This is a genomic window from Soehngenia saccharolytica DSM 12858, assembly GCF_059568515.1.
In genome coordinates, this window is sequence record NZ_JCANTN010000005.1 from 1 (window position 1) to 97,059 (window position 97,059).

Genomic DNA, 97,059 nt, shown 5'->3' on the forward strand with positions numbered 1-97,059 from the left:
AAGGCCCTATATCCACAGTGGCTGTCAAGTAGATCGTGGAATAAGTTGGCCTGACCCGCAAAGCCTTGCTACTTATGCCGCGAAAGCTACTTGACTGCCGACCTTACAAACACGCTTTTGTTTATGCCGGTGGGTGGCTCCATAGGCTTTACCCTAATTTTATCACCCACCCGGCCTTAACTATAACTTAGCGAAAAAACTCACTTTTCCATCTTATCTTACTTTCATGATTTTTCTCTTGTCGTTATTTCTAACTCGTTACTTAAAAAGCAAAATTATATCTCGAAGGTGACATTTTCATAGAATAAAATCATGATTTTTTAGGTGACATTTTCACAGGTTATTGACATAATATTTGATTTAAAAAAATGCAAAATTTATTTAAACTTATATTTATTTAGGCATTAATTGCGATTGCGTTACCTAAAGCAATTGAATTTAACTTAGTTCTGTTATCATCAGCTCTTGATGTAAGTACAATAGGCACTTTTGCGCCTACTATTATACCGGCAGATTCACCTTTTGCTAAATAAGTTATTGCCTTTCCAATACCATTCCCCATCTCAATATTTGGAACTAATAAAACATCAGCATCTCCTCCAACTGTGCTTTCTATACCCTTTATATCACATGCGGATTTTGAAACTGCTAAATCCAATGCAAATGGTCCATCTACAATTATGTCTTGGTCAAATTTCCCTTCTAAATAGATTTCTTTTAATTTAGCTGCATCCATTGTTGCTGGCATCTTTGGATCGACTTTCTCTTTGGCTGCTAATACGGCTACTTTGATCTCCTCTAAGCCTAACGCTCTCGCTACTATTGCAGCATTGTTTATAATATTTATTTTTTCTTCTAAATTTGGCTGTAAATTCATACCCCCATCTGTTAGAAACAAAAGTTTATGATAGGTATCTACTTGGTAAATCATTACATGACTTAATAAATCAAATTTTCTTATTCCCCATTTTTTATTCAATACTGCTTTTAATAATATCGATGTGTCCACTAGCCCTTTCATCAAAAAATCAGCTTCACCACTATGTGCTAATTTTACTCCAATTTCACTCGCCTTACTTAGATCTTTTTCTTCTATAAATTCAAATTCCGATATATCTAAACCATTACTTATTGATATCTCATGAGTTTTTTCTTTGTCCCCTATTAATATTGGCGTAGTAAGACCCATATTATAGCTTTCTATAGCAGCTTCCAGTACTTCATGGTCATGGCACGCAACAACTGCCATCTTTTTAGATTTCCCTTTTAACTTGTAGAGCTCATCCATAGTTTTTATCAATTTTTAAGCCTCCTCATTATTATTTGAAACAAAATTCTCTAAAGCATCTAGTTGATTAAGTATATTCTCGTCAGATGGATTAAGTTCATTTGCTAATTTTATGTCATTGTACCCTTTCATTATTTCCCCAAGGTTTAAATATCCTAATCCCCTATTGAAATAGAGTCTATAATCGTCATCAGATATTTTTATACCTTCTGTAAAAACTTCTATTGCTTTTTTTATCTCACCTTCATTAAAATACAATATGCCCAGTTCATTGTAAATGTCTGAATATTCTTTGTTTTTGTCTAATGCTGCTATTAAAAAATTTTTAGCTAATTCTAAATCTCCAAATCCGCTATAAGCTATTCCCAACAGATAATCTACATAAAAGTCATCTTTACCTTTACCAACAAGTTTTTGTAATTCATCTATAGCTTGCCCATAGTTCATATTCTCTATCTGCCATTTTGCTAATTCTATTGCATAGTCTTTCTCTATCTTATCTAATTCGAATCTTATTTCATTTTTACTATTTTCATCAACATCTAATATAAGAGCTTTTTCCCAAGTTAATTTAGCTTTGATAAACTCATTGAAATGTTTATAGTAATAACCCAATTTATAATATGCAGGATAATAGTTATTATCTTCTTCTATTATTTTTTCTAAAATATTTTTAGACTCTATTATAAACTTATTTCCTTCCTCAATTTCCTCTTTTTCTATCAATTCTTTTCCGATCGCTTCTATAGATAAAGCGTAATAAAACTTATAATCATAATTTGGTGAAATCATGGATAAAGTTCTAAAATATAATGCACTTAATTCATACGATCTATTCTCAAAATGTGATAAACCTTCTTTGAATATATATTTAGTAGAAATCTCCAATATTGATTTCAGAAAATCTATATAGTATTTATTATATCTAAATTCAGTATCTGCACCTATTATATATACCATTCCTTCAATTATTCTCTCCAATGGAATGCTATCTAACATTTTTTCATTTTTTATATCCTCGATAAACTTGTCTGTAACTATTGGCAAAGGTATGCTACTGTCTATGTTTAGTCCTGTTACTCCAATACTTTTGCCTTCTTTTAGTTGAATAAATGAAACTTGTTTAGTATATTTAAGAAATAAATTGTCTATTTCATTCATTGTTTTTACCTCCTAGAATTTATTCATAAACTGTCTTTTTCTTCTAGTCGATGTACTTAACAGTTTGAATAAATGTCCCCTATAAATCATAACAAACGATAGGCACACACTAAACAAAAGAATTCTTAGCATAAATGGCATAAGTTGCGAAATACTCAATGTGAATAATGTTTTGTTGGTAACCTTAAATATAAAAAACAACAGTACACCAAATAACAAATTTGGGATGAACCAATTTATAAAATTCTCTTTAATAAATTCTATGCAATATAGAATTGAATCTCTAGAATCATAAGTCTTTAAATATATAGTTTCAGGCAATGGGTTAAGTATGATTACAATAAATAGTTGGAAAATCAAACTAAGCACATAGCCTAGACTCCCTATGATGTTTAATACTGATGATAAAATGAAGTTTACGATAAAAAAGATAAATAAAATTCCATAAACTTTCCATAAATAGTAATTTAATCCTTCAACTACGTCCTTCCATCTAAACCTATTGTACTGAACAATATTATTCAATACAAACAAAAAGCTTGAAATAATTGCCGCTTCTATAATAGCCATCAATATACCAGAAATAATGCTTAAGGCGCCGCTAAATACTCTTGATACAAATAAAGTAATTATCTGACTAATAATTGCATAAACCACTACAATCAAAAGTGCCTCCCAGTGGTTTTTAATTGAGTTTATAGTTTTACTAAAAGTTTGTTTGTTCACACTCATTAAATCCTTTATCAATTCCATCTGCACATCTCCTCATATATTTTTGTTATGTCTAAAACGTTCGCTTTATTTATTGCTCCTTTTTTATTATACTCGAAAAGAATAATTTTTTCGTCTTGATTGTATGCTTCTCTTGGATTTTTTATTATTTCTAAAATATCGTAATTAAACTTGCATATGCTTACATCTTTTATGATCTCCTTAGTTGGCAACTCAGAACTATGATATGTCATTTTACTAATAACATTAGTGTCCTTTAATATAGAATGAATTTCGTCGGGTTTTATTTTTGTTGATTGCAAAAATTCAGGTAAATTATTGTCCACTTTTGAATACAAGTAATCATATTTCATTATTTCCAACAGCAATTCGTACTCATCATAATTCTTATACTTATAATAATCATTTAAATAAGAATACAATGATTTTCTACTATGAGATACATTAAAAAAATCTACAGAATACAAATATTTAGAAAAATCTTCAAAAAACTCAAATGGCCTATTAAATTTAACTTTTATTAAAAATTCAATAGAATTTCTAAAATAACCTTCATTATAATATTTTTCTACAACATCTTCTATAAATTTTAGCTTTACTATATCAAAATATGATATGTAGTTATTGTACATTATCTCGTAAGGTGGCTTGTCCAAGTAAACATATCCATGTTTTTCCTGATCCAATCTTAGTTTTGACCCTTTTAACAATTTTAGAAACCCAAGCTGAAGTTTGTCAGGATACATATAGTATAAATCATCAAATGATTTTGAGAAAGTGTCATAGTCTTCATAAGGCAATCCAATTATTAAATCTAAATGCTGGTGAATATTTCCTAGTTCCTTAATCATTAATGAAACTTTTTTTACCTTCTCGTAATCTTCATTTCTGCTGATTTCCATTAATGTTTTCTCGTTAGTAGACTGTACTCCTATTTCAAATTGGAACAAACCTTCTTTTACTCTCTTTAAATATTCTATTTGATTTTTATCAAGAAGTCTTGCAGTTAATTCAAAATGAAAATTTGTATTATCTGGATTTAACTGAATTATATGATCAAGTATTTCCTTTGCAAATTTCTTATTAGCATTGAATGTTCTATCTACGAATTTTATTTGTTTTACATCTTTCCCAACCAAATAATCAATATCTTCTAAAACTCTACTGACAGAGAAATATCTAACTTTTTGCCCTGACGATAGGCAAAAATCACAATTAAAAGGGCATCCTCTAGAAGCCTCGTAGTATACTATTTTCCCAGAGAAATCTTCTTCGCACCCTATATAAGGAGATGGAATAGAATCTAGATTCTCGATTGGCATTCTTTTTCTGTTTTGAATAATGTGTCCATTGTCTCTAAATACCAATCCATCTATGTTATATGGATTTATTCCTAGCAATAGCTCCTTAAATGTTTCTTCCCCTTCTTCACATACGATATAGTCAATAAAAGCATTTTTTTCCATCAATTGTTTGCTATCGAAGGATACTTCTGGACCACCTAATAATATTTTCATATTTGGGTTTACTATTTTTAGCCTTTCACAAACATCAAGTGTTTCTCCTAAATTCCAAATGTATGTAGAAAATCCAACCATATCTGGATTCAAGACAAATATTCTCCTTGCTATTTCTTCAGTTGTTTGATTAATCGTGAATTCAATAATATCAATCTTAGTAATGTCTTCTACATATTTCTTTAAATATCGTATGGCGAGATTTGTGTGAATAAATTTTGAGTTAAGTGTTGTTAATAATATAGACATATTGCACCTCAATAATATTTTAATAACCGATTAAATTCTATTCTTTTGTTGAATAATTACAATAAAAGATATATTATAATAAATATAAAATTATGAAAGGGGACAAATAATGAAACAAATTGAGTTTGACAAAATATCAATTCAAGAGATCTCCAAAGATGATATGTTGTTGATTCTTGAAGCACTAAAATATACTGGAGAAAGCACTCATATACAAGATTTTTTAAATCTAAGAAGTCATATATTAAATCAATTAGCCACATTATCAGAATCTAGCCCTCAAGAGTTTTTAGATTATTTAATGGAAGAGACCTTATCTAATTAGATAAGGTCTACATCTTATTAGGAGCTTCAATTCCAAGTAACGACAATCCAGTTTTTATGACTGTTTTTACTGCATAAACAAGCGATAATCTTGTTTGCTTTAACTTCTCATCTTCAACGATAATCGAAGTAGAATTATAATATTTATTAAATAATTTAGCTAGTTCCAATATATGTCTTGTTATAAAATATGGTTCGTTTTTCTCCATTGCGTCAACAACTACTTCAGGGAATCCATAAATATTTCTAATTATATTAGTTTCTTCTTCTTTCGTTAGATCTATATATGATATTTCATACGATTCATCATATCCGCCTTTCTCTAGCAAAGAATTTGCTCTCGCATGAGTGTATTGAACATATGGACCCGTTTCACCTTCAAAGCTTAAAGTTCTTTCCCAGCTAAAAGTATAATCTTTTATTCTTTGATTAAACAGTTCTTGGAACACAACAGCTCCTATCCCCACTTGTTTAGCCACTTCTTCTTTGTTTGGAAGATTAGGATTTCTTTCTTCAATTATTTCTTTAGTTCGTTCTATAGCAGTGTTCAATACGTCTTCTAAAAATACTACTCTACCCTTGCGAGTTGATAAAGTTCCTTCTTCTAGGCTTACCATCCCAAAAGGAACATGTATGCAATCATTAGCCCATTCATACCCCATAAGTTCAAGTATCTTTATCCACGCTTTAAAATGCAGGTTTTGCTGTGATGCAACTACGTATATGTTCTTATAAAAATCATAGTGTTCTTTTCTATATATTGCTGCGGCAATATCCCTAGTAGTATATAATGTGGATCCATCTTTTTTCATTATCAATGCAGGTGGCATTCCATAAGGCTCTAAATCAACTATTAACGCCCCTTCTGATTCTTTCAGCAGCCCTTTTGATTTCATTTCTTCAACAACTGCGGGCATTTTATCAGAGTAAAAGCTTTCGCCTGCATATGAGTCAAATTTAATATTTAAAAGATCATATACTTTATGAAACTCTTTTAAACTTATGTCTCTAATCCATTGCCATAAATTCAAAGCTTCCTCATCTTTATCTTCAAGTTTTTTAAACCATTGTCTTGCTTCATCCATTAATTCAGGATTGGTTTCTGCTTCAGAGTTGAATCTAACATACAATTTAAGCAATTCTCTTATTGGGTCTTTCTCAATTACATCTTTGTCGCCCCATCTTTTATATGCAGATATAAGCATTCCAAATTGTGTGCCATAATCACCTAAATGATTAATAGTTACTACATCAAATCCCAGAAATTTATATATTTTTGAAAGTGAATTCCCTATTACAGTTGATCTTATATGACCTATATGGAATGGTTTCGCAATATTAGGAGATGAAAATTCAACTATAACCTTTTTACCTTCTCCTAAATTAGATGACCCATATTTTTCTTTCTTCTCTTTTATTTCCCGTATGACTTCAGAAGCTAGCTTTTCTTTGTTAATAAAAAAGTTCAAATATGGTCCGACAGCTTCTATTCTTTCAAAATTATCATCATAAGATAATTTATCCTCTAATTCTTTTGCAATTATATTTGGTGCCTTTTTATACTCTTTTGCTAGTTTAAATACAGGAAAAGCAAAATCCCCCATATCATAAGATGGTGGTATTTCTATTAATTTATCAATTTCTTCACTACTTAAGCTATCTATATTCTGTTTAAGCAAGCTAACAAGATTTTCTTTAAAATCTATCAAATAAATCCCTCCTCGTGATATTTACTAAAGTTATAATATCAATATATATCAATATTTCTCTAATTACAATGATTATTTAAGTTTTACCACTGTAACTCCGTCTCCACCTTCGTTAAATTCTCCATACCTAATGCTTTCAACATGTTTATTTCTGTTTAAATAAGATCTTACTCCTTCTCTAAGTGCGCCTGTACCTTTCCCATGAATTATATAAACTTCATCAAGCCCAGCCAGATAAGCATCATCTAAATACTTATCTATTTCCATAATAGCATTTTCTATGTCGTATCCTCTTAAATCTAATTCTTTTTTTATATGTTTAGATTTAGTTAAAGTTCTCTTGTTTAGTTTTTTTTGAAATTTTTGTTCGCTTATTATATCTTCATCAGTGCTTGATAACTCTGATATATTTACACTAATTTTCATAATCCCAACTTGTACATCTAAGTTTCCCTTTTCATCAGGAAGAGTTAAAACAGTACCGGTTTGGTTAATATTATTTACTTTAACAGTCTGTCCAATTTTAATTTTTTTTATTGGTTTGTTTCGTTGTACTTGTTTATTTGCTTCGTTTATTTGTTGCTCGATGTTGCTTATACTTGCAGATAAATCTTTTTTCACTTCTCTAATTTTATTTTGCTTTTCTCGATCTAATTCAAAGAAAATTTCTCTTATTTCCTTTACTACATCATCAGCTTGTCTATTTGCATCGGCTAAGATTTTCAAAGCACTTTGCTTAGCCTCGATGAGAATATTTTCTCTTTCCTCGAGCATCTTTTTTCTTTCTAATTCTAATTCTTTTTCTAGCTTTTTCAAAGTTGACTTCAGATTTTCAATCTCCAATTTATCAGATTCAATAATTTTTCTATCTCTGTCAATTGATTTTAAAACTTCTTCAAATTCTATATTTTCTTTTGACATTAACTCTTTTGCATTTTCAATAATATTATCAGGCAATCCAAGCCTTTTAGAAATCTCAAATGCATTTGATTTTCCTGGTAGTCCTATAAGTAGTTTGTATGTTGGGCTTAAAGTCTCAACATCAAATTCCATAGAAGCGTTTTTTACTTTTTCAGTGGTCAACGCATATATCTTTAATTGGCTATAATGGGTAGTTGCAATTGTTCTAATATCTTTACTCCTTAACTCATTTAATATAGCCATAGCTAAAGCAGCGCCTTCAACAGGATCTGTTCCTGCACCAAGTTCATCAAATAAAACAAGTGAGTTTTCATTTACTTCATTTAATATTTGTATAATATTTTTCATATGAGATGAAAAAGTTGATAAGCTTTGTTCAATGCTCTGTTCATCTCCAATATCTGCAGCAATATAATTAAATACTGCCAAATTGGATCCTTCATTTGCTGGTATGAAAAGCCCTGATTGTCCCATTAACGTAAGCAATCCAACAGTTTTTAAAGTTACAGTTTTCCCACCTGTATTAGGCCCTGTAATGACTAGAGTGTTAAATTCATCTCCTATATATATATCAATAGGAACTACGTTGCCTTCCAATAAAGGATGTCTAGCTTTTTTGAAATTCAAATATCCATTGTTATTTAATTCTGGTTTTGATGCATTTAAATCAATGGCCAATTTTGCTTTCGCAAAAATAAAATCTAAATGTGCAATCGCCTGTTGATTTGTTTTAATTGACTCCACATTTTGTGATACAAATTGAGATATTTCCATGAGAATTCGCTCGATTTCTTTTTGTTCCTCAATTTCCAACTCCCTTATTTCATTATTTAGCTCTACTACAGCTAGAGGCTCAATAAAAGTAGTTGCTCCACTAGAAGAAACATCATGGACGATTCCTGCTACATTTGATTTGTTTTCAGCTTTTACAGGTATTACATATCTGCCATCTCTCATTGTTACAATATTGTCTTGCAAATATTTCTTATTTGAGAGACTATTAAGAATGCTGTTAAGTTTATCCTTTATGCTATCGTTTTTTACTCTAATTTTTCTTCTTATATCTCTAAGTTTACCACTTGCATTATCCGATATTTCATCTTCGCTTAAAATTGCATTGTCTATTATGTCTTCAATGCTTTTTAATATTACTGTTTTATTTGCTATTTCTTCAAGTATATTGAATTCAGTCTGAAGATTTTCTTTTTGTGACAGAATATACGTCTTTAACTCTCTCGATACTTTTAATACTATAGATATTTGTATAAGCCCATATGGAGATATAAACCCTCCAATCGATGACCTTTTTAAATAATCATCAACTTGTTCAATTTCTGACAAAGGCGGCCTACCAGCTCTCAATATCATTTTATATGCTTCTTCAGTTTCATCCAGCATTTTTTGAATTTTAACTATTTCTGTATTTGGAAATAAATTATCAACTAAGTTCTTAGCTAAAAAAGTTGTACATTGTTCTTTTAGCCTGTCCTTTATTTTCTCGTATTCTAGTACTCTCAAGCTCTTTTCATTCAAATGATCCACCCCTACAATATACCTCTATTTATATGCCCTTTAGTTATTTGTTGTTTCTTTTTGAAATCTTCTAAAAAACCACTTACTTCTCTATTTGTGATTTTCCCATTCAAAAATTCATAATAAACATCAACGATTCTTTCTATGTTTTCCTCAAATGTAAAATCCAGTCTAAACCAGTCTATCCCAGTTTTGTTAAGCTCATCTAGTTCTTCTAATATCATTAAAGGCATAGAATTATAAATGACACTGTATCCATTCTTCTTTTCTACACGAAAGCTATACCCTTTTTCATCTTTTAAGTAATAGCCATTTCTATATTTACAATTACTACAATTTTTTTCATCTAAGCATCCTTTAATTGAAGCGAATGGACAGTTTTTAGCTACCATTGAAGGTAAATAGCCATAAATTACATAACTTAAATCCCCTCTGGCTTTATTTGTAATATTTTTTATCTGGTGTAAATTAAGTTCTGGTGACAGCACTGCGGTTTCAATGCCTTTGTCAAACAAGAAATTTGCAGAATAAGAATTAAAAACGTTTAATCCTATATCAGCTATTATTTTTTTATCAAAATTTCTAAGAACATTGTAAACCATTCCTAAATTTGATACTGCGACTCCATCTAATAAATCATAATATTTCTTTATTGCTTTATTGATATTTTCAATTTCTTCATCATATAATATTACGTCTGTCGAAACGAAAGTTTCTACATTGTATTTTTTAGCTTTAGTTAAATTTTCCTCTATGTTTTCTTGAAAGCCAAAGATGATTCTGTTTATTTTATATAAATCAATTGCATCAAATTGCCTTTGTGAACTTATTTTTAGTTCTAATCCATTTTTTGATTTATTTTTAATGCGTGCTTTTGATTCAATTGAAATATCTTTTAAAGATATTTTTTCCCTGTCTTTTATATTAGCCACTTCATTCAGCATTTTTTCAACAGCTTCTCTTCTCATTTCATTGATCAATTTTATATCTAAAAATGCATCCTCGTCTATTTCACATTCAAGATTCTCTAAATAAAATGGTGTATTTCCTAATTTCGATAATTGTGTCCTAACTAGTTCATAATTCAATGGTTTGCTTATTGAGTTTTCAACCGCTAATTTCGAACTTGTTTTAACCCTTTGTTTGCCATATGTCATTTCTAATGTTGCATTATCACCTTTTTTAAACTTTGCAGTTATTGAAACTGGAAATTTAGCATCTACTTCATAGCTTTTAACAGCGCTTTCAATTAGGTTCTTATTTGAAGTTCTAATTACCGAAGTATTATTCTTAATGTTTTTTATATCATACTCTATTACATCATTCACATCACCTTGGAATTTAGATATTAATCCCACTGTTTCTCCTTTGGCATTTAAAAACTCAAGCCCATCCCCAACATTTATTTTATCGAATAATTTAACTTTTGCCTTGCCATTTTTTGTCTCAATCACTTTGCCAATTACTACTCCTCTGTTATTAGGTCTATCTATAGCCATAAAACCAGCGCCATAGTCTCCCAACATAATTCCTTTTGTGAATTTTCTATTAAATATTTCATATAAATTCAGCCTATCGTCGTCATCAATTATTTCTCCGTCCAATGCTTTTCTATAAATAGAAGCGACAATAGCTACATATTCAGGTCTTTTCATCCTGCCTTCTATCTTAAATGATGTAACTCCAGCCTCTATTAACTCCTCAATATGATCAATTGTGTTCAAATCTCTTGTGCTTAAAAAATATTTTGCATCTTGTTCAACTATTCCTTCCGAGTTATGGATGCAATATTTTTTTCTACAAGGTTGTGCACACGCTCCTCTATTTCCACTTCTTCCACCTATTAAACTACTCATCAGGCATTGTCCTGAATATGAAAAACAAAGTGCACCGTGAATAAATGCTTCTAATTCTATGCTGGAATTATCTCTTATCCGCTTAATCTCGCTTAAAGGAGTTTCTCTAGCTAATACTACTCTTTCAACGCCTAATTCTTCTAAAAATTTACATCCTTCTAAGTTGTTTATGGTCATTTGTGTACTAGCATGTATAGGAAAATAAGGAAAGTTTTCAGCAATTAATTTTCCTAAACCTATGTCCTGAATTATCACTGCATCCACACCATTTATGTATAGAAAATTAATAAAATTAAGAGCTTCCATTATTTCCCTTTCATCGATTAGTGTGTTCACCGTAACATATATCTTTTTATCCCTTAAATGTGCAAATTGAACCGCTTGTATTATTTCATCTTCAGTAAAATTTGATGCATATCTGCGTGCACTAAAAGCTTTCCCCCCGATATACACTGCATCGGCACCATTATTTACAGCTGCTTTTAAAGCCTCTAAGCTCCCTGCTGGAGCTAGTAATTCCAAGTTGTTTCCCTGCATAATACTTTCCTCACTTCTTCTTACTCAAACTTTGCAATTCAGTTAACTGTTTCTTCAACTCTACTAACTCAATTTGAGCTTTGAAGTTTTTCTCTTTATATTCTTCAATTTCTTTTTGCAATTCTTGAATCTGTCTATCCCTACCTTCTAGCTCTTCTTTTAAAGAATTTACTGACCTGTATAATTCTTCCATGTTCATTTTTGTCTTTATAACTTCATCTTTATATTCGAGGTTTCTTTTTTCGAGTTCGTCAATTGTTTTTTTATATTCATCTATTTCTTTTTTTAAGCCTTCATATTTTTCTAGAGGTTCTTTGGACTTTTTTTGCAAATCTTTAAGCTCATTCTTTGTATTAAACAATTCATCAGAAATATTCAAAGCTGCTAATGTCGCTGCCATAGCAGGACTTAACTTGTCATTTCTATTAGAAAGTTTTTTTATATTGACATCAACATACTCTGCTAATTCTCTGACATATCTTTCATCTTCTGCTCCAACAATTGTAAAGTTACGACCATCAATTAATACATTTATTTTTTTATAATTTGTCATAACTATCCCCCTAAAATTTTATTAAAACAGGGTAGAAATTTTCTACCCTGTCAACTCCTTAGTTTTGCTTGGAATTTTTCTTCTAAGTCATCTATTATTTTCTTCTGGATTTGATTGACATCTTCGTCTTTTAGTGTTTTTTCACTTGATCTATATCTAATCGAGAATGCAAGACTTTTCTTTCCAGTATCTATTTGATTGCCTCGATATATATCAAATAATTCAATGCTCTCAATTAGCTCTTTTCCATTTGTATAAATAACGTCCTCAATATCTCCGACTGTAATATCTTCATCAACTACAACTGCGATGTCTCTAACTATAGATGGGTATCTCGGTAATTCAGTATATTTTCTATCTAAGTTTGTAAATTCAAAGATAGAATTAAAATCTAATTCTGCAATGTATATTCTTTTATCAAAGTCATAGTTTTCCATTATATCAGGGTGGATTTCACCAAATACACCTAATGATTTCATATCTTTGATCATTTTTGCAGTTCTACCCGGATGATAGATTGGATTTTCTGATTCTCTAATGTACTCGTATTCTTTTATTCCAAGTCTTTCTAATAGAGTTTCAATTACATCCTTTAAAAAATAGAAATCTCTTTCTCCGTACATTCCGATACATACCATAGTCTTCTCTTCTGGCATCGAATCGCTACTATTGCTCGGCAAGAATACATTGCCAATTTCATACACTCTCATACTTTCTATGCCTCTGTTATTGTTTTTGTTTAACAAGTCAAGCATATTAGAAATCAATGTGGTTCTCATAACACTATAATCTTCACCAAGGGGGTTCATTAAACGAATATATTTTCTAAACTCATGATTTGATGGAAGGTTCAACTTATCAAATGCTTTCGGACTAATAAAAGAATAAGTCATTGCCTCATTAAAACCAAGACCCCAAAGTATGTCTTTTATATAATTTTGCAATTCTTTATCTTTAGGTCTATTCCCTCTAGTGAGTTTCCCAAATAGTGGTTTTGTTTCAATATTATGAAACCCATACAATCTGCCTATTTCTTCGATCAGATCAGCTTCTACTTTGACATCTCTCCTAAATGTAGGAACCACTACATCTATAATTCCTTCGTCTAACAAGCTCGTTTCGAATTTGAGCCTATTTAAATAATTTATTGCATCAAATTCATCTATTTTTATTCCTAATAATTTTTCTATTCTACTTAATCTAAGTTTAATATTTGTCTTTTCTGGAGTGAATTTTACAATGTCATAATTACCATTTACTACTTTACCAGCACCAATTACTTCAATGAGTTGACATGCTCTATCAACTGCAAATTTGCATAAATTTTCGTCAATACCTTTTTCAAATCTTGTTGAAGCCTCTGTTCTTAATCCTAACCTCTTTGCAGTAAGCCTAACATTTTTCGGTTCGAAATTTGCACCTTCTATTACCACTAGCCTTGTTGACTGGGTTATCTCAGTATTAGCTCCCCCCATAACACCTGCTATCCCAATCGCTTTATTTTCGTCTGCTATTACAATATCTTCGTGTGTTAATGCTCTTTGTACTCCATCCAGCGTAGTAATTTCTTCTGTGTCTTTCGCTTGTCTTACTATTATTTTTCGACCAGCAATCTTATCAATGTCAAATGCATGTAGCGGTTCTCCTAATTCAAGCATCACATAATTAGTCACATCTACAATATTATTTATCGGTCTTACTCCAGCATTCATCAATGCTGTCTTGAGCCATAATGGAGAGGGCTTAATTTCAACATCTTTTATAGCTTTTGCATAGTATCTATGACATTTTTGTGTATCTACATTTATATCAGAAATCAAGTCTTTAATATCATCAACTTGATTAACGATTTTTACATCTATCTCTTTTAATTGTGCATTAAACGTTGCAGCAGATTCTCTTGCCATGCCATATATGCTTAGACAATCAGGTCTATTAGGAGTTATCTCAAATTCTATTACTTCATCATCTAAAGATAAAACTTCTACTATATCTAGTCCGAGATTCACATCATCATTTATAATGAATATGCCATCTTTGACTTCCTTAGGAATTACATTATCTTCATAGCCTAATTCTTTTAAAGAACATAGCATTCCATAAGAAATAACACCTCTAAAGTCAGCTTCAGAGATATCTTTACCATCCGGTAAATGTGCCCCAACTTTTGCCACAGGCACTATATCTCCTTCGGATACATTTTGTGCACCTGTAACAATTGTTAAAACTTCATTTCCTACATTTACTTTACAAATTCTTAATTTATCAGCATTCGGGTGTTTATCTATTTTTTCAATTTTCCCAACTACTACTCCAGTAATTCCTTTATTTAATTTTATTATTGATTCTACATGAGAGCCAGAGTATGTAAGCCCATCTGCAATTTCTTTAGAGGATAGTTCAATATCCACATAATTCTTAAGCCATTTAATTGGTAAAAGCATATTTCCATCACAACCTTTGCTAAAACTGTTCTAAAAATCTATTGTCATTGTCAAACAATAGTCTTATATCTTTGATGCCATATTTAACCATTGTAATTCTATCAACACCCATCCCAAATGCAAACCCAGTGTATTTCTCTGAATCTATTCCGCAATTTTCAAGAACTTTTGGATGAACCATTCCGCAACCTAATAATTCCATTGACCACCCTGTGTAATTGCAATGGGGACACCCTTCTCCTCTGCATTCTACGCAAGTTACATCGACTTCAGCACTTGGCTCAGTAAATGGAAAATAATGCGGTCTATATCTTGTCTTTATATCATTGCCGAACAATTCTTTAATAAATATATCTAAAGTGTATTTTAAATTTGCCATTGAAATATTCTCATCTACTACTAAACCTTCTAATTGATGAAACATAGGAGAATGGGTATCGTCAACATCGTCAAATCTAAAAGTTCTACCAGCAGAAATTATTTTTAAAGGCGCATTGTATTTTTTCATTGCCCTGATTTGTACAGGCGATGTATGAGTTCTTAGCAATAATTTATCGTTTATGTAGAAAGTATCAGATAAATCTCTAGATGGGTGATTCTCTGGTGAATTTAACATATCAAAATTATTTTCAACTGTTTCTATTTCAGGCCCAGTAACTACATTAAACCCCATGCTGATAAATAAGTCTTCTAATTCTTTAATAGTCATTAGCAATGGATGTTTATGCCCCAAGTAAGTTGACTTCCTTCTTTCAGTGATATCTATTTTCTCAATCTTTATTTTCTCAAGTTTTTCTTGTTGTTCAAGCTTTGATTTAGTCTCATCTAGTTTTTTTTCTATCTCAAAGCGGACCTCATTCGCTTTTTGCCCAATTATAGGTCTTAACTCCTTAGATAGATTTCCCATCTCTCTTAGAATTAATGTCAATTGTCCCTTTTTCCCTAGATATTTAATTCTAATTTTTTCGATATCATTTAAGTCATTAGATTTTTTTATTTCTTCTATCGCCGATTTTAATAATTCATTGAGCTTATTTTCCATCATATGCTCCTTTCAATATAAAATTGTAAAATAATCAAAATGTAATATTTATTATACCATATTTTTTATATCTTAGTTGATATTTCATACATAATAATTGATGCTGCTATACTAGCATTTAGTGATTCTGCATTTCCTTTCATGTTTATCATTATACCATCTGAAGCTAATTCTCTTATAGTATCAGAAACACCTCTACCTTCATTTCCTATTACAATGATATCCCCTCTTCTAAAATCAAATTCATTGATTGGATAACCACCTTTAGGCAAAGTTATAAGTATTCTGAAACCCTTGTTTTTAAGCTCTATTAAGCCTTCTCTTCCTTCATTGTTTAAAAAAATCGGGACCCTGAAAATGGATCCCATAGTTGCTCTCACTACTTTTGGATTAAATGGATCTACGGTATTCTCACCGATAATCAAACCACCTAATCCAAATGCATCAATTGTTCTAATAATAGTTCCTAAATTTCCAGGATCTTGAATTCCATCTGAATATAGCAGTATATTATTCTTCTGTATATCTTTTATATCATCCACTTTAAACTTTACCACTGCCAAAATTCCTTGTGAATTCTCTAATTTGCTTATAGATTCAAACAATCTATTATCTAATACAAATACATCCGTATTATCCATTATGCGTGATAAAGTCTGCTCTATAGAATCACTTAAAATAGCATCTTCAGAAATCATTATAAATTCTATTATTTGATTGCTATCAATGGCTTCAAATAATACTTTTTCACCTTCTATAATGAATAAGTTTTTACTCCATCTAGCAGTTTTTTTGTCTAAACTCCTTACTAACTTTATGAATTTGTTTTCTCTAGATGAAATTCTTCTCAAATCATTCACTTGTTTTATCCTCTATTCTAGCTATATCATTTATACTGCCTAAAGCTAATAATACATCTCCTTCGCATATTACATCATCTGGGCTAGGTGAAACATTTATGTCTGAACCTCTTTTGATAGCCATTACATTTATTCCATATTTATTTCTAAGTCTAAGTTGCGCTAAACTTTTTCCTGCCCACTGCTTTATAGACTGTATCTCCATAATACTGTATTCTGGGGATAACTCAATGAAATCGATAATTCCTTTTGATGATAAATTATGTGCAACTCTAACTCCCATGTCTCTCTCAGGAAAAATAATTTTATCTGCTCCAATTTTTCTTAAAACTTTTCCATGTAAATCAGATTGTGCTTTAGCAACAACTTTTTTTACTCCCAATTCCTTTACTATCAAAGTTGCTAAAATAGAGGCTTCTAAATTCGATGCAATGCTTATGACTGCAACATCAAAATTTCTAATTCCTAGTTCTCTCATTACATTTTCGTCCATTACATCTGCTTGTACTGCATGCGTGACACGACCTGAGATAGATTCGATAACTTCCTCATCCCCGTCTATAGCTAAAACTTCGTTCCCAAGGTTATATAATGTTTCAGCAACTGCTGACCCAAATCTACCACATCCAACAACTACAAAAGATTTCATATCTTCCCCCTCTATCCAACAGTAATATTTCCTTCTGCATATCTATACCTTTTATGTTCTTCTTTATACCCTACTGCAAATGCTAAAGTAAGTGGACCAACTCTACCAGCATACATAGTCAAAGCCAATATCAGTCTTCCCGCATTACTCAATTCAGAGGTAATGCCTCTCGATAAACCTACAGTGCCAAATGCAGAAGTTGTTTCAAAAAGTAAGTTTAGAAATTCTTGATCTTCAGTTAAAGTTAAAATAAATGTGACGATAAAAACAATAGTAATTCCTATCATAATTATTGCAATGGACTTAAATATGGTTTCATATGGTATCCTTCTCTTAAAAACTTCTACATCACTTTCCCCTCGAATTATACTTATAGTTGAAATAATCAATACTAGCATAGTTAGAGTCTTTACTCCACCTGCAGTTGACCCTGGAGAACCACCAATAAACATAAAGATTATTGTAAGCAAAGAACTGCTTTGCTTTAATGCAGAAGTATCAATAGTGTTGAATCCAGCCGTACGAGGCGTAATAGATGCAAACAAAGATGCTAGTGTTTTCTCTTTAAATGTAAATCCTTGCATTGTCAATGGGTTATTTGATTCTAAAATATAAAAAATGATTGCACCAAAAATTATTAAAAAAGCTGTAAAAGAAATAGCCAATTTTGAATGGAGTGACAATTTACTCCATCTCTTGTTTTTTACTACGTCTAAAATTACTCCAAATCCAATTCCGCCTAAAACTATTAAAGCCACTACTGTAAGTATTACTATTGCAGAATTGTTATAATCCATTAAACTATTACCAGTTATATCAAATCCAGCATTACAAAAAGCAGAGATGGCGTGAAATACTGAAAACCAAATTCCTTTAATAGTTCCATATTGAGGTATGAATTTCATAGATAAAAACAACGCCCCTAGACCCTCAATAAGGAAAGTTAAGTAAATTACATATTTAGTCAATTTAACTAGTCCAGATAGAGTTTCTTGGTTCAATTGTTCTTTGATTACAAGCCTCTCCTTTAAGGAAATTTTCCTACCTGAAATCATTGCAACGATCGTTGCCATTGTCATTATTCCAAGTCCGCCCATTTGTATCAAAATCAGAATAACAATCTTTCCAAATAGTGTCCAATGAGCTGCTGTATTAACAACTACCAAACCAGTAACGCAAACTGCCGATGCAGATGTAAATAGTGCATTTATAAATCCTATGCTTTCTCCATTTTGTGAAGCTATAGGTAAATTTAACAGTATTGCACCTAAAATTATAAGCATCATAAATCCCAATGCTAAGATTCGAGGTGGATTTAATTTAAACCTAGTCAATAAATTATGTTTAATTGTTTCCATATAGTCCTCCAAATCACATTAAAATGCAAAAAAGTTCCAATTTTGGAACTTATGCATTAAGCGTTCTTAGCTATTTCAACTAATTTTGCAAATCCTTCAGCATCATTAATTGCCATTTCAGAAAGCATCTTTCTATTTACTTCAATATTTGCTTTCTTTAACCCATTGATGAACTTGCTGTAACTTAAACCGTTTTGTCTTGATGCTGCATTTATTCTAGCAATCCAAAGTTTTCTAAATTCTCTTTTCCTTTGTTTTCTGCCAATATATGAATAATTTAATGATTTCATTACTGCTTGATTTGCTGGTCTAAACAATTTGCTTTTAGCGCCATAATATCCCTTTGCTTGCTTTAAAACTTTTTTATGTCTTTTCTTTGCATTTACTCCTCTTTTTACTCTTGCCATTATAATCTCCTCCTAATACTCTATAATTAATTTGGTAGCATGGAATTTATTCTTCTCTTGTCACTAGCACTCACTAAAGTGCTCTTTCTTAAGTTTCTAACTCTCTTTGGAGTCTTTTTACCAGTTTTATGGCTTTTATATGCTTTGTATCTTTTTAATTCTCCTGTTGCAGTTCTTTTAAATCTCTTTGCTGAAGCTCTGTGTGTTTTCATCTTTCTCAATTGTTTTTCCTCCCTTTATTGTGCTTTTGGCATTAATATTACGACTAAATTTCTGCCTTCCAATTTAGCTTCTTTTTCAACTTTGCCATAATCATTGACCAGATTTAAAAAGTCTTTTAGGACTTCTTCTCCCATTTCAGTATGTCCCATCTCTCTACCTTTAAAGCGAACAGAAACTTTTACTTTGTCTCCATCTTTTAAAAATTCTATAGCTCTATTTGCTTTCACCTGTAAATCATGTTCTTCAATGTTTGGGGTTAATCTTATCTCTTTAACATTGATTACCTTTTGATTTTTCTTAGCTTCTTTCTCTTTCTTAGTCAATTCATATTTGTATTTGCCATAATCGAGAATTCTGCAAACTGGTGGATTTGCAGTTGGAGCTACATTTACTAAATCAAGTCTTCTCTCATTAGCAATCTCTAATGCTTTTTTTATAGGTACAATTCCAAGTTGAGTTCCGTCAACATCAATTAGCCTAACTTCTTTTTCTCTAATTTCTTCATTGATTTGAAGTTCTTTTATAATCCTACACCTCCACAAAAAATTAGCGGACACAAAAGTGTCCGCTTAAATACACCAAAAAAGGCATATTGTACAATTAACTATCTAACATAACCTTATGAGTACAAAAACTATAAGGTGAGAAGCGGAAACTTCTTCTTTAATAAAATTAAGTCATATTAAATTACCAACTTATTATAAGTTAAATATTTATATTTGTCAAATTTATTTTGCTAATTCATATAGTGCACTCGTATAAATCTGCGTAAGTTTTATCAAATTATCAATAGAAATGAATTCATCTTTTTGATGTGCTAATTCTTCTTGACCTGGAAAAACTGGACCAAATGCGACAGCATTTTTCATAGCTCTAGCATATGTGCCACCACCTATTACTAGAGGTTCAGATTCATAATCGCCAGTTTGTTCTTGATATACTCTCATCAATGTTTGAACCAATACATCATCTTTTGGCACGTATAGAGGATCTTTATCTGAATCTCCTTCTACAATTTCAATTGGCAATCCTTCTAAATGAGCTCTTATGCTATTATAAATATCTTCTCGCTTGTATGATATTGGATACCTTATATTTATAGATAGAACTATTTCATCGCCAATCAATTTAATGACACCAATATTTAAATTCAATTTCCCAGATATATCATCTTCAAACTCGCACCCAAAATTTTCTCCATTGAATTTAAATGCTAGGGATTTCTCATACCAATCTAAAAAATTATAAAATCCAGGCTCTCCTTTGAAATGTGAATAAAGCAAATCCAACAAATAGGTAATGGCATTTTCACCTTTTTCAGGTGTACTCCCATGAGCCGATTTACCTCTTACTGATACTTTTAAGTTCCCATTTTCTTCTTTGATATCAGCTTGATAACCCTTCTCATTTGCGTATCTTCTAAGTGCATCTATCGATTTATCAATTGAATCAGTCTTTATAACTGCTTCTGCATAGTCAGGAACCATATTTGCAGCATTTCCACCTTTTAAACTCAATAGTGAGAAAGTTTCTTCTTTAAATGATTCAAGTCTATACTTCAAATCAAACACAATAATTCCCTTTTCTCCATGGATTACTGGAAAATCAGCATCAGGTGTAAAAGCCATATTTGGAGCTGTCTCGTTAGCAAAATAGTGATGCATACAGCCCCATCCTGTTTCCTCATTAGTTCCTAGTATCAATCTAATCTTCTTATTCAGTTTTACACCGCTGTCTTTAAGAGCTTTCATTCCATATAAAACAGCCATCACAGGTCCTTTATCGTCCATTGTACCTCGGCCATAAATCTTTCCTTCGTGTATTTGGGCCTCATAAGGGGGAAAAGTCCATCCATCTCCCTCAGGTACCACATCTAAATGACCTAGCACACCTACTACTTCTTCACCTTCACCAAAGTCAAGATGGCCAGCATATCCATCTAGATTTTTAGCTTTAAATCCTAATTTTTCACCAAGTTTCAATACATAGCAAAGTGCGTCATATGGTCCTTTGCCGAATGGCATACCGGGTTGTGCTTCTTCTTCAACGGATTTAATCCTTATTACCTCTTGAGTCGACTTAATAAGCTCATCTTTTAACGCATCAATTTCCTTATAGAAATCCATTTTATGCCTCCTCGCAACTATTTTTTATTTTTTATTTCTTCATCGACCATATTGATAAACTTCTCTACACTCATTTGCCCGATATCTCCAATATCCCTTTTTCTCACTGAAACCAATTCATTGTCGACTTCTTTCTCGCCTATGACAAGCATGTATGGTATTTTCATAACTTGTGCCTCTCTTATCTTGTACCCTATTTTTTCAGCTCTATCGTCTATTTCCACCCTAATTCCTATTTCTTCTAAATGATTTTTAATTTTATATCCATATTCATTAAATTTATCAGATATAGGTAATAATTTAACTTGAACAGGAGCTAACCAAACAGGGAATTTCCCTGCATAATGCTCAATTAATATCCCCATAAACCTTTCCATACTTCCAAGTATAGTTCTATGAATCATGACTGGTCTCTTTCTCTCATTATCGCTGTCAACATAAGTTAAGTCAAATCTCTCAGGCATTTGAAAATCAAGTTGTATTGTTCCACATTGCCAAGTTCTCCCTATAGCATCCTCTAAATGAAAATCAATCTTAGGTCCATAGAATGCACCATCGCCTTCATTGACACGATACTCTATTCCCTTTTCCTCTAGAGCTTCTATGAGGCTATTAGTAGCTAATTCCCATTGTTCGTCAGTCCCCATGGAATTTTCAGGTCTAGTTGAAAGCTCTATTTTGTATTTAAAACCAAATATATTATAGATATAATCTGCTAAATCAATTATTCCCTTTAATTCATCTTTCACTTGCGATGGCAATGCATATATATGAGCATCATCTTGAGTAAAACTTCTAACTCTCATTAATCCATGCAATGCACCTGAGAGTTCATGCCTATGAACTAACCCCATTTCCGCTAACCTTAAAGGTAGATCCCTATAGCTATACATTTGTGATTTATATATTAATATTGATCCTGGGCAATTCATCGGTTTTATTGCATAATTCTCATCGTCAATCTTTGTAAAATACATATTTTCTTTATAGTGATCCCAGTGACCTGATTGATGCCATAATTCTTCATTTAATATCAATGGGGTTTTTATCTCTCCATAACCTCTTTTATTGTGCTCTTTTCTCCAAAATGTTTCAAGTTCATTTCTTATCACCATACCATATGGATGGAAAAATGGGAATCCAGGGCCTTCATCGTGCATACTAAACAAGTCTAATTCTTTGCCAAGTTTTCTATGATCCCTCTTTTTTGCTTCTTCCATTCTTTCAAGATACTCATCAAGATCTTTTTTCTTTTCAAAGCTAATTCCATAAATTCTTTGAAGCATTTTATTGTTCTCATCACCACGCCAATAAGCACCAGCAATACTCAACAATTTTATAGCCTTTACTTTTTTAACATCATATAGATGAGGTCCAGCGCATAGATCTATAAAGTCACCTAATTTGTAAAATGATATGATTGCGTCTTCTGGTAGATTTTCTATTAAATCAACTTTGTATATTTCATTCTTATCTTTAAAAAATTTAAGTGCTTCTTCCCTTGTCATTTCATATCTTTCAAGCCTATATCCTTCTGAAATGATTCTTTTCATTTCTGATTCTATTTCCTCTAAGTCCTCAGGTGTAAATCTATGCTCTGTGTCTAAATCATAATAAAATCCATTTTCAACAGCTGGTCCAATAGCAAATTTGACATCAGGAAAAAGTCTTTGTATTGCAAATGCCATTATATGAGAAGTTGTATGCCAGAATATTTTCTTGCCTTCAGGATCTTCAAATTTTACTACCCTTAAATCACAGTCTTCATTTAGTTTTTCTTGCAGTCCCATAATCTTACCATTTACCACTGCTCCTAATGCTTCTCTTGCTAATGGTTTCGATATGTCTTCTACTACTTTTAAAATCTCTACTCCTTCATCGTATTCTCTTACACTTCCGTCAGGTAAAGTTACTTTTATCATATTTATCCCTCCTAAAAAAATAGTCCTTCGCTCCTACATTGCTGTAGGGACGAAAGACCGTGGTTCCACCCTAATTTTTTACTCATTTCATTAACGCCAATTTGCGAATCCTTTTTTAAAGGTCAGCTCAGGGGTGGTCTTCAATTGTAAAGTAAGAAGAAACTTTCAGCCATTGTTTCTCTCTCTTTGCTTACTTAGATCAATTTACTCTTCCCATCATAGCTTTTTTATTTATATTTATTTAGATAATATCAGAATCTCACTGTATAGTCAATGGTTTATAGAATTTATATAAATATTTTTAAGTTAGATTAAATCAGTCTATAGTATTTTAGATAGTTCGTTGATAATCTCATCAATCTTCTTTGTAGTCTGATCTCCTGTTTTCATGTTTTTTATTGTATATAAATTCCTTTTAACTTCTTCTTCGCCAATTATTATCACAAAAGGCACTTTTATCTTGTTTGCATAATTTAATTTCTTGCTCATCTTTGAATCTTCTAAATAAATTTGGCAAGGTATGCCATTTCCCCTCAACTTGTTCGCAATTTCAATACTTTGTTCTAAGAAATTATCCATTGGAATTATGAGCACTTTTATCAGTTCTTCATCATCCGCTGAAATAATCCCAGCTTCTTTAAGCTGGTAAAATAACCTTGTTAAACCAATAGAAATACCTACACCTGGAAGTTTTTGATTTGAATAGTACTCGCTCAGATTATCATATCTTCCTCCTGAACAAATACTTCCAATCTTAGGATAATCATTCAAAAATGTTTCATAAACCGTTCCAGTGTAATAATCTAGACCTCTAGCTATGGTTAAATCAATCTTAAAATTGTCCTTTGGCACACCAAATACTTCAATATAATGAGTTACTGTTTTTAATTCGTCAAGTCCAGTTTTAAAATTGACATTATCAATATCTAGATTTCTTAAAAATTCAAGAGTCGAGTCATTATTTCCATTAAACATAATAAAGTTCTTAATCTGTTCAAAATTCACCTTGTCTATTCCAATTTCTAATAATTCCCTTTCAACCCTGTCTATACCAATTTTATCTAATTTATCAACTATTCTAAGCACTTCATGAAAGTTGTTTATATTTAGATATTCAAAAAACCCTTGCAATAATTTTCTGTTGTTTATTTTTATTGTAAAATTGTCAAATCCCAAATCCTTAAAAGTAGTGTATATTACAGATGGAATCTCAGCATCATTTAGTATGCTCAATTCTCCATTGCCGATTATGTCGATATCTGCTTGATAAAACTCTCTAAATCTCCCTTTTTGGCTTTTTTCCCCTCTATAAACTTTAGCAATGTGATATCTTCTAAATGGAAATGATAATTCATGAAAATGCATTGCCACATATCTAGCTAACGGAACAGTCAAATCAAATCTAAGAGACATGTCTGTGTCTCCTTTTACAACTTTATATATCTGTTTTTCAGTTTCCCCTCCGCCTTTGGCTAATAAAACCTCTGATTTTTCAATTACTGGTGTGTCGATTGGAAGAAAAGCGTATTTTTCGTAACTATTTTTTATCTTTTCTAGCATCTTATTAAATAATATTTGCTCATTCGGAAGCAATTCCATAAACCCTGGTAAAATGCTTGGATTAACTATTTTTTCTGGCATCTTTCCCCTCCTATTATTCGTTAACTTTAAAGCAATATATGCTTCCTATATCTGATATTGGTTCTTGAGATAAGTAGTGAATATTAACACCTGTGTTTTCAATAAATTCAATTATTCTTCTTGAATCTGGATGTTTTGAAAGTGTACCCGTCAGCAAAATATCTTTAGGAGAATAATTTCCACCACATCCTCCTATCATTCCATAATTCATTCCTTTAAGTTCAATAAATCCCTGACTTATGAGAAGTACTTCTTTCTCTATTTTTTTAAGCTGCTTAGCTATATTTTTATCAGATGTTATAAAATGGTTATCATCTACAATTAGAACAGAACACTTTGAATACCCCTGTTTTGTATGTATACCCTTCACGCCTTTGTTTAAATAATAATCAGATATATGTTCATCTGTGTATTTAATATTGTGTATATAATAATCACCAATATTTAAACAATTGTAGCAAATATCGTTTGGATATTCAATCAGTAAATCAGTTCTGCCTTTTATTACTTTAATTCCATATTCCTCTAGCTTTTTATAATATCTATAAACATTAGGCGAAACGATGATTGTGTTTCTATCCACAACATGAACCGACATATCTACATGATCAGCTAATGATTTATTGATATTATCATTTGAACAAGTATAAATAACGTGTTTGAAATATTTTTTTAAATTGAGTTTGATTTCATCATCTATATTCTTGTTTAATATAACTAAATTAGCTTTTCCATCTGGAATTAAAGTAGGTACCAATTAAATTCTCCCCTGTATTTTATCAAAAAGACCTTCTGATAAGTCAGAAGGTCTTTAATAGGTCTTAATTAACTATTTTGGAGGCGGCACCCGGATTTGAACCGGGGAATCGAGGTTTTGCAGACCTGTGCCTTACCGCTTGGCTATGCCGCCCTGTGGAGCGGAAGACGAGATTCGAACTCGCGACCCTCGCCTTGGCAAGGCGATGCTCTACCACTGAGCCACTCCCGCTAATTAGTCAAGAGCGTCAAAGAATGCTCTTAACTTAATCACAAATGAAAGTATACAGGATTATTTATTAATTGTCAATAGTATTTTCTCTAATTCTGATTTATCAAAATTGTATTTTGTATTACAAAAATGACATACTACCTCTGCTTTGCCATCTTCGTTGATTATATCCTCTAATTCCTTTTTGCCTAAGCTTACCAACATAGCTTCTATCTTTTCTCTACTGCAATCGCATTTATACTCTAAGTCCATTTTATCTATAATTTCCATGTCAAATTCAGGCAAAATATTAGCAATAATCTCCTCTGGCGTCAATCCTTCGTTTATCAATGTGGATACCGGTTTTATGTTCTTCAAGCTATTTTCAATTTGTGTTATTTCCTCATCTTTAATATCTGGTAATAATTGCAATATATATCCCCCAGATGCTTTAACGGTAATATCTCTATCTATGAGTACGCCCAAAGCGACTGCAGTTGGAACTTGTTCAGAAACCATATAGTAGTTTGCAATGTCTTCAGCAATTTCGCCAGATATTATATCTGCTTGTCCTACATATGGCTCTTTTAGTCCTAAATCTATTATCACTGTAACCAAACCATCATTTCCAACAACTGCTCCAACATCTAATTTACCTTCCGCAGTGCTTGGCGCATCAGCTAAAGGATTCCCTACCAACCCTTTCACAGTACCATTATTTCTTGAAACTATTACTATATCTCCTAATGGACCACCACCTGATATTTTTAAAGTTAATAAATCTTTGTCATTTTTCATCATTGCTCCCATGATAGCTCCTGCAGTCAATGCTCTTCCTAAAGCAGCTGTTGCAGTTGGAGAAGTCCCATGAATTTTTCTGGCATATTCTACTAAATTAGTAGTGGATGCTGCGTAAATTCTAACTCTTTTTTCTCTATCTATGGCCTTTACCAAGTAATCCTTCATACTTCCCCCTCCTTTTTAGTAAATGCTTGCTACGAAACATATTCTTTGAGTTGTGGCATCAACTTGCTCAAATGAATAATCGCTATATTTATATACCCTGTTAAATCCATTTTCAATTAACATTCTTTCGATATATTCAGTTTTATATGCTTTTTGCCTATGATGTTCGTCGAATCTTTCATACAAATTATTGCCTCTCGAAACGAAGAAAGTAAGATAATAATCACTAATTTCTGATTTCTCGTCAAATGAACTGTCCCAAGTGTAAAATGTTTCGTCTTTGTCGTTTAAAAATATGTTATTGCCTATTATTTTTGAAATTTTATAATGAGAATTTATATCAAAAATAAATAAGCCATCTTCGTTTAAATGACCTCTTACATTGTGAAAAATTTTATCTAGATCATTTGGATTGAGAATATAATTTATGCTGTCACATCCACATATTATGAGATCGTATTTTTTGTTAAAATTAAAGTCCACCATATCCAAATTGTATAATTTGACATTCTCATTATGTTGAAATTTATTGTATGCTATTGCTAGCATATCTGAAGAAATGTCAAACGCATCAATATAAGGTATAAATTTTGATAGTTCAGTTGTTAATTTTCCAGTTCCGCAAGCCATTTCTAAAAGATTTTGAGGCTTCCTATTGGAATTTTCTATTACTTTTTTAATGAACTCTCCCCAAGCTTCATAATCTATGTCGTCAATCAATTCATCATAAATCAGTGCAAATTTTTCATATATATTCAAGGTTATAATCATGCCTTTCTATTGAAATTGCATAAAAAACATCGTGTTTACAAATATAAATATTAGTACTACTATCCCTATTGGTGCCCAATTTATCTTTTCATTATGATCTACATTTACTTCATCATCAGGTTGTTCACTCAGTTGATCAAAAATATTTTTTTCTTCAGATTTATCAGCTTTCACTGGAAAATGCCTAAATAATGAAATAAGCATAACTGATGAAAAAATGGACAGAACAAGAAGAAAAATAGTAGTATATAAAATTTCTTGGTTTTGACTTATACTAGGAGTATTTGTTACCATTTCTTCTATCTCATCTAATTTTGTAGCTGCAAAATAGCCTAAAGTCAAAGCTAAAGAATTATTTAATAGATGCCCAAACATCGATGCAATTATACTGTCTGTTTTAAAATACAATATTCCCAATATAACTCCAAGAAATGTAGGGCCGATAAAATTAAATAGATTGAAATGGAATAGTCCAAACAAAACAGCAGTGAAAATTATAGCTCTCATTTTCCCTATCTTTTCATAAGAATTAAGCATCAGACCTCTAAACAATACCTCTTCACATATACCTGGTGTTATCCCAATGACAAATAAACTAATAAAAAAATCTTTTTCAGTTAAGGGAATTGGTACTCCTGCATTTGTTGCATCACTAAAATAACCAATTATTTCAATAACTATAAAATTTAAAAAAACTGCTATTGGATAAGCAAATACTATAATTAAAAATATAAATAAAATTTCTTTAATACTTATTAGGTTGATACGCAAAAATTCCTTTATAGAATATCTCTTATACTTTAGAAATAATATTACCGGTAATAATATCAAACCATATTCTGTAATTAGAAGTCCTACATTGAGGTTCATTTGCTGGACAACGCTGCCTATGGTTAATAATATAATTCCCAATACCAAATATACTAAATTTGCTTCATTTATCGATGGTGCTTTTCTATATCCCATTTTCACACTCCTTTAAAACTACTCAAAAGTAAAGATATAAGGGATATTTCTATAATAATTTCCATAGTTTAGACCATATCCTACAATAAACACATCCGGAATTACAAATCCCGAAAAATCAGGTTGTAAATCAACTTTTCTGCGGCTAGGTTTGTCAAGCATAACACATATCTTTATTGACTTAGGACTTTTTGTCTTCAAATGCTCTATCACTTTTAACAAAGTATTTCCAGTGTCTATAATATCATCAACAATTAAAACATCTCTGCCTTTTATATCAGTTCTTACATCCTGAATGATATCGACTATCCCAGAGGAAACTTCTTCATCTCCATAACTTGCTGTGGTCATAAAATCTACTTCAACAGGTAGTTTTATTTCTCTGACTAAATCCGCAGCAAATATAAAACTTCCCCTTAATAAGGATATAACCACCAATTCATTGCCATTATAGTAGTCGCTAATTTCAACACCCATTTCTTGAATTCTTCTAGAAATTTCCTCTTTTGAAAACAATACCCTTTCTTTTTTAGTTTGTATCAATCTTTTCTCTCCTTTCTATCTCCATTAATATTTTTTGAGTATTTAATCTGATTTCTCTTAGTTCTCTTAATATTAAATTTGCTGTATACTGTATGCTAAACAATATTACAAATATTATAACACCAATAATTAACTTTGTGTTCATTTTTTCACTCCCTCAAAGTATAAGTATTTGAATTCATTGTAATGTGATATAATTAATATAAATTTATAAAAAGGTGATGCTATGTATAATATACATTCACAAGAAATTGCTAGGTTTAAGCTTATAATACTTTATACTATAAAAAAATCTCCTGAACCGATAGATAATATAAGTTTAACTGAACTTCTAATTGATAAATTTGACTTAAATTATTTTCTTATTCAAGAATATCTGATAGAACTACTTTCAAATCAATATGTTTCAGAGTTTAGAGATGATGGAAATATAAAGTATTTAATAACAGACAAAGGTTCTCAAGCTCTAGACTATTTAAAAGACATTTTAGGAGAAAAAGAAAAAAACATATTGTTGAATTTATTCAACAATCCAGCAGAGCATAAAGAGCAAAAAGAAGATATCATAGCAGATTACTATCTAAAAGAAAGTGGAGAATACAATATAAATCTTAAACTAATAGAAAAAGATGAAATTCTATTCAGTCTATATGTAAGTGTCCCCACTGAAGATCAAGCTAAATTATTGTGTAAAAAGTGGAAAGAAAGTCCTGCATTTTACCACAAGTCTATCTTAGATTTATTTATATGATTAGTTTGCATTTAGTTAGATGCAGCTGAAATCATTTGATTTTAGCTGCATCTCTTACTTCGCCAATCATATAAAGAGAACCTGTGAATAATATGAGATCATTCTCATTAGCAATAATTAAAGCTCTTTCTACAGCATTTTGAATGTGCTTCTCAACTATTACTTCTTCTTTCGTCCATATTTTCTCTATCTGCTCTTTCATTCTCTCTGCATCTAACTTTCTATCAGTATTGGCTTCAGTTGCTATTATTACATCCGCCATAGGAACTAGCAGGCTTAGCATATGATCAAAGTCTTTGTCTTTTAATGTGGCAATGCCTAATATCAATCTGTCAAACTTGAAGTTTCCCAAAGCTTTAACAAGATTCTCGACTCCTTCGAGATTATGTGCACCATCTATTATAAATTTAGGTTTATGCCGTAAAAGCTCAATCCTTCCATGCCATTCTGTCTTCTCTATTCCATTTTTTATATCATCAATAGAGATTTTTATCAGCCCACTATCATTTAAAGTTAGCAATGTAGTAATAGCAGTTGTGGCATTGTAAATTTGATGTTCCCCAATTAAATTTGTTCTTATATTTTCTATAAAATGATCATTATATTCAAAATCGAATATACTGCCGTCATCCGATAAATATTTAATGTTTACATTTTCAATTGGAACTTCTACAAAAACTGCATTCTTTTGAGTAGCAATCTTTTTTATAGCTTCCTGAGGCTCTTTAGATTTGGGGTAAGATATTACAATTCCATTATCTTTAATAATTCCAGCCTTTTGAATTGCTATTTCTTCTAATGTATTCCCTAGAACTTCCATATGATCATATGATATGGTTGTTATTACTGATGCAAGTGAAGACTCGATTGCATTCGTTGCATCGCCTTTCCCCCCTAGCCCAACTTCTAAAACTACTATGTCTACATTTTTTTCATAAAAATACAAAAATCCTATTGCAGTTATTATTTCAAAAGTTGTTGGATGCTCAAATCCCAGTCTCACCATTTCATCGCATGCTGTTTTTACTTTTTCAGTTAATGTAGCTACTTCTTCTTCTGTTACCTCCTTTCCATTTATTTGAATTCGCTCAGTAAATCTTTCTAGATGTGGAGATGTATAAAGTCCCGTTTTGTACCCTGTTTCCATCAAGCAGCTTGCTAAATATGCACAAGTGGAGCCTTTCCCATTTGTTCCCGCAACATGAATGTACTTTAAATTATGATGTGGATTATTGAGTAAACTCAAGAGTTTTTTAATAGAATCCAATCCTAATCTTGATCCATACTTGTTTTTGTCATCAATGAAATTAATAGCTTCTTGATAATTCATTTATTTTCCTCCACAATATTTTCCAAGGTTTTCAACCTGTCTATCACGGATTCAAGCATCTGAGCGTATTTTTCTTTCTTTTGTTTCTCTTCTTCAATTATATTCTTCGGTGCCTTAGATACAAAGCCTTCGTTTGAAAGTTTTTTGTCCACTCTATTTATCTCATCTACTAGTCTTAATCTTTCCTTTTCTAATCTCTCCATTTCCTTAGTTATATCAATCAAATCTTTAAGCGGCATATATACTTCACACTTTTCTAATACTATCGAGACATAATCAGTTCCAAAATTAATATTTGTGCTTTCAATTTCTATATCTTCTGCACTAGCAAGAGTAATAAATTTCTTTGAGTTCTTTATAATAATTTCCTTTATATCCTCATTATCTGGTACAAATATGAGTTTTGATTTTTTAGACATTGGCACATTCATTTCTGATCTAATGTTTCTAATAGCTTTAATTGCAGCTTTTGTGTAGTCAATTTCCTCTTTCTCTTTCTCAAAGATCTTACTGTTGTCTTTAATTGGCCAATTCTCAATTATCAGTGGTTTGTCTGTCTCTGGTAAATGCTGCCATATTTCTTCTGTTATAAATGGCATAAATGGATGCAATAATTTCAATATATCTTTTAGGACACTTAAAAGCACAGTTTGTGCAGTTTTCTTGCTTATTCCTTCCTCTCCATATAATCTCGTTTTTACCATTTCTATATACCAGTCGCAGTAGTCTTCCCATAAAAAGTTATAGATTTTTTCAGCCGCTAAACCTAATTCGTATTTGTCTAAATTGTCGTTTATCTGTGGAATAATGTCATTTAATTTTGTAAGTATCCATTTATCCTCATCCTCTAGTTTTAATTCTTCATCTCTTAAGCTAGAGAAGTCTTCTTCTAAATTCATTAACAAAAATCGTGAAGCATTCCACAATTTGTTTGCAAAATTTCTATTTGCTTCAACTCTTTCTGTATAAAACCTCATGTCATTACCAGGTGAATTTCCAGTAACTAAAGTGAATCTCAAAGCATCGGCACCATATTCATCAATTATTTCCAATGGGTCTATACCATTCCCTAATGATTTACTCATTTTTCTGCCTTGAGAATCCCTGACAAGGCCTGTTAAAAATACATCTTTAAATGGAACTTCTCCCATCTCGCTCAAGCTTGTCACAACCATTCTAATGACCCAGAAAAATATTATGTCATACCCAGTAACTAATGTGTCAGTTGGGAAAAAGTATTCAAGATCTGGTGTGTCGTCAGGCCAGCCCAGTGTTGAAAAAGGCCATAATCCTGATGAAAACCAAGTATCTAGTGTATCCGTATCTTGCCTTATATTGGAACTACCACACACACTACATTTTTCAACTTCTTCTCTGCTTACAATTACTTCGCCACAGCTTTCGCAATAATAAACCGGAAGTCTATGACCCCACCAAAGTTGCCTAGAAATACACCAATCTCTAATGTTCTCTAACCAATGCAGATATACTTTGCCAAATCTATCAGGTATAAACTTCAACTCCCCATTGTTATAGGCATCAATTGCTGGTTTTGCTAAGGGTTCCATTTTAACAAACCATTGTTTAGATATGATAGGTTCTATTATAGTTTTGCATCTTTCGCAATGCCCTACAGCGTTCTCATGTTCTTTTACATCTGCCAAATACCCTTGCTCTTTAAGGTCTTCTACCACTTTTTTTCTTGCTTCGAATCTATCTAGTCCTTTATATTTGCCTCCATTTTCATTTATCCTGCCATCTTCATCTAAGACGATTAAATGTCCCAAATTATGCCTTTCCCCTACTTCAAAATCATTTGGATCGTGAGATGGTGTGATTTTTAATGCTCCTGTTCCAAAATCCATTTCCACATACTCATCAGCAATTATTGGTATCTCTCTATTTGATAGTGGCAATATTGCTGTCTTCCCTACATATTTCTTATACCTTTCGTCATTTGGATTAACTGCAATTGCAAGATCTCCAAACATGGTTTCAGGTCTTGTTGTCGCTATAACTATTTCATCATCCTCATCCTTTATAGGATATTTTACATAGTACATATATCCATGAGCATCTTCATGTTCAACTTCTGCATCTGAAATCGCAGTGTGGCAGTTAGGACACCAGTTAATTATTCTATCTCCTCTGTAAATAAGTCCTTTTTCATATAATCTGACAAACATTTCTGTGACCGCTTTATTCATATGCTCGTCTAAAGTAAATCTTTCCCTAGACCAATCACATGAAACTCCTAATTTTTTAAGTTGATTTTTTATTCTTCCTCCATAAACTTTTGTCCAATCCCAAGCTTCTTCTAAAAACTTCTCCCTGCCAAGTTCTTCTTTTGTTTTTCCTTCTTTTCTTAATTTCTCTACAACTTTTGCTTCAGTAGATATGCTCGCATGGTCTGTGCCAGGTAACCACAATGCCTCATATCCTTGCATTCTTTTATACCTAATTAAAATGTCTTGTATAGTATTGTTTAAAGCGTGTCCCATATGAAGTGTTCCTGTTACATTTGGTGGCGGCATCATAATAGTATAAGGCTTTTTTGTCCTATCTACTTTTGGTGTGAAATATCCGTTCTCATTCCAATATTCATAAAGCTTTTCCTCAAATTCCTTCGGATTGTAATTCTTTGGTAAGTTCTCTCGCATTCAAATCCCTCCTAAAAAATAAACCCTTCATCCTTTACAAAGAAAGGACGAAGGGTCGCGGTACCACCTTAATTCCATAAAATATTATGGCTCTCATCTATTTTAACGGTTAATCCCGTCTAAGCTTACTATTATTTCAGCTTAGAAGCTCAAAAGCTACCTTCGCCAGTTTCACATTATGAGCTTTCCAGCCAAGAGCTCACTCTCTACAAATGGAAAAAAGGCTACTCCTCTTTTTCATTGCAATTATAATTTCTCTTATTATAATTTAAGTTGTTATATTTGTCAATTGTCACTACTGAGTAACTTCCTTATATATTTTTAAATAATTATAAAAAGCTAGTATATTTGTCACTAATGTTAGAATTAGAGAAAATATTACTATATAATGCGGTGCTTTTATTATAATAAGAAATACTGATAGATAGAGTAAAAATGTCGCAGCTTTGCCGTATTTATTTGATGGAATAACTGAACTGTCATTTTTAACAAATAACTTTGTGCCGCCTAATATCATAACCAATTCTTTAATAAATATAGGTATCAATATCCACAAAGGCATTAATCCATCAGAATAAAATGATATCAAAACTGCAAAAGCCATCAATTTATCTGCAAAAGGGTCAAGCACTGTTCCTAACTTGCTTGACTTGTTGTACTTCCTTGCGATGTATCCATCCAGTACATCAGAAATTCCTGCCAAGAAGAAAATAGCTCCAGCAATTATTATTCTATTTTCTAAATTAGAATAATACACCAAAAGATACACTGGTATTAACAACAGTCTAAAGAATGTTATGATATTAGGTAAAGTCACAATTTTTCTCTCCAATCAAAAATCAAAATTATTTGGCTATTACAATCTTATTTAGTTATGTCAGTTTTTGGTACAAATCCAACTTTTTTGTACACTTTTCTCAATGTTTTACTAGCTTTTCTTCCTGCTTTTACAGCACCTGAAGCATAAACCTGTTCTAAGTACACTCTATCTGATATGATTTCTTTGTATCTTTTTTGAATAGGATCTAAGCTTTCAATGATAACTTCTGCTAAATCATCTTTAAATTCGCCATATCCTTTGCTTTGATACATTGCAACTATTTCCTCTGCCTTTTTATCTGTTAGTGATGAGTATATATCTATTAAATTTTTTAATCCAAGTTGGTTGTCATTATAGTCGATATGATTTTCAGAGTCTGTAACTGCCCTCCTGATTTTTCTACGTATTGTATCTTTGTCATCTAAAAGCAAAATATATGCGTTCTTATCCTGATCAGATTTACTCATTTTGACAGCAGGATCTTGTAAACTCATTATTTTGGAACCTGATTTTTTGATGAACGGTTCTGGTATGTTAAATGTATCGCTGTATTTGTTGTTAAATCTGATCGCTAAATCTCTTGCAAGCTCTAAATGTTGCCTTTGATCTTCTCCGACAGGAACTAAGTCAGCTTGATAGAGTAAAATATCTGCTGCCATCAAAACCGGATAAGTAAATAGTCCTGCATTTATACTTTCGTTGTATTTTTTTGATTTATCTTTGTATTGAGTCATCCTGTTAAGTTGGCCCATATATGTTATGGTATTCAATACCCAAGCAAGTTCAGCGTGTTCATGAACATGTGACTGTATAAATATAGTTGACTTATCAGGATCCAATCCACAAGCTAAGTAGAGAGCTAATACTTCTAAAGTGTTTTTTCTCAAATCTTGTGGTACTTGTGGTACCGTAATTGCATGTAAATCGACTATGCAATAATAACAATCATATTCATTTTGAAATTCTGTAAAATTTTTTAAGGCTCCGATATAGTTTCCTAATGTTAGCGATCCAGACGGTTGTATGCCGCTTAGTACTGTTTTCTTATCCATTTTATCACCCTTATTGATATTATAAATCCCTTTACCACTTAAAGTAAAGGGATTTTATAAAATACTTATTCGATTATACCTAATTTTAGGTGTATTGTAAAGAACATCAAAGCAATGTTTGAAATTAAATGCCATCACTCTTTGTCACTAAATCAACTAATTCCCTTGCTTTCTCAAAATCTTTATCTGAAACTAACACTTCAGTATCATATATTGAAGCTCCGGTTATTATTTTTAAATATCCTCCTGTGCCTTTGTCTTTGAGAATATAGGGTATCCCATTCTCTTTAAGTATCGATTCTATCAAAGAAAGCATAATTCTATCTGATGTTTTTATAAGCAATTTTAAATTAATTTCCTGTTTCTCTTTTTTACTCATCAATTATGCCCCTTTCTTTATCTATAATCTCTCTTTTCTTGGATTGTTCTATAAGCAATTCCTCGAACTCATTTACGGGTAATGGTTTATAGAAATAATACCCTTGGGCGTAATCACATCCCATTTCGATAATTTGATCTAATTGCTTTTTAGTTTCAACGCCTTCTGCTAATACTTTCATTCCCAGTTCATGAGATAGGTTTACAATCATCTCCATGATTTTCTTGTTCTCTGGATTCACGTCAATAGAGTCAATAAACGATTTGTCTATTTTTATTATATCTATAGATAAAACTTGCAAATAAGACAAAGAAGAATATCCAACTCCAAAATCGTCTAAAGCGATTTTCCCATTAGCTGCTTTTATAATTTCCAAGGCTTCAGTACATCTCTCAAGATTTTCTATTAAGCTTGTTTCAGTTATTTCTATACAAGTTTTGCTAAAATCGTAAACAGATGACAATTCTGTAATAAGTTGCCTAAACTTTTCCAAGTCACCAATTAGCTTACCTGATATACTAATAAATATCTTAAAATCAGTCAATCCGCTTTGTGATAGCTTCGTTGTTTCTCTCAAAGCTTCTTCCATTACCCAACCATCTATTTTAATTATATCCCCTGTTTTTTCCGCATGAGGAATAAAATAAAGTGGGCTTTCGATACCACGTTTTGGTCTGTTCCATCTGATCAACGCTTCTGCACCTACAATTGTCATCTTCTTTAAGTCAATTTGCGGTTGATACAATAAGAAAAATTGATTTTTATCTATAGCTCTCTTTAAGTCTTCATCAAGTTCTACAAGTTCTTTTAAACCCGTATCCAGTTCATCGAAATACAGTACGGTCCTGTTCTTGCCATATTTCTTAGCATGGTTTAATGCTAAATCAGCTTTTTTTAGTAAATCTTCATAATCTTTAGCCTGTAGAGGATAAATAGCAACCCCTGCACTGAAATTTACATTGTATTCCTTGTGCAATATGTCTTGTACTTGATCAGCATATTTTAATATCTCTATTATTTTATCCTCTAGCTTGATTTTCTGTTCTTCTTCTTTAAGGAGCAAGACTAAAACATATTCGTCTCCGCCAAATCTATACATATAATGTTCTTATGGAAAAAGTCCGAATATCCTATCTGCAATATCTACAAGTAATCTGTCTCCTGCACTATGGCCATATATTTGATTAACTAAATTGAAATTATCTATATCTGCATACACAAACACTATCTCGAGATTTTCATTCTGTGCTTTTCTTTGCAATTCTATCATGTCCTTTTCTAGCTTGTATTTATTTGAAAGACCAGTTAGCTGATCATAGTATGCAAGATCATATAATTGATTTTCCATCTCTTTTCTTTCAGTTATATTGCCACCAATAAATATTATATCTCTTACTCTATTTTCTTCATCAAATAAAAATGAGCTGCTCCAAATTATTGTCTTTTTTTGTTTGTCTTTTGTAATTAACTCAATTTCCATGTCATTTATCTTATTACCTGAAATTGTATCTGAAATCAAATCATTCAACATTGTCTTATTTGTATCATCAGCAACTAAATTTAAAATGCTAATCCCAATAAACTCCTCTTCTTCAAATTTAAACAACTCTTTAAAAAATTTATTTACACTTATTATTTTGCCTTGTGAATCGCACCTGATAACCACGATTGGAATGTCGTTTAAAATTATATCTAATAATTTTCTCTCCATTTTTAAATCTTCTTCTAATTGTAGTTTTTCAGTTATATCGATGTGCGAACCACCAATTGCAATTGGTTTGCCGTACTCGTTATACTTTACTTTTCCAGTCGTTACAATCCATCTATAATCACCTTTCGCTGTCCTAACCCTTAAAGCATTTTCATAAACTCCATCAGAATCTAAAAGCATCTTATCAAACTTATGTAAGGAATAAGATAAGTCCTCTTCATGTATATGTGTTCTCCATTTTTCAATAGTATTAATTTTTTCTTGATACTCTTCTGAATATCCGAATTGAGGTTTTGCAAGTAAAGATGTAAAATAGATGTCTTTTTGAATATCCCAGTTCCATATGCCATAATTTGATCCTTTGATCGACAGCTCAAACTTTTGTTCCATTTCTCTTAATTTATCTTCATACATTTTATATTCGCTTTTTACATGTTCTATTTTGTTTTCGAGATCTGAAATGTCACCATAAGCACTTTTAACTTCTAATACTGCATGTCTATACATTTCGAACTGTCTCTTCAATATAAAATAAAATATCAAAGCAGTTACCAACATATAGACCCAGCCTTTGTATAAAGATATTAAATACAAAGTTTGAGGGTTGTCAGTAAATAGAGATGCTATTTTATCAGAAAAGAAAATCCAAACTACCCCAATCGCAAAGTAAATCAAAGCCAGTTTAAAGCTTCTTTTTTTAGGATCTAGATTTTCTGTTAAATCTATTCGATTTTTTTCATTAAAATCTAAATTCGTCATATATTCCTCCATGATTTTTTCTATTTATACCCATTTTATTGGACTTTATTTGCCAATATTTTCAAAAATTCACTTGCAGCTGAAGAAATAACATTTTCATCAATATAGCAAGCTCCTATGCTTCTTTCAGGAATTGTTATATCTGTTGAAATTTCTACAATCTCTTTCTTCATTAAGTATTCATTTGAAAACTCTCTTACAACAAAAGCTACCCCAAATCCATTCTTCACAAATTCAAGCACTAAATCATGTGAACCAAGTTCTATTTGAGGTTCAATTATTATCTCCTTAGAGAACAAGAAATTTTCAACATATTTTCTAGTATTAGACCTGCTATCTAACATTATCAATGGACATTCTAAAACCTCTCTTAATTTAGTAGCACCCTTGATAATGTTACCATATTTTTCACCAGCTACAAGGATATCTTGAATTTCTTTGATTTTTTTTATTTTCAAATTGCTGTCGCTAATTGGCAAATTACATATTGCTAATTCTATTTCTCCAAGCTCAACTAGTTTTACTAAATCTTGAGATGTACGATTTACAATCCTCAATTGTATGTTTGGATAAAGTTGCTTATATGATAATAAAGTATCCAATAATAAATATCTTAAAATTGTATCGCCAACGCCAATTGTCAATGTCCCTGAGTCTAATTTTTTTGCTTCTAATAATTTTTGCTCACCTAATTTTATCTGATTTATCCCTTTATTGACATATGAAAATAGCACCTTTCCTTCACTATTCAGATTAACTCCTTTCGAAGTACGAATGAACAAGGTAACTCCTAGCTCTTGTTCCAACTGTGCAATAGCCTGTGAAACCGCGGGTTGACTTACAAATAAATTTTTTGCGGCCTTTGTTATACTTTGCTGTTCAGCAACTTCATTGAATATTCTAAATAAATCTAATTTTTCTATCATATAAATTCTCCTTATGCTTGTCATAAAATATATTTATTTTACTTATGATATAATATATTATATACTTAATTCATAAAGCAAGCCATTATTTTTAGGAGGTTATCATGGAACGAACAATTGGAACAACTGTAAGAAGTCTTAGGACACCTATCATAAGAGAAGGAGATGACATAGTAAAAATATCCATAGACACCATAACAAAAGCTACTAAAGAAGCTAATTTCGAGATTCAAGATAGGGATTGCCTTTGTATAACTGAATCTGTTGTAGCAAGAGCGCAAGGAAATTATGCAACTATTGATGATATAGCACAAGATATCAAAAATAAATATTCAAATGAACACTTTGGTGTTATATTCCCAATTCTTAGTAGAAATAGATTTGGAATTATATTGAAAGGAATAGCAAAAGGGGCAAAGAAAATCACTTTAATGTTGAGTTATCCTTCTGATGAAGTGGGTAATCATCTGGTTGACATGGATGTGTTAGATATCAAAGGAGTAAATCCATGGACAGATGTATTGACAGAAAAACAATTCAGAGAATACTTTGGATATAGGAAACATAGATTTACTGGAGTTGATTATATTGAGTATTATAAATCTATATTAGAAGAATACAATGTTGATTATGAAATAATATTTTCTAATAATCCTCTAACTATACTTGAATATACAAAGGATGTTTTAGCTTGTGATATTCACACTAGAGAGAGAACTAAAAGCTTATTGAAAAAATATGGTGGAAGAAAAGTATATGGTTTAGATGAGATATTAAACGCTCCAATAAATGGAAGTGGTTATAATCCAGAATATGGCTTGTTAGGTTCAAATAAATCCAGTGAGGAGAAAATTAAACTATTCCCAAGAGATGGTCAGCCAATTGTTGAATCTATTCAAGATGAAATAAAAAATATCACGGGAAAAACAATAGAAGTTATGATATATGGCGACGGCGCATTCAAAGATCCTGTAGGAAAAATATGGGAGCTTGCAGATCCAGTTGTATCCCCTGCTTACACAAAAGGTTTGGAGGGAACACCTAATGAAATAAAACTAAAATACCTAGCAGATGATCTCTTTAAGGACTTGTCTGGTGAAGAATTAAGAAAAGCAATTTCTGACTATATCGCAAATAAAGATGGTTCTTTAGTTGGAGAAATGATTTCTCAAGGAACTACACCTAGAAGACTTACAGATCTAATAGGTTCATTAGCTGACTTAACTTCAGGAAGCGGAGATAAAGGCACTCCACTAGTATATATTCAAGGTTATTTTGATAATTATACAAAGTAAAATAGGTAGCTTTCGCTACCTATTTTACTACTAATACCGATTTATTAGCATAATTTAATACCTTGTTAGAAACACTTCCCAAGAGAGATCTTGAAGATATGTTCCAGCCCCTTCTACCCATCACTATTAAATCAACAGCTTCTTCTTCTGCAGTTTCAATTATTGCTTCTGCAATATCTTCTGCATTTCTTAATCTAGTTTCAACTTTGTAAGGATAATCTTTAAAAATGTTTAAAGCTTCATTAAGTATTGATTTCCCGGTCTCAATGTTTTTCTTGCTCAATTCCGTGGTAAAATCTTGGTCAACAACATAAGGATTGTCTTTTAAACTATTTACTACGCATAAAATGATGACATCCGACTCGTTATTAAGTCCAAATTCTTTCGCTTTTATTAAGGCTTTCTTAGAGTTTTCTGATCCATCTACCGGTACTAAAATTTTCTTCATATCCGATCCCTCCCTTTTAATATAAATACCCATATACTTTAAAAAACTAATCCTCTTCTAAAAATCTTTTTACGCTTTCTACCACTCCATCTTCACCTATCATCAATAGTATGTCACCATTCTCCAAAGTAGCATAAGGTCCAGGCGAAAGAATGGTTTCATTGTTTCTTCTTATCCCTACTATTGTAGCTCCTGTATTTTGCCAAAAATTAAGTTCTCCTATTGACTTGCCAATGTATTGACACTTATTTGTTATTTCCAATTCAAATGGGGTCAATGCTGTGATATTGCTTAATACACTACTTCTTTCTATAATTCTGTCCACAATATGCAATATGTCATCTTCTATTTCTCTTTTTTTATCGAATAACTCCTGTAGCTTAATTCTGTAAGATGTAACGCTTTCTATATTTTTAAATCTGTTTATGTATTTATATGCTTTTTCTTTTGAAATTATAGTAATTCCACTGCCTTTTGATGATTCTACCACTCCTACATCTTCAAGTATCTTTATTGCTCTTCTTATTGTTTCTGGAGAAACATTGTAAGTTCCAGCCAATGTAGATCTGCCATGGAGTTTATCCCCTTCTTCATATTGGCCTTTGTATATTGCATTTGCTATATCCAATGCTATTTTTTCATATCTAGGTGTAGATCTATTATCTTCCATTTTATGCACTCCCATCTCATCATTTATTGTTGAATAATATATTATTAATCTCTAAAATTATTTCATCTGAGTTTATAGCTCTGCCATCGTATTTAAGTATACTATTGTCTATTAATATATTCGTATACTCGTTGATTAAACTCTTTAACTGAGAAAGATAATTTTGCTCTACAACTATTATTTTTTTTGCCTTATTTGAATAATAATTTAATCTCTCAACTGGAAATGGATAAATGTCACCAAAAATTAATGCTCCAAATTTCTCACTAGTTGAATTTAACCTTAACACAGCTTCTTTTATAGCACCATAGGTCGAACCAAACCCAACTAACAAATATTCAGGATTCTCTGCTCCAATATAATCGGGTTCTTGAATTTCTGTTCTTAAATTATCTAATTTCTTCATTCTTTTTTTCATCATATTGACTCTTGTTTCGATAGATTCATCTATATTGCCATATTCATTGTGTTCATGGCTATCAACTAAAACTAATTTTTCATTTGCAATACCTGGAACCAATCTAGGAGAAATGCCACTTTCTGTGTATTTGTATCGTTTATATCTTTCGTCTTCTATCTCGTTTTCGTTGGAAATATATCTTTCTATTGTGATTTTTGTAAAGTCAAAGGGTTTTATAGTCATATCATAGTCAGCCAGATATTCATCTGTCAATAAAACAACTGGAATCTGATATTTATCAGCTAAATTAAATGCCCTTGCGGTTTGATATAAAGCATCTTCTGGGCTTCTTAGTGCGATAACCATTTTAGGAAATTCTCCATGCCCTGCGTGTATTACAAATCTTAAATCACCTTGTTCGCTTCTTGTAGATAGCCCTGTTGCAGGCCCAGGTCTTTGTGCATTGAAAAGTACAATTGGAATCTCCATTATACCTGCTAGACTTAGAGCTTCTACCATAAGTGCAAATCCACCGCCTGACGATCCTGTCATTGCCCTAACTCCTGCAAAAGATGCCCCTAAAGCCATATTTAAGGCAGCTACTTCATCTTCTACTTGATCCACAACAATGCCCATTTCATTAGCATGTCTTGATATATAACTCATCACGCTAGTTGATGGAGTCATTGGATAGCCACAGTAAAATTTAACTCCTGCTGCAATAGCACCTAAAGCTAACGCTTGATTCCCATTTATCAAAATTTTATCGTCTTCTAGACTCTGTAGTTGATATTTATTCTCTCCAATTTTATATCCTGTTTCAAAAGCCTCTAAGTTGACATCGATATTTTCATCTTTAAAAAAAGTTTTAATAGTATTTGCTGCAATATCATATGAAATACCTAAATATTTAATGATAAATCCAACACCAATAGTGCCTACAACTTTAGTATTCCCAAGATCTTTAGCTAATTTTTGCAAAGGCAGCTTAATAAAGTCGTTCTCTTCAAAGCTTTCATCACATATAATAATGCCACCTGATTTTAATTTATCGTGATGTTTTGATATAGTTTCTTGTGTCATAGCGAATATGATGTCTACTTTGCTATTGTAAGTATATATTTCATCATCAGAAAAACGAATTTGCATAAAATTGTGTCCACCTCTTACCATAGACATATAGTCCTTGTAGGTGAATACATTGAAACCTGCTCTTTTTATTATTTTTTCTAATAATTCAACAACAGTTTCAATTCCTTGCCCTGCTGCTCCACCAATTAATATTGAATAATCCATTTTTACCCTCCTAATAAAATTCTTCTAATAGCTTCTGCGCATTTGTAGGGTTTAGTTCAGCTTTTACTAATGGCTCCCCATTTTCAACAAACGGAAATCTTTGCTCATAAGTTTCTTTTTCTACTTTATATAAAATGCCAATTGGGATTCTATCTCCAAATTCTAATGACTTTTTATAAGCTAGTTCAAAATCTGTATAATCATAGTCATCATTTAATTTATAAACTCTATCTTTATACCATTTAAATGTATTTATTTTATTCCAAACTACGCATGGTTGCAATATGTCAACATGTGCATAGCCCTTATACAATATTGCTCCTTTCATCAAATTTGATAAATGCTCAATATCTCCAGAAAATCCTCTGGCTACAAATCCAGCGCCCATTGTTAAACTTAAAGCTAAAGGATTTAGCGGATTTAATTTTACACCATCGAATTGTAAAGTTGTTTTCTGGCCTAATGCAGTAGTTGGCGAACCTTGCCCTTTTGTAAGCCCGTAAATTTGGTTGTTGTGTACAAAATGTGCTATATCTACATTTCTTCGAATAGTATGAATGAAGTGGTTTGCTCCTTCTCCATATGTATCACCATCTCCAGATTCAACAATTACTGTAAGGTCTTTATTAGACATTTTTATTCCGATTGCAGGAGGAAGTGCTCTTCCATGTAATCCATTAAATCCATTCAGGCCTATGTAGTGTGGCATTTTTGCAGCCTGTCCTATGCCAGATACTAGAACTACTTTAGATGGATTTATCTCTAAATCTTCTAAAGCTTTCTTTAAAGCGTCTCTGATCATATAATTTCCGCAGCCAGGGCACCATGATGGTTTATATAGTTCATATTCGCATTTCATATTTTCTCCTCCATATATTCATATATTATCTATATTATACTTTATTTTAGAAATAATTCAAAAATTGAGCAAAAAATAAAGACAGTAAAAACTGTCTTTAAATTGCATACATATAGTCATGAATATTTTTTTTTATTATCTTTGCAGGAACCCCAACAGCAGTTGAATTCTCTGGAACATCTTCTAGCACTACAGCATTTGCTCCTATCTTTGAATTGTCCCCTATATTAATAGGCCCTAAAATTTTAGCTCCTGCACCAATCATTACATTGTTCCCAACTGTTGGATGCCTTTTTACGCCCCTTTGAGTGCCTACTCCTCCCAAGGTAACTCCATGATATATCGTAACATCATCCCCAACTTCAGCTGTTTCCCCAATAACTACACCCATCCCATGGTCTATAAAAACTCTTTTTCCAATTTTAGCTCCAGGATGAATTTCTATTCCTGTTTTCTTCCTCGCTCTGTATGAAATCCATCTAGCTAAAGTGAGATGACCTTTCTTATATAGTGAGTGGGATATTTTATGAGCCAATATTGCTCTTACCCCTGGGGAAAAGAATATAGCTTCAAATAAGCTATTTGTTGCAGGATCTTTTTCTAAAACATTTCTTCCTTCTTCAATTAAAGTCTTAATCATTTTTATCACTCCAAATTAAATAATGCAGTAGTGAGATATCTTTCTCCTGTGTCTGGTAGTACAGTGACAACTTTTTTGCCTGAACCTAATTTTTTGGCTATTTCAAGACTAGAATAGTAATTTGCTCCTGAACTAATGCCCACTAGCAAGCCTTCTTCCTCAGCTAAATATCTAGCCCATTTAAATGCATCTTCATCTTTTACACTAATTATTTCATCAACAACGCTATCGTCATATATTGCAGGAATAAAATTAGCTCCAATTCCTTGTATTCCATGGCCTGCTGGATTTTTACCTGTAAGCACTTGAGATTTTTCAGGTTGTACTGCGACTATCATTATATTTGGATTGATTTCTTTTAAAGCTTTTCCAACACCAGATACCGTCCCTCCAGTACCTACTCCAGCGACAAAAGCATCAATCTTACCTTCAAAATCTCTTAATATTTCTCTTGCTGTTGTCTCGTAATGAGCTAAGACATTAGCATTGTTTTCAAATTGTCTTGGCCAAAAATAGGCATTTTCTCTTACTAATTCTTCTACCTTATCTACTGCCCCTTTCATACCTTTTGCTCCCTCTGTCAATATCAACTTTGCCCCATAAGCTTTTAAAATCTTTCTTCTCTCGACACTCATTGTATCTGGCATAACCAAAATTACTGGATTTCCTATAACCGTTCCTATCATAGCCAATGCAATCCCCATGTTCCCACTGGTAGCTTCTACAATAGGTTGATTTTTTTTCAATCTTCCTGTTTTTAATGCCTCATTAATCATATATAAGGCTGGTCTGTCCTTTATGCTTCCTCCAGGATTAAAACTTTCTATCTTTACATAAATATCTGCCTGATCTTTAACTATATTTTTAGTTTTTACTGTTGGAGTATTTCCAATTAATTCTAAAATATTTTCATATACCATATAAAGCCCTCCTATTTTTTATAATAAAAAATCCTCTGCGCCTGTATATTAAATATACAGAGGCAAAGGTCTACTTCGCGGTTCCACTCTGTTTGGGAAATCCCATCTCTTTAGATACTTTCATATCTTAGCCATATAACGGCGGCATCCGAAAAAGTCTACTGAGCCTTCGACTTTTTTGCTCATTGGTGCACTTCCCAATAACTATACATAAACTTCTCTCAGCAAGTGAAGTCCTCTCTTTGATGTAATCATTATGGTACTTTACCAATTCCTAGCATTTTAGTATCTATTAGATAATATAACAAATATTTTTAAGTTTTGCAACAATAATTTATCTATTATTCAATAAATCTATAGAAATTTCATTTGCCATATATTTTACTTTCTCAATGTCTATAGTTTTAAATTCCTTTTTCTCCATTAAAATATTGCCATCCACAATAACTGTGTCAACATCACTTCCATAAGCGGAATATGCTAATGTTGAAAAAATATTATTTCTTGGGCAAAGATGTGGCTTGTCCATGTCCAAAATTATTATATCGGCTTTCTTTCCAACCTCTAATGAGCCTATTTCTTTCTCTATACCTAATGCGTATGCCCCGTTTAATGTAGCCATTTTAAGCGTTTCTAATGCTGTTACACTCATGGGATCATTGTCAACTGCTTTATTAACTAGACTTGCCATGCTTATTTCTTTAAACATATTAAGATTGTTATTAGACGCTGCTCCATCAGTTCCCAAAGCTACTCTTATTCCTTCCTTTAGCATCTTATTGACAGGCGAGAAACCACTTGCTAATTTAAAATTGCTGCTAGGGTTGTTTACAGGATGAACATTTTTTTGTTTAATTAATTGTATATCATCCTCATCAATATGTACACAATGTGCAGCTACCGTATGTAATTCAAATAACCCTAAATCGTTCATATGCTTAATAGGTGATTTATTATACTTACTAAAGCTATCCTCAACTTCATCTTTAGTTTCCGCCAGGTGAATGTGTAAACCTGCATTTAGTTTTGAAGCCGAATCCATTATTTTCAACAAAAATTCAGGGCTACAAGTGTATGGAGCATGTGGTCCAAACATTATTTTTATTCTGCCATTTAAAGAATTATTATAATCCATAAAAAGTTTTTCATTTTCTTCTATTTTATATATTGAATTAGAGTCTTCTTCTACAATACCTCTCGCTAAAGATGCTCTCATTCCTGAAATATCTAAAGCTCTAACAACTTGATCCATAAAAAAATACATATCGCAAAAAGTAGTTGTACCTGATGATATCATTTCTGACATGCTCAGTAAACTAGCCCAATAAATATCTTCTTCAACCAATTTTGCTTCAACGGGCCATATTTTTTTAGTTAACCATTCTGAAAGAATCATGTCATCAGCGTAATTTCTAAAAAGGCTCATGCCTAAATGAGTATGACAATTTATTAAACCGGGCATAGCTAATTTATTTAGTCCTTCAATCACATAATCAACTTTATTTTTGTCAATTTCTTCAATATCTCCAATATGCGTGATAATATTGTCTTCAATCACAATATTAGATCTATCATAAAATTTGTTTTGCTCATCCATAGTAACAATATCAACATTTTTAATCAAGATTTTCATTTTGTTCTCCTCCTATTTTGTTAAATCTTAGTGGTATATATGTCTTTCTTTTTAAATGTAATTGCTGAAAAAATAAATCTCACTAATAAATCTATACCCATCGCTATCCAGATCCAATAGATTTTAGCCTTTAAAAAATTCGTAAGTATTAGCACTAAAGGAATTCTAACTCCCCATAATCCGACTCCAACATTTACCATGCTTATTTTAGAATAACCAGCACCTCTTAATGCTCCATTTAGAACACCAGCTATATTTTGAGGTAATTGCACTAAGCCCATAATAAATAAGTATTGAGCTCCTATTTGTATGACTTCTGTGTTATTTGTCAATAGTCTCATTATTTGATTTGGAAATAAAATTAAAGATAATCCTGCTATTGATGTAATTATAGCTGAATATTTATATAAATACTTCATATATTTTTTTGCTAATTCATTATTTTTGGACCCCACAGCTTGTCCAACAAATGTAGATGCAGCAATCCCAAACCCCGCAGCTGGCATATACGACATGGATTCAGCTTGTAATCCTAATTGATATGCAGCATAAGCAATTTCACCATAATTAAGGATTGCCCTTGTAATGATAATTGATGCAAATTGCCAAAAACTCATCTCAAATGCAGTTGGTATTGAGAATTTAATCAAATTTTTAAGCTCATTCATGTTGATTATCTCATGAATTTTGAAATTTTTTATTCTAAATATACTCTCTTGATATGTTAAAAAAATAAGTCCTGCTATTGATGCTATTAAATAGCTTAAAACATATGCTATTGCAGCACCTCTTAACCCCAATTTTGGAAATCCAATTTTCCCAAATATTAACAGATAACTTAAAATTATGTTGAAAAAATTCAATATGAGTACAATAAACATTGGTGTCTTTGCGTTTCCCATACCTTGAAATATACCAGAAATTAGTAATATCAAAGCTGAAAAAGGCAGGCTCAATGCTATAATAGTTAAGTATAATTTTGCTGATGCTAATAATGAAGCTTTGGGATTAAAGATCAGTAATAATTTAGAACTAAACTCAAACAGTATGATCATAAAAAAGATAGACAAAAATAACAATATCACAAATGCACTAATACTTGTTTTTCTAATCTTCTCTCTATCATTTGCACCATAGCCTTGCGCAACAAATACTGAAGCTCCTGTTGAAATTCCTTTAAATATTGCCCATATTATTCTGAAAATTATATTGCTAATCCCTACTGCTCCTACAGCGATTTCACTTATTCTTCCAACCATTGCCATCGATACAACTCCTGCTGTCATCTGAAGTATATTCTCTGCTGTAATCGGAAGTATCATTGATAAAATTTTCGATTTAATTGTTTTGTCAGCTTCCATATAGACCTTCCTATAAGGAAAAATTTATAAATCTCAAAACCTCAATATAGTCATCGGATTCAAACCGTATCGATTTTTCATTTATTTTAGAAACTCCTTTGTACATTGAGTATCTATAAGCATCACAATGGTTATAATATTCAACCTCAATTGTAAAGTACTTTGGTAATTCCTTGTTATTGTTTATGAGAGAATTGCTAAAAACTTCTCTTACATTTTCTTCAATAAGTTCTAATGCCAGTTCTGGGTGAATATTAATAGTAGAATTGCCTATTCCTTCTTTAACTGCAACGGTGGATATATTTGAGTTGTATTTTTTTACTTCATCACAAAGCCCTTTATCTCCAGATAAAAATGCAATTGGAACTTTAAAATACTCTGCAATATATGCATGAATTAAAAATTCACTCGCAATTTGTCCATTTATGGTTATTTTAGAGACTTTAAGGCTCATTGTATGTGATAAAGGATTGCTCGATGAAGATGCAGGTGAGTGATAACCAACAAAGAGAATTGCATCAAAGCTTTCATCCAATCCTTCTACCATAGAAAAAATACTCCCACTCCATGATCTTATGAGCTTTGTGTTTTTAGGTAAATAATTATGGTCGATATTTCTGCCGCTGTCATGAGCATCTTTTATAATTATCTCATCAGCTCCCATTTTGTTAAGGGCAACACAACATGCATTTACTTCCTTAGTCATTTGTGATGATAAACTAATATAAGATGGTTCTTTTTTTTCTGTCTCATCCCAAGTTGTAGTTCCCGTAATCCCTTCAATATCTGCGCTTATATATACTTTCATTCTTTAATCACCCCTTTATTTCTATACTCTAAATAATATAACAGATTTAAATTAATTGCTATAATTATTACTGTAAAAATAAAATATATCTGATATAATAAGTAACTACAATGATTTATTAGGAGGTAATTTATGGATTACATAGTAAAAGCTTTCATTGAAATACCAAAAGGTAGTAGCAATAAATATGAATATAACAAAGAATACAAGGTATTTGAACTTGACAGAGCATTGTTTTCCCCAATGTTTTATCCAACAGATTACGGATATATACCGGATACATTAGCAGAAGATGGAGATCCAATTGATATCATGGTTCTTTTAGCTCATCCAACTTTTCCAGGTTGTTTAATAACCGCTAGAGTTATAGGAATGTTTATGATGGAGGATGAAAAGGGAAAAGATGAAAAAATAATAGCAGTTCCTTTAAATGATCCAAGATTTGAGGATATGAAATCAATCGATGACATGGGTTCACACTTAAGAAAGGAGTTTGAGCACTTTTTTAAAGAGTACAAGAGATTGGAAGGAAAAGAAGTAATTGTTGGTGGTTGGGCTGGAATTGATGAAGCTATAAAAGCTATTGAAAGATCAATAGAAGCATACAAAAAATCAAAAGATGAGAATTAGATGATAATAGTTATCATTTACAAATTTGACTTCATATGCTATAATAAAACCGGTTTAAATTATCGCGGCAATTTTTTAGGGAGTTGATAATTTAATGGCAAATATGAAGCAACCAAGGTTTAAGCAATCGAGACGATTGGGGCTTAATGTATGTGGTCATCCTAAGGCAATGGATCGAGCACAAAAGGGCAGTTCAAGAGCAGACAAAAAATTGTCAGAATACGGAAGACAATTATTAGAAAAGCAAAGATTAAGAGCTTATTACGGTGTTATGGAGAAGCAATTTGTCAGATATGTAAAATTGGCAAAAAAATCTTCTGAACAAACTGGTCATGCTCTAGTTAAACTCTTAGAAACAAGATTGGACAATGTTGTATATAGAGCTGGGTTTGCAAGTTCAATAAGGCAAGCTAGACAAATGGTAGTTCATGGCCATATATTGGTAAATGGCAATAAGATTGATATACCTTCATATCTTCTATCTGTTGGAGATGTAGTGAGTTTAAAAGAAAAATCTAAGTCAATAGAGCTTTTCAGAAATAATTTTGAAAGTAATTTATTAAACTCATTGCCTTATTTAACTAAAAATGAGACGAATATGTCCGTAGTGCTTGAAAGAATGCCAAACAGAGAAGAAATCCCGATTGAAATTGAAGATCAATTGGTCGTAGAATACTATTCAAAAGCAATGTAGAGCTGAATGATATCAGCTCTACTTTTTTGTTGCTTCAGTATTTTTTAGCAAATAACTGCATACTTTTCTTTAAATTCTTTTTCTACATAGTCAGTAGTTTCTTTAGGTTCAAACAATTTTCCATTTTCTACAGCTTTCAATTTAGCTTTTTTATCTTCAAACATAAATCCATCATTCATGAATACTCCATTGGAATTTAATGGCCATATTGCGCTTTCTCCAAGGTCTTCAAAACCGAAGTAATTATATGCTTCTCTTGCCATATCAATAGTAACTTCATTCACAGAATTGTATTTTTTGGTTTCGCCTAATATTTGCATCATAGCATATATTATTTCCCAATTCTGATGTCCTGATAGCGCTGGGATAGCTGCATGTAATTTTTGTATCCTTCTTTCACTATTAGTGAAAGTACCCTTTGATTCTGCATAACTTACAGCTGGAATTACACAGTCTGCTTTTTGGGCAGTAGTTGTCAAGTAAAGATCACTAACAGCTAAAAATTCTAATTTTTCTAGAGGTAGCCCTTCAATGTCTTCTCCAAGTATAAGCATCGCTTTGATTGTATTGTTTTCAATCATATTTTTAATTTCAGCGTTAGGCTTGTCTATTTTAAGATCAGCTAATCCTTGACTGTTATTTTTAGGTTTCAGTTGAATTATTCCTCTTCTAGCTTTTCCTATTTGCCCAGAAACAACAGCTATGCTTGCTATGAGTCTTTCAGCTTCAGGAGTTATATTGTTTTCATCAAATACTATTATAGCTTTCTTGCTTGAAGTATAATCTTTTGATAAGCTGATAATTTCATCATTGGCAACAATACCATTTAAGCTATATTTAAGCTCTATAAATCCATCTGCATTCTTTGGTTCATATCCTAGATCAATTATTGCTTTTAATATCTGTTTTAGAATATCTAAATTATTTTCTGGAGTTATATTTAACTTAGCCCAATCATTTATTTGATCATAGGAATCATTTATAGTTACTAATTTAGCACCTTTTTCAACAGCATTTTTTACTTTTAGTGCAGCGATAGTATGGTTTTTCATCATGTTTGTTCCTACAGCTAAAATAAAGTCAGCATTCTCTAATTCGCTAAATGTACTAGTTGAAGCATCTACACCTATAACTTCTTCTATTCCTCCATAATTTCTGTTAAAAGAGGTAATGTTATCTGTCTTTAATATATCTTTAGCCAACTTTTTAGCTAGATATATCTCTTCGTTTGTATATCTATCAGATATAGCAATCGCAATTGAGTCTGCTCCGTATTTAGCTCGAGTAGATTGAAGTTTCTTAGCAGTAACTAATAAAGCTTCTTCAAATGTCGTTTCCTTAAACTCTCCATTTACTTTCAAAAGTGGGTTTATTAATCTCTTGTTTTGTTTTGCGATATTGTACCCAAATCTTCCTTTAGCACAAAGCAATCCATTATCCACTTCGTTATTTTCTTCAGGTAATGCCCTGTAAAGCATATTTCCTCTTGTAGTAAGATTAATATTACAGCCAACAGAACAATATGAACAAATTGTTTTAGTTTCCTCGGTTTCCACTGGTACAGATTTCTCAATTTGGAGTCGTTCTTGCAATGCTCCTACTGGACAAGCTGCAACACATTGTCCACAAGAAATGCAGGAAGTTTCTGCTAAATCTAATTCCATAGAAGGTTTTACTATAGTATCAAAACCTCTATTTACTAACCCTAGTGCGCCATTATCCATTACTTGGTCGCAAATTCTTACACACAGTCCACACAAAATACATTTATCTGCATTTCTCACTATGAATGGATGATTGTCTTTTTCTTCTCTGTGATGTTTTTCACCATCATATTTTTCTGGTTCTACATCATATTCATTCGCATATTTGTAGAGTTTACATTCAAAATAGTCGTGGCAACCGCATTCTAAGCATCTCTTAGCATCTTCCACTGCTTCTTCTATTGAAAATCCTAAGTTTACTTCTCTGAAATTATCTTTTCTTTCCTCAGCAGATAGATGTCTCATTTTAGATCTGTATTTTATTTCTTTGTCTTTAACATCTTCTTTAGAAAAATCTTTTCTCTCTACAACATATGGTTTTCTATAAGGTACTAAATTACCTTCTAAGAAAGAGTTGATCACTTTTGAGGCTTTCTTAGCATCTCCAATAGCTTTTATTGCTATGTTAGCTCCTTGATTTATGACATCTCCCCCTGCAAATACGCCTTCAATATTTGTAGTAAAAGCATTTTCATCAGCTGCGATAGTACCTTTTCTTGTTTTTTCGATTATTTCAAAACCTTCAAGGCTTGATTCCTGACCAATTGCACCAATTACTAAATCTATGTCTATAAACTCAAACTCGCCTTCTATTGGTATTGGCTTTCTTCTCCCTGAAGCATCTTCTTCACCCAGCATCATCTTTTGCAATTTTATCCTAGTTGCTTTCCCATTTTCGCCAATTATTTCAAGAGGTGCAACCAAGAATTTAAACTCTACTCCTTCTTCTCTAGCCTCTTTGATTTCAATTTCCTCTGCTGGCATTTCAGCTTCTGTTCTTCTATATAAAACATATACTTCTTTTGCTCCCAATCTCACTGCAGTTCTAGCAGCGTCCATTGCAGTGTTTCCGCCACCGACAACAGCTACTCTATTTCCTATTGCAAGAGGTTCATTTATAGTGACTTTCCTTAAGAAGTCAATTCCACCCATTACTCCCTCTAGTTCCTCTCCTGGTACTCTCAAGCTAGAGCTCTTCCACGCACCAATAGAAACATAAACAGCATCATAATTATTCCTTACAAAATCCAAGTCCAAATCTCTACCGATTTTGATATTGTTTATCATCTTAACGCCCATTTTTTCAATGGTTTCGACTTCTTTGTCAATTACATGAGATGGTAACCTATATTCAGGTATCCCGTATCTAAGCATTCCACCCATTTGAGGCATTTGATCATATATATCCACTTCATGCCCATAAGTTCTTAAAAAATATGCACATGATAATCCTCCAGGTCCACCACCTATCACTGCAACTTTTTTTCCTGTTGGCGCTGGAATTTCTGGGATATAAACATCATCGCTGTTAAGATCCAAATCCGCTAAAAATGCTTTCATATAAGCTATCGAAATTGGTTCTTCAACGAGTTGTCTTCTACATGCATCTTCGCATGGATGTGGACATACTCTACCAATACTAGCAGGCAATGGCAATTGTTCCTTAATAAGCTTTAGTCCTTCTTTAAATTCCATATTTGCAGCTAAGCCAACATATCCTTGACAATCTGTATTACCAGGGCAAGCTAGTACACATGGTGGTCTGCAATCTCCAGTGTGATCAGATAAAAGTAATTCAAGTGTATTTTTTCTTGAGCTTAAAACTCTTTCTGAATTAGTAGTAACTACCATCCCTTCACTAGCCATAGTAGCACATGATCTAAGAAGTTTAGGATTCCCTTCAACTTCAACAACACATAGTCCACAAGAACCGTATATTTCAACTTTCTCATCATAGCATAAAGTAGGGATATCTATATTGTTTTCTCTAGCGATTTGCAATATAGTCTGTCCTTCCCTACCAACTACTTCTTTTCCATCTATGTTCAAATGAATTAAAGACATATTTCACCCCTACCTTCTTATAATATATTTACAGCATCAAATTTACATACTTCATAGCATTTCCCACATTTTATACAGGTTTCTTGATCAATGATGTGAATTTCTTTAACTTTTCCACTTATTGCTCCAACTGGGCAATTTCTTCTACAAACTCCACATCCAATACAATTGTCTGCTATTTCATAATGAATTAAAGGTTTACATGATTTTGCAGGGCATTTCTTGTCTCTTATATGTGCTTCATACTCATCTCTAAAGTATCTAATCGTACTCAATACTGGATTTGGAGCGGTTTGACCAAGTCCGCAAAGTGAACCATCTTTTACTTCAACCGCCAATCTCTCAAGTAATTCAATGTCTCCTTCTCTTCCATTTCCATCAACAATTCTTTCGAGTATTTCAAGCATTCTCTTTGTCCCAAGTCTACATTGGACACATTTGCCACAAGATTCTTTTCTAGTAAAATCTAAGAAAAATCTAGCCATGTCAACCATGCATGTGGTTTCATCCATTACGACCATTCCACCAGAGCCCATTATAGCTCCTACTTTCGTCAAAGATTCATAATCTACTGTCACATCCTCTAAAAATGCAGGAACACATCCTCCAGATGGTCCTCCCATCTGAACAGCCTTGAATTTCTTATCGTTTAATATTCCGCCGCCTATGTCATATATTATATCTTTAATTGGAATACCCATTGGCACTTCTACAAGTCCGCCTTTTTTTATCTTACCAGTCAATGCAAATACTTTTGTACCTTTCGATTTATCAGTGCCAAAACTTGCAAAAGCTTTTCCACCATTCCTAATAATCCAAGGCACATTTGCAAATGTCTCTACATTGTTTATATTTGTAGGCTTTCCCCAATATCCTTTTTGTGCAGGAAAAGGTGGTTTGATCCTTGGCATACCTCTTTCTCCTTCTAATGAAGCTATTAATGCAGTCTCTTCTCCACATACAAATGCCCCAGCACCTGCTTTTATTCTAATATCAAAATTAAATCCTGTTCCTAGGATATTTTCCCCTAAGTAACCTTTCTCTTTAGCTTGTTGTATTGCTATTTCAAGTCTCTTTATTGCAAGTGGATACTCAGCTCTTACATATATAATTCCCTCTTGAGCTCCGATTGCATACCCACCAATTATCATGCCTTCTAATACCCTATGTGGATCTCCTTCAAGGACGGATCTATCCATAAAAGCACCTGGATCGCCTTCGTCTGCATTGCATACCATATACTTAGGTGTTTCTTTCTCAATCTTAGCAGCATTCCATTTAAACCATGTTGGAAATCCAGCTCCACCTCTGCCTCTTAGTCCGGATACCTTAATCTCTTCTATTATGTCGTCTTGTGACAATTGAGTCAGGCATTTCTCAAGAGCTTTGTACCCTCCCCTAGCTATGTATTCTTCAATTCTTTCGGGATTTATTACTCCGCAATTTTCTATCGCAATCCTAACTTGTTTGTTTAATGCTTCTTCATCTTCATTTGAAATCTTTTTTTCTGTAATTATGTCTTTATTCATTGCTTTATTTACTAAATCAAGTATTTCATCGTCCATTACTTTAACAAATCTATCAAATTTGCCATCATCATAATATATATCGACTATAGGCTCTAAATGGCACATCCCGACACATCCTGTTATGTCGAGCTTTATATCTAATCCTTGGTCTACTTGTTCTTTTAATTTATCGTATACTTTTTTTGCGCCAGCAGCTATACCACAACTTCCTAAGCCAACTACTACTTTCATTACTTTTCACCTCTTTTTTGTAATGTAGCTTCTTTTATTTCCCTCAATATGTTTTTAGCTTTATCGGGTGTCAAACTACCATATGTTATTCCGTTAATCATCATTACAGGTGATAAGCTGCAGCATCCTAGACATGCCACATTATTTAGTGTAAATACATTGTCTTCAGTTGTCTCTCCATTTCTAATTCCTAATTCTTCATTGATAGCTTCTTCTATTCTGTCTGCGCCATTTACATGGCATGCTGTGCCTTTGCAAAGCATTATTAAATTGTCTCCTACCGGTTTTAGCCTAAACTGTGTGTAAAAAGTTGCAACTCCATAGATTTGTGATGTATGAATCCCAGTCTCTCTAGAAATATGTTCTAGAGCAGATAATGGAAGATACCCGTAAATTTCCTGCGTATGCTGTAAAATAGTTATCAAACTTCCCGGTACATTTTTGTACTTGTCTAAGATTTCATCCATCAATCTTAGATCTACTTCTTCGTCTCTGAAGTGTTTTTTTAAATCTTTAGCACCACAGCACTCCACAATACCAACTCCTTTACAAAAGATATTAGCCTTCAATAGCATTATATATTATAGTTAGAAAATAAACAATAAATAAAGCTACTTGTTCTTCTTTGTTAATTATATAACTTTGTTTACAAAAATGTAATTATTTTTTCAATATTTACACAAAACCCTTTTTATCGAAATTGTGATTATAGTAGATAAAAAGGGTTTTATGTTTACTTCTTTAATTCATTCTGCAATTCTACAATAGACTTTAGACTAATTTTGCTTCTATCTATGTCTAATAGATCAAGTATTTCGTATAGCTTGCTCTCATCTCCTACCTCTATTTCAATATAGGGGTAAGGGTATGTTGCTTCATCCCAAATATCGAAGAATATTTGTGCATCCCTAAATTCATATACCTTTCTTTTCTTATATCCAATATTTATTTTGTCAAATCCCAATTCTCTTAACAAAGTCAACATTGTCTCTTTGGAGTCTATTTTAACATTTAGCTCCAAGTTTTCTCTCAAATCATCATTCTTAATGTTCTTCTTAAGGGTTAAAGTTAAGTCAGTTTTTGAATTTAACCTATCTTTAGTCTCTCTTATTCTAAGATATGCATCGGTGTAAGACTTAATTGGATTTTTTGTGGAATCTATTAAAATATTCTCCTGTTCCTCATCTGAAATGAGCGTACCTCCTTGATCAATTACCTTCCTCTCAACTTCATTTAAATCAACATTTAGTATTTTTACTTCTAGTTCTTTTTGCATAAGCAACTCTCTTCCACTAAAGAATAAGCATCTTTATCGCATATGACAGTTAAATTAGAATGTAGATGCAAGAAAGACACAGGTAGATACGTAGTAATTCTGTCTTTAGTCAAAAATTCAAATAGTGCTTTACTTTTACTTTTTCCACTGGCTAATAGGATTATTTCTTTACTTTTTAATATTGAACCAATTCCCATAGAGATTGCTTTTTTGGGAACATCGTCAAGTGAATTGAAAAATCTCGAATTAGCTATAATTGTATCTTCAGTTAAGTCAACAACAGATGTCTTAGTATTTAAATATTCGCCAGGCTCATTAAAAGCAATATGACCATTGCCACCAATTCCTAATAGCTGAACATCAACTCCTCCTGACTTTTCTAATCTATTCTCATATTCCTCCACTTCTTTACTTAAATCTAAAGCCTTTCCATCTGGGATATTTACATTTTTCAAATCGATATTTATCCACTTGAAAAGATTCTCCATCATGAAATAATAGTAGCTATTAGGATTGTCTTTATCCAATCCCACATACTCATCTAGATTGAATGTTGTTATTTTGCTAAAATCAATTTGGCCTTCTTTATACATTTTTACTAACTCCTTATACGTTCCAATAGGTGTGGAACCTGTAGCTAGCCCCAATATGATGTTAGGTTTTTCTTTTACTTTTGATCCAATCATTTGTGCACAAACTTTACTCATCTCATCGTAATTCTCTTTTACTATTACTTTCAATATCATCACTCCAAATCTTTTTTAATTTAAAATCTAAATAATCGCTTGACACAAGATAACACGTTATGCCCTCCACATCTCCTTCGACTGCATATTTATGCCCTTGAGAATGCAAATGTCCGTAAACACATATGTCTACTTCATATTTTTTTAACATATAAAAAAAATCATTGGGCTTTAAATTCAAATCGAAAGGAGGATAATGCAACATTGCTATTTTAAGCTTTGCTGATTTAGGCATTGTAGTCAATGATTTCTCTAATCTCATCAACTCTCTATTATATATTTTTAGGTCATCTTCAGTAAATAGCTCGGAATCCTTTGATGACCAAGCTCTTGTCCCAGCTATAGCTATTCCATCGTATATATATGAATCATTTTTTAAAAAATGTATTGTATTAAGGCCTAGAGAATTTAATTTAGCTACACTACTCCACCAATAGTCATGATTACCTTTTATCAAAACCTTTACGCCAGGCAAGTCGTTTATTTTCATCAAATCTACTTTGGCTTCTTCTAATTTTAACGCCCAAGATATATCTCCGGGTATCAATACTAGATCATCGTCTTTTACATTTTCTATCCAATTCTGAAATATTTTTTGTTCATGATTTTCCCACTCTACACCAAATATGTCCATTGGTTTGTTTTTTGTCGCATCTAAGTGCAAGTCTCCTATTGCATAGATCATTTTACACCTCTATTCGTTTCATATTTGTAAAAAATTAACTTCACATTCCATTTTTTCGAGAAGTATTTGTTCAGTTTTGTGGCAAGTAAAAAGAATGACTTGCCTTTCTTCTTTTATTTTATTCAGCATATCTAGAGTGTTTTTTAAACGTTCATCATCGAAATGTGCAAAGGGTTCATCTAAAATTACAGGTAATTTTTCTGCACCTATTTCCTCGCTCAAAGCTAATCTTAACGCAAAGTTTATTTGATCAACAGTTCCATAACTTAATCTATCTAAACTTATTAGTTTGTTGGTTTTAGGTTCTAATACTTTCATACACATATCCTTGTCAACCTTTATAGTAGAATATTTCCCGCTAGTAATAAAATTAATCTTTTCACCAATTTTTCGATTAAGTTCTGGAGCAAAATTTGAATGAATATCTTCTGAAATTCTATTTATCTTGCTCTCAGCAATTTCAATTGCTTTAAGCTCTAAATCGTATTCATCTAATTTATTCTTCAACACCTTATTTTCTTCCTCTATATACATTTTTTCTTCGAATAAATTATCAGTAGACTTTAGAATTCCTTCTAAATTGCTAAGTTTCTTTTCTAATTCCATACGTTCGTTTCTTTTATTCCTAAGTTCTGTCTCTAAATCGCTTTTCTTATCGTAATTTAATGGCTGACTTATGGATTTGATATTATTAAACTCGTTTTCAAGTTCTTCAAAACTATCTGTTTTTAAAAGAGTTTTCAAAATATCTTCATTTAATCTCAATTCATTTTCTAAAACCTTATTTTCTCTGTGCTTTTCATACGCTTGATATATCTCTTCAATGCTATTTACTTCGTGCTTAGATAAAATTTCTTCTATTTTCTGTCTATAATTGTCAAAGGTTTTTTGAGTTAATATCTCTTTATCTTCTAAATCCTTTAATCTCATCTTCATTCTATAAATATCTTTTTTGTCTAGATCTAGAAGATTTATTTCTGAAATTATATCGTCTAATTTCTCTTTCAAATCTTCAACATCTGAAAATCCTTCTTGCTTCAACAAAGCTAAATAATCGCTTTTTTCATTTTGATATTGATCTAAAATGTCAATTTGTTTGAGCACTTTCTTCCTATATCCGTGTAATATAAGAATGAAAACCCAAATTGCTTGTATGGATATTAATGCAATCATATTCCTTTTATTAAAAGCATAAACAGATATTGATGTGTCTATAGCTATAAAGAGAATAGTCAACACATTAATGAATTTAAGCCTTTGCTTAGTCTTTCTGTCAATATCCTTTTCAAAACTATTGACTTCCTTCTTAGGCTCAAGTTGAATTAATTTATTTATTTTCTCTTTCGACTCAATTAAGTTAAGATATCTATTCTCATCATATCCAATATCATTTATATTGGATATGATCTGAGCTTTCTCCCTATTGATCATATTTAATTCATTTTGATATCCTTCTAAAATTTTATCAATATTTTCAATCTCTATTATATCTTCATTGGAAATATCTAGTATAGGATTAATTATTTCTATCTTTTCTCTTGTTAGAGCTATATTGTCAACCAATTTTTTTGCCTTTAAATACTTCTCAAATTTTTCATAATAATAAATTTTATCTAGATTTGAATTAAGTTCTTCGATATATGTATTTAATTCAGATATCTCTTTTATAACATTTAATCTTTTAATTAGATATTCATCATACTGTTGTTCTTTTGCTTTTATCTCTCTAAGCCTTTCCTCATTCTTTCCCACTTTATCTATGATTTTCGCATAATCACTAGTTTTTGCTTTTATGCTGCCTATTTCTTTTCTCTTATTCTCAAGTAAATTCAGTGCATTATTCAACGATATATTCTCGCTGTTAGTTTGATAGCTATTGGATAATCTTTCCCTTAATTTTTCAGAAATCTTCTTATCTACTGTGGCTTCATTCTGTCCTAAACTTATTGTATTCTTGAAAGTTGTATAATCCATGTTAAAGAAATAAAATCCAGGTTGAATAATTCGCGTATTTCCTGAATTTGCAAATTTTTTTGTTATATCTTCTCCGGTCACTTCGTTGTAAACTCTTAAATCTTCAGAGTTTTTCTTAAAAGTTCGTTCTATCCTGTAATAGACCTTTTCGTGTTCGAATAGCATACTTCCCCTATAGTCTGTTCTATCAAATGGCTCATATTTTTTTAATTCATCAAGATAAATTGTCTTTTTAGCATCAGGTTTAAGAAAACCATAGAACATTCCATGAATAAAAGCTTGAATTGTGGATTTCCCAGCTTCATTCTTTCCATACACAACATTTAAGCCATCATCAAGATCCAAAATGAAATTCTCGAATTTACCAAAATTTGTTAATATGATTTTCTTTAATTTCAAATCATTCAGCCCCTTGTAATAAAGCACTTAGTCCAATATACAGCGCTTTCTTATTTATTGGATCAATGAGTTCATCGTCATTAAAACTGTCAATATAATATTGAATCAATGTGTCTTTATATGATTCTCTTAAGCTTTCTAAATCAAAATCCTCAATACTATTGTCTACTACATCGACATAGAAATATTCTCTTTTCAAATACTCTTTAAGTGTATCGATGTCAAATTCTCTTGCTTTTATTCCATTAATCTCTAGCATCAAAAAATCCAAATTGCTGTGGCTTACATTATTAATAATTGAATTTACAACATCTTGATAATTCATATCTTCATTAATTGATATCTTGTAGCTTAGGTATCTTCTTTTTGAAAATGGAATGAATTTAAAAGTATTTTCTTCCCCAATTATTCCTTCAATGTAGCCTCTGTCCCCTGTCTCAGTAATGTCTAATGGTTCTAAGCTTCCACAATAAGCCATGTTTTCATAAATAAATTTTGGCTTATGTATATGTCCAAATGCAACATAGTCTAAATTTAAATCCTTAAGTTTTTGAAATTCAAAATTCATATAAGCTGAAGTATCATCTCCATGAAGCACCAATATATTTGATGAATCTTTTTTTATCTCAATCTGATTGATTATAGAAGACTCTTTTCTAGAATAGTTATCCCAACTGTATCCGATTACATTTAAATTTAAATCTCTAAAGTATATGCTATCCAATCCACTTTTCCCAAGAATCGTCACGTTGTCAGGCCATTGTTCAGTAAGATAAAAAGAATTCGAATGAAATTTATCATGATTGCCACTAATTATTATCACTTTAGTTGAAGGAATACTCTCTAAATTACCAGTCAATCTAAAAAAATCTTTAAAAGTAAATGTATCGTTTTCAAATAAATCGCCTGCTATTAATAGGAGATCTATACTCTGTTTTTTAACTTGATTAATTAATTTTTCAAATGTTTCCCACAGTTCTTTTCTCCTGATATTACCTATCTCCCCACCAAAGTATGAATCTTTGAAGTTAGTGCCTAAATGAATATCAGCGGTATGTATAAACTTAATCATATCAATCCCTCTATTCAATATTATTATAGGATATTATATTGATTTTTTTCATATTTTCTTTAATTGTGACAAGACTAGTCTCATGAAGATCATCCCTCTTAACAAGTCCACAAGCAAATGCCAATCTCATCATCATCTCAATATCATATTCTCTATTAATAGAATTTGCAACACCTGCCATTAAATAACCTGTATTAATGCATTCTTTTATCAGTGAATTTACCTCAATTTCAAACACTCTTTCCCGGTTAACTAAAAAGTAATTGTCATCTTTAATTACTACAACAGCTCTTTTAACATTTTGTTCTAATAAATAATTAGCTGCTTTAATTATTTCGCTATTAGAGCAAAGTTTAATATTAAGAATCTCTTCAAGCGTATTCACATCAACTAAACACGTATCCAGTTCTGTCCCAAGTATATATTTATAATTTATCATATCTAATCTAAGAATCAATTTGATATTGTTCTTTGATGCATTGTTCAAGATAAATCTCAGCGCTTCGTCTTCTATTACATTGATGTTGTCGTATGACAAGAAAACTATGTTATAGTCTAAAATTATATCAGATACCAATTTAAAAAACTTATTAATCTCATCACTGGTAAGTCTCATATTATCATCTTTTATCAATTCCACTTTATCAGGGTATCTTAGTGCTAAATTTTCTCTAATCTTATCTTTAATTTCGACAGTAACGTGATCAATGCCATCTTTATTTAATGTATCTAAATATAGTTGGCTTGAATTATCCTGGCCAATAAAAGATAACAATTTGCAATCTTGGCCCAATATCTTACACATGTAACAAAAATCAATCCCTTGTCCTACTGCATTTTCAGCCCTCTTGACAATACTGTATTCATTAATACTTGATCTTTTTAATGTTAAATGTTTCTGAAATATCGGAAGAAATTCTATCGACAAAATCATACAATCACCTCTAGCTATTATTACCCATAATTATACTATAACATGCCATTCTTAGATTGAAAGAACTTCACATAAATAATATAATTAGCTTAGAGGTGATTTATAATTGAAAGATTATAGTATATTTGATGTAATAGGTCCTGTAATGGTTGGACCATCTAGCTCGCATACAGCAGGAGCTGTAAAACTTGCAAAGACTGCTATGGAACTTTCTGAAAAGGGATTCTATAAAGTTATATTCTACCTTCATGGTTCATTTGCTAAAACCTACAAAGGCCATGGAACTGATAAGGCTCTAGTAGCTGGAGTTTTAGGATTTGAGCCTTCAGATGAAAGGGTAAAGCATTCCTTAGATATTGCAAAATCAAATAATTTAACAATAGAGTTTAAAGAAATTGAATTTGAGTATGCACATCCAAATACAGCGAAAATTGAATTTCACTACCTAAATAGCCCATCATTTTTTGTGATTGGTTCTTCAATTGGAGGCGGAAATGTTGTCATAACAAATATAAATGGAGATGATGTTGAATTTACTGGACAATATCCTACGATTCTTCTAAAATACATAGATAAAAAAGGTATGATCAGTCAAATAAGTACCATTCTTTCAAACAATGAAATTAACATAGCAAGTATGAAGGTAACAAGATCAAACAATCTAGCAACATTTGTTTGTGAAACAGATAATTTGATAACAGATTCAGCCAAAGAAGAAATATTAAAGATAAAAGATATAGAAATTGCTAAATTTATCAATCCAGTTAGGAGTTGAACAAATGTATAATAAAGCTTTTGATGTAATTAAACTGTGCGAGCAGGAAAATAAAAAGATTTCTGAGATTGCTATACTCAAAGAAGCAAAAATGCGAAATTTGACAGAAAAAGATGTTATCGATGAAATGAAAAGTGTACTTGAAATAATGAAAAAATCAGCAACATCAGGATTAGAATCACCTATAATATCACATTCAAAGATTACTGGTGGAAATGCAGTAAAAATAAATAATTATTTGAATAGCAATAAATCTCTAAGTGGTGATTTAATAAATAAAGCTATGGCTATGGCGGTTTCAACATCTGAAGTAAATGCTTCCATGGGAGTCATATGTGCTGCACCTACTGCTGGGGCATCAGGAATATTGCCATCGAGCATATTGAATGCCAAAGAGAAATTGGGTTCAAGCGATGAGGATCTAGTCAACGCTCTTTTTACAGCCGCAGTAATTGGTGAATTAGCTACAAAAAATGCAACTGTATCAGGGGCCGAAGGAGGTTGTCAAGCAGAATGTGGTGTCGCTGCTTCAATGTCTGCAGCTGCTATTGTTGAAATGGCAGGTGGCAGTCCAATAGACTCATTTAACGCAGCTAGTTTTGCGCTAATAAATGTCATGGGCTTGATTTGTGATCCTGTCGCTGGATTGGTTGAATACCCTTGTTTTCTTAGAAATGCATCTGGTGTAGTAAATGCATTTGTCTCTGCAGACTTAGCATTAGCTGGCGTTCAAAGTCTAATACCATTTGACGAAGTATTGGAAGCCATGTATAAAGTTGGCAAATCCTTGCCTGAAACATTGAGAGAAACTGCTTTAGGAGGTATAGCTACAACTCCTGCAGCAAAAGAAATTGCTAGGAGGTTCTACAATGGAACTACCGAATAACCTAAATTTAATCTACCCAAATGATATAGCTAATAAGCTCTTGGAATTAAAGTACAATCATAACTTCAATATTGATGTATTCTTAAATGAAATCAATCCATATCTCAGCAAATTAAAAGACAACTCTATTAGAGACTGGGCAATTGAATTGTTTGATTATGCTATATTCAAGTCATATCCTCATAAAAAATCCAAAGCTATAGATCCTAGCTTGATAGAGATTTATGAAATAACGCTCAGTCTTTTATCATATATCAATGGCGATGACTATCTTAATTATGATTTTGAAAAATCTAGAGAATATTACAAGTTTAGAGAAGCTTATCTCTCATCATATATATATGAAATCATGCAATTAGACATGTTTCTATACGAAAGAAACACATTAGAACATGTTATAGGTGTAAAAAATGTTGCGATGCACATAGCTTTACAGCTCAATGAATTAGGCTTGCCGATAGACTTAAATGTAGTTTTGGCCTCATCTTTAGGTCATGACATTGGAAAATACGGAGTAAGTATGAATGAACAAAAAAGAGTCCCATACCTCCATTATTATTACACTCAATATTGGTTTGATAAGTATGATATGGAGAAAATGGGTCATATAGCTTCAAATCACTCAACCTGGGATTTAGAATTGGAAACTCTTCCCTTGGAATCATTGATATTAATCTACTCGGATTTTAGAGTAAAAAATGTAAAAGAAAATGATGTATTAAATATGAAAATTTTGACATTGGAGGATTCATTTGAAGTAATTCTCAATAAATTAGACGATTTAACTGAACAAAAGATGAAAAGGTACGAAAAAGTATACGCTAAACTAAAGGATTTTGAAGACTATCTGCAATTTATGGCTGTTGATACTACTTTATCAGGGCAATTAGGCCAAAGAAAAAAGCAACATACTTGCCTATTAGATAGCAATAAAATAGCAACAACATACAAATACAAATCAATAGAAAATAACATCTATTTGATGTCAAACCTCATAAATGAAGAGAAATTTCTTGAAATCCTTGAAATGGCGCGTGGTGAAGAAGACTGGAGACGTCTCAGAATATATCTTCAAATTCTAAGAGAATACTCTACTTATTTGACACAGAGACAAAAAGAAATCTCATTACGTCTTTTAAGAGATTTATTATTACATAAAGAGGAAGATATAAGAAAAGAATCCTCAGAAATAATCGGTAAAATAATTGCAAATTTTGATGAAGAATACAGAAAGGAACTTCCAAAAGATGCAGCTGTAGAAATTAATTATAAAAAAAGCGATCAAATTTTTAGTGACTTGTTGAATGATTTGCTATTTCCAGACTACAAGATATTTGAATCTCAAAATGAATGGCTATATAATCTAAAAACTATTGTAAAATCAATTTTCTTAGAATGCAAGGAGAATTATTATACGATTTATTTTGACTCACTGAGTAAATTTTATACAAATAGCCAAAATATTCCAGTTCTTTCTCAGTTTTATTTAACTCAGACAATTAGCTATATCCCAATTAATTTTTTGGATCAAAACAGACAGGATATATTCATACAATATTTATTTGAAAATCTAAACTCGCCATATGAAACTATAAGAATAAGCACTCTTGACAAATGTCTGGAAATATTTGATAGTGTGCTAGATAAAACTTTTAAAGAATATCTAATTCTTTATTTAGTAAATAATTCTAAAAAAGCAAATTCTACTGCTGAAAACTATCTAAGATTGATTTTAGCTGGAAAACTAAATATATCCCCTGAATTGAAACTATTGCTGGAAAATAATTTTGAAACTGATAAAACAAATATCTCAGAGATTTTTTTGGAAAACTTGAAAACTGCAACTGGCTGGATTTACAAAAAAATAAACATAGATATTTTATACGATCAAGTCAAAAAAAATCCTGTTGAAACAGGTATGCATACTGCAATTCACTTTTGCAATCTATTAAAAGTAAGTGCAATAGAGAAAGTCAGAAATTACAGTGGTCATACTCTTTTGTCAATCTTCCCTATGCTATCCTTAGAACAAAGAAATGATGTTGCTATTGAACTTCTAAGAGCTCTTGAGATGGACAACTATCAATTTACTAAGTTCATTCCAAACTATCTAGGCAAGCTCTTTTTGTACTTAAGACCCAAAGAATTAGATGAAATAATAGATGACTTAGAAGATAAGATTAAAGTTTCCGAGCCTCAAACATGTATTTTATTATTAAACACCATCGGTATAGCCATTGAGAATTATCATAATTATAAAAATTCTTTCCCTGAAGATATGGAAATTAATAGCAAACGACTATATAGGCTGTTTAGCATTTTGCTTATGCCACTGTCTTCTTATAAAGATGAGCTAAAGATAGAGTCATTGACAGTTATATCTAATCAAATATTCAGTTCAAAGAATATGCCATTACAAGAGAAAAAGCTGTTGTTTACGAAATACTCTAAGAAATTGCTTACGCTCGTGGAGGATAAAATTGAAAACAATTATGTTTTTTACAGTAATGCCGCATCTTTAAACAAAATATACAAGTATATATTAGAATGTGAATTTGAAAAAGTCGATTTATCAATAGAATCCTTCGATAAAGTTGCATTCTTTCCTGGTGCATTTGATCCTTTTAGCCTAAGTCATAGACAAATTGCAAAAGAAATTCGAAAACTCGGCTTTGAAGTATTCCTGGCCGTTGATGAATTTTCATGGTCCAAAAGAACAGAAGCTCATCAGTTTCGAAGAAATATAATCAACATGACAGTATCTAAAGAGGATGGTATTTACATTTTCCCAACAGACATGCCGATAAATATAAGCAATAAAAACGATCTAGAACTATTAAAAAATATCTTTACTACAAAGGAAGTTTATTTGGCAGTAGGCACAGATGTAATACTAAACGCTTCAGCTTACAAAGTAAATGAGGAAATTCTGAATTTTTCTCATCTTGTATTCGATCGCAGAACTTCTGCACTGCCTTCATTTGAAGAAAATAAACTAAAAGATGCCTTAAAAAAAATAAAGGGAAATGTAATTGAATTGTCGCTTCCTACTCAATATGAGGATATTAGCTCGACAAAAATAAGGGATTACATAGATCAAAATCGTGATATATCAAAGCTTATAGATCCTATGGCGGCTGAGTATATAAGGAATTTTAAGTTATATATAAGAGAGCCTCTCTATAAATCATTAATAGAGACTAAAAAGATAAATGTAAGTATTTATAGAGATTTAAATGATGAGCTTGTAGATTTTTTAATCAATAGCTTTGGATCATATATCAACGAGGATAATCTAATAAAAGTTAGAGATAAACTCAGTTATAGGATTGTTCTTCTGACTGAATCTAACACTTCTGAACCACTTGCTTTTTCAATATTTTACTGGGTAAGGCATTCGAGACTTTTCGAAGAATTTAAAGACCAGAATATTACAGAATATATAAGAAAAAATTCAAATGGAAGAACAGCGGTTATCTCATGCCTTTTTTCAAAAAATTTTGATGAAACTTATATGGAAATGGTTTTAAATGAATCATTATCTATCGCAATAAACAGAGACTACAATAATTGTATATATTACAATAGCATAATAAATGGAAACAATGAGTTAGCTCAAAAGTGTATTGAGCTTCAAGGATTTTTAAGAACATATTTTGCAATCGATAATAGTCCTATTTATCTAGTAGATATGAATAACCCTATCAGCCTTAATTTAGACTTGGAAAATATGCTAAAATCACCATATAGCTCTGAACCAAAAATTTTAAAAGCAATCGGCTTGACAAGAAATAGGTTAAAAAAAGCCGTAGCGGATTTATATCCAGGCAATTTAGTGATAACTTTTTCAAAAGATATGATATATTCAAAACTCATTCAAAAAGTTTGTGATGAAAATAATGTCTCGACAGTAGATTCCAATAAGACCAAGCTTGGCAAAAAAATGTGTGTCCCTTTCGGAATTATATTAAACAAAACTCTAGTGCCAAATACTGTTACTAAAACTCTTCACACCGAAAAACAGTTTTCAAAAGATGTGGAAAGCTTTACAATAAGAAATTTTCCAAACTATTTGTCTCTAAAAGAGCAGTGTAAAGTAATTAAATCATACAGTAGACCTGTAATTTTAGTGGATGACATATTACATAATGGATACAGATTGCAAATAGTGGCTCCTCATCTACTAGAACAAGACGTAAAAATATCTAAATTATTAGTTGGCATTCTGTCAGGTAGGGGTAAAGAAACGGCTCAACTGATGAATTTAGATGTCGATAGCGCTTATTTTATACCCAATCTAAAATTATGGTTAAATGAAAGTGCCCAATACCCGTTCTTAGGTGGAGATATGATAGAAGGAGAGCAATCGGATAGTAATTTATTAACCAGCGTCAATCTTTTGCTGCCTTATGTATATCCTAAATATATTAAAGACTCCTTAAATAAAAAGGTATTTGAATTATCAAAAATATGTTTAGAAAACACTCTATTGATATTTAATGAAATTGAAAAAGTATATCAAGAAATAAACGAAAAAAATCTCAACATAAATACATTGGGTGAAGTACTATTTACACCTAGAATACCAGATATAGACCAAAATCATTATGCAAAGAATTTCATGAAACCATCAGATTTTATCAAAAAAGACCTAGTCTATTTAAAAAGACTTGAATCACCATAAAGTTAAGAGGAGGGTATAAATGCATTATTATAAATTTAATGATAATAAACTTTTTTCAACAATCGAATATGAGGAGCTTGAACAAGTAGAAGAGAAAACATTCTTTGATTCTGTTGATGAAACAGTTTATTATCTTAATCCTAAAAATCCATTAAATTCAAGAAGGGCATTTTGTTTGAATGATGTATCACAGTTGTTTTCTAAAGATGAATCTGTCAATTTGCTTTACAAAAATGATTTTGTTGATTATTCTATTAGTCCACTTATTGAAAAACTAATAGCAGAAAGAAAAATAAAATCAATTAACACAAATTATCCTACATGGAAAGATGAATTGAAAAAACTTCCTAATAAATGGAGAATAAATGTCATGGCATTAGGAGATGTAGGAAGCACTTTGCTTGTAGGTTTAGTATTGTTAGGAGAAGACATTGAAATTGGTATTTACGATAGAAATGAAAACAAATTAATGAGATGGGAAAGGGAATTAAAACAGATTAGAGTTCCTTTTGATGTAGATCGTTTCCCAAAAATTAAAGTTCTTAATGAAGATGAGTTGTTTGAATGCGACATGTTTGTATTCTGTGCATCTAAAGGTATTCCTAAAATCGGTGAAAAGTTAAGCGATTATAGGATGGTTCAGTTCGAAGAAAATAGCAAAATAGTTTCTGAGTATGCTATAAAGGCAAGAAATGAAAAATTTAAAGGAATATTTGCAGTTGTTAGCGATCCCGTAGAGCTATTATGCAAGGCTGCATTTTTGTCGAGCAATAAAGATGCTAATGGTAAATTTGATTTTTATGGTCTAGCTTCTAATCAAATCATTGGCTATGGTTTAGGTGTCATGAATGCACGAGCAGTGTACTACGCAGAAAAAGATCCTGCACTTCTACATTATAAAAATGAGGGTAGAGTTTTTGGCCCTCATGGTAGTGGATTAGTTGTTGCTGACAGCATCATTAATTATGACGATGATAAATCAAAGCTGTTAACACAAAAATGTGTCAATGCAAATATAGAGGTCCGAGAATTAGGCTTTAAACCCTATGTAGCCCCAAGCTTATCATCTGGAGCTTTGTCAATACTCGCAACTATAAGAGGTGACTTTTTTTATGGTTCAACTTTGATGAAAGATGCTTTTTTTGGAAGTAAAATGAGGCTAACTAATTCCGGAATCGAAATTGAACAGAACAATTTAGATTATAAACTGAGACAAAGAATTGAAATATCTTTTAATGAACTAAGGAGCATTATATGAAAGAAAATATATTAATAATACCATCGAATCCAAGTGAAATGCTATGTAGAATGATAGAATCAGCAGTAGAAGATAATAATATGCTTCGAATTTACGATATAACTGATGATTGCGATTTAAGCAATAAAAATATACTATTGGCAATAGAATTAAATTCTATCGGTACAAATAATAATTTAAATTTAATACTAGATAAATTAACTCAAAAGGGGTTAGATTCTTTAATGAATTCTAAAGCTAGTATACTAATTCATAGTAATTACAATAATTTTACAAAGACATATGCACAACAAGTAATATACTTGATGAACAGATTGGGTTGCAGGTTCCCTGGAAGGCCAATAGTTGAAGCCAATGAAAACTTAGACAATTTTATTGCTATGCAAAAAATATTCAATCTCCCTCTAGAAGAAATACTCCTCATGAAATCTCAAGAACTAGGAAGAAAACTTTTTTCCGAACAAGAATTTTATCGGAATAAAAATGTTGTCGCAATTCATTCTTCAAATAAGGAAACATCAAATACGCTTATGCTTTGGGAAATGGTTAAGAATAATTTAGGAGATTTATATGTAAAAGATATAAACTTAGGAAATGGGAAAATAACAGACTGTAGAGGTTGCGGATATAAAACTTGTAAATATTTTGGCAAACAATCAAAATGTTATTATGGTGGAATTATAGTAGAAGAAGTATACCCTTCAATATTAGATTCTTCTACTATAGTATTTTTATGCCCAAACTATAATGATATGCTCACCGCAAACATTGTTGCTACAATAAATAGGTTAACTGCCTTATTTAGAAAAACTAAATTCTATGATAAAAGAGTTTTTGGAGTTGTTGTTTCAGGTTATTCTGGGTCTGATGCTCTTTCTAAACAATTGATAAGCAGCCTAAATATAAATAAGACTTTTGAGTTGCCTCCGTATTTCTCATTAGAAGTGACAGCAAATGACCCAGGATACATCAATAAAATTCCCAATATACAAACGATCGCTAAAAATTTTGCAGACAATATTAAAAAAGATCTCTATCTATCTTAATGCTATATATTTCCAGTTATTCGTCCTAAATCTCAACGTAATAACTAACCATCTAGTAAATTGGTCTATGAACACAGCTATCCATGCTCCAACTAGTCCTATCTTTAGTACCAAAACTAAATAATATGCAATTATAATTCTTACGCCTAATACCCCTATAAAAGTGGATATCAACGTCCAAACGGTATCCCCTGCTCCTCTTAGCCCACCTGAAAGGATTAGTTGTGAACATTGAAATGGCATAGTAAAAGCCATTAGTTTCAATATTTTAGCAGCTTCCTTTAATACAGCTGGATCATCTGAATAAAGCATTGCTACATATTTGCCAAAAAAGAAAAACATTATCATCATAAATATTGATATTACTACTCCAATTTTTTGGCATTCTTTTATGTATGCTTCTGCCTCATCTTGTTCATCTGACCCTAAACTTCTGCCAGTCAGAGTCGAGGCAGCTATGCCAAAAGCTTGACCCGGAGTAAAAGATAAATTCAAAATATTTAAGCATATTTGATGAGTAGCATATGCTACAGTGCCTAAAGAAGCAACTATTTTAACAAACAACAAAACTCCCAATCTGAAAGCGATTTGCTCTAATGATGCCGGAAGTCCTATTTTGATTAAATTGTATATAACATCCTTATCAAAATGAAATTTGTCTTTAATGTTTAGCTTTATTACGCTATGACTTTTTCTAAGGTGATTTGTAACGAAAATTAACGCGACAAATTGAGAAAAAGTTGTTGATATACCTGCTCCAGTAATGCCTAATGGCTTTATCCCAAACAAACCATATATTAAAATTGCATTCCCAACTACATTTAATAAATTTACTTTTATATTTATATTCATAGGAGTTTTAGTATCGCCTGCGCCTCTTAGAGCTGCAAATATTGAAAAATTAAAGCTTTGAAAAGCAAATCCTAAAGTAGCTATCTTGAAATAATCTTTTCCGATTGCAATTGCATCTGCTTTTGCTCCAAAAAAGTGCATCAACTCCTCTGTAAATCCTAATCCAAGAATTAATATAGGTACTACCAATAAGACTTGAGTTAATATTATGATATGCTTCACAACAGATTCAATTTTATCTTCTCTTTTCCCTCCAATGTATCTGGCAACCATAGCAGTAGCGCCAACATTTAGTGCTTGCACTAGTGAAAGTCCAATAAAAATCAATTGATTTGTTATACCTACTGCTGCAATAGATGCAGTTGATATTTCATGCCCACCAAAATGTCCCAACATCATCATGTCTACCATGCCAAATAAAGTACCCAATAGTAATTCGATAAAAACTGGAGTCGCTATCTTCAAAATCTTATTTCTCTTATTTTCTTTTACAATACTTTCATTCAAACTGCTTCGCCTCACTTGATATGTAATTAGACACGCTAAATATTATAGCACTATATTTTTCAAAAAACAACAATGGAGAGCATTAACGCTCTCCATTGTTATGATCTTAATTAATTGACAGATTCCATTCTGTGTAAAATTACTTTTTCTATCAGATTTAATTTTTCATTTGCCTCTTCTTTAGTCTCTGCTATAGTGTAGATATATAATTTAATCTTTGGTTCAGTCCCTGATGGCCTAATCGCGTACCATGATCCATCGTCCAAGAAAAATCTCAATACATTTGACTTCCCTGCATCGGTTTCATCTCTTAAATAGTCGATTGTGTCTTTAAGCATCATCTCACCTATTGACATGATAGGTTGATGTCTTATATCATCCATCATCCTTTTAATTCTATATTGCCCCTCAATTCCTTCCAAAACAATTGATATCTGCTTCTCTGCATAATAGCCATATTCATGGTACATATTCTCAAGTACGTCCAACAATGACATGCCTTTGTTCTTATAGTATCCAGCCATCTCGGCTACAAGCATTGAAGAAACAATGGCATCTTTATCTCTTACTAAATCTTGATAAACATAGCCGATACTTTCCTCATATCCAAACAAAAATTTGTACTCACCTGTAATGTCCCACTCATTGGCTTTAGCGCATATATTCTTAAATCCTGTCAAAGTTTCAAATGTTGCTACTCCATATTTACTTGCAACCGCTTTTCCCAAATCTCCAGTAACTATGCTTTTAACAATCGCTGCATTTGATGGCAAATCATTTTTGGCATGTCTTTGAGTTACAATGTAATTTACCAACAAAGCTCCCGTCTGATTCCCATTTAAGTAGGTATAATCGCCTTTATCATTCATCACCGCAATAGCAACTCTATCGCAGTCAGGGTCAGTGGCTAATAGTAAATCGGCTTTTTCTTTAAGCCCAAGGTCTCTTGCGTATTTAAATGCTTTAGTATCCTCTGGATTAGGATACCCTACAGTCGCAAAAGTAGGATCAGGGTTCTCTTGTTCTGGAACAATTATAATGTTGTTAAAGCCTCTCTCTTTTAAAACTCTTCTAACAGGTTTGTTCCCAGTTCCATTTAGTGGAGTATAGACAATTTTTATGTCTTTATCAACATTTTCATCGTTTATGGTCATGTTTAATATTTCTCTAGTATATTGATCGTCTATCTCTTTACCTAGAATTTGAATTAAGCCTTTATTTTTTGCTTCTTCAAAATCTATCATTTTTACATTTTTATAATGACCAATTTTTGAAATTTCAGAAAGAATTTCATCTGCTATTTCATCTAGTATTTGAGAACCTTCTTCCCAATATACTTTATAACCATTATAATCTTTTGGATTATGGCTTGCAGTTATAACTATACCTGAAATTGTGCCAAGCTTTCTAATTGTGTAAGATAACATTGGTGTTGGTCTTATATCATCAAATAAATATACCTTAATCCCATTAGCTGCTAATACTCTAGCTGCAATTTCAGCAAATTTGTCCGAATACATTCGAACATCATACGCTATTGCTACGCCTCTCTTCTTAGCCTCTTCGCCTCTTTTAAGAATTGTACTAGCTAATCCTTGTGTAGCTAGAGATACGGTATATACATTCATCCTATTTGTACCTGCACCAAGTTTTCCTCTTAACCCAGCTGTCCCAAATTCAAGATCCTTAAAAAACCTATCCTCAATTTCTTTCTCGTCTGTTAAATTCATTAACTCTGACTTTGTTTGCTCATCAAAATAAGGATCTTCAATCCACATTTTATACTTCTCCATGTAGTCCATACTTTTCCCTCCAATAATTGTTGTCTGTTGTTTCAAAAAAACTATAGCAAAGATAATCTAATTAGTCTATATGTTTTTTATACAATTCGCTATATCTTAATGCATTTTTCTTTATTGAAATTATCTCATCTTCTGTTACTGCCCTAACTATCTTGCCAGGAATCCCAATTACCATTGAATTGTCTGGTATTGTCTTTCCCTCAGTGACTATCGTTCCTGCTCCAATTATACAATTATTTCCTATTACAGCTCTGTTGAGTACAATCGCTCCCATGCCAATTAATGTGTTGTTGCCAATAGTACAACCATGAATTATAGCATTATGTCCTATAACGCAATAATCACCAATTTTAGTAGGAATATTTGTTTCAGTATGAACTACTGCATTATCCTGAACATTGGTATATTCTCCAATCTCAATATTTTCTATATCTCCTCGAACAACTGCACCATACCATATGCTACTATTTTTACCTATTACTACATCACCTATTACATCAGCGCTCTCTGCAACAAATGCTGATGAATGAATTTTTGCCTTTCGTTCTTTTAAGTCTTTTATCATTCCAACCTCCGCATTACTCCATATTTTTAGCTCTTTCTAATCTTTCCAATTCTATGCCCCAATCGTTGTAACCCTCAACTAAAATTTTATAATAGTTATCAGGTGGTGCCTGTAAACTCTTTTCTACCATTGTATAAGCTAATGCCTCATACTTGTTTCCAAGTTCGTCTTCAAGCTCCACTACTATTCTATCGTATAAATCTGGATAACCCTCTAAAACATCAAGCTTCTCTAATTCTTGCTTTGATATTAGATACAAGCCCCCAACTACATCATCGCCCTCAGAAGGTATTATGTCCGCTAATTCATTGAATGTCAATTTATAATTTTTAAGTACTACTTTTTTAAGTGGCAATGCATTTGGACAACGACTAGCCATGTATTTTTTACTTAAATTGCTTGCATATGCAAAGTATAACATAAAAAACACCTCCTAATTTACTATTTCTATTTTACCCATTGTAACTTGATTTACACATCTAAATCACTTTTCCGTTCTTCTAAAATTATATAATTTCACAGACAATGCAAAGAAAATGCAAGCAGTTACCACTAGAATTATTATATGCTGGGAAAAACTCATATTTCTCTCTCTAAAATTATATATAAGCCCCATTTCAAACTTAAAATTATATATGTATTCCTTTGCCGCTAACTTAAATGTTATCTCGATTGGTTTTTCCATAAATATATTTCTAAAAAGCACTGCCGAATGGGACAATGGAAATATCTTTATTAGCGTCTGTATTGTTTGAGGCAAGACTCCTATAGGGACATAAATGCCAGTTAAAAATCCAGCTAACGTGCCAACTATAGTACTCATGGCAGCAAAAGCATTCATACTACTAAAAAAATTGATAAAAAACAGCATCATTGAACTTGATGTTAATACCGTTAGTAGCATAAGCCCAAAAGCGAATATTATATCTTTAGACCCTAAAAAATTACCTCCATTTAAAACAATATATATTTCGCCTAATAGCAATGTAATAGTGGACATAATCAGAGCAATAAATGCAGAACTTAAAAAATAGCTTAGCATCAAGGTTCTTGAAGTAAGTGGCGATGAAGCAAAATCCTTAATAATCTTATTATGTTTATCTTCGACCATTATCGCCAATGAGCCTAATGATGTAGTCATTGGTGTTACAACTAATAATCCTCCAATTATCCAGCTATCGATTAAAAATCTAGTTCCCTCATAATCGCCCATTGAAGAACTAATGTTTTCACCTAAAAAAAGTCCATACAGGCCAATTATAATTAATACTGAAAGAAGTGAATAAAAAACTTGCACTCTGTCTCGAAAAAACAATTTCATATTTCTTATAAGCAATGCTTTCAATCTCTTATCTCCTTTCCTGTAATAGATATAAACACATCATCCATTGTCCCTTTTATCACTTCAAAGCTCATTATAAAATCTTTATTTGCTTCCAATATAGGTATTGACTCTTTTGAATTATTTAGCTCTACAACTATTTCATCGTTCTTTGTTGAATATTTATAATTATTTATTTTTAAATAATCTAAAATTTTACTTATGTCTTTTGCCCACATTATCAATTTATCTGAGGTGTATTTTGATTTTAAATCTTGCGGAGTACCAGATGCGACTATTTTGCCGTCATCAATTATTACTATATAATCAGCATTACTAGCTTCCTCCATATAGTGGGTCGTCATAAACACTGTAGTGTTCGCTTTCTCTTGTATATCTCTTATTGTATGCCAAATAGATTGTCTGGTCTGAGGGTCTAAGCCAACTGTTGGTTCATCTAAAAAAAGTATTCTAGGTATGTTTAAAAGCGCCCTAGCAATATCACACCTTCTTTTTTGACCCCCCGAAAGTTTTCCATATCTCCTATTTAATAAATCATTGATGCCACATTTTTGACTTACATCTTTTATGACATCATCTAATTTATTTTTCTCTATATCGTAAAAACTTCCTCTTACATACAAGTTTTCTCTTACTGTAAGTAAATTATCTAATAAGCTATCTTGAAATACTACGCCAATGCAATTTCTTATAGACTGATCTTCTTTACCCAACTCATATCCATTAATCAATACTTCACCACTATCTTTTTGCCTTAAAGTACTCAATATGTCTATTGTAGTGCTTTTACCAGCACCATTTGGCCCTAAAAAAGCAAATAGTTTTCCCTCTTCCACAAAGAAATTGATTCCATTAACTGCTTTAATTTCACCAAACGATTTAAATAAATCCTTGACTTCAATTATTTTTTCCATTTTTTCACCTCTTTTATATTATTTTTTAAATGATTATGTTATAATCTGAATAAATGGCAAAGGAGAGTATGATTTTAGTCGATGACTATATCACACATGAATAATATGAATAATTTTCTTTTAAAATTAATTGCTTTAACAACAATGATAATAGATCATTATGGTGCTATTTTCGAACCTGATGTAATACTTTTTAGAATTATTGGAAGAATTGCCTTTCCAATATATTGTTTTTTACTGGTTCAAGGTTTTCTGCACACTTCTAACATTAAAAAATATGCAGAGAGATTGTTTATTTTTGCAATTATATCCGAATTGCCTTTTGATTATGCATTTTATGGTCAAATAAATTATTTTCATCAAAATATTTTCTTTACACTTTTTATAGGCTTAATGACAATTTATTTTATCAATAAATACTCATTAGGTAAGAATTATTTAGTTCCTATAATCATAATAATTTCTTTTATGATTTCATCACTTATGTACGTTGACTATAATTTTATCGGCATCATATATATATTGGCATTCTATTTTACTAAGAACTTAAATAAGCCAAAAAATCTAATCCTGACAGGAATTATATTATTTGCAACTAATTATATAACTGGAATGTATCTTCAAAATTATGCTCTTTTAAGTCTCATCCCTTTATATTTCTACAATAACAAACTAGGCTTAAAGAACAAAAAGATGCAGTTGCTATTCTATATAGCCTATCCTCTGCATCTCTTTATATTTGCTTTGATTAAATTTTACTACTGAACAATATAGTCGATTTCTTGATTCTCACTTTGATTGTTTTCTATCGTTACTGTCATACTGATTGGCAATGCAACTATTATTTCATATTCGCTCTTTATAAAACCCATATCATTGTGAATACCAAGAGGCACTATTTCTTCAGGTAATCTTTGTAGTCTAACTGCTCCATCTTTAATTTCTAGATATCCAGTATATTTTTCTCCCTTTACTTCAAATTCAAACGGCACAACTTCGTCTTTATTGTCATCAATTTCATGCTTGAAAATAACTTCATCTTTGATCTTAACTACTGCTACTTTCTGATTTAAGTTGTCTGAAATTACAGGAATATAAGCTATCCATGACAAAGATAAAACTACTATCAATATAATTATAATTTTATCTCCAAGTTTTAAAATCTTATTAATATCTTTCATTTTATCAACCTCTGATTATCTAGTACTTATATGTAAAGTATAACATAAAAAAAATTTATCGACTACTTGCTTTCTATAAAGTTAATCCCACTTTCTTATAATAAATATCAGCCAATTTTCACGGCTGATATTTGCATTGTTGAAATTATATGTCAATTTTTGAAATGGATTCCCTTAATAGTAATTCATTTCTTGTAGTCTTCTCAATTATTTAATAATTGTGGTACTTAATCCGCCCTTTAATCGTTTGAGTTTCTTATCTTTGCTTTCTTCGTTTTGATGAGCATATTCCCAATGAATAAACCCTTGTTCTTTACATCTATCATAGTCAAATAAAATTTCTTTGACTTCTTTTGATAGAATAAACAGCGTTATTATGTTTGGTAAAGCCATCAATCCTGTAAATAAATCTACTAATTGCCATATATAAGTCGGATTGGCAAATGTTCCAACCGATAATGATAAAACAGAAATTATTTTAAACATTGTCAATGTTGATTTTTTAGAGCTGAATAAATACTTGATATTAGCTTCTGCAAAAAAATACCATCCTACAATTGTGGTCAGTGAAAAAAAGGATAGGCATATAGCGAGGAACATTGCCCCAAAATTTCCAAATAAAGAGCTAAAACCATTCTGTGTCATTGTGGTAGCACTTTCTGCCATTTTAGAAGCACTAATTGTAGGATCATAAGAACCTGACGTAATATTAACCATTACTGTAGATAGGCATATTAAAAATGTAGAAATAAATACTCCTATCATAGCTACAAATCCTTGTTCTGCAGGATGAGAAGTATCCGCAACAGCGTGAGAATGCGGTGTGGAACCTAGTCCAGCCTCATTAGAGAACAGACCTCTTGCCAAGCCAAATCTAACTGTTTGTTGAATTGTAATACCCAGCGCTCCACCTTTAATTGCTTGTGGCGAAAATGCTCCAATAAATATGCTCTTTATAGCTGGTATTAAATTGCTTATATTAAATGCAATTATTGCAAAGCTTCCTAAAATATACATCATCGCCATGATAGGAACAACTTTTTCCGAGAATTTTGCAATGCTGCCCATTCCACCAATTAATATTTTAAAAACTATTAAAGCCAATAGGATTGTTATGAATATTACTGGAACACCAAATGCACTATTTACAGCTCCTGCAATTGAATTTGATTGAACCATGACTCCAACTATTCCAAGGCCTATTGATGCCATTATAGCAAAAAATTTAGCTGGCCATTTAGACTTTAATCCATTTTTAATGTAATATGCCGGCCCACCTACCAGCTCTCCGTCCTTCTCTTCGCGGTACTTCTGTGCCAATACTGCTTCGCCAAATATTGTCGCCATCCCAAAGAAAGCTGCTAATAGCATCCAGAAGGCTGCACCTGGACCTCCTGATGCAATTGCGGTAGCAACTCCCACTATATTACCTGTCCCTACTTGTGCTGCAACAGCAGTTGATAATGCTTGAAATGGAGACATCTTTCCATCTTCTGGTTTTTCATTTTTAATTATTCCGCTAATCATTTTTTTAAGTGCAGGGAATACTCTTGAGAATTGTGGGAATTTCAATTTTATTGTCATAAAGATGCCAATCCCCATCAATCCAAATATTAGTATATAATCCCAGAGCACTTTGCTCACCATGTTAACAATTTCCATTAGTTGCTCCAAAACCAACACCCCCATAATTAAACAACTTTATCAAATTATAAGTTGTTGGTTTCAAAAAGTTACATGTTGTTTCAAATTAATACAAAATAATTTCTAAATTTTTTAAATCGTCTAATTACTAATTGTATATAAGCAAATGCCTTCCATGAATTTTTTCAGATTGACTTTTCCTCTTTTTTTGCTTTTCCCTCTAATATAGTCCATCTCTGCTTTTACTTGTTCAAAACTATATAAGCTATTAGAATATTCTAGGAAAATTTCATTTAAATTATCTTCTATGCCTAAATTTGCTAAATTTACTAATCCTACATATGCTGCTCTCCTAATTCTTTGCTCAACGGTTCTTGCATTTTGATCATAGTCTTTTAGTAAATCCTTCAAAGTAAATTCTTTCATATATTGTTTGCTTTCAATTAACATCATAACTATATTTACAATATCTTTGCTTCCAGTTTCCCCCAAGATTCCTATCTTTTGTAATATAGCCATCACTTTGTCTTCATATTTTTTTTTATTCGATTCATTAGTGGTCTTACTAGAATCAAATAATTTTTTTATTGAATTGAGCTTGTCTTGCATATCCAATTTTTCATTTACTTTTTTTATTACGTTTTCAACTTCTATTGCATTTATAGGTTTCTGAATGAAAAATTCTATTCCACTTTCATACGCTTTTGCAATCATATCTTTAGAGCTCACTTGAGATATCATGATAAAGATAGGCTTACCTTTGACAGACTGGAAATCTTTAACAACATTTATCCCATCTTTATTTGGAATGAGTAAGTCAATTAAAACTATGTCAGGTTGATTTACTAAAATTTTGTTTATAGCTTCTACTCCATCTCTTGCATAACCTACGATTTCGCCAAGCTTTCTATCTTCTACAATTCTTTCTAATATTCTTATTACATTAAAATCATCCTCAACAATAAATATCTTTATTTCTCACACCTCCAATTCTTCTATTGGAATCGACAAAACCATTTCAGTTCCTTCTTTTGTATTTGAAATAACATGAATTTCACCTTTAAGTTCATCTTCAACGATCTTTTTAACTATTGTTAAGCCTAAGCCTCTGCTGACTTCCCCAGTTTCATAATTAATTTTTGTAGAAAATCCTGGGTTAAATATATCCTCAATTTCATTTTTATCGACGCCAGCTCCATTATCCTTTATCATAAAAATATATTTTCCATCTGATTTTTTCTGTATAAGAAATATATTCCCTTGATATGATTTTGGAATAGCCTCTATGCTATTAATCAATAGATTTCGAAAAACAGACATCAAGTAGTAATGTCTTTTAGTGTAAAAGTCATCATCAATCTGTACATGTACATTTATGTTTTTACCAAGGCGTTTAATCTCTTTGGTTACTGTTTCATATAGAATAGACGTAAGGGATGAAAATTTCATCTTTTCATCGTTTAGTTCTTTTTCAGTAACATCTAATATTCCCCTTATTGCAAGTGCATTTTCTTTTTTAATTTCATGAATGTTTCTTGCTATATTTAACGAAATTTCTTTCCATGTTTCACTGTTCTCATTTGAATTTATCATTTCATATAATCTATATGAATCCACCATAAGTTTTTCAATGTTCTCCATGTTTTTTTCCATCCAATATGCTTCTGTCTTAAGCTGTGACATTGTCCACAGCAATTTTCTATATCTCTTTTCATGTTCTTCTTTTATAAGCAATAGTTTATAATTTTTTAAGAAATATAAGACAATCCATACAATTGTAGATCTTAATACTGCAACCAAAAATATTGTTGATAGCATTTCTAGTTGAAGCGGTATTGAATATACAAAACTTCTGCTTATGAGTTCTACCAAATTTGACGTAAAATCAGCAAATGTTATTATAAAGAAAACATAATTCAAACTATCTTTGTTTTTTTTATCAATTAGCAAATAGTAGATTATCGAATACGTAATATAGAAAATCATTTCAATTGCATATGGTAGATTATATAAAACTAAATTTTGATTAAGAACACCATACATAAATACTCTTGTGATGTATATGAGAATTGCTGAAATAAATCCCATAGGTATAGGTCTTATATCATCAAAATAATACATAGCTATAGAATAGACAATTATACCTGCAGACACTCTAAAGTCAGGTTGAGAGAACCCTAAGTATATTTGAGAGAATATAGTAATTGTTATCGCAATTAGTAAAGTTCTTTTTTTATGTTCTACTTCAACCACCTTCTTTTATTATATTTTACCACAAAAATAAAGACCGCAATTATTGATTGCGATCTTTATTAGTCATAAATATAAATTTATTATTCTCTAAAATCACCATAAATTTTATAAGTCTATCGTATAGAGGTTCGGCTTTATCTCCAAATTTATCTCTTACTAGTTCAGCAATTTGGTATACATTCCTCTCTCCATCAATACTCATCCAAATAAATGAGCCAAATTCATCTAAATCGATTTTAAATGATTCTGGAGTAATCATTATCTTTCTTACTATTCTCTCGAAGCGAGAATCTCTAGGAACAATTAATTGTAGTGAACCGTCTTCTTTATGATTAGTGCTTATTTTAGAAGACTTTCTAGGAATATAGTCCAAATAATTTTCATTAATTTTACTCTTATTTCTCATAGTTGCACATCAATTAACTTTCCTTTTTAGCATAGAATGATTTTCTAATTAGTAAGAAAGCTAAACCGCCGAATAATATCAATGAACCCCATTGTCCAAGAACATTGTTTCCTACAGCTATTGCTTCTCCTACGCTCTTCCCACCTGCAAGAGGTATTATTGCCAATACTGCCAAAAGTATCCCAATAACACCCTCGCCAGCGATTAAGCCTGATGAGAATAATATTCCAGATTCCACTTTATTGTCTAATTGTTTATCTTCTTTATGTCTCTTTTCTAACAATCCTCTTATGATACCACCTAACATAATAGGTGTGCTTAAATGAATTGGCAAGTATAAACCAACTGCAAACGGAAGAATTTGAATGCCTAAAAGTTCAACAACTATACCTATTCCAACTCCTATAAATACCAATGGCCAAGGAAGCTGTCCTCCCATTACTCCTTCAACAACCATTTTCATCATAGTTGCTTGAGGTGCTGGCAATTCGCTTGTTCCAAATCCCCATGCTTTATTTAGTAACAATAATATATATCCAATGACTAAAGCTGAAACTACTGCTCCAATTACTTCACCTATTTGTTGTTTCTTAGGTGTAGCGCCAACTAAAAATCCAGTTTTTAAATCCTGTGACATATCGCCTGCCATAGCAGCGATAATGCAAATTACTGAACCTACCGAAATAGCGCCGATCATTCCAGCTTCTCCCACAAATCCAGTAGCTTTAAATATGATTGAAGTGATTAGAAGAGTAGCTATGGTCATCCCTGATACTGGATTATTGCTACTCCCAATTATTCCAACAAGTCTCGATGATACTGTTGCAAAGAAAAATCCAAATACTGCAATTACTATCGCTCCTGTGATTCCAACTGGAATAAAATCAGTAAGCCCTATGAGAACAACTATGACTATAATTCCAATTATTACTGTTCTTAAGGACATATCCTCATCTGTTCTAATAGTGGTTTGGTGTTCCCCTGATGTGCTTCTTAAGTTGCCTAAAGCATCTTTAAATGTTCTTACTATTAAAGGCAATGACTTGATTAAACTTAAAATACCACCAAATGCAACAGCCCCTGCACCGATGTATCTGATGTAATTGTTCCATATGTCCCAATAACCAGCTTCGCCTAGTACAAGTTCACTTAAAGGAGCCGTCGCTGGATAAATTATTTCAGGCACAAATTGTCCTAGATGTGCAATCAAAGGTATGATTACAAGCCACCCTAAAACTGCTCCAGCCAACATGAAAGCGGCTATCTGTGGTCCAACTATAAACCCAACGCCTAGTAAAGCTGGCAATGTGTCCATTCCTACAGCAGCGCCTCTATAACCTGGAATAGCCCATTCGATCTCTGATGGAAATAATTTTATTCCATCTGTTATGAATTTAAATAATGCCCCAATTCCTAAACCTTGGAATACTGTTTTAGCTTTACTCCCTCCAGTTTCTCCCGCAATAAGTACTTCTGCGCAAGCAGTTCCTTCTGGATAAGGTAAAACACCATGCTCATTGACTATAAGAGCTTTTCTTAAAGGAATCATAAATAAAACTCCTAACAAGCCTCCTACCAATGATATTGATGCAATCCTTAAAATTGATGGTGCTGTCATTCCCAATTCATCAGCCCATAAAAACAAAGCTGGCATGGTAAATATTGCACCTGCTGCTAAAGCTTCGCCTGCTGATCCAATCGTTTGAACCATGTTGTTTTCTAGGATTGAATCCCTTTTCATAATCCCTCTTATAATCCCCATTGATAATACCGCTGCTGGAATAGATGCACTAACTGTCATCCCAACACGTAACCCAATATAAGCATTGGCTGCTCCAAAAACAATACATAGAAAAATACCCAATAATACTGAAACAACCGAAAACTCTGACATTATTCTATCCGCAGGGATATAAGGTTTAAATTCTTCTTTCTTTTCCATCTCTCTTCTCCTTTCTTTATTGAATTTTCATACAATATAATTTTATACCAATTAAAAGTTTAAGTCAATTACTTTGACATGACATATTTATGTTATAATTAATCTAACATATAATCATGGAAAAGAAAGAAGATGATAAAGTGTCTGATAAAATTCCTGAGAGTAGAAAAAATTTATACTACGCTGGCATGTTTCTAACAATCATCGGTTTGATTCTATTTCTAAGTAATTTTATAATAGTGTTTTCAGGCAATGCGTTTAATTTCAAGCCAATGCTTTCATTCGTGGGATTTATTTTGATAGCTTTGGGACAAGGCATTAGAACTATTGGTGCAAAGGGAGTAGCGGGTACTGGTATTGTTTTAGATCCTGAAAAAGCTAGGGAAGATATGAAACCTTATAGTAAAGCAATTGGCGGTGTAATTGATGATGTATTGGAAAATGTTGATAAGAGCGAAACGAGGAAAGAAATCGTAAAAATAAAGTGTAGAAACTGTGATACATTAAATGATGAGGATGCTACTTACTGCAAATCATGCGGGGAAAAGTTATAAGGATAAAATATCCTTATAACTTTTTAAAAAATTAAAGAGACTCCAAATTGATAACACTTTTCTTCCAAAGACCTTTAGTGTAAATTAAAAATCCATAAAGACACACTATTAGATTGCTAAAGCTCATCGAAAACCATATCCCAGACGCTCCCCAATTAGTAAAATTTTTAAAAATGAGAATCATAGGCAGTCTGACGAACCAAAGCCTGCCAATCTCCATTGTCATAGAGTATTTAGTGTTTCCAGTACCTTGAAATAAACCTTGTAATACTGAAAAAATACCCATCAATGGCATCGACCACGATATATATTTCAAATAGTTTACTGATAATTCTATTACCGAAGGATCATCTTTTGATTGCATAAAAAAATTGATTATTTCTATGTCAAATGTCAATAAAACAAAGCACCCAATAAATCCTAGTATTGATGTTAACAACGTAGCTTTGCTAAATGATTCTTTAACTCTATTCTCTTGGTTAGCTCCTATATTTTGTCCAACTATTGCTGTTAAAGCAGAACCAAGTCCCATAGCTGGCTGTGATATAAGGGAAGTAATTCTATTTACCATTGCATAGGCAGCGATTGTAGCAGTCCCATATGACCCGATAAACATGTTTAATACAATAAATCCAATAGCAGCTCCAGATTGTCCAACCGATGTGGGCAATCCTACTTTTACAATGTTCTTGATAATGCCTATATTAAATCTAAACCCTTTGAAGCTTGGCAATATCAATGAGTTTCCTCTATAAAGGTGTATAAGTCCAGCTACAGCCAGTAGAATTCTGGACAAAAGTGTAGCATAAGCTGCTCCTGCAATCCCCAAGTCAAAAGTAAATATAAATATTGGATCTAAAATGGCATTGATAGTAGCTGATATAGCACTAAATATAGTGGGATATAAAGTATTCCCTTGCGAGTTCATTATAGAAGAATAATTAAAAAATACAAACATGAAGAGCATATCAAGAAAAGTTATTCTTAAATATATGATCCCATATTTTGCCAAATCTCCAGTTGCCCCCATCCATTTTACAATAAATGGTGTAAATATAATCCCAATTGTGCTAAATAATATAGCACTTAATACTGTCAATACGATTAGTTGGGTAGCATGTTCGTTTGCCTCTTTTATTTTATTAGCTCCAATAAATTGAGAAAGAATGGAAGTTCCTGCAATTGATAAACCTATACCTATCGAAATAAACAAAAAATTAACAGGCCAAACAAATGCAGTAGCCGCAAAATGAACAGAAGATATTTTGCTAACCCATATACCATCTACCAGATTGTAAATCGTCTGTATCAAGCTGTTAATCATTATTGGCACAGATAAGTATAAAAGCGCTTTATATATACTTCCATTAAGTATTAAATGAGTTTTGTCTTTTGAATTCATTTTACACCTCTTAAATATTTCGTGTACCTAATAAATATTATACTACACAATTTTATTTTGTATACAATTAATTAATCAATAATTATGAAATTTATGATAAAATAGGTAAAACAAAAGATATAATATAATTAGGAGAATTCATGAGACCTTTAAAAAAACTAACTTTAAATATTGTTTCAAAAGTAAATATTAATGTAAAAAAACACTACAAATCGTTTCGTCTTTTCCAAAGAGTTGTAAATCCGCCAATTGCACCTGTTTATAAAAAGCTAGATGACACCATTTATTATTATGGCAAAGAAATACCAGTAAGGGTTTTCATGCCAGAAGACCAAATAGATAGTAAAGTGTTGTTGTTTTTTCACGGCGGCGGATGGGTAACTGGTGATATTGATTCATATACGAATCTTTGCTCAAGATTGGCAAATGAAACAAATAGGCGAGTTATATCAGTAGACTATAGGTTAGCTCCAGAATATCCTTTCCCGAGTGGATTAGAAGATTGTTACTACGTTACAAAATATCTCTTTGACCATTTACAACTATTATCCTGCAGTGAGGATGACATCATATTGATAGGCGATAGTGCCGGAGGAAACTTAGCTGCATGTGTTTCCCTGCTCCTGCGGGATAGAGGTGAAAATGTGCCAAAAAAACAAATTTTAATATATCCTGCAACTAACTACGACCATAGTGAAAATTCTCCTTATAAATCTGTGATTGAGTTTGGTGAAGACTATATCTTGACGTCAAAAAGAATACAAGATTACATGGAATTATATGTGCCAAATCCAAAAGACAGAGAAAGCCCTTATGTCGCACCAATTCTAGCTAAAGACTTATATAATCAACCAGAAACACTGATTATTACGGCAGAATATGACCCTCTTAGAGATGAGGGTGAAGCATACGGGAAAAAACTTGAATCTTATGGTAATATTGTCCACATATTTAGGGTGAAAGATGCCGTTCATGGCTATTTGAATTCTCCAATAGAAAATAATACCATAAAAGAAACTTACTCAATTATTAGAAGATTCGTAGATAATTTGCTCTAGGTGATTATATGAAAGAGAAAAAAAATGAAAATTTAAATTGGATAAAATTAGATAATGCTTCAAAAATTTTCCCTGCGACATACACAAATAGAGATACTAAAGTTTTTAGAATTTCTGTTGAATTGAATGATTATGTTGACAAGGAAATTCTTCAAGCATCTATAGATGGGGCTGTGGAATATTTTCCCATATTCAATTATGTGCTTAGAAGAGGAGTATTTTGGTACTACTTTGAGCACTCTAACCTCAAACCAAAAGTTGAGATAGAATCTATCCCATTATGTTATCCCTTATATGATAAAGAAAAGAAAAACTTGTTGTATAGAGTGTCCTATTTTAACAAAAGAATTAATCTAGAAGTCTTTCATGCTCTAACAGATGGAGCTGGAGTTGTATGGTTTATGGAAACTATCGTACATTTTTACCTTACTAAAAAATATAAAGATGATTTTAGTGGCAAGAACTTAAAGCTTCGCCATAAAGCCGCAATCAGTCAAATGATGGATGATAGCTTCGCAAAATACTATAGTAGAGAAAAAATATCTCAAGATGAAAATGTAAAGTTAAATAAAGCCTATCAAATAAAGGGAACTTTTACAGAAGAAAATATAACGAAATTAATTGAAGGTACAATGTCTACTCAAAAAATAATTAACTTATCCCACAAATACAATACTACGGTGACAATATTCTTGACTTCTTTATTGATATATTCAATATTAGAAGATATGCCATATAAATCTAAAAAATCGCCAATTGTCGTGTCTGTACCTATTAATTTAAGGCAGTACTTTAAATCCTATACTGCAAGAAATTTCTTTAGCACTATGAATATCAAATATTATCCTACTGGAGAAGATAGCATAGAAAAAATAGTAGACACTGTGAGTAATAGCTTTAAATCAGAGCTGACAAAAGAAAAATTGAATGCTCATCTAAATAAGTTGATATCTATAGAAAAAAATCCTTTGACTAGGATTGTGCCACTGCCAATCAAAGATTTAATATTGAAATTTGCTAATAGGATAACTGATAGAGGTATCACTTCTTCGTTCTCAAACGTTGGAAAAATAGAACTGCCCAACGAATTCGACCCTTATATAAATAAATTCAGCATATGTGTCAGCGCAAGAAGACCTCAAATTGTAATGTGCTCATATAAAGATAGATTAGTAATTTGCTTTAGCTCTCCTTATAAGGAAACTGATATTCAAAGGACTTTTTTCACATTTTTAACTGAAAATGGAATTGAAGTAGAAATCACGTCCAATTTTTAATGGAGGAATACAATGAAATACTGTGAATACTGTAAAGTTTACATCCCCGATGATCGAGAAAACTGTCCATTATGTGAAAATAAATTGGAAAATATAGATGATGATCATGAACAGATATTCCCAAGAATACCGTCCATATATAAGCGAAATCTCGCATTAAAAATCATGAGTTTCATTAGCATAGCTTTAATTGTGCTGAGTTTTACGATATATTTTCTATTCCCCACAGATGTTAATTGGCCTCTTTTAGTTTTATTTGGGATACTTAGTGTTTGGTTGGACTTATTCTTTTTGATAAGAAAAAAAACACATTTGCCCAAAAAAATAATTTGGCAAGTTTTTATTATAACAGGTCTATGTATTCTTTGGGATATATATACAGGCTTCATAGGTTGGTCTATAGAATTTGTTTTCCCTATAATATGTATATTAGCTATGTTGGTTATGTATATTTTAGCATTGGTTTTAAAATTGAGTATAAATGACTATATAACCTATATATTAATAGACATTTTATTTGGCATAATACCGGTAATTTTTATCTCTTTAGATTTAGTAGATATTATTTACCCATCAATTATTTCTGTAACTATAAGCATTATTTCATTAGCTGCAATATTTATATTTGAGGGTAAAAACATCATCTATGAGCTAAAGAAAAGAATGCATATATAGGGAGTGCTATCTTTTACACTCCCTCAAAATTAAAAGGCGGGATGAAACTCTCTTGCGCACTTTCACCTTCTTGAATAAAACCATTTTCTACACCAATAGATATTGCAAAATCTACTACTGAGTTGTATTCATCTTCTCTTAGCTTCCTATTTATCTCTGGAAAGGCATTTACATGTGATAATGGAGTATACTGGCTCATTATGCTTATGTATATATCATCTCCGAAAGTTTTGTGCAAATATTCAATGATTTTTTTAGAATCTTCTACAAATCCAGGTAACACTAAATGTCTGACTATAACTCCTTTAGTCATCATACCTTTTTCATTAAATTCAGGTTTGCCTACTTGCCTTACCATTTCTCCAATCGATTCCATCGCATAATCTTTATAGTTATATGCATTTGAATACTTCTTCGATAAATTTTCATCGTAATATTTAAAATCAGGCAAGTAAATATCAATAAATCCATTTAAATATTTTATAGAGTCCTTTTTTTCATATCCGCTTGTGTTATAGACAATTGGCATGTCTAATCCCTTTTCCTTAGCGATCTCCAACGCCATCATGATTTGTGGAATAAAATGAGTTGGTGTCACTAAATTTATATTTTGTGCTCCTTTATCTTTTAACTCAAAAAATATTTCAAGCAACCTTTCATTTACCACTCTCTTACCAAATGATCCATTGGCTATAATATTATTCTGACAGTAAACGCATCTTAAAGCACATCCCGTGAAAAAAACTGTTCCAGAGCCCTCCTCACCAGATATGCATGGTTCTTCCCACATATGAAGACTCGCTCGAGCTAAACGCAAATCAGAAGTTTCTCTGCAATATCCAATTTCCCCTTCAATTCTATTGACATGACATTCTCTTGGACACAGTGTGCAATCTCTTAATAAATCCATGTAATTTCCCATTTTATACCTCTTATTACCTATATTCTTATTTAATAGCAACAATACCATTATATACTAATAAAAAGTATGTGGAATAAAAAATTTTATTTCCTAGTAAAATGATATGTTTACAACGCTAAAGTATAGGTATATAATAGTTAAGGATTTGATAATAATTATCATTATTAAAAAGTGAGGAGAATATGATGTCTGAAAATTTACTAACCATAAACAATTTAAAAGTTTCTGTTGGCGATGATGACAAAGAAATATTAAGAGGAATTGATTTAAAAATTAACAAGGGAGAAGTTCATGTGATCATGGGACCAAATGGCGGTGGAAAGTCAACTCTTGCCTATACTTTAATGGGCCACCCAAAATATAGAATAAATGATGGAGATATAATTTTTGGTAGCACTAGAATAAATGACATAAAAACTCATTTAAGAGCAAAAATGGGGCTTTTTTTGTCGTTTCAGTATCCTGAAGAAATAGAAGGAGTGACAGTTGAAGAATTCTTAAGAACAGCAAAAACTGCTGTTTCTGGTGAACAACAAAAAATAATTCCATTCAAAAAACTTATTAATAAAAAGATGGAAGATTTAAGCATGAGCGAAGAGTATGCTTCTAGATATTTGAATGTAGGTTTTTCTGGGGGAGAAAAGAAGAAAAATGAAATATTACAAATGTCAATTTTAAACCCTAAACTAGCGATATTGGATGAGACTGATTCTGGCTTAGATGTCGATGCTATCAAAATTGTTGCTGATGGTGTGAATAAAATAAAAAATGAAGAAAATGCATTCTTAATAATCACTCATTACAACAAATTATTGGAATACATTAAGCCTGATTTTGTCCACATACTTCTGAACGGACGAATAGTAAAGTCCGGAGGCATAGAATTGGCAAATGAAATTGATGAATATGGTTACGAAAAAATAAAAAATGAATTCGCAAGCTGATAGAGGTGTGAAAAATGGAAAAGAAAAAGACTAAAGTAAAAGATATAGATAGAAGAATTTATGACATAAAAAACGAGCTAAACTATAGCTTTAAGACTGATAGTGGACTTACAAGAGATATAATACTGGACATATCAAGAGAAAAAAACGAACCAGAATGGATGAGAGATTTTAGATTGAAGTCTTTAGAGATATATAGTCAAAAGCCATTTCCAAAATGGGGTGCTGATCTAAGCGATCTCGACATGGATAATATCGTAACTTATATAAAGCCGAACACTCAAATGAAAAATGATTGGAATGATGTTCCTGAAGATATAAAAAACACTTTTGAACTTTTGGGATTGCCACAAGCAGAAAGGGAGTCATTAGCAGGTGTAGGCGCTCAATACGACTCTGAAGTGGTTTATCATAATATAAGACAAGAACTAGTGGATATGGGCGTAATATATACTGATATGGAGACCGCTTTAAGAGATTACGAAGATATAGTCAAAGAATATTTCATGAAGCTAGTGCCCCCTACAGATCATAAATTTGCAGCACTGCATGGCGCTGTTTGGTCTGGTGGGTCATTTGTGTATGTCCCAGAAGGAGTTAAAGTTGATGTTCCTCTTCAATCATACTTTCGATTAAACGCTCCTGGCGCAGGACAATTTGAGCATACCCTTATAATAGTTGAGAAAAATTCTTATTTGCATTTTATTGAAGGCTGCTCTGCACCTAAATACAAGGTGAATAATTTGCACGCTGGCTGTGTAGAGTTGTTCGTTAAAGAGAATGCAACTCTAAGATATAGCACAATTGAAAATTGGTCAAAAAATATGTACAATCTGAATACTAAAAGAGCGGTAGTAGACAAAAATGGAACTATTGAATGGGTGTCTGGCTCTTTTGGATCTAAAGTATCAATGTTATATCCTATGAGCATTTTGAGGGGAGAAGGTGCAAGGTCTGAATTTACTGGAGTAACTTTTGCTGCAAAAGGACAATATTTAGATACAGGTACGAAAGTCGTTCACGCAGCAAACAATACCACTTCAACAGTGAATTCTAAATCCATATCAAAAGATGGTGGCCATGCATTTTATAGAGGATTATTAAGAGTAAGTAAAAATGCGACAGGCTGCAAATCAACTGTTTCTTGTACTTCATTGATGCTAGATAATGAGTCCAAATCGGATACATTGCCTATTATTGAAATAGATAATGATAATATCGATATTGGACATGAAGCAAAGATTGGTAGAATTAGTGATGATGCTATCTTCTACTTGATGAGCAGAGGTATTTCTGAAGAAGAAGCCAAAGCTATGATTGTAAGAGGTTTTGTAGAACCTATCACAAAAGAACTGCCTTTAGAATATGCAGTTGAATTGAACAATTTGATTAATATTGAGCTCGAAGGTGCAATAGGTTAGGAGTTGATAAAATGATATGGAAAAGAATTGGACTTAAGGAATTAAATTTGCCAGAATTTAAAGAATATAAAAATGAATTTATACCAAATGTAAATGGAATGAATATGAAAATTGCAAAGACAAGCATTGGAAGAGTTTACACCAAATTAGACAGTTACAGAGGTCTTGGAGAAGATTTGGAACAAATACCTCAAAGTAATCATAATGCGGGTTTTGAACTAAAAGTAGACGATAATGCAACCATAAGCGAACCATTGCTAATTAATTACCATCTAGATATGAATAATCCTGTATTAATTGATAATAATCTAATTGAAGCAGGAAAAAACTCTATATTGACTTTAATATTTGATTATTCAAGCGACGACACGATCGATTTATTCCACGATGGCTTAACCAATATAACTGTTAATGAAAATGCGACCCTCAATATAATCAAAATACAAAGACTAAATAGCTTTAGCCATAATTTTGATACGAATATTTTGAACATAAAAGACAATGGAGTCATTAATTTGATAAATATTGAACTAGGCGCTAAAATAACTGCTGTTAACTATACTACCTATTTAAATGGTGAAAATAGTACAGCAGATCTAAATTCGATTTATTTAGGCGATGGCGAAAGAAAATTGGATTTAAATTATGCAATGATTCACAAAGGCATAAGAAGCGTAAGCAATATAGAATCAAAAGGAGCTTTAAAAGATAATTCAGTAAAAGTATTTAGAGGAAACCTTGAATTTTTGAAAGGAGCAAGACACTCAAAAGGTAGTGAATCTGAATACACCACTTTATTGAGTCCAAGTGTGAAAAGCGATTCTATCCCTGCTTTAATGTGTCATGAAGATGATGTAGATGGAAACCATGCAGTTAGTGTTGGTAGAATAGACGAAAATAAACTGTTTTATCTACAAAGTAGAGGTCTTGATGAATTAAGCGCAAAAAAATTAATAATTGAATCATCATTTAATCCAATAATAGACAAGATTCCGGATGAGAATTTAAAAAGAACTATTCTTCTAGAACTAGAGAGGAGAATATAAATGTCCCAAATAATTGATTCTAAAATTAGAGAAGACTTTCCAATTTTAGAGAAGAAATTGAATGGTAGTCGATTGGTTTACTTGGATAATGCTGCAACTACACAAAAGCCTAAGTGCGTAGCAGATGCTATATCAGATTATTATTATAACCATAATGGAAATCCTCACAGAGGCGCTCATACATTAAGCATAGAAGCGACTTCTCTTTATGACAATGCAAAGAAAAAAGTACAGAATTTTATAAATGCAGATTCTGAAGATGAAATTGTATTTACTAAGAACTGCACTGAATCTTTGAATTTATTGGCATATAGTTTGTCGCAAAGCTTCAAAGAGGATGACGAGATTCTTTTGTGCATATCGGAACATCACAGCAACATACTTCCTTGGCAGAGAATTTCAAAAGAAAAGAACTTAATACTAAAATATATTTATGTAAATGAAGATGGTACAATCCCAGAAAGTGAATATGAAAAGATCAATAAAAATACAAAATTAATTTCAATTGCTCAAATGTCTAATGTTTTAGGCACTATATTCCCCGTTAAAAAGATTAGTCAAATAGCGCATGAGAAAGGCGCAATTGTAGTAATAGATGCCGCTCAAAGCATTCCCCATATGAAAGTAGATGTGAAAGATATAGATGCAGACTTTCTAGTTTTCTCCGCTCATAAAATGCTCGGGCCAATGGGCATCGGAGTGTTGTATGGCAAAAAACATCTGTTGGACAATATGCCTCCATTTCTATTAGGAGGAGATATGATTGAATACGTATATGAAAATGATGTAACATTTGCACAAGTTCCATATAAGTTTGAAGCCGGCACTCAAAATGTTGAAGGTGCTGTGGGGTTAAATGCAGCTATTGATTATCTTGAGAAAATAAGTTTGCAAAATATTGAGGCACATGAAAAAATGCTAACTGAATATGCAGTAGAAGAGATGCTAAAAATTCCATATATAGAAATTTATGGACCTATGGATTTAGAAAAACGTGGAGGAATTATTTCCTTTAATGTCAAAGATATTCATCCACATGACGTAAGCACTATATTAGATAGTTATGGCGTCGCAAGCAGGGCAGGACACCATTGTTGTCAGCCTCTAATGCGATATATGGGTATAAATGCAAGTGTTAGGATAAGTTTTTACCTTTACAACAATATAGAAGATATTGACATATTTATAGATAGTATTAAAAATGTAAGGAAGTGGTTAGGCTATGGATCTTAATCAAATATACACTCAGTTGATAATGGAGCATAACAAAAATACTCACAATAAGAGGGCTTTAATAAATCCAACATTAATAGAGCACGGTCATAATCCAAGCTGTGGAGATGACATAACGCTGAATCTGATTGAAAAAGATGGCATAATTGTAGATGCAAGTTTCACAGGCTCTGGTTGTGCAATCTCACAAGCCTCAACCTCTATAATGATAGATCTCATTAAAGGTAAAAAAGTTAGTGAGGCAATGGAATTAGCTGAGATATTCATAAAAATGATAAAAAAAGAAATTGATGATGATAGCGAACTAGAAAAATTAGAAGATGCAGTTGCCTTTGAAAATATATCGAACATGCCCGCAAGAGTTAAATGTGCAGTTTTGCCATGGCATACTCTTGAAGAAGCAATCGGGTAGGAGATAAATAATTAATTTATTTATCGACCTCCCACACCGCCGTACGTACCGTCCGGTATACGGCGGTTTCATAGTTTACACTCTAACTTCAAGGTAATATTTAAACATACTTAAATACCCTTGTTTTTCAAACCTAGCATTGGTTAGGGTTGTTGTAAGAATCCAGCTCTTTGATGTATGCCAGTAACTTTTTCTTGTATTTGCCCATTCCCATGCTTTCCCTTTGGCTATTCCTAACTTCTGAAGATTTTCATATTTTGTTTTAACCTTCTTCCATCTTTTCCACGTTATCATACGG

General features: G+C 31.8%; 85 protein-coding genes, 2 tRNA genes, 1 pseudogene and 4 other annotated features. Of the genes and pseudogenes, 20 read left to right on the forward strand and 68 right to left on the reverse strand.

Going from position 1 to position 97,059, the window contains the following annotated elements; translation table 11 throughout:
* Positions 1–397: 397 nt before the first annotated feature.
* The 4 genes from BO51_RS02250 to BO51_RS02265 are packed head-to-tail and all read right to left on the reverse strand — an operon-like array spanning position 398 to position 4,947.
* A complete protein-coding gene (locus tag BO51_RS02250) occupies positions 398–1,300 on the reverse strand; it encodes a bifunctional enoyl-CoA hydratase/phosphate acetyltransferase (RefSeq protein WP_496483561.1) in 903 nt (300 codons plus the stop codon).
* Positions 1,301–1,303: 3 nt separating this feature from the next.
* Positions 1,304–2,449: a tetratricopeptide repeat protein gene (locus tag BO51_RS02255; RefSeq protein ID WP_496483563.1), complete on the reverse strand. Its 1,146-nt coding sequence runs from the start codon at positions 2,447–2,449 to the stop codon at positions 1,304–1,306.
* Between the two features lie 12 nt (positions 2,450–2,461).
* A complete protein-coding gene (locus BO51_RS02260; protein ID WP_496483565.1) occupies positions 2,462–3,202 on the reverse strand; it encodes a hypothetical protein in 741 nt (246 codons plus the stop codon).
* The gene (locus BO51_RS02265; protein WP_496483567.1) at positions 3,193–4,947 is read right to left on the reverse strand and encodes a B12-binding domain-containing radical SAM protein; all 1,755 of its coding nucleotides are present in this window, start codon (positions 4,945–4,947) and stop codon (positions 3,193–3,195) included. Before BO51_RS02265 ends, BO51_RS02260 begins: the two co-directional genes overlap by 10 nt.
* Positions 4,948–5,056: 109 nt before the next feature.
* Between BO51_RS02265 and BO51_RS02270 the strand changes: the two genes are divergently transcribed.
* Positions 5,057–5,272: a hypothetical protein gene (locus BO51_RS02270; protein ID WP_496483569.1), complete on the forward strand. Its 216-nt coding sequence runs from the start codon at positions 5,057–5,059 to the stop codon at positions 5,270–5,272.
* Between the two features lie 7 nt (positions 5,273–5,279).
* On the opposite strand, the gene argS is transcribed toward BO51_RS02270, so the two are convergent.
* From argS to BO51_RS02385, 23 genes are all read right to left on the reverse strand, one after another.
* Positions 5,280–6,980: an arginine--tRNA ligase gene (gene argS, locus BO51_RS02275; RefSeq protein ID WP_496483571.1), complete on the reverse strand. Its 1,701-nt coding sequence runs from the start codon at positions 6,978–6,980 to the stop codon at positions 5,280–5,282.
* A 72-nt stretch (positions 6,981–7,052) separates the two neighbouring features.
* Positions 7,053–9,434, reverse strand: a complete 2,382-nt coding sequence (locus BO51_RS02280) for an endonuclease MutS2 (protein ID WP_496483573.1) — start codon at positions 9,432–9,434, stop codon at positions 7,053–7,055.
* Positions 9,435–9,445: 11 nt separating this feature from the next.
* On the reverse strand, positions 9,446–11,812 hold the full coding sequence (locus tag BO51_RS02285) for a U32 family peptidase (RefSeq protein ID WP_496483575.1): 2,367 nt from the start codon (positions 11,810–11,812) through the stop codon (positions 9,446–9,448).
* A 25-nt stretch (positions 11,813–11,837) separates the two neighbouring features.
* A complete protein-coding gene (locus BO51_RS02290) occupies positions 11,838–12,380 on the reverse strand; it encodes a cell division protein ZapA (RefSeq protein ID WP_496483577.1) in 543 nt (180 codons plus the stop codon).
* Between the two features lie 50 nt (positions 12,381–12,430).
* Positions 12,431–14,824 (reverse strand): phenylalanine--tRNA ligase subunit beta, encoded by a 2,394-nt coding sequence (gene pheT, locus BO51_RS02295; protein ID WP_496483579.1) that lies wholly within the window; start codon positions 14,822–14,824, stop codon positions 12,431–12,433.
* Between the two features lie 19 nt (positions 14,825–14,843).
* Complete coding sequence (gene pheS, locus BO51_RS02300; protein WP_496483581.1) at positions 14,844–15,866, reverse strand: phenylalanine--tRNA ligase subunit alpha; 1,023 nt, start codon at positions 15,864–15,866, stop codon at positions 14,844–14,846.
* Positions 15,867–15,931: 65 nt separating this feature from the next.
* Positions 15,932–16,726 carry a TrmH family RNA methyltransferase gene (locus tag BO51_RS02305; RefSeq protein ID WP_496483583.1) on the reverse strand — a complete coding sequence of 265 codons (795 nt, stop codon included), beginning with the start codon at positions 16,724–16,726 and terminating at the stop codon, positions 15,932–15,934.
* Positions 16,719–17,375, reverse strand: a complete 657-nt coding sequence (locus BO51_RS02310) for a potassium channel family protein (RefSeq protein WP_496483585.1) — start codon at positions 17,373–17,375, stop codon at positions 16,719–16,721. The genes BO51_RS02305 and BO51_RS02310 overlap by 8 nt, the downstream gene beginning before the upstream one ends.
* An 11-nt stretch (positions 17,376–17,386) precedes the next feature.
* A complete protein-coding gene (locus tag BO51_RS02315; RefSeq protein WP_496483587.1) occupies positions 17,387–18,733 on the reverse strand; it encodes a TrkH family potassium uptake protein in 1,347 nt (448 codons plus the stop codon).
* Positions 18,734–18,789: 56 nt separating this feature from the next.
* The gene (rplT, locus tag BO51_RS02320) at positions 18,790–19,140 is read right to left on the reverse strand and encodes a 50S ribosomal protein L20 (protein ID WP_135271045.1); all 351 of its coding nucleotides are present in this window, start codon (positions 19,138–19,140) and stop codon (positions 18,790–18,792) included.
* Between the two features lie 26 nt (positions 19,141–19,166).
* Positions 19,167–19,361 (reverse strand): 50S ribosomal protein L35, encoded by a 195-nt coding sequence (gene rpmI / locus BO51_RS02325; protein WP_496483590.1) that lies wholly within the window; start codon positions 19,359–19,361, stop codon positions 19,167–19,169.
* 15 nt (positions 19,362–19,376) lie between these two features.
* Positions 19,377–19,919, reverse strand: coding sequence for a translation initiation factor IF-3 (infC, locus tag BO51_RS02330; RefSeq protein ID WP_496483592.1), 543 nt, complete (start codon positions 19,917–19,919; stop codon positions 19,377–19,379).
* Positions 19,898–20,032: a sequence feature (ribosomal protein L20 leader region), on the reverse strand. (Overlaps the previous gene by 22 nt.)
* A gap of 58 nt (positions 20,033–20,090) precedes the next feature.
* Entirely contained in the window at positions 20,091–21,488 is a 1,398-nt protein-coding gene (gene pepV / locus BO51_RS02335) for a dipeptidase PepV (protein ID WP_496483594.1), read from the reverse strand.
* 17 nt (positions 21,489–21,505) lie between these two features.
* A complete protein-coding gene (thrS, locus tag BO51_RS02340) occupies positions 21,506–23,410 on the reverse strand; it encodes a threonine--tRNA ligase (RefSeq protein WP_496483596.1) in 1,905 nt (634 codons plus the stop codon).
* Between the two features lie 42 nt (positions 23,411–23,452).
* Positions 23,453–23,639: a binding site (T-box leader), on the reverse strand.
* 92 nt (positions 23,640–23,731) lie between these two features.
* Positions 23,732–25,051, reverse strand: a complete 1,320-nt coding sequence (gene hisS / locus BO51_RS02345) for a histidine--tRNA ligase (RefSeq protein WP_496483598.1) — start codon at positions 25,049–25,051, stop codon at positions 23,732–23,734.
* Positions 25,052–25,064: 13 nt separating this feature from the next.
* Positions 25,065–25,808: a DUF6873 family GME fold protein gene (locus tag BO51_RS02350; RefSeq protein ID WP_496483600.1), complete on the reverse strand. Its 744-nt coding sequence runs from the start codon at positions 25,806–25,808 to the stop codon at positions 25,065–25,067.
* Positions 25,809–25,886: 78 nt separating this feature from the next.
* A tRNA-Cys gene (locus BO51_RS02355) sits at positions 25,887–25,961 on the reverse strand.
* A gap of 3 nt (positions 25,962–25,964) precedes the next feature.
* A tRNA-Gly gene (locus BO51_RS02360) sits at positions 25,965–26,039 on the reverse strand.
* 60 nt (positions 26,040–26,099) lie between these two features.
* Complete coding sequence (hslO, locus tag BO51_RS02365) at positions 26,100–26,984, reverse strand: Hsp33 family molecular chaperone HslO (RefSeq protein WP_496483602.1); 885 nt, start codon at positions 26,982–26,984, stop codon at positions 26,100–26,102.
* A 15-nt stretch (positions 26,985–26,999) separates the two neighbouring features.
* Positions 27,000–27,743, reverse strand: coding sequence for a class I SAM-dependent DNA methyltransferase (locus BO51_RS02370; protein WP_496483605.1), 744 nt, complete (start codon positions 27,741–27,743; stop codon positions 27,000–27,002).
* A gap of 18 nt (positions 27,744–27,761) precedes the next feature.
* The gene (locus tag BO51_RS02375) at positions 27,762–28,721 is read right to left on the reverse strand and encodes a CPBP family glutamic-type intramembrane protease (protein WP_496483607.1); all 960 of its coding nucleotides are present in this window, start codon (positions 28,719–28,721) and stop codon (positions 27,762–27,764) included.
* Between the two features lie 18 nt (positions 28,722–28,739).
* Complete coding sequence (gene hpt / locus BO51_RS02380; protein ID WP_496483717.1) at positions 28,740–29,261, reverse strand: hypoxanthine phosphoribosyltransferase; 522 nt, start codon at positions 29,259–29,261, stop codon at positions 28,740–28,742.
* Positions 29,251–29,409, reverse strand: a complete 159-nt coding sequence (locus BO51_RS02385) for a hypothetical protein (protein WP_496483609.1) — start codon at positions 29,407–29,409, stop codon at positions 29,251–29,253. Before BO51_RS02385 ends, hpt begins: the two co-directional genes overlap by 11 nt.
* A gap of 81 nt (positions 29,410–29,490) precedes the next feature.
* Here BO51_RS02385 and BO51_RS02390 point away from each other — a divergent pair, with 81 nt between their 5' ends.
* Positions 29,491–30,015 carry a DUF4364 family protein gene (locus BO51_RS02390; protein WP_496483611.1) on the forward strand — a complete coding sequence of 175 codons (525 nt, stop codon included), beginning with the start codon at positions 29,491–29,493 and terminating at the stop codon, positions 30,013–30,015.
* Positions 30,016–30,046: 31 nt separating this feature from the next.
* Here BO51_RS02390 and BO51_RS02395 read toward each other — a convergent pair whose 3' ends face one another.
* From BO51_RS02395 to BO51_RS02430, 8 genes and pseudogenes are all read right to left on the reverse strand, one after another.
* A complete protein-coding gene (locus tag BO51_RS02395; protein ID WP_496483613.1) occupies positions 30,047–31,345 on the reverse strand; it encodes a bifunctional folylpolyglutamate synthase/dihydrofolate synthase in 1,299 nt (432 codons plus the stop codon).
* Positions 31,342–34,005 carry a valine--tRNA ligase gene (locus BO51_RS02400; RefSeq protein ID WP_496483615.1) on the reverse strand — a complete coding sequence of 888 codons (2,664 nt, stop codon included), beginning with the start codon at positions 34,003–34,005 and terminating at the stop codon, positions 31,342–31,344. The genes BO51_RS02395 and BO51_RS02400 overlap by 4 nt, the downstream gene beginning before the upstream one ends.
* A 40-nt stretch (positions 34,006–34,045) precedes the next feature.
* Positions 34,046–34,255: a binding site (T-box leader), on the reverse strand.
* 45 nt (positions 34,256–34,300) lie between these two features.
* Complete coding sequence (locus BO51_RS02405; RefSeq protein ID WP_496483617.1) at positions 34,301–34,822, reverse strand: CDP-alcohol phosphatidyltransferase family protein; 522 nt, start codon at positions 34,820–34,822, stop codon at positions 34,301–34,303.
* 47 nt (positions 34,823–34,869) lie between these two features.
* Positions 34,870–35,877, reverse strand: a complete 1,008-nt coding sequence (gene trpS, locus BO51_RS02410; protein WP_496483619.1) for a tryptophan--tRNA ligase — start codon at positions 35,875–35,877, stop codon at positions 34,870–34,872.
* A 124-nt stretch (positions 35,878–36,001) separates the two neighbouring features.
* Positions 36,002–36,256, reverse strand: a complete 255-nt coding sequence (locus BO51_RS02415; protein WP_496483621.1) for a putative signal transducing protein — start codon at positions 36,254–36,256, stop codon at positions 36,002–36,004.
* The gene (locus BO51_RS02420) at positions 36,249–37,094 is read right to left on the reverse strand and encodes a putative bifunctional diguanylate cyclase/phosphodiesterase (protein ID WP_496483719.1); all 846 of its coding nucleotides are present in this window, start codon (positions 37,092–37,094) and stop codon (positions 36,249–36,251) included. The genes BO51_RS02415 and BO51_RS02420 overlap by 8 nt, the downstream gene beginning before the upstream one ends.
* A 12-nt stretch (positions 37,095–37,106) precedes the next feature.
* Positions 37,107–38,738: pseudogene (locus BO51_RS02425) on the reverse strand (diguanylate cyclase domain-containing protein); the annotation flags it as partial.
* A 23-nt stretch (positions 38,739–38,761) separates the two neighbouring features.
* Positions 38,762–39,652, reverse strand: a complete 891-nt coding sequence (locus BO51_RS02430) for a LysR family transcriptional regulator (RefSeq protein ID WP_496483623.1) — start codon at positions 39,650–39,652, stop codon at positions 38,762–38,764.
* A 104-nt stretch (positions 39,653–39,756) separates the two neighbouring features.
* Between BO51_RS02430 and BO51_RS02435 the strand changes: the two genes are divergently transcribed.
* Entirely contained in the window at positions 39,757–40,947 is a 1,191-nt protein-coding gene (locus tag BO51_RS02435; RefSeq protein WP_496483625.1) for a coenzyme F420-0:L-glutamate ligase, read from the forward strand.
* Positions 40,948–40,966: 19 nt separating this feature from the next.
* Here the strand turns inward: BO51_RS02435 and BO51_RS02440 are convergent, their stop codons facing one another.
* The 9 genes from BO51_RS02440 to BO51_RS02480 form a co-directional block, all read right to left on the reverse strand.
* Positions 40,967–41,395 carry a universal stress protein gene (locus BO51_RS02440; protein WP_496483627.1) on the reverse strand — a complete coding sequence of 143 codons (429 nt, stop codon included), beginning with the start codon at positions 41,393–41,395 and terminating at the stop codon, positions 40,967–40,969.
* Positions 41,396–41,441: 46 nt separating this feature from the next.
* A complete protein-coding gene (locus BO51_RS02445; RefSeq protein WP_496483629.1) occupies positions 41,442–42,065 on the reverse strand; it encodes a GntR family transcriptional regulator in 624 nt (207 codons plus the stop codon).
* A gap of 19 nt (positions 42,066–42,084) precedes the next feature.
* Positions 42,085–43,761 (reverse strand): 2-oxoacid:acceptor oxidoreductase subunit alpha, encoded by a 1,677-nt coding sequence (locus tag BO51_RS02450; RefSeq protein WP_496483631.1) that lies wholly within the window; start codon positions 43,759–43,761, stop codon positions 42,085–42,087.
* A 10-nt stretch (positions 43,762–43,771) separates the two neighbouring features.
* Entirely contained in the window at positions 43,772–44,620 is an 849-nt protein-coding gene (locus BO51_RS02455) for a 2-oxoacid:ferredoxin oxidoreductase subunit beta (RefSeq protein WP_496483632.1), read from the reverse strand.
* 97 nt (positions 44,621–44,717) lie between these two features.
* Positions 44,718–45,269 (reverse strand): serine O-acetyltransferase EpsC, encoded by a 552-nt coding sequence (gene epsC, locus BO51_RS02460; protein ID WP_496483633.1) that lies wholly within the window; start codon positions 45,267–45,269, stop codon positions 44,718–44,720.
* Positions 45,266–46,180: a cysteine synthase A gene (cysK, locus tag BO51_RS02465; RefSeq protein WP_496483634.1), complete on the reverse strand. Its 915-nt coding sequence runs from the start codon at positions 46,178–46,180 to the stop codon at positions 45,266–45,268. The genes epsC and cysK overlap by 4 nt, the downstream gene beginning before the upstream one ends.
* 55 nt (positions 46,181–46,235) lie before the next feature.
* Positions 46,236–46,465, reverse strand: a binding site (T-box leader).
* Between the two features lie 49 nt (positions 46,466–46,514).
* Positions 46,515–47,813, reverse strand: a complete 1,299-nt coding sequence (locus tag BO51_RS02470; protein WP_496483635.1) for an amidohydrolase — start codon at positions 47,811–47,813, stop codon at positions 46,515–46,517.
* A gap of 20 nt (positions 47,814–47,833) precedes the next feature.
* The gene (locus BO51_RS02475; RefSeq protein ID WP_496483636.1) at positions 47,834–49,174 is read right to left on the reverse strand and encodes an MATE family efflux transporter; all 1,341 of its coding nucleotides are present in this window, start codon (positions 49,172–49,174) and stop codon (positions 47,834–47,836) included.
* 10 nt (positions 49,175–49,184) lie between these two features.
* Positions 49,185–49,982 (reverse strand): M55 family metallopeptidase, encoded by a 798-nt coding sequence (locus BO51_RS02480; protein WP_496483638.1) that lies wholly within the window; start codon positions 49,980–49,982, stop codon positions 49,185–49,187.
* Positions 49,983–50,114: 132 nt separating this feature from the next.
* Here BO51_RS02480 and BO51_RS02485 point away from each other — a divergent pair, with 132 nt between their 5' ends.
* Together BO51_RS02485 and rpsD are read left to right on the forward strand one after the other, a co-directional pair.
* On the forward strand, positions 50,115–50,612 hold the full coding sequence (locus BO51_RS02485; RefSeq protein ID WP_496483640.1) for an inorganic diphosphatase: 498 nt from the start codon (positions 50,115–50,117) through the stop codon (positions 50,610–50,612).
* Positions 50,613–50,706: 94 nt separating this feature from the next.
* On the forward strand, positions 50,707–51,306 hold the full coding sequence (rpsD, locus tag BO51_RS02490) for a 30S ribosomal protein S4 (RefSeq protein ID WP_496483641.1): 600 nt from the start codon (positions 50,707–50,709) through the stop codon (positions 51,304–51,306).
* A gap of 44 nt (positions 51,307–51,350) precedes the next feature.
* Here the strand turns inward: rpsD and BO51_RS02495 are convergent, their stop codons facing one another.
* From BO51_RS02495 to BO51_RS02535, 9 genes are all read right to left on the reverse strand, one after another.
* Positions 51,351–54,914 carry a molybdopterin-dependent oxidoreductase gene (locus tag BO51_RS02495; protein WP_496483643.1) on the reverse strand — a complete coding sequence of 1,188 codons (3,564 nt, stop codon included), beginning with the start codon at positions 54,912–54,914 and terminating at the stop codon, positions 51,351–51,353.
* Positions 54,915–54,931: 17 nt separating this feature from the next.
* On the reverse strand, positions 54,932–56,674 hold the full coding sequence (gene nuoF, locus BO51_RS02500) for an NADH-quinone oxidoreductase subunit NuoF (RefSeq protein WP_496483645.1): 1,743 nt from the start codon (positions 56,672–56,674) through the stop codon (positions 54,932–54,934).
* On the reverse strand, positions 56,674–57,207 hold the full coding sequence (gene nuoE, locus BO51_RS02505; RefSeq protein ID WP_496483647.1) for an NADH-quinone oxidoreductase subunit NuoE: 534 nt from the start codon (positions 57,205–57,207) through the stop codon (positions 56,674–56,676). The genes nuoF and nuoE overlap by 1 nt, the downstream gene beginning before the upstream one ends.
* Before the next feature lie 200 nt (positions 57,208–57,407).
* Positions 57,408–57,950 (reverse strand): class IV adenylate cyclase, encoded by a 543-nt coding sequence (locus BO51_RS02510; RefSeq protein WP_463261188.1) that lies wholly within the window; start codon positions 57,948–57,950, stop codon positions 57,408–57,410.
* Positions 57,935–58,690 (reverse strand): glucosamine-6-phosphate deaminase, encoded by a 756-nt coding sequence (gene nagB / locus BO51_RS02515; RefSeq protein WP_463261187.1) that lies wholly within the window; start codon positions 58,688–58,690, stop codon positions 57,935–57,937. Before nagB ends, BO51_RS02510 begins: the two co-directional genes overlap by 16 nt.
* Positions 58,659–59,381, reverse strand: coding sequence for a metallophosphoesterase (locus tag BO51_RS02520; protein WP_496483650.1), 723 nt, complete (start codon positions 59,379–59,381; stop codon positions 58,659–58,661). The genes nagB and BO51_RS02520 overlap by 32 nt, the downstream gene beginning before the upstream one ends.
* An 18-nt stretch (positions 59,382–59,399) precedes the next feature.
* Positions 59,400–61,754: an ATP-binding protein gene (locus BO51_RS02525; RefSeq protein ID WP_496483652.1), complete on the reverse strand. Its 2,355-nt coding sequence runs from the start codon at positions 61,752–61,754 to the stop codon at positions 59,400–59,402.
* 1 nt (position 61,755) lies between these two features.
* Positions 61,756–62,826 carry a metallophosphoesterase gene (locus tag BO51_RS02530; protein ID WP_496483654.1) on the reverse strand — a complete coding sequence of 357 codons (1,071 nt, stop codon included), beginning with the start codon at positions 62,824–62,826 and terminating at the stop codon, positions 61,756–61,758.
* Between the two features lie 10 nt (positions 62,827–62,836).
* A complete protein-coding gene (locus tag BO51_RS02535) occupies positions 62,837–63,760 on the reverse strand; it encodes a PfkB family carbohydrate kinase (protein WP_496483656.1) in 924 nt (307 codons plus the stop codon).
* 106 nt (positions 63,761–63,866) lie between these two features.
* Here BO51_RS02535 and sdaAB point away from each other — a divergent pair, with 106 nt between their 5' ends.
* The 5 genes from sdaAB to BO51_RS02560 are packed head-to-tail and all read left to right on the forward strand — an operon-like array spanning position 63,867 to position 72,409.
* Positions 63,867–64,535: an L-serine ammonia-lyase, iron-sulfur-dependent subunit beta gene (gene sdaAB, locus BO51_RS02540; RefSeq protein ID WP_496483658.1), complete on the forward strand. Its 669-nt coding sequence runs from the start codon at positions 63,867–63,869 to the stop codon at positions 64,533–64,535.
* Positions 64,536–64,539: 4 nt separating this feature from the next.
* Positions 64,540–65,421, forward strand: a complete 882-nt coding sequence (gene sdaAA / locus BO51_RS02545) for an L-serine ammonia-lyase, iron-sulfur-dependent, subunit alpha (protein ID WP_496483660.1) — start codon at positions 64,540–64,542, stop codon at positions 65,419–65,421.
* Positions 65,405–70,105, forward strand: a complete 4,701-nt coding sequence (locus BO51_RS02550; protein WP_496483662.1) for a cytidyltransferase — start codon at positions 65,405–65,407, stop codon at positions 70,103–70,105. Before sdaAA ends, BO51_RS02550 begins: the two co-directional genes overlap by 17 nt.
* Positions 70,106–70,124: 19 nt before the next feature.
* On the forward strand, positions 70,125–71,363 hold the full coding sequence (locus tag BO51_RS02555) for a Rossmann-fold NAD(P)-binding domain-containing protein (RefSeq protein WP_496483664.1): 1,239 nt from the start codon (positions 70,125–70,127) through the stop codon (positions 71,361–71,363).
* A complete protein-coding gene (locus BO51_RS02560) occupies positions 71,360–72,409 on the forward strand; it encodes an NAD(P)H-dependent oxidoreductase (RefSeq protein ID WP_496483666.1) in 1,050 nt (349 codons plus the stop codon). Before BO51_RS02555 ends, BO51_RS02560 begins: the two co-directional genes overlap by 4 nt.
* Here the strand turns inward: BO51_RS02560 and BO51_RS02565 are convergent.
* From BO51_RS02565 to BO51_RS02590, 6 genes are all read right to left on the reverse strand, one after another.
* Entirely contained in the window at positions 72,401–73,768 is a 1,368-nt protein-coding gene (locus tag BO51_RS02565) for an MATE family efflux transporter (protein WP_496483668.1), read from the reverse strand. The two genes, BO51_RS02560 and BO51_RS02565, sit on opposite strands and share 9 nt — an antisense overlap.
* 110 nt (positions 73,769–73,878) lie before the next feature.
* The gene (locus tag BO51_RS02570) at positions 73,879–75,570 is read right to left on the reverse strand and encodes a phospho-sugar mutase (protein WP_496483670.1); all 1,692 of its coding nucleotides are present in this window, start codon (positions 75,568–75,570) and stop codon (positions 73,879–73,881) included.
* Positions 75,571–75,631: 61 nt separating this feature from the next.
* Entirely contained in the window at positions 75,632–76,135 is a 504-nt protein-coding gene (locus tag BO51_RS02575) for a gamma carbonic anhydrase family protein (RefSeq protein ID WP_496483672.1), read from the reverse strand.
* A 13-nt stretch (positions 76,136–76,148) separates the two neighbouring features.
* Positions 76,149–76,556: a gamma-glutamylcyclotransferase family protein gene (locus BO51_RS02580; RefSeq protein WP_496483674.1), complete on the reverse strand. Its 408-nt coding sequence runs from the start codon at positions 76,554–76,556 to the stop codon at positions 76,149–76,151.
* Between the two features lie 63 nt (positions 76,557–76,619).
* Positions 76,620–77,480 carry an ABC transporter permease gene (locus tag BO51_RS02585; protein WP_496483676.1) on the reverse strand — a complete coding sequence of 287 codons (861 nt, stop codon included), beginning with the start codon at positions 77,478–77,480 and terminating at the stop codon, positions 76,620–76,622.
* Positions 77,477–78,391 (reverse strand): ABC transporter ATP-binding protein, encoded by a 915-nt coding sequence (locus BO51_RS02590; RefSeq protein WP_496483678.1) that lies wholly within the window; start codon positions 78,389–78,391, stop codon positions 77,477–77,479. Before BO51_RS02590 ends, BO51_RS02585 begins: the two co-directional genes overlap by 4 nt.
* 81 nt (positions 78,392–78,472) lie before the next feature.
* Between BO51_RS02590 and BO51_RS02595 the strand changes: the two genes are divergently transcribed.
* Positions 78,473–79,156 carry a TraX family protein gene (locus tag BO51_RS02595; protein ID WP_496483680.1) on the forward strand — a complete coding sequence of 228 codons (684 nt, stop codon included), beginning with the start codon at positions 78,473–78,475 and terminating at the stop codon, positions 79,154–79,156.
* On the opposite strand, the gene BO51_RS02600 is transcribed toward BO51_RS02595, so the two are convergent.
* The 6 genes from BO51_RS02600 to BO51_RS02625 form a co-directional block, all read right to left on the reverse strand.
* Complete coding sequence (locus BO51_RS02600; RefSeq protein ID WP_496483682.1) at positions 79,150–79,572, reverse strand: NusG domain II-containing protein; 423 nt, start codon at positions 79,570–79,572, stop codon at positions 79,150–79,152. The genes BO51_RS02595 and BO51_RS02600 overlap by 7 nt on opposite strands.
* 207 nt (positions 79,573–79,779) lie before the next feature.
* The gene (locus tag BO51_RS02605; protein ID WP_496483684.1) at positions 79,780–81,246 is read right to left on the reverse strand and encodes an alanine/glycine:cation symporter family protein; all 1,467 of its coding nucleotides are present in this window, start codon (positions 81,244–81,246) and stop codon (positions 79,780–79,782) included.
* Between the two features lie 111 nt (positions 81,247–81,357).
* Entirely contained in the window at positions 81,358–82,191 is an 834-nt protein-coding gene (locus BO51_RS02610; protein ID WP_496483721.1) for a DNA-binding domain-containing protein, read from the reverse strand.
* 3 nt (positions 82,192–82,194) lie between these two features.
* Positions 82,195–83,469 (reverse strand): ATP-binding protein, encoded by a 1,275-nt coding sequence (locus tag BO51_RS02615; protein ID WP_496483686.1) that lies wholly within the window; start codon positions 83,467–83,469, stop codon positions 82,195–82,197.
* 40 nt (positions 83,470–83,509) lie between these two features.
* Positions 83,510–83,875: a PqqD family protein gene (locus BO51_RS02620; protein WP_496483688.1), complete on the reverse strand. Its 366-nt coding sequence runs from the start codon at positions 83,873–83,875 to the stop codon at positions 83,510–83,512.
* 13 nt (positions 83,876–83,888) lie between these two features.
* Positions 83,889–85,817, reverse strand: a complete 1,929-nt coding sequence (locus BO51_RS02625) for an OPT family oligopeptide transporter (RefSeq protein ID WP_496483690.1) — start codon at positions 85,815–85,817, stop codon at positions 83,889–83,891.
* Positions 85,818–85,957: 140 nt separating this feature from the next.
* Between BO51_RS02625 and BO51_RS02630 the strand changes: the two genes are divergently transcribed.
* Positions 85,958–86,371 (forward strand): hypothetical protein, encoded by a 414-nt coding sequence (locus BO51_RS02630; protein WP_496483692.1) that lies wholly within the window; start codon positions 85,958–85,960, stop codon positions 86,369–86,371.
* A 31-nt stretch (positions 86,372–86,402) separates the two neighbouring features.
* Here the strand turns inward: BO51_RS02630 and BO51_RS02635 are convergent, their stop codons facing one another.
* On the reverse strand, positions 86,403–87,773 hold the full coding sequence (locus BO51_RS02635; protein WP_496483694.1) for an MATE family efflux transporter: 1,371 nt from the start codon (positions 87,771–87,773) through the stop codon (positions 86,403–86,405).
* Between the two features lie 140 nt (positions 87,774–87,913).
* Between BO51_RS02635 and BO51_RS02640 the strand changes: the two genes are divergently transcribed.
* From BO51_RS02640 to BO51_RS02650, 3 genes are read left to right on the forward strand one after another with little or no spacing between them, the layout of a single operon-like run.
* Complete coding sequence (locus BO51_RS02640) at positions 87,914–88,831, forward strand: alpha/beta hydrolase (protein ID WP_496483696.1); 918 nt, start codon at positions 87,914–87,916, stop codon at positions 88,829–88,831.
* A gap of 8 nt (positions 88,832–88,839) precedes the next feature.
* Positions 88,840–90,108 carry a hypothetical protein gene (locus BO51_RS02645; protein WP_496483698.1) on the forward strand — a complete coding sequence of 423 codons (1,269 nt, stop codon included), beginning with the start codon at positions 88,840–88,842 and terminating at the stop codon, positions 90,106–90,108.
* 12 nt (positions 90,109–90,120) lie between these two features.
* Positions 90,121–90,783: a DUF6320 domain-containing protein gene (locus BO51_RS02650; protein WP_496483700.1), complete on the forward strand. Its 663-nt coding sequence runs from the start codon at positions 90,121–90,123 to the stop codon at positions 90,781–90,783.
* A gap of 13 nt (positions 90,784–90,796) precedes the next feature.
* Here BO51_RS02650 and BO51_RS02655 read toward each other — a convergent pair whose 3' ends face one another.
* On the reverse strand, positions 90,797–91,705 hold the full coding sequence (locus tag BO51_RS02655; protein ID WP_496483702.1) for a radical SAM protein: 909 nt from the start codon (positions 91,703–91,705) through the stop codon (positions 90,797–90,799).
* 185 nt (positions 91,706–91,890) lie between these two features.
* Between BO51_RS02655 and sufC the strand changes: the two genes are divergently transcribed.
* The 5 genes from sufC to sufU are packed head-to-tail and all read left to right on the forward strand — an operon-like array spanning position 91,891 to position 96,761.
* Positions 91,891–92,649, forward strand: a complete 759-nt coding sequence (gene sufC / locus BO51_RS02660) for a Fe-S cluster assembly ATPase SufC (RefSeq protein ID WP_496483704.1) — start codon at positions 91,891–91,893, stop codon at positions 92,647–92,649.
* Positions 92,650–92,663: 14 nt separating this feature from the next.
* Positions 92,664–94,070, forward strand: coding sequence for a Fe-S cluster assembly protein SufB (sufB, locus tag BO51_RS02665; RefSeq protein WP_496483706.1), 1,407 nt, complete (start codon positions 92,664–92,666; stop codon positions 94,068–94,070).
* A gap of 11 nt (positions 94,071–94,081) precedes the next feature.
* Positions 94,082–95,116: a Fe-S cluster assembly protein SufD gene (gene sufD, locus BO51_RS02670; protein WP_496483709.1), complete on the forward strand. Its 1,035-nt coding sequence runs from the start codon at positions 94,082–94,084 to the stop codon at positions 95,114–95,116.
* Positions 95,117–96,349 carry a cysteine desulfurase gene (locus BO51_RS02675; protein ID WP_496483711.1) on the forward strand — a complete coding sequence of 411 codons (1,233 nt, stop codon included), beginning with the start codon at positions 95,117–95,119 and terminating at the stop codon, positions 96,347–96,349.
* Positions 96,339–96,761 (forward strand): Fe-S cluster assembly sulfur transfer protein SufU, encoded by a 423-nt coding sequence (sufU, locus tag BO51_RS02680; RefSeq protein ID WP_496483713.1) that lies wholly within the window; start codon positions 96,339–96,341, stop codon positions 96,759–96,761. The genes BO51_RS02675 and sufU overlap by 11 nt, the downstream gene beginning before the upstream one ends.
* Before the next feature lie 75 nt (positions 96,762–96,836).
* Here sufU and BO51_RS02685 read toward each other — a convergent pair.
* Positions 96,837–97,059 (reverse strand): hypothetical protein (locus BO51_RS02685; protein WP_496483715.1); only part of this gene is annotated, 223 nt, incomplete at its 5' end.

What these genes read in the sequence shown, in the direction of transcription:
- BO51_RS02570 (WP_496483670.1), bottom strand. Translation starts at nt 75,570, where the DNA reads ATGGACTACATGGAGAAGTATAAAATGTGGATTGAAGATCCTTATTTT.
- BO51_RS02390 (WP_496483611.1), top strand. Translation starts at nt 29,491, where the DNA reads ATGTATAATATACATTCACAAGAAATTGCTAGGTTTAAGCTTATAATA.
- trpS (WP_496483619.1), bottom strand. Translation starts at nt 35,877, where the DNA reads ATGGATAAGAAAACAGTACTAAGCGGCATACAACCGTCTGGATCGCTA.
- BO51_RS02655 (WP_496483702.1), bottom strand. Translation starts at nt 91,705, where the DNA reads ATGGGAAATTACATGGATTTATTAAGAGATTGCACACTGTGTCCAAGA.
- pheT (WP_496483579.1), bottom strand. Translation starts at nt 14,824, where the DNA reads ATGCTTTTACCAATTAAATGGCTTAAGAATTATGTGGATATTGAACTA.
- pheS (WP_496483581.1), bottom strand. Translation starts at nt 15,866, where the DNA reads ATGGAAAATAAGCTCAATGAATTATTAAAATCGGCGATAGAAGAAATA.
- BO51_RS02645 (WP_496483698.1), top strand. Translation starts at nt 88,840, where the DNA reads ATGAAAGAGAAAAAAAATGAAAATTTAAATTGGATAAAATTAGATAAT.
- BO51_RS02475 (WP_496483636.1), bottom strand. Translation starts at nt 49,174, where the DNA reads ATGGAAGCTGACAAAACAATTAAATCGAAAATTTTATCAATGATACTT.
- BO51_RS02535 (WP_496483656.1), bottom strand. Translation starts at nt 63,760, where the DNA reads ATGATTTTGTCGATAGAATTTCTTCCGATATTTCAGAAACATTTAACA.
- BO51_RS02455 (WP_496483632.1), bottom strand. Translation starts at nt 44,620, where the DNA reads ATGAAATGCGAATATGAACTATATAAACCATCATGGTGCCCTGGCTGC.
- BO51_RS02625 (WP_496483690.1), bottom strand. Translation starts at nt 85,817, where the DNA reads ATGGAAAAGAAAGAAGAATTTAAACCTTATATCCCTGCGGATAGAATA.
- BO51_RS02530 (WP_496483654.1), bottom strand. Translation starts at nt 62,826, where the DNA reads ATGATTAAGTTTATACATACCGCTGATATTCATTTAGGCACTAACTTC.
- BO51_RS02590 (WP_496483678.1), bottom strand. Translation starts at nt 78,391, where the DNA reads ATGGAAAAAATAATTGAAGTCAAGGATTTATTTAAATCGTTTGGTGAA.
- BO51_RS02560 (WP_496483666.1), top strand. Translation starts at nt 71,360, where the DNA reads ATGAAAGAAAATATATTAATAATACCATCGAATCCAAGTGAAATGCTA.
- BO51_RS02310 (WP_496483585.1), bottom strand. Translation starts at nt 17,375, where the DNA reads ATGAAATCTTTTGTAGTTGTTGGATGTGGTAGATTTGGGTCAGCAGTT.
- BO51_RS02440 (WP_496483627.1), bottom strand. Translation starts at nt 41,395, where the DNA reads ATGAAGAAAATTTTAGTACCGGTAGATGGATCAGAAAACTCTAAGAAA.
- thrS (WP_496483596.1), bottom strand. Translation starts at nt 23,410, where the DNA reads ATGATAAAAGTAACTTTACCTGACGGAAGTGTAAGAGAATACGATGAA.
- sufU (WP_496483713.1), top strand. Translation starts at nt 96,339, where the DNA reads ATGGATCTTAATCAAATATACACTCAGTTGATAATGGAGCATAACAAA.
- rpsD (WP_496483641.1), top strand. Translation starts at nt 50,707, where the DNA reads ATGGCAAATATGAAGCAACCAAGGTTTAAGCAATCGAGACGATTGGGG.
- BO51_RS02485 (WP_496483640.1), top strand. Translation starts at nt 50,115, where the DNA reads ATGGATTACATAGTAAAAGCTTTCATTGAAATACCAAAAGGTAGTAGC.
- BO51_RS02265 (WP_496483567.1), bottom strand. Translation starts at nt 4,947, where the DNA reads ATGTCTATATTATTAACAACACTTAACTCAAAATTTATTCACACAAAT.
- BO51_RS02480 (WP_496483638.1), bottom strand. Translation starts at nt 49,982, where the DNA reads ATGAAAGTATATATAAGCGCAGATATTGAAGGGATTACGGGAACTACA.
- BO51_RS02575 (WP_496483672.1), bottom strand. Translation starts at nt 76,135, where the DNA reads ATGATAAAAGACTTAAAAGAACGAAAGGCAAAAATTCATTCATCAGCA.
- sufB (WP_496483706.1), top strand. Translation starts at nt 92,664, where the DNA reads ATGGAAAAGAAAAAGACTAAAGTAAAAGATATAGATAGAAGAATTTAT.
- BO51_RS02640 (WP_496483696.1), top strand. Translation starts at nt 87,914, where the DNA reads ATGAGACCTTTAAAAAAACTAACTTTAAATATTGTTTCAAAAGTAAAT.
- BO51_RS02255 (WP_496483563.1), bottom strand. Translation starts at nt 2,449, where the DNA reads ATGAATGAAATAGACAATTTATTTCTTAAATATACTAAACAAGTTTCA.
- BO51_RS02675 (WP_496483711.1), top strand. Translation starts at nt 95,117, where the DNA reads ATGTCCCAAATAATTGATTCTAAAATTAGAGAAGACTTTCCAATTTTA.
- BO51_RS02385 (WP_496483609.1), bottom strand. Translation starts at nt 29,409, where the DNA reads ATGAACACAAAGTTAATTATTGGTGTTATAATATTTGTAATATTGTTT.
- rplT (WP_135271045.1), bottom strand. Translation starts at nt 19,140, where the DNA reads ATGGCAAGAGTAAAAAGAGGAGTAAATGCAAAGAAAAGACATAAAAAA.
- BO51_RS02510 (WP_463261188.1), bottom strand. Translation starts at nt 57,950, where the DNA reads ATGCAAAAAGAACTAGAAGTAAAAATACTAAATGTTGATTTAAATGAA.
- BO51_RS02290 (WP_496483577.1), bottom strand. Translation starts at nt 12,380, where the DNA reads ATGACAAATTATAAAAAAATAAATGTATTAATTGATGGTCGTAACTTT.
- BO51_RS02495 (WP_496483643.1), bottom strand. Translation starts at nt 54,914, where the DNA reads ATGTCTTTAATTCATTTGAACATAGATGGAAAAGAAGTAGTTGGTAGG.
- hslO (WP_496483602.1), bottom strand. Translation starts at nt 26,984, where the DNA reads ATGAAGGATTACTTGGTAAAGGCCATAGATAGAGAAAAAAGAGTTAGA.
- BO51_RS02595 (WP_496483680.1), top strand. Translation starts at nt 78,473, where the DNA reads ATGACTATATCACACATGAATAATATGAATAATTTTCTTTTAAAATTA.
- BO51_RS02470 (WP_496483635.1), bottom strand. Translation starts at nt 47,813, where the DNA reads ATGAAAATCTTGATTAAAAATGTTGATATTGTTACTATGGATGAGCAA.
- BO51_RS02650 (WP_496483700.1), top strand. Translation starts at nt 90,121, where the DNA reads ATGAAATACTGTGAATACTGTAAAGTTTACATCCCCGATGATCGAGAA.
- BO51_RS02430 (WP_496483623.1), bottom strand. Translation starts at nt 39,652, where the DNA reads ATGATAGAAAAATTAGATTTATTTAGAATATTCAATGAAGTTGCTGAA.
- pepV (WP_496483594.1), bottom strand. Translation starts at nt 21,488, where the DNA reads ATGGATTTCTATAAGGAAATTGATGCGTTAAAAGATGAGCTTATTAAG.
- BO51_RS02555 (WP_496483664.1), top strand. Translation starts at nt 70,125, where the DNA reads ATGCATTATTATAAATTTAATGATAATAAACTTTTTTCAACAATCGAA.
- BO51_RS02270 (WP_496483569.1), top strand. Translation starts at nt 5,057, where the DNA reads ATGAAACAAATTGAGTTTGACAAAATATCAATTCAAGAGATCTCCAAA.
- BO51_RS02400 (WP_496483615.1), bottom strand. Translation starts at nt 34,005, where the DNA reads ATGCGAGAGAACTTACCAAAGAATTACAATCCGAAGGAATTTGAGGAA.
- hisS (WP_496483598.1), bottom strand. Translation starts at nt 25,051, where the DNA reads ATGCCAGAAAAAATAGTTAATCCAAGCATTTTACCAGGGTTTATGGAA.
- BO51_RS02620 (WP_496483688.1), bottom strand. Translation starts at nt 83,875, where the DNA reads ATGAGAAATAAGAGTAAAATTAATGAAAATTATTTGGACTATATTCCT.
- cysK (WP_496483634.1), bottom strand. Translation starts at nt 46,180, where the DNA reads ATGGTATATGAAAATATTTTAGAATTAATTGGAAATACTCCAACAGTA.
- BO51_RS02550 (WP_496483662.1), top strand. Translation starts at nt 65,405, where the DNA reads ATGGAACTACCGAATAACCTAAATTTAATCTACCCAAATGATATAGCT.
- BO51_RS02415 (WP_496483621.1), bottom strand. Translation starts at nt 36,256, where the DNA reads ATGAGTAAAAAAGAGAAACAGGAAATTAATTTAAAATTGCTTATAAAA.
- BO51_RS02435 (WP_496483625.1), top strand. Translation starts at nt 39,757, where the DNA reads ATGGAACGAACAATTGGAACAACTGTAAGAAGTCTTAGGACACCTATC.
- sufC (WP_496483704.1), top strand. Translation starts at nt 91,891, where the DNA reads ATGTCTGAAAATTTACTAACCATAAACAATTTAAAAGTTTCTGTTGGC.
- BO51_RS02580 (WP_496483674.1), bottom strand. Translation starts at nt 76,556, where the DNA reads ATGTTATACTTTGCATATGCAAGCAATTTAAGTAAAAAATACATGGCT.
- BO51_RS02375 (WP_496483607.1), bottom strand. Translation starts at nt 28,721, where the DNA reads ATGGGATATAGAAAAGCACCATCGATAAATGAAGCAAATTTAGTATAT.
- sufD (WP_496483709.1), top strand. Translation starts at nt 94,082, where the DNA reads ATGATATGGAAAAGAATTGGACTTAAGGAATTAAATTTGCCAGAATTT.
- BO51_RS02450 (WP_496483631.1), bottom strand. Translation starts at nt 43,761, where the DNA reads ATGGATTATTCAATATTAATTGGTGGAGCAGCAGGGCAAGGAATTGAA.
- BO51_RS02445 (WP_496483629.1), bottom strand. Translation starts at nt 42,065, where the DNA reads ATGGAAGATAATAGATCTACACCTAGATATGAAAAAATAGCATTGGAT.
- BO51_RS02395 (WP_496483613.1), bottom strand. Translation starts at nt 31,345, where the DNA reads ATGAATTATCAAGAAGCTATTAATTTCATTGATGACAAAAACAAGTAT.
- nuoF (WP_496483645.1), bottom strand. Translation starts at nt 56,674, where the DNA reads ATGAAAGTAGTAGTTGGCTTAGGAAGTTGTGGTATAGCTGCTGGCGCA.
- BO51_RS02600 (WP_496483682.1), bottom strand. Translation starts at nt 79,572, where the DNA reads ATGAAAGATATTAATAAGATTTTAAAACTTGGAGATAAAATTATAATT.
- BO51_RS02315 (WP_496483587.1), bottom strand. Translation starts at nt 18,733, where the DNA reads ATGGAAACAATTAAACATAATTTATTGACTAGGTTTAAATTAAATCCA.
- BO51_RS02520 (WP_496483650.1), bottom strand. Translation starts at nt 59,381, where the DNA reads ATGATCTATGCAATAGGAGACTTGCACTTAGATGCGACAAAAAACAAA.
- sdaAA (WP_496483660.1), top strand. Translation starts at nt 64,540, where the DNA reads ATGTATAATAAAGCTTTTGATGTAATTAAACTGTGCGAGCAGGAAAAT.
- BO51_RS02635 (WP_496483694.1), bottom strand. Translation starts at nt 87,773, where the DNA reads ATGAATTCAAAAGACAAAACTCATTTAATACTTAATGGAAGTATATAT.
- BO51_RS02260 (WP_496483565.1), bottom strand. Translation starts at nt 3,202, where the DNA reads ATGGAATTGATAAAGGATTTAATGAGTGTGAACAAACAAACTTTTAGT.